This is a genomic window from Psychromonas arctica (assembly GCF_036697365.1).
GTDB classification, from domain to species: domain Bacteria; phylum Pseudomonadota; class Gammaproteobacteria; order Enterobacterales; family Psychromonadaceae; genus Psychromonas; species Psychromonas arctica_A.
In genome coordinates, this window is sequence record NZ_JBAHZA010000003.1 from 174,407 (window position 1) to 289,749 (window position 115,343).

Annotated in this window: 99 protein-coding genes, 4 tRNA genes and 1 pseudogene (2 of these 104 running past the window's edge); 40 read left to right on the plus strand and 64 right to left on the minus strand. The window is 37.0% G+C overall.

All coding sequences use genetic code 11. From position 1 onward, the window contains the following. The 4 genes from V5290_RS04840 to V5290_RS04855 all read right to left on the minus strand — a co-directional run. On the minus strand, window positions 1-1,046 hold the 5' portion of the coding sequence (locus V5290_RS04840) for a Na+/H+ antiporter NhaC family protein (RefSeq protein ID WP_333382442.1). The gene continues 514 nt to the left of window position 1, outside the view; the window shows 1,046 of its 1,560 coding nt (coding positions 1-1,046); it begins with the start codon at window positions 1,044-1,046; its stop codon lies off the left edge, out of view. A gap of 404 nt (window positions 1,047-1,450) precedes the next feature. Continuing rightward, entirely contained in the window at window positions 1,451-2,920 is a 1,470-nt protein-coding gene (locus V5290_RS04845; protein ID WP_333382443.1) for a glutamate synthase subunit beta, read from the minus strand. Further along, window positions 2,920-7,437: a glutamate synthase large subunit gene (gltB, locus tag V5290_RS04850; RefSeq protein ID WP_333382446.1), complete on the minus strand. Its 4,518-nt coding sequence runs from the start codon at window positions 7,435-7,437 to the stop codon at window positions 2,920-2,922. The genes V5290_RS04845 and gltB overlap by 1 nt, the downstream gene beginning before the upstream one ends. Window positions 7,438-8,376: 939 nt before the next feature. Continuing rightward, window positions 8,377-9,984 carry a sensor domain-containing diguanylate cyclase gene (locus V5290_RS04855; RefSeq protein WP_333382447.1) on the minus strand — a complete coding sequence of 536 codons (1,608 nt, stop codon included), beginning with the start codon at window positions 9,982-9,984 and terminating at the stop codon, window positions 8,377-8,379. Between the two features lie 128 nt (window positions 9,985-10,112). Between V5290_RS04855 and V5290_RS04860 the strand changes: the two genes are divergently transcribed. Then, window positions 10,113-10,409 (plus strand): MGMT family protein, encoded by a 297-nt coding sequence (locus V5290_RS04860; RefSeq protein WP_333382449.1) that lies wholly within the window; start codon window positions 10,113-10,115, stop codon window positions 10,407-10,409. A gap of 128 nt (window positions 10,410-10,537) precedes the next feature. On the opposite strand, the gene aroC is transcribed toward V5290_RS04860, so the two are convergent. Beyond that, window positions 10,538-11,626: a chorismate synthase gene (gene aroC, locus V5290_RS04865; RefSeq protein WP_113819104.1), complete on the minus strand. Its 1,089-nt coding sequence runs from the start codon at window positions 11,624-11,626 to the stop codon at window positions 10,538-10,540. A gap of 65 nt (window positions 11,627-11,691) precedes the next feature. Next, entirely contained in the window at window positions 11,692-12,603 is a 912-nt protein-coding gene (prmB, locus tag V5290_RS04870; RefSeq protein ID WP_333382452.1) for a 50S ribosomal protein L3 N(5)-glutamine methyltransferase, read from the minus strand. 57 nt (window positions 12,604-12,660) lie between these two features. Here prmB and smrB point away from each other — a divergent pair, with 57 nt between their 5' ends. Further along, window positions 12,661-13,206: an endonuclease SmrB gene (smrB, locus tag V5290_RS04875; protein ID WP_333382454.1), complete on the plus strand. Its 546-nt coding sequence runs from the start codon at window positions 12,661-12,663 to the stop codon at window positions 13,204-13,206. 31 nt (window positions 13,207-13,237) lie between these two features. Further along, the gene (locus tag V5290_RS04880; RefSeq protein WP_333382456.1) at window positions 13,238-14,164 is read left to right on the plus strand and encodes a DUF808 domain-containing protein; all 927 of its coding nucleotides are present in this window, start codon (window positions 13,238-13,240) and stop codon (window positions 14,162-14,164) included. 1 nt (window position 14,165) lies between these two features. On the opposite strand, the gene V5290_RS04885 is transcribed toward V5290_RS04880, so the two are convergent. Continuing rightward, a complete protein-coding gene (locus V5290_RS04885; RefSeq protein WP_333382458.1) occupies window positions 14,166-15,071 on the minus strand; it encodes a LysR family transcriptional regulator in 906 nt (301 codons plus the stop codon). A 137-nt stretch (window positions 15,072-15,208) separates the two neighbouring features. Here V5290_RS04885 and V5290_RS04890 point away from each other — a divergent pair, with 137 nt between their 5' ends. After that, entirely contained in the window at window positions 15,209-15,634 is a 426-nt protein-coding gene (locus V5290_RS04890; protein WP_333382460.1) for a PACE efflux transporter, read from the plus strand. 285 nt (window positions 15,635-15,919) lie between these two features. Further along, on the plus strand, window positions 15,920-16,576 hold the full coding sequence (locus tag V5290_RS04895; protein ID WP_333382461.1) for a nitroreductase family protein: 657 nt from the start codon (window positions 15,920-15,922) through the stop codon (window positions 16,574-16,576). An 85-nt stretch (window positions 16,577-16,661) separates the two neighbouring features. Here V5290_RS04895 and V5290_RS04900 read toward each other — a convergent pair whose 3' ends face one another. Beyond that, window positions 16,662-17,309, minus strand: a complete 648-nt coding sequence (locus tag V5290_RS04900; protein ID WP_333382463.1) for a glutathione S-transferase family protein — start codon at window positions 17,307-17,309, stop codon at window positions 16,662-16,664. Window positions 17,310-17,427: 118 nt separating this feature from the next. On the opposite strand from V5290_RS04900, the gene V5290_RS04905 reads away from it, so the two are divergent. Continuing rightward, window positions 17,428-18,294, plus strand: coding sequence for a LysR family transcriptional regulator (locus V5290_RS04905; RefSeq protein WP_333382465.1), 867 nt, complete (start codon window positions 17,428-17,430; stop codon window positions 18,292-18,294). 14 nt (window positions 18,295-18,308) lie between these two features. Here the strand turns inward: V5290_RS04905 and V5290_RS04910 are convergent, their stop codons facing one another. From V5290_RS04910 to V5290_RS04960, 11 genes and pseudogenes are all read right to left on the minus strand, one after another. Further along, complete coding sequence (locus V5290_RS04910; RefSeq protein WP_333382466.1) at window positions 18,309-18,554, minus strand: glutaredoxin family protein; 246 nt, start codon at window positions 18,552-18,554, stop codon at window positions 18,309-18,311. A gap of 103 nt (window positions 18,555-18,657) precedes the next feature. Further along, window positions 18,658-19,041 carry a DUF4112 domain-containing protein gene (locus V5290_RS04915; protein ID WP_333382468.1) on the minus strand — a complete coding sequence of 128 codons (384 nt, stop codon included), beginning with the start codon at window positions 19,039-19,041 and terminating at the stop codon, window positions 18,658-18,660. Between the two features lie 244 nt (window positions 19,042-19,285). Beyond that, a complete protein-coding gene (locus tag V5290_RS04920; RefSeq protein WP_416351598.1) occupies window positions 19,286-19,735 on the minus strand; it encodes a carboxymuconolactone decarboxylase family protein in 450 nt (149 codons plus the stop codon). Further along, a pseudogene (locus V5290_RS04925) lies at window positions 19,718-20,095 on the minus strand (carboxymuconolactone decarboxylase family protein); the annotation flags it as partial. The gene V5290_RS04920 and the pseudogene V5290_RS04925, both read right to left, overlap by 18 nt. Before the next feature lie 66 nt (window positions 20,096-20,161). Next, window positions 20,162-20,539, minus strand: coding sequence for a MerR family transcriptional regulator (locus tag V5290_RS04930; RefSeq protein ID WP_333382470.1), 378 nt, complete (start codon window positions 20,537-20,539; stop codon window positions 20,162-20,164). 106 nt (window positions 20,540-20,645) lie between these two features. After that, window positions 20,646-21,047: a GFA family protein gene (locus V5290_RS04935; RefSeq protein ID WP_333382472.1), complete on the minus strand. Its 402-nt coding sequence runs from the start codon at window positions 21,045-21,047 to the stop codon at window positions 20,646-20,648. 181 nt (window positions 21,048-21,228) lie between these two features. Then, window positions 21,229-21,837, minus strand: coding sequence for a hypothetical protein (locus tag V5290_RS04940; RefSeq protein ID WP_333382473.1), 609 nt, complete (start codon window positions 21,835-21,837; stop codon window positions 21,229-21,231). Window positions 21,838-22,397: 560 nt separating this feature from the next. Continuing rightward, window positions 22,398-23,630: an organoarsenical effux MFS transporter ArsJ gene (gene arsJ / locus V5290_RS04945; RefSeq protein ID WP_333382475.1), complete on the minus strand. Its 1,233-nt coding sequence runs from the start codon at window positions 23,628-23,630 to the stop codon at window positions 22,398-22,400. 21 nt (window positions 23,631-23,651) lie between these two features. Beyond that, window positions 23,652-24,653 (minus strand): ArsJ-associated glyceraldehyde-3-phosphate dehydrogenase, encoded by a 1,002-nt coding sequence (locus tag V5290_RS04950; RefSeq protein WP_333382477.1) that lies wholly within the window; start codon window positions 24,651-24,653, stop codon window positions 23,652-23,654. Window positions 24,654-25,052: 399 nt separating this feature from the next. After that, window positions 25,053-26,000: a pyridoxamine 5'-phosphate oxidase family protein gene (locus V5290_RS04955; protein WP_333382478.1), complete on the minus strand. Its 948-nt coding sequence runs from the start codon at window positions 25,998-26,000 to the stop codon at window positions 25,053-25,055. Between the two features lie 9 nt (window positions 26,001-26,009). Beyond that, window positions 26,010-26,456, minus strand: coding sequence for a VOC family protein (locus V5290_RS04960; RefSeq protein WP_333382480.1), 447 nt, complete (start codon window positions 26,454-26,456; stop codon window positions 26,010-26,012). Between the two features lie 211 nt (window positions 26,457-26,667). On the opposite strand from V5290_RS04960, the gene V5290_RS04965 reads away from it, so the two are divergent. Next, window positions 26,668-27,237 (plus strand): TetR/AcrR family transcriptional regulator, encoded by a 570-nt coding sequence (locus V5290_RS04965; protein ID WP_333382482.1) that lies wholly within the window; start codon window positions 26,668-26,670, stop codon window positions 27,235-27,237. A gap of 72 nt (window positions 27,238-27,309) precedes the next feature. Here V5290_RS04965 and V5290_RS04970 read toward each other — a convergent pair whose 3' ends face one another. Both V5290_RS04970 and sixA read right to left on the minus strand, forming a co-directional pair. After that, window positions 27,310-28,707, minus strand: coding sequence for an aldehyde dehydrogenase (locus V5290_RS04970; RefSeq protein ID WP_333382483.1), 1,398 nt, complete (start codon window positions 28,705-28,707; stop codon window positions 27,310-27,312). A 76-nt stretch (window positions 28,708-28,783) separates the two neighbouring features. Continuing rightward, complete coding sequence (sixA, locus tag V5290_RS04975) at window positions 28,784-29,260, minus strand: phosphohistidine phosphatase SixA (RefSeq protein ID WP_333382486.1); 477 nt, start codon at window positions 29,258-29,260, stop codon at window positions 28,784-28,786. A 414-nt stretch (window positions 29,261-29,674) separates the two neighbouring features. On the opposite strand from sixA, the gene V5290_RS04980 reads away from it, so the two are divergent. From V5290_RS04980 to V5290_RS05025, 10 genes are all read left to right on the plus strand, one after another. Next, the gene (locus V5290_RS04980; RefSeq protein ID WP_333382671.1) at window positions 29,675-30,634 is read left to right on the plus strand and encodes a MoxR family ATPase; all 960 of its coding nucleotides are present in this window, start codon (window positions 29,675-29,677) and stop codon (window positions 30,632-30,634) included. Further along, entirely contained in the window at window positions 30,634-31,575 is a 942-nt protein-coding gene (locus V5290_RS04985; protein ID WP_333382488.1) for a DUF58 domain-containing protein, read from the plus strand. Before V5290_RS04980 ends, V5290_RS04985 begins: the two co-directional genes overlap by 1 nt. After that, a complete protein-coding gene (locus V5290_RS04990; RefSeq protein ID WP_333382489.1) occupies window positions 31,559-32,074 on the plus strand; it encodes a DUF4381 domain-containing protein in 516 nt (171 codons plus the stop codon). Before V5290_RS04985 ends, V5290_RS04990 begins: the two co-directional genes overlap by 17 nt. Further along, window positions 32,067-33,050: a VWA domain-containing protein gene (locus V5290_RS04995; RefSeq protein WP_333382491.1), complete on the plus strand. Its 984-nt coding sequence runs from the start codon at window positions 32,067-32,069 to the stop codon at window positions 33,048-33,050. The genes V5290_RS04990 and V5290_RS04995 overlap by 8 nt, the downstream gene beginning before the upstream one ends. Then, window positions 33,040-35,100: a vWA domain-containing protein gene (locus V5290_RS05000; RefSeq protein ID WP_333382493.1), complete on the plus strand. Its 2,061-nt coding sequence runs from the start codon at window positions 33,040-33,042 to the stop codon at window positions 35,098-35,100. The genes V5290_RS04995 and V5290_RS05000 overlap by 11 nt, the downstream gene beginning before the upstream one ends. Further along, window positions 35,100-36,812, plus strand: coding sequence for a BatD family protein (locus V5290_RS05005; RefSeq protein WP_333382495.1), 1,713 nt, complete (start codon window positions 35,100-35,102; stop codon window positions 36,810-36,812). Before V5290_RS05000 ends, V5290_RS05005 begins: the two co-directional genes overlap by 1 nt. Window positions 36,813-37,154: 342 nt before the next feature. Further along, the gene (locus V5290_RS05010) at window positions 37,155-38,171 is read left to right on the plus strand and encodes an amino acid ABC transporter substrate-binding protein (RefSeq protein ID WP_333382497.1); all 1,017 of its coding nucleotides are present in this window, start codon (window positions 37,155-37,157) and stop codon (window positions 38,169-38,171) included. Between the two features lie 63 nt (window positions 38,172-38,234). Next, the gene (locus V5290_RS05015) at window positions 38,235-39,419 is read left to right on the plus strand and encodes an amino acid ABC transporter permease (protein ID WP_333382499.1); all 1,185 of its coding nucleotides are present in this window, start codon (window positions 38,235-38,237) and stop codon (window positions 39,417-39,419) included. Window position 39,420: 1 nt separating this feature from the next. After that, window positions 39,421-40,500: an amino acid ABC transporter permease gene (locus tag V5290_RS05020; protein ID WP_333382501.1), complete on the plus strand. Its 1,080-nt coding sequence runs from the start codon at window positions 39,421-39,423 to the stop codon at window positions 40,498-40,500. Window positions 40,501-40,512: 12 nt separating this feature from the next. Continuing rightward, complete coding sequence (locus tag V5290_RS05025) at window positions 40,513-41,259, plus strand: amino acid ABC transporter ATP-binding protein (protein WP_113819072.1); 747 nt, start codon at window positions 40,513-40,515, stop codon at window positions 41,257-41,259. An 82-nt stretch (window positions 41,260-41,341) separates the two neighbouring features. Here the strand turns inward: V5290_RS05025 and V5290_RS05030 are convergent, their stop codons facing one another. The 3 genes from V5290_RS05030 to V5290_RS05040 form a co-directional block, all read right to left on the minus strand. After that, window positions 41,342-41,845: a GNAT family N-acetyltransferase gene (locus tag V5290_RS05030; protein ID WP_333382503.1), complete on the minus strand. Its 504-nt coding sequence runs from the start codon at window positions 41,843-41,845 to the stop codon at window positions 41,342-41,344. A 47-nt stretch (window positions 41,846-41,892) separates the two neighbouring features. After that, window positions 41,893-42,132 (minus strand): nitrate/nitrite transporter NrtS, encoded by a 240-nt coding sequence (gene nrtS / locus V5290_RS05035; RefSeq protein ID WP_333382505.1) that lies wholly within the window; start codon window positions 42,130-42,132, stop codon window positions 41,893-41,895. A gap of 90 nt (window positions 42,133-42,222) precedes the next feature. Next, on the minus strand, window positions 42,223-42,552 hold the full coding sequence (locus tag V5290_RS05040; RefSeq protein WP_333382507.1) for a multidrug efflux SMR transporter: 330 nt from the start codon (window positions 42,550-42,552) through the stop codon (window positions 42,223-42,225). Window positions 42,553-42,880: 328 nt separating this feature from the next. Here V5290_RS05040 and V5290_RS05045 point away from each other — a divergent pair, with 328 nt between their 5' ends. Beyond that, a complete protein-coding gene (locus V5290_RS05045) occupies window positions 42,881-43,063 on the plus strand; it encodes a DUF6435 family protein (RefSeq protein ID WP_333382509.1) in 183 nt (60 codons plus the stop codon). A 41-nt stretch (window positions 43,064-43,104) separates the two neighbouring features. On the opposite strand, the gene V5290_RS05050 is transcribed toward V5290_RS05045, so the two are convergent. Together V5290_RS05050 and V5290_RS05055 are read right to left on the minus strand one after the other, a co-directional pair. Further along, a complete protein-coding gene (locus tag V5290_RS05050) occupies window positions 43,105-43,434 on the minus strand; it encodes a rhodanese-like domain-containing protein (RefSeq protein WP_333382511.1) in 330 nt (109 codons plus the stop codon). A gap of 53 nt (window positions 43,435-43,487) precedes the next feature. Further along, entirely contained in the window at window positions 43,488-44,804 is a 1,317-nt protein-coding gene (locus V5290_RS05055; protein ID WP_333382512.1) for a CinA family nicotinamide mononucleotide deamidase-related protein, read from the minus strand. Window positions 44,805-45,036: 232 nt separating this feature from the next. Between V5290_RS05055 and V5290_RS05060 the strand changes: the two genes are divergently transcribed. Together V5290_RS05060 and V5290_RS05065 are read left to right on the plus strand one after the other, a co-directional pair. Further along, window positions 45,037-46,218 (plus strand): efflux RND transporter periplasmic adaptor subunit, encoded by a 1,182-nt coding sequence (locus V5290_RS05060; RefSeq protein WP_333382514.1) that lies wholly within the window; start codon window positions 45,037-45,039, stop codon window positions 46,216-46,218. Between the two features lie 9 nt (window positions 46,219-46,227). Then, window positions 46,228-49,341, plus strand: coding sequence for an efflux RND transporter permease subunit (locus V5290_RS05065; RefSeq protein ID WP_333382516.1), 3,114 nt, complete (start codon window positions 46,228-46,230; stop codon window positions 49,339-49,341). A gap of 74 nt (window positions 49,342-49,415) precedes the next feature. Here V5290_RS05065 and V5290_RS05070 read toward each other — a convergent pair whose 3' ends face one another. Both V5290_RS05070 and V5290_RS05075 read right to left on the minus strand, forming a co-directional pair. Continuing rightward, complete coding sequence (locus V5290_RS05070; RefSeq protein ID WP_333382518.1) at window positions 49,416-50,495, minus strand: alkene reductase; 1,080 nt, start codon at window positions 50,493-50,495, stop codon at window positions 49,416-49,418. A gap of 225 nt (window positions 50,496-50,720) precedes the next feature. Next, window positions 50,721-51,116 (minus strand): hypothetical protein, encoded by a 396-nt coding sequence (locus tag V5290_RS05075; RefSeq protein ID WP_333382520.1) that lies wholly within the window; start codon window positions 51,114-51,116, stop codon window positions 50,721-50,723. Window positions 51,117-51,346: 230 nt separating this feature from the next. On the opposite strand from V5290_RS05075, the gene V5290_RS05080 reads away from it, so the two are divergent. After that, a complete protein-coding gene (locus V5290_RS05080; RefSeq protein WP_333382674.1) occupies window positions 51,347-52,717 on the plus strand; it encodes an MFS transporter in 1,371 nt (456 codons plus the stop codon). Window positions 52,718-53,150: 433 nt separating this feature from the next. Here V5290_RS05080 and cyoE read toward each other — a convergent pair whose 3' ends face one another. From cyoE to V5290_RS05110, 6 genes are all read right to left on the minus strand, one after another. Next, complete coding sequence (gene cyoE, locus V5290_RS05085) at window positions 53,151-54,032, minus strand: heme o synthase (RefSeq protein WP_333382522.1); 882 nt, start codon at window positions 54,030-54,032, stop codon at window positions 53,151-53,153. A gap of 27 nt (window positions 54,033-54,059) precedes the next feature. Continuing rightward, window positions 54,060-54,389, minus strand: a complete 330-nt coding sequence (gene cyoD, locus V5290_RS05090; RefSeq protein ID WP_113817851.1) for a cytochrome o ubiquinol oxidase subunit IV — start codon at window positions 54,387-54,389, stop codon at window positions 54,060-54,062. Next, window positions 54,389-55,024, minus strand: coding sequence for a cytochrome o ubiquinol oxidase subunit III (gene cyoC, locus V5290_RS05095; protein ID WP_333382525.1), 636 nt, complete (start codon window positions 55,022-55,024; stop codon window positions 54,389-54,391). The genes cyoD and cyoC overlap by 1 nt, the downstream gene beginning before the upstream one ends. Continuing rightward, entirely contained in the window at window positions 55,021-57,009 is a 1,989-nt protein-coding gene (gene cyoB, locus V5290_RS05100) for a cytochrome o ubiquinol oxidase subunit I (RefSeq protein WP_333382527.1), read from the minus strand. Before cyoB ends, cyoC begins: the two co-directional genes overlap by 4 nt. A 2-nt stretch (window positions 57,010-57,011) precedes the next feature. Then, window positions 57,012-57,971: a ubiquinol oxidase subunit II gene (gene cyoA, locus V5290_RS05105; protein WP_333382529.1), complete on the minus strand. Its 960-nt coding sequence runs from the start codon at window positions 57,969-57,971 to the stop codon at window positions 57,012-57,014. Between the two features lie 311 nt (window positions 57,972-58,282). Continuing rightward, on the minus strand, window positions 58,283-58,612 hold the full coding sequence (locus V5290_RS05110; protein WP_333382530.1) for a hypothetical protein: 330 nt from the start codon (window positions 58,610-58,612) through the stop codon (window positions 58,283-58,285). Window positions 58,613-59,119: 507 nt separating this feature from the next. On the opposite strand from V5290_RS05110, the gene ylqF reads away from it, so the two are divergent. After that, entirely contained in the window at window positions 59,120-60,061 is a 942-nt protein-coding gene (gene ylqF / locus V5290_RS05115; RefSeq protein WP_333382532.1) for a ribosome biogenesis GTPase YlqF, read from the plus strand. A gap of 166 nt (window positions 60,062-60,227) precedes the next feature. Here the strand turns inward: ylqF and V5290_RS05120 are convergent, their stop codons facing one another. Further along, complete coding sequence (locus V5290_RS05120; RefSeq protein ID WP_333382534.1) at window positions 60,228-61,712, minus strand: peptidoglycan-binding domain-containing protein; 1,485 nt, start codon at window positions 61,710-61,712, stop codon at window positions 60,228-60,230. A 117-nt stretch (window positions 61,713-61,829) separates the two neighbouring features. Between V5290_RS05120 and V5290_RS05125 the strand changes: the two genes are divergently transcribed. Further along, window positions 61,830-62,339: an OmpA family protein gene (locus tag V5290_RS05125; protein ID WP_333382536.1), complete on the plus strand. Its 510-nt coding sequence runs from the start codon at window positions 61,830-61,832 to the stop codon at window positions 62,337-62,339. 273 nt (window positions 62,340-62,612) lie between these two features. Next, the gene (locus V5290_RS05130; RefSeq protein ID WP_333382538.1) at window positions 62,613-65,009 is read left to right on the plus strand and encodes a diguanylate cyclase; all 2,397 of its coding nucleotides are present in this window, start codon (window positions 62,613-62,615) and stop codon (window positions 65,007-65,009) included. 289 nt (window positions 65,010-65,298) lie between these two features. Here V5290_RS05130 and V5290_RS05135 read toward each other — a convergent pair whose 3' ends face one another. Beyond that, window positions 65,299-67,257, minus strand: a complete 1,959-nt coding sequence (locus V5290_RS05135) for a DNA topoisomerase III (protein WP_333382540.1) — start codon at window positions 67,255-67,257, stop codon at window positions 65,299-65,301. Window positions 67,258-67,481: 224 nt separating this feature from the next. Between V5290_RS05135 and V5290_RS05140 the strand changes: the two genes are divergently transcribed. Next, entirely contained in the window at window positions 67,482-68,030 is a 549-nt protein-coding gene (locus tag V5290_RS05140) for a hypothetical protein (RefSeq protein ID WP_333382542.1), read from the plus strand. Window positions 68,031-68,286: 256 nt separating this feature from the next. On the opposite strand, the gene V5290_RS05145 is transcribed toward V5290_RS05140, so the two are convergent. From V5290_RS05145 to V5290_RS05155, 3 genes are all read right to left on the minus strand, one after another. Then, a complete protein-coding gene (locus V5290_RS05145) occupies window positions 68,287-68,637 on the minus strand; it encodes a DUF1294 domain-containing protein (protein ID WP_333382544.1) in 351 nt (116 codons plus the stop codon). 149 nt (window positions 68,638-68,786) lie between these two features. Further along, window positions 68,787-69,314 (minus strand): NAD(P)H-dependent oxidoreductase, encoded by a 528-nt coding sequence (locus V5290_RS05150; RefSeq protein ID WP_333382546.1) that lies wholly within the window; start codon window positions 69,312-69,314, stop codon window positions 68,787-68,789. Between the two features lie 405 nt (window positions 69,315-69,719). After that, window positions 69,720-69,956, minus strand: coding sequence for a PA3496 family putative envelope integrity protein (locus tag V5290_RS05155; protein WP_333382548.1), 237 nt, complete (start codon window positions 69,954-69,956; stop codon window positions 69,720-69,722). 354 nt (window positions 69,957-70,310) lie between these two features. Here V5290_RS05155 and V5290_RS05160 point away from each other — a divergent pair, with 354 nt between their 5' ends. After that, the gene (locus V5290_RS05160; protein WP_333382549.1) at window positions 70,311-71,363 is read left to right on the plus strand and encodes an aldo/keto reductase; all 1,053 of its coding nucleotides are present in this window, start codon (window positions 70,311-70,313) and stop codon (window positions 71,361-71,363) included. A 61-nt stretch (window positions 71,364-71,424) separates the two neighbouring features. Here V5290_RS05160 and V5290_RS05165 read toward each other — a convergent pair whose 3' ends face one another. The 4 genes from V5290_RS05165 to V5290_RS05180 form a co-directional block, all read right to left on the minus strand. Beyond that, complete coding sequence (locus V5290_RS05165; RefSeq protein WP_333382551.1) at window positions 71,425-73,839, minus strand: DNA polymerase II; 2,415 nt, start codon at window positions 73,837-73,839, stop codon at window positions 71,425-71,427. Window positions 73,840-73,912: 73 nt separating this feature from the next. Then, on the minus strand, window positions 73,913-75,178 hold the full coding sequence (locus V5290_RS05170; RefSeq protein ID WP_333382553.1) for a uracil-xanthine permease family protein: 1,266 nt from the start codon (window positions 75,176-75,178) through the stop codon (window positions 73,913-73,915). A gap of 115 nt (window positions 75,179-75,293) precedes the next feature. Further along, window positions 75,294-75,920 carry a uracil phosphoribosyltransferase gene (gene upp / locus V5290_RS05175; protein WP_333382555.1) on the minus strand — a complete coding sequence of 209 codons (627 nt, stop codon included), beginning with the start codon at window positions 75,918-75,920 and terminating at the stop codon, window positions 75,294-75,296. Window positions 75,921-76,112: 192 nt separating this feature from the next. After that, entirely contained in the window at window positions 76,113-77,330 is a 1,218-nt protein-coding gene (locus V5290_RS05180; protein WP_333382557.1) for an ammonium transporter, read from the minus strand. A 361-nt stretch (window positions 77,331-77,691) separates the two neighbouring features. Here V5290_RS05180 and V5290_RS05185 point away from each other — a divergent pair, with 361 nt between their 5' ends. The 3 genes from V5290_RS05185 to V5290_RS05195 are packed head-to-tail and all read left to right on the plus strand — an operon-like array spanning window position 77,692 to window position 80,569. After that, window positions 77,692-78,540 (plus strand): ABC transporter ATP-binding protein, encoded by an 849-nt coding sequence (locus V5290_RS05185; protein WP_333382559.1) that lies wholly within the window; start codon window positions 77,692-77,694, stop codon window positions 78,538-78,540. Between the two features lie 6 nt (window positions 78,541-78,546). Continuing rightward, on the plus strand, window positions 78,547-79,518 hold the full coding sequence (locus tag V5290_RS05190) for an ABC transporter substrate-binding protein (RefSeq protein ID WP_333382561.1): 972 nt from the start codon (window positions 78,547-78,549) through the stop codon (window positions 79,516-79,518). A 1-nt stretch (window position 79,519) separates the two neighbouring features. After that, window positions 79,520-80,569 carry an iron ABC transporter permease gene (locus tag V5290_RS05195; RefSeq protein WP_333382563.1) on the plus strand — a complete coding sequence of 350 codons (1,050 nt, stop codon included), beginning with the start codon at window positions 79,520-79,522 and terminating at the stop codon, window positions 80,567-80,569. Between the two features lie 304 nt (window positions 80,570-80,873). Here the strand turns inward: V5290_RS05195 and V5290_RS05200 are convergent. The 7 genes from V5290_RS05200 to V5290_RS05230 form a co-directional block, all read right to left on the minus strand. Then, window positions 80,874-81,022, minus strand: a tRNA-OTHER gene (locus V5290_RS05200). A gap of 67 nt (window positions 81,023-81,089) precedes the next feature. Beyond that, window positions 81,090-81,165 (minus strand) — tRNA-Asn (locus V5290_RS05205). Between the two features lie 60 nt (window positions 81,166-81,225). Continuing rightward, a tRNA-Asn gene (locus tag V5290_RS05210) sits at window positions 81,226-81,301 on the minus strand. Between the two features lie 137 nt (window positions 81,302-81,438). Next, window positions 81,439-81,514: transfer RNA gene (locus V5290_RS05215), tRNA-Asn, on the minus strand. A 423-nt stretch (window positions 81,515-81,937) separates the two neighbouring features. Further along, the gene (locus V5290_RS05220) at window positions 81,938-82,681 is read right to left on the minus strand and encodes a DUF3379 family protein (protein WP_333382565.1); all 744 of its coding nucleotides are present in this window, start codon (window positions 82,679-82,681) and stop codon (window positions 81,938-81,940) included. Beyond that, the gene (locus V5290_RS05225) at window positions 82,674-83,237 is read right to left on the minus strand and encodes a sigma-70 family RNA polymerase sigma factor (protein WP_333382567.1); all 564 of its coding nucleotides are present in this window, start codon (window positions 83,235-83,237) and stop codon (window positions 82,674-82,676) included. The genes V5290_RS05220 and V5290_RS05225 overlap by 8 nt, the downstream gene beginning before the upstream one ends. 294 nt (window positions 83,238-83,531) lie before the next feature. Next, window positions 83,532-84,026 carry a hypothetical protein gene (locus V5290_RS05230; protein ID WP_333382569.1) on the minus strand — a complete coding sequence of 165 codons (495 nt, stop codon included), beginning with the start codon at window positions 84,024-84,026 and terminating at the stop codon, window positions 83,532-83,534. A gap of 445 nt (window positions 84,027-84,471) precedes the next feature. Here V5290_RS05230 and V5290_RS05235 point away from each other — a divergent pair, with 445 nt between their 5' ends. After that, window positions 84,472-85,215, plus strand: coding sequence for an FNR family transcription factor (locus V5290_RS05235; RefSeq protein WP_416351599.1), 744 nt, complete (start codon window positions 84,472-84,474; stop codon window positions 85,213-85,215). A 213-nt stretch (window positions 85,216-85,428) separates the two neighbouring features. Then, complete coding sequence (uspE, locus tag V5290_RS05240; protein WP_333382573.1) at window positions 85,429-86,370, plus strand: universal stress protein UspE; 942 nt, start codon at window positions 85,429-85,431, stop codon at window positions 86,368-86,370. A gap of 115 nt (window positions 86,371-86,485) precedes the next feature. Here the strand turns inward: uspE and V5290_RS05245 are convergent, their stop codons facing one another. The 3 genes from V5290_RS05245 to V5290_RS05255 form a co-directional block, all read right to left on the minus strand. After that, a complete protein-coding gene (locus tag V5290_RS05245; RefSeq protein ID WP_333382575.1) occupies window positions 86,486-88,372 on the minus strand; it encodes a methyl-accepting chemotaxis protein in 1,887 nt (628 codons plus the stop codon). Between the two features lie 207 nt (window positions 88,373-88,579). Further along, complete coding sequence (gene bcp / locus V5290_RS05250; RefSeq protein WP_333382576.1) at window positions 88,580-89,044, minus strand: thioredoxin-dependent thiol peroxidase; 465 nt, start codon at window positions 89,042-89,044, stop codon at window positions 88,580-88,582. Window positions 89,045-89,178: 134 nt separating this feature from the next. Continuing rightward, entirely contained in the window at window positions 89,179-90,258 is a 1,080-nt protein-coding gene (locus V5290_RS05255; RefSeq protein ID WP_333382578.1) for an AI-2E family transporter, read from the minus strand. Window positions 90,259-90,642: 384 nt separating this feature from the next. Between V5290_RS05255 and V5290_RS05260 the strand changes: the two genes are divergently transcribed. Then, window positions 90,643-92,088, plus strand: coding sequence for a M48 family metalloprotease (locus tag V5290_RS05260; RefSeq protein WP_333382580.1), 1,446 nt, complete (start codon window positions 90,643-90,645; stop codon window positions 92,086-92,088). Between the two features lie 243 nt (window positions 92,089-92,331). Here V5290_RS05260 and V5290_RS05265 read toward each other — a convergent pair whose 3' ends face one another. After that, the gene (locus tag V5290_RS05265) at window positions 92,332-92,964 is read right to left on the minus strand and encodes a GNAT family N-acetyltransferase (RefSeq protein ID WP_333382582.1); all 633 of its coding nucleotides are present in this window, start codon (window positions 92,962-92,964) and stop codon (window positions 92,332-92,334) included. 277 nt (window positions 92,965-93,241) lie between these two features. Between V5290_RS05265 and V5290_RS05270 the strand changes: the two genes are divergently transcribed. Both V5290_RS05270 and V5290_RS05275 read left to right on the plus strand, forming a co-directional pair. Beyond that, window positions 93,242-93,862 (plus strand): LysE family translocator, encoded by a 621-nt coding sequence (locus V5290_RS05270; RefSeq protein WP_333382583.1) that lies wholly within the window; start codon window positions 93,242-93,244, stop codon window positions 93,860-93,862. Between the two features lie 18 nt (window positions 93,863-93,880). Beyond that, window positions 93,881-95,512 carry an FMN-binding glutamate synthase family protein gene (locus tag V5290_RS05275; protein WP_333382585.1) on the plus strand — a complete coding sequence of 544 codons (1,632 nt, stop codon included), beginning with the start codon at window positions 93,881-93,883 and terminating at the stop codon, window positions 95,510-95,512. 108 nt (window positions 95,513-95,620) lie between these two features. Here V5290_RS05275 and V5290_RS05280 read toward each other — a convergent pair whose 3' ends face one another. The 8 genes from V5290_RS05280 to trmJ form a co-directional block, all read right to left on the minus strand. Continuing rightward, window positions 95,621-96,463 (minus strand): CvfB family protein, encoded by an 843-nt coding sequence (locus V5290_RS05280; protein WP_333382587.1) that lies wholly within the window; start codon window positions 96,461-96,463, stop codon window positions 95,621-95,623. Window positions 96,464-96,500: 37 nt separating this feature from the next. Next, a complete protein-coding gene (locus V5290_RS05285; protein ID WP_333382589.1) occupies window positions 96,501-96,941 on the minus strand; it encodes a hotdog fold thioesterase in 441 nt (146 codons plus the stop codon). Window positions 96,942-96,964: 23 nt separating this feature from the next. Beyond that, window positions 96,965-100,009: a D-2-hydroxyglutarate dehydrogenase YdiJ gene (gene ydiJ, locus V5290_RS05290; protein WP_333382591.1), complete on the minus strand. Its 3,045-nt coding sequence runs from the start codon at window positions 100,007-100,009 to the stop codon at window positions 96,965-96,967. 297 nt (window positions 100,010-100,306) lie between these two features. Beyond that, window positions 100,307-100,735, minus strand: a complete 429-nt coding sequence (locus tag V5290_RS05295; RefSeq protein WP_333382592.1) for a hypothetical protein — start codon at window positions 100,733-100,735, stop codon at window positions 100,307-100,309. 365 nt (window positions 100,736-101,100) lie between these two features. Further along, the gene (gene pepB, locus V5290_RS05300; RefSeq protein WP_333382594.1) at window positions 101,101-102,396 is read right to left on the minus strand and encodes an aminopeptidase PepB; all 1,296 of its coding nucleotides are present in this window, start codon (window positions 102,394-102,396) and stop codon (window positions 101,101-101,103) included. A 262-nt stretch (window positions 102,397-102,658) separates the two neighbouring features. Continuing rightward, the gene (locus V5290_RS05305) at window positions 102,659-103,852 is read right to left on the minus strand and encodes an IscS subfamily cysteine desulfurase (RefSeq protein ID WP_333382596.1); all 1,194 of its coding nucleotides are present in this window, start codon (window positions 103,850-103,852) and stop codon (window positions 102,659-102,661) included. A gap of 30 nt (window positions 103,853-103,882) precedes the next feature. Beyond that, window positions 103,883-104,359 carry a Fe-S cluster assembly transcriptional regulator IscR gene (gene iscR, locus V5290_RS05310; protein WP_333382598.1) on the minus strand — a complete coding sequence of 159 codons (477 nt, stop codon included), beginning with the start codon at window positions 104,357-104,359 and terminating at the stop codon, window positions 103,883-103,885. Window positions 104,360-104,480: 121 nt separating this feature from the next. After that, the gene (trmJ, locus tag V5290_RS05315; RefSeq protein ID WP_290038678.1) at window positions 104,481-105,239 is read right to left on the minus strand and encodes a tRNA (cytosine(32)/uridine(32)-2'-O)-methyltransferase TrmJ; all 759 of its coding nucleotides are present in this window, start codon (window positions 105,237-105,239) and stop codon (window positions 104,481-104,483) included. A 213-nt stretch (window positions 105,240-105,452) separates the two neighbouring features. Between trmJ and suhB the strand changes: the two genes are divergently transcribed. From suhB to V5290_RS05340, 5 genes are all read left to right on the plus strand, one after another. Next, window positions 105,453-106,241: an inositol-1-monophosphatase gene (suhB, locus tag V5290_RS05320; protein ID WP_333382601.1), complete on the plus strand. Its 789-nt coding sequence runs from the start codon at window positions 105,453-105,455 to the stop codon at window positions 106,239-106,241. A 334-nt stretch (window positions 106,242-106,575) separates the two neighbouring features. Beyond that, window positions 106,576-108,108 carry a YbhB/YbcL family Raf kinase inhibitor-like protein gene (locus V5290_RS05325; RefSeq protein ID WP_333382603.1) on the plus strand — a complete coding sequence of 511 codons (1,533 nt, stop codon included), beginning with the start codon at window positions 106,576-106,578 and terminating at the stop codon, window positions 108,106-108,108. Between the two features lie 74 nt (window positions 108,109-108,182). Beyond that, window positions 108,183-108,671, plus strand: a complete 489-nt coding sequence (locus V5290_RS05330; RefSeq protein ID WP_333382604.1) for a hypothetical protein — start codon at window positions 108,183-108,185, stop codon at window positions 108,669-108,671. A 108-nt stretch (window positions 108,672-108,779) separates the two neighbouring features. Further along, complete coding sequence (locus V5290_RS05335; protein WP_333382606.1) at window positions 108,780-110,189, plus strand: ATP-binding protein; 1,410 nt, start codon at window positions 108,780-108,782, stop codon at window positions 110,187-110,189. 5 nt (window positions 110,190-110,194) lie between these two features. Then, on the plus strand, window positions 110,195-110,875 hold the full coding sequence (locus V5290_RS05340) for a response regulator (RefSeq protein ID WP_333382608.1): 681 nt from the start codon (window positions 110,195-110,197) through the stop codon (window positions 110,873-110,875). Window positions 110,876-110,943: 68 nt separating this feature from the next. On the opposite strand, the gene V5290_RS05345 is transcribed toward V5290_RS05340, so the two are convergent. Further along, entirely contained in the window at window positions 110,944-111,951 is a 1,008-nt protein-coding gene (locus V5290_RS05345) for an endonuclease/exonuclease/phosphatase family protein (protein WP_333382676.1), read from the minus strand. A gap of 267 nt (window positions 111,952-112,218) precedes the next feature. On the opposite strand from V5290_RS05345, the gene V5290_RS05350 reads away from it, so the two are divergent. Beyond that, entirely contained in the window at window positions 112,219-114,585 is a 2,367-nt protein-coding gene (locus V5290_RS05350; protein ID WP_333382610.1) for an AsmA family protein, read from the plus strand. Window positions 114,586-115,313: 728 nt separating this feature from the next. Here V5290_RS05350 and V5290_RS05355 read toward each other — a convergent pair. Then, on the minus strand, window positions 115,314-115,343 hold the 3' portion of the coding sequence (locus V5290_RS05355) for a fasciclin domain-containing protein (protein ID WP_333382612.1). Its footprint extends 468 nt past the window's final position; 30 of the gene's 498 nt are visible here — the last part of the coding sequence; its start codon lies off the right edge, out of view; the stop codon is at window positions 115,314-115,316.

Below are 115,343 nucleotides of genomic sequence, written 5' to 3' on the forward strand. Positions count from 1 at the left end.
ATAGATTTAGCGCCCACCCATAAAGCAAATCGGATGTTATCAAAAGATTGTTTTTGCTTTAATACTGTCAATAACGCAAATGCTAAGCCGACTAAGCCACCATAAACTAGCGAAGCACCTACATCAGTATTTTCAAACGCACCTAATACTGAAAAAGCGTTACCAGCTTCAGCTAAGGCTACATTACCTGTGTACACCATAAAGAATAAAGTCGCTAAGATTAAGCTAATAATTGGGTATACTAAGTCGCCTACTTTGCCACGTTGGTGCTCTTCAATACCTAACTCATCCTGTAGATCAACCTGATTTGCATCTTCTATCGAAGTACTATTTTCAGCAGCTTGCTCATGTTGCTTCATCGTACCTATATCTAATTTAAATAAGATAACAGCAAATACCATGAGCAAGGTAAATAACGCATAAAAGTTCATCGGTATAAGAGCAACGTAAGCCCCTAATGGTGAATACTCAGTCATACCATGGCTAACAAGAATACCACCAATGATGGTCATGATATAAGCACCCCAACTTGATACTGGCATCAAGATACACATAGGTGCAGCGGTAGAGTCAAGAATATAAGCTAACTTAGCACGTGACACATTAAAACGATCGGTCACTGGACGTGAGATAGAGCCTACAGCCAAGCTATTAAAGTAATCGTCGATGAAGATAAATACACCTAAGAATGCTGCAAGTAATGAGGCACCTCGCTTATCTTTAATATGGTCTAATGCCCAATCTGCAAATGCACGGGTCCCACCAGATAAAGTGAGTACAGCAGTCATCATGCCCAACAATAATAAAAAGGCAACAATACTCATATTCCAAGTATTAAGGCCACCATCTTCTACCACTACACTTTTAACAGTACTAAAAATATATTTACCCGCATCTACGATTGAGTAGTCAACCAGTAGTAAAGCACCTAAAATAATACCGATACCAAGTGATATAAGTACGCGGCGAGTAATAATAGCTAACCCGAGCGCAACGGCAGCAGGTACGATCGACAGCATCGAAGCTGAGAAGTCGATTAAAGACATGAAACTTTCCTTTGGTCTACATTAAATTCGAAACTGCAGGAATACAGCTTCTAGACAATGTGTTTTAGTTGAACGATAAAGTCCCAATCACACTAATTAAGTGAACTATTCACAGAGAAAGTAGCCGGTTCATTCGATATTAGTAATTGAAGCAATATCTTCAACTATTAAAGAACATCTTAAATTAAGCTAATTTCCTACCCATACCTTTAGATCACTTATTTAATATAATCGGTATTAAATACCGAGTTCAGGGGGCCGAGATTTTATACTAGTTTGAGCACAAAAAAACCCCCTACTCTAAAAAAGAGAGGGGGTTTATGTTTTTGCTATAATTTAAAACAAACTATTGGTTAATTTATCAATTAAATCAGCTCAATAATCATTCAAAATTATGAATGTAATTAATTAGCAATCATTAATGAATCGTTGATACATTCAAGGTTAGTATTACCCATCAAGTATGCATCGATTGCGCGTGAAGCTTCACGCCCTTCATTAATACAACGTACGATTAATGATTGACCTGTACGCATATCACCAGCAGCAAAAACACCTTCTTGAGTTGTTTGATAATCGTTAGTTTTAACATTACCACGCTCATCAAGGCCAATCTCTAATTGTGCTAAAACACCTGTTGGTTCTGGGTGTAAAAAGCCCATTGCCAAGAATGCTTTAGTACAAGGAATTGAACGTACAGAACCTTCAATTTCTTTAAAGTTTGGACGTTGACCTGGTGCAGCTTCTTCCCATTCGATATCAGCAACAACTAACTCTTTAACATTACCGTTTTCATCGCCAATGAATTCTTTAGTTAGGATTGACCAGTGACGATCAACACCTTCTTCATGTGAAGTAGTTGTTTTTAAGATCATTGGGTAAGAAGGCCAAGGCATATTCACTGTACGTTTTTCAGGTGGAATCGGCATGATTTCCACTTGCGTTACAGATGCAGCGCCATGACGATTTGAAGTACCAACACAGTCAGAACCAGTATCACCGCCACCAATAACCACTACGTGATCATCTTTTGCATGAATCTCTTCTGCTTTAAGGTCCATACCATTTGCACGGCGATTATTTTGACCTAGGAACTCCATTGCAAAATGAACGCCTTTCAAATCACGACCTGGAATTGGTAAGTCACGCGGTACAGTAGAACCACCTGTCAGTAATACAACATCAAATTGCTTACGCAAGTCTTTAGCATCAAAATCAACACCGATGTGTGCATTTACAACCATTTTAATACCAGCTGCTTCCATTACCGCGATTTTACGATCGATAACATCCATACCTAGTTTAAAGTCAGGAATGCCAAAACGTAATAAACCACCTACTTTTTCATCACGCTCGTAAACTGTCACGGTATGACCCGCTGAATTTAATTGCTCTGCAGCCGCAAGTCCAGCAGGACCTGAACCGATGATCGCAATCGTTTTACCTGTACGTGAAGTTGGAATCTTAGGTTTTACATAACCATTTTCGTAAGCTTTTTCTACGATGGTTTTTTCAATATTACAAATTGTAATTGGGTCTTGATTGATTCCTAATACACACGAGCTTTCACAAGGAGCAGGACAAACACGACCAGTGAACTCAGGAAAGTTATTAGTAGAGCTTAGGACATCCCAAGCTTCTAACCAACTTTCACGGTAAACCGCGTCATTGAATTCAGGAATGATGTTACCAATCGGACAACCGTTATGACAGAAAGGTACACCACAGTCCATACAACGAGAAGCTTGGTCATTAACCTTTTTACCAAACACGTCGTTTTGTACGAACTCTTTATTATTTTTTAGGCGCTCTTCAACCGATACTTTCGGTGGCAATTCACGACCTAATTCTAAAAATCCAGTAGGCTTACCCATTATGCTTCTCCTTTCGCTCGAGCCGCTAATACTGCCTTGTAATCACGAGGCATTACTTTCACTACTTTAGCTAAACTTGCATCAACATCAGCTAAGAAATCAGCCGCTGTATTAGATTCAGTTAACTCTAAATGTTTAGTGATTTTAGCAATTAATAGCGCTTTATCAGCTTCATCTAATGGATCTAAGTCAACTAGCTCCATATTACAATTAGCTGTAAATGTGTCATCTTTATCCCAAATATAAGCAACACCGCCACTCATACCTGCCGCAAAGTTACGACCTGTTGTACCTAGATTAATCATGATACCACCAGTCATGTACTCACAACCGTGATCACCGATACCTTCAACAACAACTTCTGCACCCGAGTTACGTACACAGAAACGTTCACCAGCCATACCGTTAATATAAGACTGACCAGACGTTGCACCATAGAAACATACGTTACCTACGATGATGTTGTCTTTCGATACAACACTTGAATTACGATGAGGATAAACCACGATTTGACCACCAGATAAACCTTTACCCCAGTAATCGTTCGCGTCACCTTCAACAGTAAACTCTACGCCTTTTGCAAGGAAACAACCAAATGATTGACCTGCAGAGCCGTTAAACTTAACTTGCATCGGTAGAGGTAGACCTTGGTCGTTATACACTTTTGAAATCTCGTTTGACAACATAGTGCCACACGAACGGTCGATATTAGTAATTGGGAATGAACCCGTTACTGCTTCGCCTTTCTCAAGTGCTGGTTTAGCTAAATCAATCAGTTTTCTATCTAATACCGCTTCAAGATTATGATTTTGAGTTGTTTGATTAAACATCCCATCTTCTTCTTTAGCCGTTTCTTTAAATAGAATAGTGCTTAAATTTAGGTTTTTGTATTTCCAATGGCTTACATCATCACGCACTTTAAGATTTTGTGTTTGACCAACCATTTCAGTAATCGTTTTGTAGCCTAGCTTAGCCATGTTTTCACGCATGCCTTGTACCATGTAGCCGAAGAAAGTAACCACATCTTCTACACGGCCGTCAAAACGTTCACGCAATGTTTTGTTTTGTGTTGCGATACCAACAGGACATGTATTCAAGTGACACTTACGCATCATGATACAACCTTCAACAACTAATGCTGCTGTTGCTACGCCCCACTCTTCAGAACCTAATAGCGCAGCGATAGTTAAATCACGCGGAGTTTTCATCTGACCATCAGCTTGAAGAACAACACGGTTACGTAAACCATTCTTCATTAGCGTTTGATGTGCTTCAGATAAACCTAGTTCCCATGGTAAACCTGCATGGCGGATAGATGATAAAGGTGATGCACCTGTACCACCATCAAAACCAGCGATTAAGATAACGTCAGCTTTTGCTTTAGCAACACCTGATGCAATCGTACCTACACCAGCTTCTGATACTAACTTAACGTTAACACGACCTTCACGGTTCGCATTCTTCAAATCGTAGATAAGCTGAGCTAAATCTTCGATTGAGTAGATATCATGATGCGGCGGTGGCGAAATTAGACCTACGCCCGGTGTTGAGTGACGTGTACGACCAATCCAGTCATCTACTTTGTGACCTGGTAATTGACCACCTTCACCTGGTTTAGCGCCCTGTGCCATCTTAATTTGGATTTCAGCAGCGTTAGTAAGGTAATAAGATGTAACACCAAAACGACCCGATGCAACCTGCTTGATAGCTGAACGTTCCCAATCACCATTTTCTTTTGGTGTAAAACGAATTGGGTCTTCACCACCTTCACCAGAGTTTGACTTAGCGCCAATTCGGTTCATTGCAATCGCTAACGTTGAATGAGCTTCGTGTGAGATAGAACCGAAGCTCATCGCACCAGTAGCAAAACGTTTTAAGATATTTTCAGCTGGCTCTACTTCGTCAATTGAGATTGGACCTGATGCTTTAGGTACAAATTCAAATTGGCTACGCAATGTTGCTGCATCATCACCTTGCTTATCAACAGTTTCAGCATACTGCTTGAACTGCTCATAGTTTTTATTACGTGTTGACTCTTGTAACAATGAAATCGTTGTAGGATTGAATAAATGCTTCTCACCACGCTGTTTCCACTGGTATACACCACCTACATCTAAACGTTGTACAGGAACTGCACGTAACGGATATGCAAAACGGTGACGTACTAAAATTTCATTAGCGATATCATCGATCGATAGACCTTGAATACGAGTAACTGTACCTTTGAAGTAGTCATCAACAACAGATTTACTAATACCCAGTGCTTCAAAGATTTGCGCACCTTGGTAAGACTGAATTGTTGAAATACCCATTTTCGAGAAAATCTTCAATAGGCCGGCATCGATTGCAGCTTTGTAAGACTTGAAGATATCACAAACATCTTTATCTGCAGGTAAACGATTCTTAGCCTGTAGGTCAACAATCATCTCTTCAATTAAGTAAGCATTTACAGCAGAAGCACCGTAACCAATTACTGTTGCGAAATGATGTGTTTCACGTACATCGCCAGTCTCTACTACGATGTCACACATAGCACGAAGACCACGTTTGATTAAGTAGTGATGTACCGCACCTGTTACTAACATAGCAGGAATTGGTGCATGGTCAGAGGTTGCATTACGGTCAGAAAGAATAATGATTGAGTAACCATCATGAATTGCATCTTCTGCGTAACGACAAATACGTGCCAGTGCTTTCTTCAATTTACCTGGTTCACCAGATGCAGCAAAGAAAGTCTCTAATGTTTTAGCTTGTAAATGCTTATCATCAAGTGCATTAATTTTTTGTAATTCAGCATTACTTAATACAGGAGATTCAAGCTCAACTTTATGACAATGCTCAGGTGTTTCAGACAATAAGTTCTTATCCTTACCTAAGTAAGTATTCAGCGACATAACCATACGCTCACGAATCGGATCGATTGGTGGATTAGTTACTTGCGCGAATAATTGCTTGAAGTAATGAGATAAATGTTGAGATTGGTGTGATAACACAGCTAACGGCCAATCCACACCCATTGCACCCAATGGCTCTTTACCATCGCGGAACATAGGGAGAATGATCTCGTTAACTTCTTCAGATGTAACACCAAAAGCTTGTAAGCGTTTTAACAATTTACCTGCATCAGGTTGAATATTACGCTCTAACGCCGCAGGTTGTTTCTCTAACTTAACTAAGTTATTTTCTAACCATGTTTCGTAAGGCTTTCTTGCTGCAATGCCATCTTTCACTTCATCGTCAGAAATGATGCGGCCTTGTTCAAGGTCAGCGACAAAAATTCGACCAGGTTGTAAACGACCACGTAACTTAATGTTTTCAGGTTCAATTTCTACAACACCAGACTCAGATGCCATTACTAAGAAGTCATCTTTTGTTACTGTGTAACGTGATGGACGAAGACCGTTACGGTCAAGCGTTGCCCCTACTTGTACACCATCAGTGAAACAAACAGAAGCTGGGCCATCCCAAGGTTCCATTAAGTTTGCATGGTATTGGTAGAAAGCACGACGCTTAGGGTCCATGTTTTTATTTTCTTGCCAAGCTTCTGGAATCATCATCATTAATGCATGAGGAAGACTACGACCTGAAAGTACTAACAACTCCAGTGCCATATCAAAGCTTGCTGAGTCAGACATACCATCAGTACAGATTGGCATTAACATGTCTAATTCAGAGCGAGTGAAATATTCTGCTTCAAGCAGTGCTTCACGCGCTTTCATCCAGTTGATGTTACCGCGAACCGTATTAATCTCACCATTGTGAGCAATATAACGGAACGGTTGCGCTAAACGCCAACGAGGGAATGTATTAGTAGAGAAACGAGAATGAACTAACGCTAACGCAGTTACCATACTTGGATTTTGTAAATCTAAGAAATATTGAGGTACTTGTTCAGTCGTTAACTGACCTTTATATACAATTGTTTTGTATGAGAATGTATTAATGTAGAAATTATCTTCAATGCCATTTACAGACTCTAAACAGATACGTGTCGCGTAGTTACGTAAAATAAATAATTTACGCTCTAATACTGCAGGCTCCATATCTGGACCACCAGTAACGAACATATGCTCGAATTGTGGCTCACTACTTAGGGGGTCAGCACCAATCATCGAGTTATCTGTAGGAAGAACGCGGTAACCAATGACTTCAAGACAAAGACGTTCAGCAGTACGTGCTAAAATTTCACGACAATGATCACGATGATTTTCATCTTTAGGGAATAGGATGGTACCTACACCATATTGATCAAACTTAGGAAGGGTAATTCCTTCTTTTAATGCTTCAGTTACTAAAAACTCATGCGGTTTTTGTAAAAGAATACCTGCACCATCACCACTACATGGATCACAACCTTGACCACCACGGTGTTCCATACGCGCTAGCATATCCAAAGCTTGCGTCACAATTTTGTGAGACTTGCTGTTTTTAAGATGTGCTACAAAACCGATACCACAGGCATCGTGCTCCATTTCTGGCACATAAAGGCCTTGAGCATTCTGCTCTTTATTAGTCATAAACATGTCCTTCAAGATAAAACAGTAAAAATTTCTCGCACTGCTAAATCTAATGTTTCGAAGTGCTACACACGGCTTGTAATTTGATGAACAAAAAACAAGCAATTAATTTTTTTTACTTTTTGTAAGAAAACTACTTTTTTGAGAAAAGTGCACTTTTACAAAACGTCCTTGCTTAGTAAACAACTCGCACGACAACCCTACAAGCATAGGGCCAGTACACGAATTATTGATAACCACCCTACTGTTAGAGGTGAGAATTCGCCGCTATTCTATCTTTTAAGCGACATAAAATCCAATTTTCTTATTCACTTGTACTCTTTGGGCTAAAGAATGAGATATAATGAAACCTAGATCACTTTTTTAAACATTAATTTCGCTGAAGACGCTTAAATATGTAGCCAGTCGCTATTTTAATAAAAATAGATTGATAAAAATAATGACTATCATCTACAGAAAAACAATGCGAAAACCCGCAAAAACGTGAATTTACATGCTAAAAAAGTGAATATAAATTCATTTTTTAAATGTTAGCAGGTCTTTAAATTTAACTTAACAAGTAATTTACATTTTCATTATAAGTTGTTTTGTTTAGCTAAATCTTATTTTTGTATTTTTTTATCAAACACTTCACTTGGTTAATATTTGTACATAAATCTACGCTTTTCAGTCCATGTCAGTTCACATTTTTTTTGAAAAAACTGAAAGTTTCTTACTTTTCAACGTACTTGCCCTGTCATTTTTCAAAATAAATGATTTTATTTAATAGAAGAAAGGTTCGCAAAAGCTAGCTTTATCGATATTTAGGCAGGAACTTTTTTAGATATTAAATAGATTAGCTGGCTTATAAATTTTATTGTTTTCTAGTTCATACTTTTTTGGAAAGGAAAACAAAGTATTATTAAAAATCAAAGCGAATTTTTAAGTAGAAAAATGATTTTATAGTGTTTCTGGCTGTGTAAAACAAACTGTATTTTTACCTGCTGATTTTGCATCATACATGGCTAAATCTGCCGCTCTCATTAGCTGGTCATACTTATTGCCGTCCTTAGGAAATAGTGCGACTCCTGCACTACCTGTTACTTTTAAACTGACTTGTTGATTTATTTTGTATTCTTCAAAAACAATGCGTAGCAAATCTTTAATCACAGAGGAAACTTCTAACTTATCCTGCACATCCTGTAATAAGATGACAAACTCGTCGCCTCCTAGCCTAGCCGGAATAACCTTAGGTAAAGAATCGTAAAATACTAATTCCGATTCAGATAAGTTATTAAGCTCGAAATAATGAATAAGACGTTGGCCAAATAAATACAGTAATTCATCGCCTGCTTTATGCCCATAGGTATCATTAACCTCTTTAAAACCATCAAAATCAATAAAAACTAACGCCCCTTTTTGATTGAATTTAATCATTTTGTCTAGTGCTTTATTGGATAACCGATAAAAATAATTACGATTAGGCAAGCCGGTATTAGAGTCAAAATAAGCGAGTTTGGCAATCACGCTTTCTTTTGCTTCAATGGTTTCCATCATATTAGCAAATTGCGTTTTTAACTCAGAAATCTCTTGGGGAATAGCCTTAGAAAATGAAAATGCGAGATTAACTTTACTTTCACCCCTTTTAATTGAATTGATAGTTTTTGAAAGGTTTTCTAATGGTTTAATAATTAACAATGAAACTGGAATAGCAAATAAACATGCTAACGCTACACCAATAAGCATCACCATTATTGCCGCTTGATCTATTGCTATTGCTCGGCCTTCTAGTTCTTTAATTGGTTGCGGCACCATTACGCCCCACCCTGCACCAGGAACATAGGTGTAACCAGCGATCATATCTCCCTTCAGCGCTGGAGAGTAAAATTTATCAACCCCTGTTTTGCCAGCTAACATCTTTTGCACAGCACTGATCTGACTCATATCTTTTCTAGTTTGTACCCATGATGGCAAAGGGTGAGCTAATGCTTGGCCAGCTTGGTCAACAATCGCAGCATGACCTTTTTCACCAAACGCGACTCGTTTGCCCATTTCAATGATATATTCCGTTGATAAATACCCTAATAGAATCTGATTACCTAACCTTTTTACCACTAACATGACTGGAGCATCATCAAGGTAGGTAGCTTCTGTCACGGTAGAAATACGAATACGGTCATTTTCTAAAGTATGCTTAACCAAAGTTAAAATACTTGGTTGAGTCACTTCCTGACATTGTGTTTGACGGCTAAAAATACAAGTTTGTAGCTTCCCATCTTCGCTAATAACGGCAACTTCGAGAAACTGAAAGCTTTTCAATAGAGCATTAAATTCCGATGAGTTAACTTGTTTCTGAGATCCTGTTTCTAATATCGAAAAAACACCTAATACATCTTGATAGTAGCGTTCAAAAGCAGTAGAAAGGTTCTTAGCTATTACCAAATGTTTTTCGTTTACTTCTTTTATTTCAAGATCTAACGCTTTTGAATAAGGCCACGCCCAAAAAATAGTCATGGGAATGATCACAATTAAACAAAAAGTAATAATAAGTAAGCCACGGATATTCATGTTTCTTCCGTTGATAAGTGTATGAAAAGATTAATACCTAATGTATATATTACACACAAAGTAATATAAAACAGCATTGTTTGATCAATTAATCGACAAAGAAATCAAAGTTATATGGGAATCAGTTAATGGATGAGTTTGCACAAAACATTTTTACCATTTTATCATACTTAGAAAAAGGAAAATTGATTACTTATGGGCAACTTGCTAGTCAAGCAGGATTCCCCGCACATTCTCGTCATGTCGGTAAAATATTAGCAAGGCTTCCAAAAGATACCCGTTTACCCTGGCATCGAGTCGTCAACTCACAGGGAAAAATATCTTTGAAAGGCGACGCATTTATCAGACAAAAAACCTTATTAGAAGCAGAAAAAATAGAAATGACTGAACAAGGAAAGATTATACAATTTAAGCGATACCTCTAGTTAGTAAAAGAGACAATAGGATTGTTGTCTTTAAAGGCTATTAATAAAACGATAGGTATAAAAAATCCGATGCGCTTAAACATCGGATTTTAAATAATAACAACTTTTTGTTACCAGCTAGAAGCAGACTACTTTAAGTGAGGCGTATTAGTTGTTACGTGTAAGTTTTGTGCACGATGACGTAATACATGATCAAGTAAAGTGATCGCCATTTGCGCTTCTGCAATAGGCACAGCACGAATACCAACACATGGATCATGACGACCTTTCGTGATCATCTCAGTTGCTTCACCATCTGTCGTAATAGTGCGACCTGGAATCGTTAAACTAGAGGTTGGCTTTAACGCAATTGAGGCAACAATGTCTTGGCCCGTTGAAATACCGCCTAAAACACCACCAGCATGGTTTGATAAGAAACCTTCAGGGGTCATTTCATCACGATGCTCAGTACCTTTTTGGTTTGCTACTTCAAAACCATCGCCAATTTCTACACCTTTAACGGCATTAATACTCATTAAAGAATGCGCTAATTCAGCATCTAAACGGTCAAATACCGGCTCACCTAGACCAACTGGCACACCAGAAGCAACGACTGTTACCTTAGCACCAATCGAGTTACCTTCTTTAATTAACGCTTTCACGCAATCTTCTAAGTCAGTTAATTTACTCGTGTCAGGAAAGAAAAAAGGGTTATTTTCTACTTCATTCCAATCAATGGTATCTGGCGTGATATCGCCCATTTGACTTAAGTAACCACGAATCTCAATACCAAACTGCTCTTTCAAGTACTTTTTAGCAATGGCTCCAGCCGCTACACGCATTGCTGTTTCACGTGCAGAAGAACGGCCACCACCACGGTAATCACGGTGTCCATATTTTTGATGGTAAGTGTAATCAGCATGACCAGGACGGAACAAGTCTTTAATCGCTGAGTAATCTTTAGAGCGTTGATCGGTATTTTCAATAATTAAACCAATACTACAACCCGTTGTTTTACCTTCGAAAACACCCGATAAAATTTTAACTTGATCGCCTTCTTGGCGCATAGTTGTATAACGTGATTGTCCTGGACGACGACGGTCTAAATCATGTTGTAAATCTTCTTCAGTGATCGCTAAATTAGGTGGAATACCATCAATGATGCAACCTAACGCCACACCATGGCTTTCACCAAAGGTTGTCACTTTAAATACTTGACCAATACTGCTTCCTGCCATTGTTAATTTCTCACTTTAATAAATTTTAAATAATACCGTTCATCTTAAAAAAGATGTTGGTATAACTAAATGTTAATGTTTTCAAGCTGTGCTTTAGTCAGAGCAAATACACCGTGTCCACCGATTGAAAATTCAATCCACTGGAATGGGATCTCTGGGTAAGCAGCTTGTAAGTGCACTTGAGAGTTTCCTACTTCTACAAATAACACACCATCATCATTTAACATTGCACTTGCTTGACGTAGCATTTCACGCACTAAATCCAGTCCGTCATCGCCACAAGCTAAACCTAACTCAGGCTCATGTTTATATTCATCAGGCAAGTTTGCCATATCTTCCGCATCAACATAAGGCGGATTAGATACAATCAGATCGTACTTCTCATTTTCAACACCGCTAAACAGATCTGACTGAATTGGGAACACTTGCTGAGATAAACCATGGTTTTGAATATTAATATCTGCTACTTCTAATGCATCTTCAGACAGGTCAACCGCATCCACTTCTGCATCAGGGAAAGCATAAGCACAAGCAATGGCAATACAACCACTGCCCGTACATAAATCAAGAATGCGTTTAGGTGACGTTTGAACCCATGGTTCAAATTTAGTTTCAATCAACTCTGCAATAGGAGAGCGAGGCACTAAAGTACGTTCATCAACATAAAACTCTAACCCTGCAAACCATGCACTATTAGTTAAGTATGGCACAGGAATGCGCTGTTCAATACGTGTCACAATTAATTCAACCAACATTTTACGTTCACGTTGTGTTAAACGTGATTGTAAAATAGAGATATTGCTTTGCAACTCAAGGTTTAATGACGGCAAGATTAGTTGTACAGCTTCATCCCAAGCATTATCAGTACCGTGGCCAAAAAATAGCCCTGCACGATTAAACTCAGTAACAGCCCAACGTAATATATCTTGAATGGTTACTAACTCATCAACCGCTTCATCACTAAAAATCGTATCCAATTTATTCTCCACTTAAGGTAAACTTCGCTCATTCAACTACCTAGTTTAGGAAAAACCATGACCGATTATAATAATGATGATGATTTTTCGCTGTTTAGCGCAGAATTTGCTGGTATCAAAAAATTGCAACAGGATACCATAAAATTGCCCCCGAAAAACATTAAGAATAAAGCGGTCATTAAAGAAAAACGCGAACAAAACTTTGAACAAAGCCATTTCTCTGATGCCTATGAGCCATTACTGCCAAGTGAAGGCCCAGTTCGTTATAGTCGAACCGATGCTGAAAAATATTTAGTGAAGCAATTACGTCGTGGAGACTTCACGCCAGAGATCATTCTTGACTTGCACGGTTTAACACAACAAGAAGCAAAGAGTGAGCTTGCAGCTTTGATTAACTGTTGCAAAAAAGAAGGGTTATATTGCTGCAGTGTGGTGCATGGTATGGGTAAACATGTGCTTAAAAAACAAGTACCACTTTGGCTAGCACAACATCCTGATATTTTAGCTTTTCACCAAGCTCCCTTGGAGTTTGGTGGTCAAGGTGCACTATCGATTTTAGTAGAGCTAGAAGATTGGCAAATGAAAGAAGAAAAAAAACGTTAAATTAACACCCGTTTAATCAAGAGGTTCCGCTATGGCTAGTTTATTAATTTTATTAGATGACATTGTCACTGTATTAGATGATGTTGCATCCATGAGTAAAGTAGCAGCCAAAAAAACGGCCGGCATTTTAGGTGATGATCTAGCGCTTAATGCGCAACAAGTATCAGGTGTAAAAGTAGACCGAGAAATTCCTGTGGTTTGGGCTGTGGCAAAAGGCTCATTATTAAATAAAGCCATTATTCTCCCCATTGCGTTACTGTTAAGTACCTTTTTACCTATTGCTATCAATATATTGTTATTAATTGGTGGCATATATTTATGTTTTGAAGGCTTTGAAAAAATAGCTCATTCTCTATTTACTCCAGACAAACAGCATCAAAAACAACAACGCCTTCAAGCGAATGCGGATCAAAACATTGATTTAGTAGCAGTAGAGAAGAAAAAAATCAAAGGCGCTATTCGTACCGATTTTATCTTATCAGCGGAAATCATTATTATTGCCCTTGCTTCAATTCCCTCTGATGATCTAGTCGCACAGATTTTAACCTTAGCAGCATTATCAATAGGATTAACGGCCTTTGTATATGGCTTTGTTGCTGCTATCGTAAAAATGGATGACTTGGGCTTATATTTAATAAAAAAATCCGAAGACAATACAAAATCCGTGTTGTCGCTGATAGGAAAATCCTTAATCGCTTTTGCACCTATCTTAATGAAATTATTAGTATTCGTTGGAACAGTGGCAATGTTTTTGGTGGGCGGTGGCTTAATTGAGCATAACCTGCCTTTTCTCGCAGAATGGGTTCATCATATCATCGCTTTATTCACTGCTATGCCGGCCCTTTTAGCCTCAATATTACCCAGCATATTAACCGGGTTTGTGGGCTTGGTTTCTGGTGGATTATGTTTTTTAGTGGTGACACTAATAAGCAATCTATTTAATAAAAAGTCAGTATAAATTACGTTCTCTGGATCCACTGTTTTTCAGCGAGAGAATATTGTTGTAATAATTGAGTGACCGCTAGTAACACTGGCCCAGATGGTCGGCTTCGGGAGACTAAACACCCCACTACAGTAAGCCAGCCATCATACTCATGGGCGACAGGTAAAGAAATAACCTCGCCAGACTCAATGTATTGAGTAGCGAGCAGCTCAGGTACCACAGCCCAACCAACATTTTGTTTTACTAATTCTATTAATGCCTTATGTGTATTCGCATACCAGGCTGTTGGGCTAATTTTATAACTAAACCATAACTCTTTTTTCTGATTACTGCGGTGAACACATTGCCGATGTAACTTCAAATCAGCTTCTTCTACAATAGATAAATCAGCTAAAGAATGTGTCGGAGAAGCAATAGTGAGAAAGCGTGCATGGCCTAAAGTGAAGAAATCCATATCCACCTTCAACTCACCATCGACATACACAATACCGACTTGAGCCTCTCCTTCCCTCACCATCTTTTCCACATCAAACGTTGATGCTACCACTAGTTCGAAATGCGTAATTGGAAACTGCTCAGCCAAAGACGATAAGATCTTAATTAAGACCTGGTTTACCAAGCTCTCATCAATGGCAATAACTAATTCATGCTCTTCACCTTGCGCTAAAGATTGCACTTTTTGATCAAAATTTTGTTGCTGATGCAACATCGACTTAGCAATAGGCAACAAAGCTATGCCTTGTTCAGTCAAGGTCGGCGTATTTTTATCTCGATTAAATAACGTTTTATCAATTGCGATTTCAAGATTAGCAATCGATTGACTAACACCTGACTGTGCTCGTTTTAATTGGCGAGCTGCAGCAGAAAAAGACCCTGTTTCACACACGGTCACAAATATTTTTAATTGCTCTAAGCTGTACATAAAAGCTCTCCTCTAAATCGTCAAACCCAGACTATCACGATTTGTGATAGCTATTAACTTTATTGTGCGATTTAGAGCACTATAATCGCACTTTCTACATGTGTAGAGGTATCAATTTATAGAGAGATAAAAACCAAATGAAACCGATTGAACGTATTTTCCACGCTGTTTTATTCGAAGTATTAGCGGTCAGCCTAGCTATCCTAGTGTTAATTGTATTTACAGATCACGACCCAGCTTCACTATCAGGAACCATGATAATAGTAGCGACTATCGCAATGGCTTGGAATTTCATCTATAACTGGTGTTTTGATCGCGTTGTAACGGGAGATAAAACACAACGAACACTATCATTACGAATTACGCATACTATTTTATTTCAAGGTGGCTTACTGATTATTACTATACCTGTCATTGCACTGTTGTTAGCAGTGAGTTTATGGCAAGCACTAATGATGGATATTGGCGTGACTATATTTATTACTATTTATGCTTTCTTCTACAACCTGACTTATGACCATACAAGAGCATTTATTATGCGTAACCGCTCTGTTACTTGCTAATTTACTATTCCTATTAAGGCTCATTTTACCAATCAAAGTGAGTCATTAAATGTAGTGTTCCATTAATCAATGTTATTAAAACTTCTCATAAAAAAGCATTAATGAACTTATCCCCCTCTTCTCTCCTTATTATTAACAAAAACTAGAAACTGTTTTTAGCATTACCAATCTAATAAAACCACAATAAATCAATATACTAGCCACATCAAATGAGCGTAAGCCATTACACTAATTACACTCATTAAAGCAATCGCTAAAAGACTCAAAAATTCAGGACATAACACCATGAACCAACAAATCATTAAAGACTTAAACGTTCGTTACACGACTAAAAAATACGATACAACAAAGCGTATTTCAGCTGAAGATATGCAAATAATTAAAGAAGCGCTGCGTCTTTCTGCATCATCTATAAACTCACAACCATGGAAATTCATCGTGGTTGAAAGTGAGCAAGGTAAACAACGTTTACACGACACATTTGCTAACAAACATCAGTTTAACCAATTACATGCAAAAGAAGCATCACATACTATTTTATTTGCCTACGATCCTAAATTCACTAAAGAGAAATTCCGTAAGCGTGTAGATGCGGAAGTGAGTTCAGGGCACCTGCCAACTGAAATGTACGATAATTTCATGGGCGCTTACGCTTTTGCAGATTCAAATACAGATGAACATGGCTATAACGGTTCATGGACTAAAGCACAGGTCTACCTTGCGCTAGGTAATATCTTACATACATTGCCACGTATGGGAATTTCATCAACACCGATGGAAGGCGTTGATGCTGATTTGATCGGTGAATTATTCAAAGAAGAGCTAGACGGACATATTTGTGAAGTTGCATTAGCAATCGGCTACCCGAAAGCAGAAGAAGATTATAACTACGGCTTACCAAAAGCACGATTAGCAATGAATGATGTAATCACTGTTGTTTAATTAAATAATGCTAGCCAGCATAACCATGTTAGCTAGCTAAACTATTCTAGGGGACACAATGTTGTCCCCTTTTATTTACATGTCGTTAAACTTCTACACCAGCTTCATCTGATTCGACAATATCAGTTTCAGTTAACGCTTGTGTAACCCAGTTCTGCAGTACTTTACAGCTCATCACATGTTGGCAATACTGTTCTGCCGCAGGTGATAAACTTATCTGATATGTTTTTAAACGTAATACCACAGGGGCATACATTGCATCTGTAATACTAAACTCACCAAATAACCATGAATTAGGGTAAAGGGTCTGTTGGTTAGCAAAAATATTATCAATACGCGCAATATCTTTTTTAGCTGCCAGAGACAACTCAACTTTACGAGTGGCTCTTATATTCATCGGCATTTCATTTCTTAACGCCATAAAGCCAGAATGCATTTCAGCACTTAAGCTTCGAGCCTGAGCCCTATCATGAGTATTTTTAGGCCATGCAGCACCTGACAAATAAGCATCGTTGATGTATTCACAAATTGCTAGTGAGTCCCAGACATTTAACTCCCCATCGATCAGCGCAGGTACTTTTTGTACTGTAAAATGTTTTTGCAGTTCATCATAAAAATCTGACGTATCAAGTACCAATTGTGTTTCATCAAATAATACATTGAATTTGCTCATTAAATACCAAGCTCTCAATGACCATGTAGAATAATTTTTATTGCCAATAAATAATTGCATTACAACTCCTAAGTGATTAAGTTATAAACAATGTAAAACATAATATGCCTAAATACTCGCCAAAGTTTCTCATACCTTACATCAATTAAATTGATGTATTAAACGTCATAGGATTAAAATGGATATTGATGCTCTTCGTACTTTTTTAGCCTTTGTTGATACAGGCAGCTTTACTCGTGCCGCACAGCAAGTCTGCCGGACCCAGTCAGCTGTTAGTATGCAGATGAAGAAATTGGAATCAGATGTTGCTAATCCATTATTTATTAAGCAAGGTCGACAGCTGATTCTTTCTAATGCAGGTATTCAGTTAGCTAGTTATGCAAAGCAATTAATTGCACTACATGACGAAGCCTATAAACAATTAAAAACAAGCGCTGGTCAGGTTCGTATACGTCTAGGTTGTCCTGATGATTACGCTCTGTCAATATTGCCCCAAATAACTCAGCTCTTACATCAACTTATTGAACAACTAGATTTACAAATCACTTGTGCATCAACTACAGAACTAAAGAACCAGCTAGATCAAGGCTTACTAGATTTAATTATAGCGACTCGTTCTCCTAGTTCAGAAGAAGGATACTTCCTACATGCAAGTAGCGGTGTTTGGGTTAGAAGCAAAGGGTTTAATTACCACCAAGATATGACCTTACCAATAGCTATTTTTATGCGTGATTGTAAATTTCATCAAGCGGCAATAGAAGGATTATTAAAAACTGAGAGACAGTTTAAAGTGATTGGCTGTTGTTCGAGTTTAAGTTCACTTGATGCGCTAGTAAAAAACCATTTAGCAGTAGGTGCAATAGCAGAAATAAGCAAAGCAGAGTCATTAATCATCATTGATGACCCCAGTTTGCCAGCTTTGCCAGCGGTAGATATCGTATTGTTACTGGCAAACCATACTCATAACCCGATCAGTCAGACTATGGTAAAACAATTAGCAGAGCAATTTGTGAATCAACATAAGCTGGCAAAGCCACCAGCTTAGAACAGCTGTTAAAATTAATAATGTTGTTTTAAAAAATGAATGATATCCTGGGATTCATACATCCACTGGTCACTTTTTCCCTTTTCAGAAATCAATAAACAAGGCACTTGCACTTTACCACCGCCCGCCATTAACTCTTTTCTTAACTTATCATGTACATCTAAATCTTTATAAGTCACCGCTACTTTCTGGCTTTGAATAACTTTAATAACTCGTTTACAAAATGGGCAATGCCCCATGTGATAAAGCGTTAACTTCATAAGACTTCCTTTAAGATTAATGTGGATGAGTAAAGCTTAACAATACGTAAAGTGTGATGAATTACAACGCAAATTAACCTGAAGACTGACTTATCAACAAAGCCTACGCATGTTTTATTAGATAATCTTTTAGCAGAGTAGTATTGCGTGTATTGGCTTTAAAAAAGGCATCGAAAAAATCACCAAATATAGGAATCAAACCACCAAAGAAATCGATGATAATATTAACAATCATCTTTAATTTAATAGCTTTACTGGCTCCTACTCGATGCGCCTCAAACAAAACATAGCTAGATAACAACACACCAATAGCATCACCAATCACAGGCACCAAACCGATAATCGCATCCACCCCGACTTTAAATTGAGTAAAAGGGATACGAATACTGCTATCGGTTAATTTACTAAAACGTTCAAGACGTTTGATAGCCGCATCAATTTTTTGTTGAGAGAGTTTCTCGTTCTTTGTCTTTTTTGAGCTAAACACACTTTCTCCCCTTTTAAATCAATTATTGGATAGTTTAATGGTATGTCTTTAATCACTTTTTATAACTATTACTTCTAGCATCATGATATTTATACTGCATCAAAAAATATAAATCAGATAACTAGAGTATTTATAAGATGAAACTGCTAGTAAAACATAGTTCTATATTAAACAGCAGTGTTGATTCGCTTTTCTTACTGCCCCACCTGTATTGACGTTAAATAACAAACATTAAAATTCCTAGTTATGACGAACTACTTTCACTCATCACTTCTTTTAAAGCTAAAGTGCCGTTAATAGCGGCAGGAAAACCACAATAAACACTCATTAAAATCATTATTTCTCGAATTTCTATCTGGCTGACGCCTATATTTAAAGCGGCTTTAATATGAAACTTAAGCTGTGCTAAAGCAGTGCCCATCGCGGTTAACGCTGCGATGGTGGCCATTTCTCTATGCTGACTATCTAAACCGGGTCTTGAGAAAATATCTGCAAAGCCGTATTCAATCACCAACCTAGCGAGATCGGGGGAGATATCCTTAAAAGTCGTTTGTAAGTTTTCAACTTGATTCTCATCTAATTGACTGAGGCTTTGTGCACCTAACTCATAACGTGAAGCTCCTTCAGGAAAAGAAGGTGACTGAGTAAACCCTACTTCATCTATTTTTCCCTCTTGTTCGCGTTCCGCAACCACTTCCTTTAAGGCTAACATGCCATTAATCGCAGCGGGAAAACCAGCATAGCTAGACATTTGTAATATCACTTCTTGGATTTCAGCGATATTAGCGCCGACATTCAATGCACCATGAATATGAACTCTTAACTGTGGTGCAGCATTTCCCATAGCAGTTAAAGCAGCCACTACGCTTAACTCTTTTGACTTAAGTGCAAGCTCAGTTCGGTTATAAACATCACCAAACCCATATTCAATAATGTACTTAACTAAGTCCGGTGAGCAGTCAATTAAACTCTCGACCACTTTTTCACCCGCTTTTCTATCAATTGCTCTTAGATTTTTTAACCCTGTTTCATAACGTTCATTTAATCTTGTCATAGTAACCTCTGTTCATTGATGCGATGAACAGAGGTTAATCCTTAGAGTACACTCTAAGTCAATCATTTAAATTTTAGGTACATCGATTATATTTTCGTAATAAAGGATTTTTTCTTTAATCTTTTTTAGATGCAATGCTTCTAATGCAATCCTTTGTTCTAGGATAACAACATGCTCTTGTAACAACCGTTTACGTTGCTCTGCTGTTGATTCACCCTGCTCTCGTAGATCGGCATACAGCTTTATATTATCCAGCGGCATCCCCATCTCTTTTAAACGTTTAACAAATTGAATCCACTCAATATCTTTTGTAGTAAAAAATCGATGTCCACTACTATTCCGTGCGATATGCTTTAACACACCAATTTTTTCATAGTAGCGAATAGTATGGGAAGAAAGATTGGTTAAGGCTGAAAAGCGTTGAATATTGATAAAGACCTCCAAAGAAGTTAATTCGAGAGAGATAGAAAGTGATGGTTAATCATTTAAGTCTAAATTCTATGTTTTACCCGAGAAGCACCTTTACTTTACTATCTAGCTACTTTTAAAACTATCTACCTTCACAAAATGCGGGTACCTCAGATTGAAGCGTACTCCAATTAGCTCGGTACTTAGTATAGATTTGAGCGTCAATCACCACCGGAATATCATCATCAAAGAGTGCAATAGCTAATTCTATTTCTTCTATTGGTGCGCCTTTAACCCTAAAGCCTAAACTTGAACCGCACTCTTTACAAAATGAACGAGTTGTACCATTTGGTGCTGTAAAATCTTTTATTAATTCAACACCTGAAATCCATGTTAACCCCGAAACACCGACGAGAGTACCAAATGCAGCCCCATGAAATTTTTGACACATAGTGCAATGGCAATTAGCCGCCTTTTCGTTAAAGCCATCAACGACAAAAGTAATTCGATGACATAAACAAGTACCTTTGTATGTATGATTCATTATTAATCCCTTTGTATAGCGAGCTTTATGATTTCTCTTTTAATAAGTTGCAGGTGTTCTATTTTTCCTATTTGAAAGGATACTTTAAGTTTATGATACTTTGCTTCAGCAGCAACTACCTAATACCATATAAATCACTATATGATTAAAAGGAAGAATTAAAAACATCAGCAGTTAAAGTTTATGGTTGTCGATTAGTTGTAATAGCAGAATTAAACATCTTTGTTTGAAACTCTCTCTGAGCATGCTCTTTTTGTTCAAGCTCTTGAATAGCGTTTAAAAATATTTGATGATCTCCGGATTTAATAACTTTACGTTTAGGTAAGTTACCTAACTCCCTTAGTTCTTCTGACATTTTTATAGCTTGCAAACCTAAATATGAATACTTATTAACACGAGCTTCAAAATATTCATCGAAATCAGGTGGTGATGCTACATGATCACTTACTGATCCTATATATACATTGGCTTCGTTTATATGTTCTGGAAGACTAAGTAATTTATAGAGTAGTGCTGGAGGTAATACTTTCCACTCAACATCTAATAATAATGGATCAAATGAGGGTGTTGAAACTTTAGAATGTGTGTATCCGTTCTGATCTATAAACCTTTTGTCACAAACAACTTCACAGCAGCCCGCTATAAAACGTTCTAAACTTGTTGATACAACAATAGCAAGGTAATTAGAATCTACTGACTTTGCCTTTTTCATAGCAATTGAGTCCTTCAGTAGGGTTAAACTAAAACCAACAACTCCGCCTAACACAACTAATACTATTTTATCTATCATGTAAATCCTTACTAACTAAAGTTCACAAGTCGCAAGATTAAACGACAAAATATTGAATAAATTGAAAAAGTACTTTCTTTGAGATGAATTCGCTAAAAACCTTTGAGTTAAACAGCACAATATTTGTACGAATGATATATTCAGAATAACTTTAATTTCTGATATTGTTCAGAATTTCGCAAACTTATCTGTGTTTGTTATAAACAAGCAAGCAATTCCAACAGTAGCACCTATTGCCAAAATCATAATTAGAGCTTGATGAAATAATTACATCTAGAATCCATTCAAAGAGTCGTTTTTAGCATCAAATACAAGCAAAGCCCCCTAATTGTTAACTGACTATGTTAATTTTTCATTACCCTTTTGCTTTAGTACTACTAATAAAAAATAATTCTTTAAAGATGATAATCAAAAAACAGGTGTGAAATTCTGCCCTGACAATATCGGCCCATATTCAATACTATCTCTGGCTATAAAGACAGATTAATTTAAAAAATTCCAGTCATTATCTAAGCCCTGTTGTGCATCACAAATGCCTTAATCAGTCTTATCATTCGCATTTAGCTATTTGCATCACTTCCCTGCTTAGGCAACTTTAATGAAATCAAACTTGTGACCACTAGGAAAGCAAAGGCTATCCATAAACATGCAGCAAAACCGTAGGCTTGATAAACCCAGCCGGATAATACTGTGCCTACTAAGCGCCCCATTGCGTTTGCCATGTAGTAGAAACCAACATCTAATGAAACACCATCTTGTTTAGCATAGCTAATAATTAAGTAGGAATGTAACGAGGAGTTGGTTGCGAAGATGGCGCCAAAAATCAATAATCCAACGATAATCAAGGTTTGTACTTGCCACTCAAGCTGTATACCTATCGCTAATAAACCTGTTACAACCGCTAATAACGCACACCATAGCATGGCACTTTTACCGTCTGGTATTGCACCCTCTTTTACAAAAAAAGCGGTTATTTTAGGAGCAAAACCTTGCACTATACCGTAAGCAATTACCCAAGTAGCGAGGAAACCACCGACGATTGAGTGTGACCAACCAAAAATACTGGCTAAGTAAATTGGCAAGGCAACAACAAACCATACATCGCGAGATGCAAATAGAAATAAACGTGCCGCCGATAAGATGTTCACCGGGCCTGATTTTGAAAACATCTGACTAAACTTAGGTTTAGTTTTTGCTTTTCCTAAATCCCCTTCAAGGAACATCAAACTCATGATAAAAACGGCTGCTAATATTCCCGCCATGATCATCAAGGCAATTTGAAAGCCCACCAGCGTTAATAGTAAACCGCCAATAAAAAAACCTGCGCCTTTTAACGCATTTTTAGAGCCTGTTAATACTGCAACCCAATGGTAAAGTTTACCCTGTTGATTATTAGGAATGAGCGTTTTAATGGAGCTTTTAGCACTCATTTTATTGAGATCTTTAGCGATACCAGATAAAGCTTGCGCCATCATCACCCAAAGAATAGTTAACCATTCACTTGGAACAGTGAGTAATAATAACGCAATCACTTGCATGGCTAAGCCAATGTTCATGGTGCGATTTAAGCCTAACCGTGCACCAAGCCAGCCACCAACGAGGTTGGTGATCACACCAAATACTTCATAAAACAAAAACAGTAACGCGATGTTTAACGGGCTGTAACCTAATTGATAAAAATACAGCACCACTAACATACGTAGTGCACCGTCAGTCACGGTGAAATTCCAATAGTTAAAGGTTACCAATAAATATTGTCTTAGGGATTTATCTAACGTTAAAAACCACTGCATTGCTTTTATTCCTGACGGTACTTACATTAATGAGAATTTTTTAATTAGCTCAGCAGTTCGCGTTGCGTAACCCATTTCGTTATCGTACCAAGCATAGATTTTTAACATACGCTTACCGATTAACATGGTTGATAAAGCATCCACAATAGTTGAACGCTGGTCTCCACGGTAATCGATTGATACCAATGGACGTTCTTCATAACCTAAAATGCCTGCTAACTCACCTTCCGATGCTTCTTTTAATAGTTGGTTAACTTCTTCAACACTAGTATCACGCTCAACTTCAAACACGATGTCAGTTAACGATGCATTGGCTAGCGGTACACGTACTGCATGACCGTTAATTTTATCTTTTAAGTCTGGGAAAATTTCAACAATCGCTTTTGCTGATCCTGTTGTAGTTGGGATCAAACTCATACCACAAGCACGTGCACGGCGAAGGTCTTGATGGGGTGCGTCAAGAATAGTTTGTGTATTGGTTAAATCATGAATAGTTGTGAATGCTGCATTAGTGATGCCTAGTTTTTCATAAATCACTTTTACAACAGGTGCAATACAGTTAGTGGTACATGATGCTGCTGTAATAATTTTATGAAACTCTGGTTTAAAGGTTTCTTCATTTACGCCCACCACAATATTAGCAACATCAGGATGTTTAACCGGTGCAGAAACAACGACTAGTTTAACGCCTTGTGCAGTATATTTATCTAATAATGCTTTCTCTTTATTAACACCTGTTGCTTCAATCACTACGTCACAAGCAGACCAATCGACGGCATCAATTTCACCTTGTTGGGTCACTGTAATTGACTGCCCCGCTATTTCCATGGTGTTATCAGTAAAGCTAACGGCATGACTCCAACGGCCTTGAACTGAATCAAACTCTAATAAATGCGCTAATGTTTTTGCGTTGCCTGCTACATCATTTACCTGAACAAATTCAACTTCAGGCCAATCAAATGCAGCACGCATTGCTAAGCGACCGATACGTCCAAATCCATTAATACCTACTTTAATTGTCATGGTCATTCTCTCTTTTATATTTAAATTTAATTTGGCTTATTACCGATCACTTTACTGATGGTACTTTTCAATATTATTAAGAAACAAGCTCTTGCTGTTAAAATAGTAATCACTTTTCGCATGTAAATTGTTAGTTAGATTAACTCTAAATCAATACATAAAAAAATACACATATACGAATATTCATATATATTATCCATTAAGTATTTTAAATCAAGGCATCATTCAATAATTACCTTTAAAAGTTAAAAATTAATGAGCAGTAAGAATCCATCGTATTAACGATCTTGATGAACTGAAGTGAGTGATGTTTAAAATGAAGGATAAAAGCACTGACCATAAAGGTAATAAGTGATGCGGGTACAGTGCATTTTATTGGTGAAGAGTTTCTGTTAAGTTTTACTTTTGGAGATAAGCAAAGCCGTTTGCATAGTATTCTATTTTAATAGGGGTAAAACATAATGTTCTAACTTGCTTATCGGTATTCGTATCTTGTTGTTTGTTTTCACTCTCAACTACTTGGTCATCATTCCATAAGATTTCAGCTGAAACAGTAAGCTGTATAGCATGGCCTAGTTGGGCGTCAAAAAACAATAAACTGGCGATTGGATTTAATAATAAGTTACCTATGGTATTAAAAAAGCCATTCCCATAATAATCTTCCACGAGTAATTGACCTGATTCGTTAATCTCCACAAACCCAGCCTCTCCGCCGCGGTGAGAAATATCAGTACCACGGTTATTCAACTGTTCACCATCATCAAAACAGCTGGCAATAAAAAAGGTATCCGCATTGGCGATCATCTGTTTTATCGTTATGTCTGTACTTATTTTACTGTCGAGTTGGACTTCTGCGATCAGGGAAGAACCATTATAGTTAGGGTTCAAACCCCATGTTTTAGGTTGGATATATTTGGGGCAATTTCCAAAACTCTGCAGTACTTTCACCGTCATGGTTTTTTGATTGATATCAGTCACAATCACATTAATACGATTACGCCTTCTCGAATCGAACTCTAGCCCCAATAAACCAACCCTGTCACCGATATTAACGCTTTGATTTGTAAAATCGCCTATTGAATATTGCAGGTTAATAACTAGTACACTTGGATCTGGAGACGATACAAAGCCGCGATCTCCGAATAATACACTGGCGCAAGTTTGTGACTGAAAGTTTGTATAACCGATAAACATCATCGTAAGCGACTCAAAAAAATCGCGATGTTGTTGAGGCATAAGTTCACGAATGAATTTAGGCCCTATCTCTGCCATACGTTGTTCGGTACCAACTCGTTTTTGGGCTGTTAACTCGCCATGGTGCCAACTGTTTTCCAGTGTATTATTCATCAGAACATCCTAATCGCTAATTAGCTCTAAACGAATCCCACCAGGGATTGAACACATCATGTGTACAAAAGGTGAATCGCCTAGTGCTTCTGGTGCAAATTCAATATCAACACTCTCAAGCTTAAGCAGCTTCTGATATAAGGCATGAAGTTGCTCGATACTATTCACTTTCAATGCAAAATGATGCAAACCAACATTTTTTGTACGATCAAATTCAGTCAAGTTATCAACATCTTTAATCTGCCATAGCGTCAGCATAACAGTGCCATCTGATACAAAAATAGCTGGATAAGCTGGCTTTTCTCCTACTTTTTTAAAGTTTAATTGTTCAATAAAGAAAGCTGCAGTTTGTTGGATATCTGGAATAGTTAAACCTAAATGATGAATCCCTGAAGTACCTATCGTAGTGGTATCTGTTGCATTGCTGTTTTCTGATGTTGTTGATGTAGAGCACATAGTAAATACCTTTATTAATTATCGTTTATAAAAATATTTGTTTCACAAATGGCGATATTAATGTCTATAAAAATGATGACAAAAACAAAGGTGAACAAATCTGTTCACCACTATAGGTGAACAGAGCTGTTTACGTCAAGTTTAAATTAGTTATAATTTAGTTATTATGTACCGCTTATTTAGAGCGTTCGCTAAAAGGGCAAGCAATAACATGCAACCAAGAAAACAACACTTAATCGATACTGCATTGATTTTATTTAATAAATTTGGATATCACGCAACAGGAATCGATTTAATTTTAGCGGAGTCTGGGGTTTCTAAGGCAACACTGTATAAACATTTTCGTAGTAAAGAAGAGCTGATATTGGCGGCATTACAACTTCGTCATGAGCAAGTTGTCAGTAAATTGAAGAATAGGATTGAAGATAATAAGAAGAACCCGGCAAATACAGATCCCGTTGAGAATGTATTGGTTATTTTTGATAATTTAAGTGAATGGTTTAATAGTGAGACTTTCTTTGGCTGTAATTTTATTAATGTCAGTGCAGAATACGCTGATCCCAATAATTCAATTAATATCTTTGCAGCAAAGCACAAGCAAGTCATAGTAGATATTATTGCTACGCAATTAACTCCTCAAGCAGATTCGAAAATCACTCAGCAAAAGGCTGATCAAATAGGATTACTGGTTGAAGGTGCGATTGTAATGGCTCACACTCGCGGCATGAAACAATCTGCACTAATTGCAAAAGAGATGGCAAGAACAATACTCAAAGCCTAAGACTTAACTCGTTCAAAAAAATAATGCCCATTACGTTAACTAAGTGTGATTGTTATAAACAGCTGTTATGAATTATTTAAACATTTTTTTTAGCAATGATAATTTGTGTTTATAAGGTGGGTAGATCAGAGGTAAATCTAACCAGGTTGATGCGCTGAGTACACTCTTTTGGTGTGAAAAACGATCAAAACCATGTTTACCGTGATAGCTTCCAATACCACTTAAACCAACACCTCCAAATGGTAAATTTGGGTTAGCAAGGTGTTGAATACAATGATTAATTGCAATGCCACCTGCTTGAATTTTTGTACTTAACAAGGATTGAGTAGATTGGTTTTCAGAAAAAATATATGCGGCTAATGGGTGTGCGGGTAACGCCTCAATTATCTGTAATGCTTGGTCATGATCAGTAAAACTCATTATAGGTAAAACCGGACCAAAAATTTCTTGTTGCATGATCGCATCGGATAATTCTATGTTAGCCATTACTGTAGGAGCAATATAACGTTGTTCGATGTCAAACTGCCCGCCTACAACGACTTTTTCTTGCTCAATCAACTCGCTAATACGTGATGTGTGCCTTTGATTAACTATTCTGCCTAATGCAGGATTTTTAGATGGCTCATTACCGTATAGCTTGTTAATACGCCCCACCAGTTTATCAATGAATTCCTGCTTAATACTATCTGCAACTAACACGTAATCAGGGGCAACACAGGTTTGTCCCGTATTTAACATTTTACCGTAAACAATACGTTTAACGGCGATATCAATATTAGCATCTGCACACACAATACAAGGGCTTTTACCACCTAGCTCAAGCGTAACAGGAGTTAGTTGTTTAGCGGCTTGTTGCATTACTATCTTGCCCACTTCGCTGCTGCCAGTGAAAAAGATATGATCAAATTTCTGCACCAACAAAGCGGTCACATGCTCTACATCCCCTTCGATACATTGCACGTACTCAGGCGCAAAAGCACTGTTAATCATTGTGCTTAGTACTCGGCTGACATTAGGGGTTAATTCCGATGTTTTGACAATACATGTATTACCTGCGGCGAGTGCAGCAATTAATGGTGAAAGACATAATGAAACAGGATAATTGAAGGGAGAAATAATTAAACAAACACCTAATGGTGTCGCATGAATATGGCTCTTAGCGGGTTGTATGAAGTATGGCGTTGACACTTTTTTCGGTTTCATCCACTTTTTAAGGTGTTTGAGAGTGTCGCTTAACTCATTTAATACAAAACCAACTTCAGTCAAATAAGCTTCAAACTCGGGTTTACTTAAATCCGTATCAAGTGCTTCAATCAACTGGCTTTTATTAGCTTCAATCGTCTGTTTTAGTAATTTTAATTGCTGTAAACGGTAAGTATATGAAAATGGTTGGCTCTTCATAAAAAAAGTACGTTGCTGTTGTACTCTTTGTTGATAATCATCAGCTAACGTCACACTATCTTTAGACATAGTTAAACCTATTATAATTTGAATAATATATTATCTAATCGACAGTACGGCGCGTTAACGCCGAATAATAAAACGATTAATCGATGACTTGAGGCACTGTAGTGAGACTCACTAATTCAGCAAAACCATCTTCATCATTCAGTGAAATATGGCCAATGGCAGAAGTAGAAAAAGCGGGGACACCTGCAGCGGGAGCAAGTTCTCCAACGATATAACCAACTAAAGGAAGGTGTGAAACTAATAATACCGATTCAATACCTTCCGCTTGTAACGCAAGTATTTCATCAACAGATTTGCGAGCACTACCAGCAGGCGTTAAACATGGTAAGACTTGGATGTTGCTAATGCCTTCGAAAAAAGGACTGACTGATTGCCAAGTTTGCTGGGCTCTAACGTAAGGACTAACTAAAACTGCGTCGAATTTAACATCTTGTTTTACTAGATACTTAGCCATTATCTCTGATTCATGACGCCCTTCATCCGTTAGGTTACGTTCTGAATCTGAATTAGCCATCATTTCTGCTTGTCCATGGCGCATAATATATATTTGCATAAATTCATTTCTCCGAATAAATAAGTATCACGGTTTTAATACCCGTTACTTATGATAGTAGTTAGTTACGGCAAGAACCGTCTAACTGATTTTATTAATCATCAATAAATGCATTACCTACTAACGTTAGATATAGGTTAATACGTTATTGTTATGCAATATGATCAATTACACTGTGTATTGCTGTTCCTTAGCAATAGCGATAAAGCGGCTTAAAATCATACTTCAATATAGCTCAAAGAAAAGCGTAAAGCTTTTATTTGAGTAAAGGTTTTTAACTAATACGATTGTTTTACTTTTATTTTACAAATATTTTCAAGTCCCTTAACACGAATTTAAAATTTTTTGAAGATTGAAGTTGTCTTAATTTGGCAGTATATTTTCCGCACCATCAATTTAAATGCAGATACCGCAATGGCAAAACAACAGTTAAATCAATTACGTGACTATTTAAACAAAATGATTTTGGGTCAGAGTGAGCTGGTTGACAGCTTATTGATCGCACTACTAGCAGATGGACATATTTTAGTTGAGAGCCCACCAGGTTTAGCAAAAACCCGAGCAATCAACGCATTATCAGACGGAATTGAAGGCGATTTTCATAGAATCCAATTTACCCCAGACCTCCTTCCTTCGGATGTTACTGGGACCGATATTTTTCGCCAAGAAACAGGCCAGTTCATTTTTGAAAAAGGCCCAATTTTTCATAACTTAATCTTGGCAGATGAAATAAACCGAGCACCCGCTAAAGTACAATCGGCGTTATTAGAAGCAATGGCTGAGCGACAAGTCACGGTAGGTAAAACCACTTACCCACTGCCGCCACTATTCTTAGTGATGGCAACACAAAACCCGTTAGAACAAGAAGGAACTTATCCGTTACCGGAAGCTCAATTAGACCGTTTCATCATGCACCTTCAATTAGATTATCCAGATGCCGATACGGAACGTCTGATCCTGCAGTTAAATCAAAAAGAAATTTTAAAAGAGAAAATTGCAGCGGTAACACCGTTACTGAATGAGCAAATTTTTGCGATGCGTGAAGAAGTGATGAAGGTCAGTATTGCGCCACATTTAGAGCAATACCTCATTGACCTGATCATGGCCACACGCCAACCAAAACGTTTCGGAGAAAAGCTAGGAGAGTGGATCAGTTACGGCGCGAGTCCTCGCGCGACGCTTGCTTTAATGCGCACAGCGAAAGCTCGCGCCTGGTTAAATGACCGAGACTACGTGGTGCCTGAAGATATTATCAGCAATTTATACCCTGTTTTACGTCATCGACTGATTTTAAGTTATGAAGCAGAAGCACAAGGGTTGAATGCAAATCAGGTTATTCAAGAAATTATCAATCAAGTGGCGATCGCAGGCTAATGAGCACACATATTCCCGCTATTTTTACTAATACGCCCTATACCACGGGCGTTGACGTTCAATTAAATGAACTTCTCAGTTATAAACAGCATGGAAAGCTATCTTTAAGTAGTAAGCAATTACAGGCGACGCGTCAGTTGTCAGGTAACTACTTAGCTAATATTAAAGGCCGCGGCATGGAGTTTGCCGAAGTTCGACATTATCAACCCGGCGATGATGTCCGATCTATTGATTGGGCAGTGACCGCCAGAACAGGAAGAGCGCACACTAAGTTATTTCAAGAAGAGAAAGAGCGACCTGTATTTTTGTTGGTTGACCTCTCAGACAGCATGATATTTGGCAGCCAATTTGTGTTCAAGTCCGTACAAGCTTGCCATTTAGCATCACTGTTAAGTTGGCAAGCCAAGCAACGAAACGATCGCTTGGGTGGCATTGTTTTTAATCAGCAAGAAGTCGCTGAATTAAAGCCAACTTCTCGTAATAAAGGGTTAATGGCATTTTTACATCAAAGCCAAATTTTATGTCAGAAGTCAGCCTTTAAAATACCACAGCAACAATCTCTCTTCTTACAATTAAAACGCCTTTCTCATTTAGTACAAACCGGTAGCCAAGTCCATTTAATCAGTGATTTTTCACAATTAGATGAAGCCTGCTATAAGCTTATTAACTTGTTAAGACGACATAATCAGGTAACTATTTGGCAAATTAGCGATCCATTAGAGTCGCACTTGCCGAAGCAGATGTTGCAAGCGAATTTAAAAATCAATTCGTTAAAAGGAAGTGGTTTTTTGCGAAATAAACGACAACAAAAATCTTACAATACAGCGGCAACTGAACGTCAGCAACAGATGCAAACCTACTTTTTAAAACATGGTATTGCACATTATCAAATTAGTGCTGCTACCTCACTATTGGAGCAATTCAATGCCAACGCCCAATAATCCTTTTGAACACATAATATTACCAACACAAGTACCATCAGCTTGGCCACCAGCACCGATTTACTGGTTAATTTTAGCAGTAGTAATCTGCGTAGTGGCAGGCGTTGTTTGGTGGCTAAAGCAACGAGAGAAAAGGCAGCAAAAGGTCAAGCAAGCTTTATCAGCACTTAAACAATTAAGGCGACAAGATTCAACTAACTTTGCAGATTTGAATCAACTGCTTAAGGGCTTAGCGCTACAGTATTATTCTAGACAAAAGGTCGCTTCATTAACCGGAGAAGCATGGTTTAGCTTTATACAGGCACACAATACGAGTAATACTCCATTATTTGGCGAACAAGCACAATTTTGTCAGCGTTTATATCAACAGCCTTCAATGTGCGATGAACAGGATTTCAAATCAGTCTCACATTGGATAAAAGGATTTCCCGCACAGGTGAAAAGGCTGCAAAAATCAACTTTAGTTGATCAACCATTAACAGGCCAACATCATGTTTGAATTTAGTTACTGGTGGGTATTCCTTTTATTACCTTTACCATTATTAGCAAGACTTTTACTGTCCCCTAAAAAACAATCTTATACACAACTATGGATCCCTTTAGCCGAGGGTTTGTCTGCACAAAAGAGTAAAAAATCTAATCCATTACTGGGTTATTTTGTACCTTGGTTGTTGTGGGCTTTATTATTAGCAGCCGTTGCTAAACCTATTTGGTTTGGTGAACCAGTTCGTATTCAGCAACAGAGTAGAGACATGATTTTGTCTTTAGATTTGTCTGGTAGTATGCAAGAAGAAGATATGCCTTTAAATGGGCGTACCGTCGACCGTTTAACCTTAGTCAAATCCATTGTAAAAGACTTTGTTAAACAACGAACTGGTGACCGTTTAGGACTTATTTTATTTGCAGACCATGCTTACCTACAAACTCCCCTCACCTTTGATGTTGATACGGTATCAACTATGGTCGATGAAACACAAATAGGTTTAGTAGGTAAACAAACGGCTATCGGTGAGTCGATAGGCATGGCGATTAAACGTTTCGTTGAAAACCAAAATGAACAGCGCGTACTTATCCTATTAACCGATGGTGCAAACACTGCTGGTTCAATTAAACCTATCGCAGCCGCTAAACAAGCCGCTAAAAACAATATTAAAATTTACACCATAGGCATTGGTGCGGATTCAATGATCAAACCTGGTTTCTTTGGAAATCAACGAGTTAATCCTTCTGCTGATCTTGATGAAGGGATGTTAAAAGAAGTGGCAACCTTGACTAACGGTCAATACTTTCGAGCACGTAGCCAAGAAGATTTACAAAAAATCTACGACACCATTAATCAATTACAACCTGTTGATGGTGAGTATTTAGAGTTTCGTCCTGAGAAGAATCTATTTTATTGGCCATTATCAATAGCCGTCTTGATTCTGCTAGTAGTGATATTGTCATTAAAAATAAGAGGTGAAGATGAACTTTAACGACACCCTAGACAGTAGCTTCGGCGCATTAGAATTCCTTCGCCCCTACTGGTTAATTGGCCTTGTTATTATTTTCGCGTTAAGTTTATGGCGTTACAAGCAAGGTAAAAACCAATCAAGTAATGTGATTGCTAACCATTTGAGTGAACATTTAGTTACCCAACCAGAAACCAAAACAAGCAATCGCTTTGCGTTGAGTTTATTAGCGGTTATTGCTTGTATTGCTTTATCTGGCCCAAGTATTCGTTCAGTAAAATTACCTGTTTATGAGATACAAAAAGCACAAGTCATTGCCTTTGATTTATCTTATTCAATGTATGCTACTGACGTTAAGCCTAATCGTTTGAATCAAGCTAAGTACAAAGCAATCGACCTATTAAAGCAATGGACAGAGGGTGATAAAGGTTTTATCGCTTATGCGGGTGATGCTTTTACTATTACACCGTTAACGAAAGATAGTAATTCGATCATCAATCATATTCCTAATCTATCGCCAGATTTAATGCCCGCGAGAGGTTCACGACCTGATTTAGCATTGGCTAAGGCAATTACTTTGCTCAAAAATGCTGGTTATCAACAAGGGCATATTGTGTTTATTAGTGATGGTATTGACCAAGAAAGCGCCGATAAGATGCAAGCGATGATTGAAGGTACTGATTTTATGGTGTCTATTCTCGCCGTTGGTACCGCTGAAGGTGCCCCTATTAAGTTACGCGATGGTAGTTTATTAAAAGATAGCAGTGAAAAAATTATTATTCCTAAATTGGATACCGATGCTATGTACGCTGTGACACAAAATAGTAACGGCTTATACAAAACCTTCGACCATACCGGTAATGATATTTTGCAGTTAGCCGCTCACTACAATAATGAACAACTTAATAAACAACAAGATGAACAAGCCAATAACAGCAATAGTGAACAGCTAATCGATGATGGGTATTGGTTAAGTTTTTTGTTAATTCCTCTATTTTTATTATTGTTTAGGAAAGGCGTTTTTTATGTTGCCCTATTGAGTTTTACCTTAAGCTTACCCTTTGCTAATACTAAAGTAGAGGCGTCAGTTTGGGAAAATAGCCAACAAAATGCTTATCAAGCGTTCAAAGCTGGTAATTACAAATCTGCAGGGGAGCAATTTGAAGATCCGAGTTGGAAAGCCTCTGCTTTATTTAAGGATAAACAATACCAACAAGCTGAAGCAATCTATAAAAACCAAAAAGAAAAAATGCCTAATGACACTAACAATCTTTATAATTTAGGTAATGCACAAGCCATGCAGCAAAAATACAAGCAAGCACTTGCTAGTTATAATGCAGCACTCGCTATAAAACCTGATTTTGCTGAAGCTTTGGCAAATAAAAAAGCCGTTGAAGATTTGTTAAAACAACAAGACCAACAGGAAAATCAACAAGATCAACAATCTTCTGATCAGCAGCAACAAAATCAACAAGACCAACAATCTTCTGATCAGCAACAAAAAAACCAACAGCAAAGTCAGCAAGACCAACAATCTTCTGATCAGCAGCAACAAAATCAACAGCAAAGTCAGCAAGAACAACAGTCTTCTGATCAGCAGCAACAAAATCAACAGCAAAGTCAGCAAGAACAACAGTCTTCTGATCAGAACCAACAGCAAAGTCAGCAAGACCAACAGTCTCCTGATCAGCAACAACAGAACCAACAGCAAAGTCAGCAAGACCAACAGTCTCCTGATCAGCAACAACAGAGCCAGCAGCAAAGTCAGCAAGAACAGCAGTATTCTGATCAGCAACAACAAGAAACAGACGAGGAACAGCAGCGTCAACAAGCACAACAAAATTCTGCAGAGGCTGAGGAGAATGAACAAACTCCTGAACAACAAGCCGCTGCTGCAAGCGCATCACAAGATCCTGAGGTTAATCAAGAATATGAAGATTTGCCGCTATGGCTGAAAAATGTGCCGGATGACCCATCACTGCTCTTAAAAAATAAAATGCAGCTTGAGTACAAAAAACGTGCTGCTAATCAACCTGTTCTAAATAACAATAATAATAACGGAGAGATCTGGTAATGCCGTTTATACAAAAATGTTTACATATCAGCCTACTATTCATTGCATTATGCATGCCTGCAGTAGCAGCAACACAAGCAACTGCTTCGATCAGCACTAATACTATTTATTTAGGAGATACTTTTTACCTAACTGTGCAAGTTGATGATACTGGCTCACAATATCAATTGGATACCAGTGTATTAAGTGATGATTTTAATGTCAGCTCACCTTCTCGTAGCCAACAAACTTCCTATATTAATGGTGACTTTACCCAACAAACTACTTGGACGGTGAGTTTACAAGCGAAGTCAGTAGGTAAACTTACTATTCCAGCACTTTCTTTAAATGGGTTAACAACTCAAGCGATTCCAATTGAAGTGAAGCAACCTGGTAAGCAGCAACAATCAACCTCCAGCGATACTATCTTTATTGAAAATACTATTAATAAAGACAGTGTTTATATTGATCAGCCAGTAATTGTAGATACTAAAATATTTGTCTCTGAAAATGTAACTAATGGTGATATTCAACCGCCTACGTTAAATGACGCAAGTATTGAACCAATCGATGTTAATCAACAACAAAATCAAGTTATTCGTAATGGATTACGTTATCGCGTTTTTCATTATCAATATAAAGTGACACCTTCAGCTGCTGGGGATGTCTCAATTACTTCCCCTTTACTCACTGGATCTGTTCGCCAAGTAACCCGTGTGAATGGTTGGCAAGATAGAGTAAAAACGACGCCTATTAATATCAGAGGTAATAATTTAACTTTAACTGTTAAGTCGATGCCTGCTGGATTTAAAGGGGATTGGTTAATTAGTGAAGATGTTAGATTAATCGAAAATAATGACCTACAAACAGAGCAACACTTTGTAGGTGAACCTATTACTCGGAGTATTAGCTTACAAGTAGCTTCTATTGCGCTTGATAAAATGCCTGAAATTGATCTTAACTACGATAAGTCTTTACGCGTTTACCCTGATCAAGATGATTTAAAACAAGGCACTATTAATGGCCTTATATATAGTCAACGCACTATCAGCCATGCAATTATCGCCAATAAAAGTGGTGAACTTGTATTGCCTGAAATAAAAGTGGCTTGGTGGAATAGCAAAACCGAAAAACAAGAATATGCAACACTACCAGCACAGACGCTAACCATTAATGCAGCACCTCAAAGTACAAGCCAAGCCAATAGTGCTAATAACATACAGGTCAACCAAAATCCTCCTGTTACGGATACTTCCAACACAGAGATTGGTAATCGACAAGCTCCTCAACAGCAAACTAAACAATTACTATACTGGCAAATCAGTACACTTGTTTTATTACTGCTATTAATAGCATTAAGCTTTTACCATATAAAAATAACTCGTCATCATACTGTTACAGCGAAAGTAGCGAAGCCCCCTAAGTCAAACGCTTCTTTTAAAACCTTATTAAAAACGTTGAAAGAAGCCAAACCAAATCAAGTTTATTTAGCACTACTACAATACGGGCAAGTTCAACAAGCTGACTTGAATAAATTACAACAGCTTGGTGAATTGTCTGAGTTAGATGGTGAAACTAAACAGAAATTATCAATTAACTTACAGCAACTTGAGTTAGCTTGCGCAGGAAAAGCGCACCATTGGGATGCACAAGAACTGATAAAATTAATAAAAGTGCACCATCAAGTAACGACGGCAAGTGATCCAAGTCAAATAACTAATCTCAATCCATAATATTTCACCTATTTATGAGCAAATTACTCTCTGAAAAATTTGCTCATAAATGGTGCATAAAACCCAAATTCAATCATAAAAACGATGGAAATATGACCTGAATCAAAAATAATGATGGGTCTATGGCTTAGGCACTAGTAAAAGTACCTGCCTAAATTATGATGAATCTCGTTAAATATATTGCTGGCATACAAATTGCTCTAATGTATTTATATGAATATTGTTCAAAATATAAAATGGCATGGAACTTGCCATAAATATTTTTATATTAATATCGTTCTAAACCACGTTATCTATATTCATAGTGATTTATCAATAATTTTAAGCCATAAGGAAAATACGATGAAAGTAACAAAACTAGCTTTATTACTTGGTCTAACAGCGGCAGTCCCTACTCTATCTCACGCAGGTACACTAGAAGACGTTATCAAAGAAGATGTACTTAAATGTGGTGTTTCTACAGGTATCCCTGGTTTCTCTGCAGCAGACTCTAACGGTGAATGGAAAGGTCTAGATGTAGATTTCTGTAAATCAGTGGCAAGTGCTGTTTTAGGCGATGCAAGTAAAGTTAAATACTTCCCATTAACAGCTAAAGAGCGTTTTACTGCATTACAAAGTGGTGAAGTTGATGTACTAGCACGTGCAACAACTTGGACAGCTACTCGTGACGCATCTCTAGGTTTAAACTTTGCAGGTGTTAACTACTACGACGGTCAAGGTTTCTTAGTAAGCAAAAGTTTAGGTGTTAGTTCAGCTAAAGAACTAGATGGTGCTACTTTCTGTATTCAAGCGGGTACGACAACAGAACTTAACTTAACAGATTACTTCAAAGCTAACGGCATGGAATACAAAGCTGTAACTTATGATACATCTGGTCAAACTATCGATGGTTTCAAAAAAGGACGTTGTGATGCTGTAACATCTGACCGTTCACAATTAGCTGGTTTACGCATTAAACTTGATGATCCAACATCAGCAATTCTATTACCAGAAACAATCTCTAAAGAACCTCTAGGTCCAGTTGTTCGTCAAGGTGACGATGCTTGGTTTAATGTTATTCGTTGGACTATGTTTGCAACAATTGAAGCTGAAGAGCTAGGTGTATCATCAACTAATGTAGATGAAATGCTAAAATCATCAGCTAACCCTGGTATCAAACGTTTACTAGGCGCGACAGGTAAAACAGGTGAAGATTTAGGCCTTAAGAACGATTGGGCTTACCAAATTGTTAAGCAAGTTGGTAACTATGAAGAGTCGTACGATTTAAACGTAGGTAAAGATTCTCCAATCCAAATTGAACGTAGTTTAAACAAACTGTGGAATGATGGTGGGATCATGTACCCAATGCCAATTCGTTAATTTTAACCAGTCTCTAGGGGAAGTTTCACTTCCCCTTTTTCCTAGCTGATTAAAAGGCACATTATGACAAACAAACAGCTCCCAGTAGACGGTAAAGGATTGTTAAACAACCCTCAGCACCGCGCAATATTCTTCCAAGTTCTCGCTTTAGCACTCGTTGTGTTCTTTGCATTTTATTTTGCAAATAACATGTTCGATAATATCGAAAGCCGTGGTATTACCACTGGTTTCTCATTTTTAGACAACACTGCCGGCTTCGGCATTAGTCAAACGCTTATCCCTTACGATGATGGTACATCTACTTTTATGGATGTATTTATTGTTGGCTTATTAAATACCATTCTTGTGTCGGTATTAGGGATTATTTTCGCTTCGATTATTGGCTTATTATTAGGTGTTGCTCGTTTATCAAGTAACTTTTTGGTTTCAAAACTTGCACTTGTATATATTGAGACATTTCGTAATATCCCAATTTTGTTACAAATTTTATTCTGGTACAACGTTGTACTTGCAGCATTACCAGGTCCACGCCAAAGTTTCGCTTATTTAGACAGCGTATTCTTAAATAACCGTGGTTTATTATTACCAGAGCCTATTTTCCAAAGTGGTAGTGGTGCAGTTATAGTTGCGTTTGTATTAGCTATTGCTGCAGTAATTTACCTAGTTCGTTGGTCTCGTAAGCGTCACGATGATACTGGTGAAGAGTTCCCAATTTTCAAAGTATCATTAGCGATCTTAATTTTAGCACCAACCATAGTTTACTTTATTGCTGGCCAACCAATTACAGCGATTTACCCTGAACTAAAAGGCTTTAACTTCAGAGGTGGTTTAACCATCATTCCAGAGTTACTAGCACTACTATTTGCACTAAGTATTTATACTGCAACTTATATTGCAGAAGCGGTACGTGCAGGTATAGAAGCCGTACCTAAAGGTCAAAAAGAAGCAGCTAAATCATTAGGTCTTAAAGACTATGTGATTTTAACTAAAGTTGTTTTACCACAAGCGTTACGCGTCATTATCCCACCTGTTATTAATCAGTTTTTAAATTTAACTAAAAACTCATCTTTAGCAACGGCGATTGGTTACCCTGAACTAGTAACATTATTCTCAGGCACAACCTTAAACCAAGTAGGTCAAGCAATTGAGATTATTCTTATGACTATGGCTGTTTATCTCACCATCAGTATTCTTATCTCACTGTTGTTGAATTGGGTTAATGCCAAAATGGCTATAAAAGGACGTTAAGATGGCAACTTATACAATGAAAGAAGCCAAACCGGCTCCAACGACTAATAAAGGCGTTGTTTTTTGGTTAAGAGAAAATCTTTTTCCAGATGTAAAAAATACACTATTAACCCTTGCAGGTTTATACCTTCTTTACACAATTATTCCTCCATTATTGGACTGGATGATCTTTGATGCAACATGGACCGGCTCAAAAGATGAAGTAGTGAACAGCGGCGCTCGTTGGATATTTATTGTCGAAAAATTCGACCAATTTATGTATGGCTTTTACCCTGAAGCATTACATTGGCGCCCTAACCTAGTAGGTATTTTAAGCCTTATACTTATTTTTGGTTTTAAATATATAGGTAGTATTAAACTTAAAATTGCCACTATCATTCTTTTCCCAATTATCTGCTTTATATTAATTAGTGGTGGATGGTTTGGTTTAGAAGTGGTTGAGACTGAAAAATGGGGAGGCTTAATGCTAACCATTTTAGTTGCGGCAGTAGGCATTGTAGCTTCATTCCCAATTGGTGTTGTATTAGCATTAGGTCGTCAATCTGATATGCCTATTCTAAGAACACTGTGTATTGGTTTTATTGAATTTGTACGTGGTGTACCACTTATTACAATACTGTTCATGGCTTCGGTTTTATTACCGTTATTTTTCCATGATGGCATTGAGTTTAATAAGCTATTACGTGCACTGATTGGTATTACTCTATTCCAAGCAGCATATATTGCTGAGGTAATTCGAGGTGGCTTACAAGCGATACCTAAAGGTCAATATGAAGCAAGTGAAGCATTAGGCTTAACTTACTGGCAAGGTATGATTTTAATCATTCTTCCACAGGCTTTAAAAATCTCAATCCCTAATCTAGTGGGTTCGTTTATCTCTCTATTCAAAGATACAACACTAGTTTTAATTATCGGTTTATTCGACATTTTAGCGATGGTGACACTGACTAACAGTGATACTAATTGGCTAGGCTACGAAGTAGAAGGTTACGTATTCGTAACACTTATTTACTGGGTATGCTGTTTTTCAATGTCACAATACTCAAAATCGATTGAACGCAAATTTAACACCGAGCATTAAAAAGGAAACGTCATGTCTGACCAAGAAGTTATGATTACAATGAAGGACGTCAATAAGTGGTATGGTGATTTCCATGTACTAAAAGATGTAAACTTAAACATTAAAAAAGGTGAAAAAGTGGTTATCTGTGGCCCATCAGGTTCAGGTAAATCAACAACTATTCGTTGTTTAAACCACCTTGAAAAGTTTCAAGAAGGTAGCATCAACATCAATGGTACTGAGCTAATCGAAGATGTGAAAGTAGTTCGCCATATTCGTTCTCAAGTGGGAATGGTGTTCCAGCACTTTAACCTTTTCCCGCATTTATCAGTGTTAGAAAACCTGTTAATTGCACCGACTTGGGTACATAAGAAACCACGTAAAGAAGCAATTGAAACCGCTATGTATTATTTAGAGCGTGTTAAAATTGCTGAGCAAGCACATAAATACCCTAACCAGCTTTCTGGTGGTCAACAGCAACGCGTAGCGATTGCACGTTGTTTATGTATTAACCCTGAAATCATGTTATTTGACGAACCTACGTCTGCACTGGATCCAGAAATGGTATCAGAAGTACTTGATGTAATGGTTGAGCTAGCTGACGAAGGTATTACCATGATCTGTGTAACACATGAAATGGGCTTTGCTAAGAAAGTAGCTGACCGAGTAGTGTTCATGGATGCTGGTCAGGTCATTGAAGAAAATGAGCCAAATGAATTCTTTGATAACCCACAATCAGATCGTCTGAAACTATTCCTAGAGCAGATTTTATCTCACTAGAGAATTAATCAGTATTTACAAATACAAAGGGCTAATGATTAGCCCTTTTTTTATGCCTGTAAATAATCACATTAGGATTAGATTATTTAGGATTTATTTGTTGAATCACTTTTTTATGAAAGGTCTGATCAGAATAAAACTGAGTGACTAAATAACGTGTCTCGATACCTGCGCGTTGAATTAATGGCACCGCCCTTTCAGTAGCCACAATATAGCTATTAACGTCTTGATGACGTGCTAGTAACGGTACAATGAGTTCTTTGTAGATCTGTTTAGCTAATAAGCTGGCATAACCTTTATTACGATGCTCGGGCAGTGTAACAAAATGCAGAACACCAAGATCTCGATACACTTCACCTTCGAATATCTTCACTTTATCATCACAAGCTTCATAGTTTTCCAATAAGCTATACGCTACTAATTGTTCATTAACATATAACTTAAGCACTTCTGCTTGTGTACCATGACGTAATTCACCGTGCTCTACTAACCAGGAGAACAGATACCACATTTTCATATTAATTTGCCCAAGCGCTAACAGCTCTTGAGCGCACTTTTTTGCATTACCCAATTCAAAACGTTGCATAGTTATTGTTCACTGCCACTTATGTTTACTCAAAAATCAGTTAAGCTTTACTCGCCCTTACCACTTTGTTGAATCGCTTTCACAGCCGAATAAGTAGAGACACAATAAGGGATACAATAGGTGAGAATAATCTGAAATACGCGCTCTCCATTTAACCCCATTTCTAAAATAGCATTAGCATGATTAATCAAAACCAATAATGTACCAACGATTAACGCGACTTTTAACGCGGGTAAAATTATTTTACGGCTGCCAGCAAGTTCAAAAAAACTAGGCGATGTTTTCATATAAATGATTTTCCTAAAATTTGGGGTGACTAAAACTAAGCAAAGTAGCACTAATCTATAATGCTGAGTGAGACCCATTTGGTCTCTACTTTAATGACCGGTATTATTAGAAAAAACATTCAAAATAATAACGCCTATAATAATAAACAGCATACCTATTATAGTAGCAATATCGGGAATCTGTTTATAAACAACTGCGCCAACTGCAGCCACCAACACGATACCCATGCCTGCCCAAATAGCATAAGCAATTCCAATAGGGACCGTTTTTAATACTAACGACAGGAAATAGAAGGCAACAACATAAGCAGCAATACAAATTCCACCGTAAATCCAATGATTAAAACCATCCGATGCTTTTAATGCTAGCGTACCTATCACTTCCGAAATGATCGCAATTGTTAAATACCAATACCCCATTTTACTCCAATATAGTGTAATACAGACGATAAAAAGAAGACAAAAATTGGATTAACCCAGCCATTCTGGAGGCTGTTAATCCTGATTTAATACTATTCACGAAGTCTATTTTTAAATTTTTAATTAAGATTTAAGGGACTAGTGAGCTAAGTATAACAATACTTTTACTCAATGGGGCTTTGTTATAATGACGCGAGCCCATTTAGCTCTGCTATTTAACAACACTAACAAGAAACCAATTGTATTGAATATATAGACATAAAGAAAATGAACTTAAAAAGTAATAGAAACGTATAAGTAAACATAAGATAAAGCAAAGGAATAAACTATGTTTTCTATATTCAAAAAAGATCCACTAAAGAAGCTCAATAAACAACTTTCAGCTAAGTTAGAGGAAGCAATGCATGCTCAGAGAAACGGTGATATTAAAACCTACTCACAGTTGAGTTATGAAGCTCAAGAGATAGATAAGCAAATCGTAGAGCTTGAGAAAGGATTGAAAGTACAATAAAGGTTAATACTAATTATTGTTCATTGTGAGGTGTTAAATAATTAATTTAACCCTCTTTTTTGTTTTGCTTCTTCAATACTTCCTTCATTAGTAACAAATTCATACCCCTCTCGTTTTAAGGCAGACAAAGCTATATCCGATCTCCCTCCAGTTTTATCATAGAGATGAATCTCAGTACTTTTATCAGGGTATAACTTTGTCACTTCTCTGACGATGTTGGAGTGGGAAATTCGGATATCACCGGGAATATTGTTGCGTAAATTTTCAGATAATGTGCGGACATCAATCCATACAGGATCAGCAAAAGAAAATGTACTTATAGTCGAGAGGACAACCAATAAGCCCCCGCAAAGAACTCGTATTTTTTTCATAACTCTCCTGACTCTGTTTATGCTGACGTAATGTTTAATATGATAGAAAAATATTAAGCAAGTAGCTCTGATATTGGGTACACCGCAGAATTAATGCGAGTAATATAGTGATATTCAGCAATAGGTGGAATACCAATAATAGCACGTCGCAACATATCAAGTGCAATGGCTACACTTATATCTCTGATATAAGTACGACTACGTTGTGAAGAAAGACCAATGGTTTGACAATAAACCTGGTTATGCGCTTTAACAGCCACGACTACCGTGCCAACTGGTTTTTCCTCAGTACCACCACTTGGTCCTGCAATACCTGTTGTCGCTACTGCAAAGTCCGTTGTTCTGATGAGAGTATTAACACTAGCCACGCCGGCCGCCATTTGTGCTGCACATAGCAATGAAACTTCAGTTTCCTGCTCAATACACTCTTCTGTCACTTTTAATAATGACATTTTGGCTTCATTACAATAACTAATAACACCTTGCTGTAAATAATGAGAACTACCAGCAAAGGCAACTAATTGATTACATATATCCCCACCTGTTAATGACTCTGCAATTGCCAAAGTACTCTCTTCATTCAAGAGTAATTGATGAACTTCTGCTGCAAGTGTGTTTTGATTACGTGCTACTACGGTATCACCTAGCGCAGCGATAGCTTGATCAATAGCCTTCACTTGTTGCGCTTGTGGCACATCACGAGCAATTAATTTTAATTCTAAATAAGGCATATAGGCTCTATAACCAAGTGTTATGCCCGCAGGCCATGACAGTTTTTCTAATCGCTCTGCCATAGTCGATTCACCAATTCCAATACTCAACAATTTAGTAACTTCCACTTTACTTTGCAGCCCTGCTTGCGCTTTTACAAAAGGAAGAAATTGCTCTGATACCATTTTTTTATATTCATGTGGCACACCAGGTGTAAAAAACAACCAAGCACGATTAAGCTTTACTCGAAACCCACAAGCACTGCCAACAGGATTATCAACCAATACAGCCCCTTCGGGTAACATAGCTTGTTTCAGGTTGCTTGCTGTTAAGGTGATACCACGCTCAGCCCCCCAAATACTCAATTGTTCTAACCATTGTTGGTTTTCAACTAATGGTACTCCCATAGCATCGGCCATCGCTTGTGCAGAAAGGTCATCTGCCGTCGGGCCTAATCCACCATTTACTAAAATAATATCGGCTTGCAAGCTACGCTCTTGAAATACTTCTACTAAATCTTTAAGGCGATCGCCAACGGTGGTACGACGGTGCATTTCAAAACCATGATTCATCAATTGATTGCCTAACCACGCAGCATTAGTATCAACTATTTGACCCGCTAACACTTCTTCGCCTGTACATATCATTTCTAGTTTCATTGATGCCTCTTCGCATTTTATTAATAGTTGATTATCGTTAATTAAGGGTACTACAAATACATTATATTAATCACAGAGTTAATAAGCTTTTTTATTAATTTTTTTGTCACACATACCAATGACTATATTCGCATAACTTGTTTTTATCTACGGTCCATCATCTTAACTCTGCCTTAACTCCTTTTGTGGCATATTTATAATCTATCGTTTTATTTTATACCGAGGTCGACCTATGATTTTTGCTAACGCAATGAAATACCCTTTACTGTTGAGTCTTTCCTTAAGCCTTTTGGGCTGCGGGGATCAATTATCATCAAATCAAAAAGCCGCAGCAGAAATTCATGTTGATACGTTAACCATCGATTATATTACTTTACGTTTAAGTAATGAATTGCCAGGACGAGTGACTGCTTTCAAAGAAGCAGAAGTAAGACCACAAATTACCGGTATTGTGAAAAGCCGATTATATGAAGAAGGCAGCTATGTAGAAGAAGGTGATACTTTATTCGAAATAGACCCGACTACCTACCTATCAACAGTTAATAGTGCTAAAGCAGAACTAAAAAAAGCGCAAAGTTCTGAGCGTAATGCGAAAAAAGAGATGGTACGTTATTCAGAATTATTGAAAAAGAAACTAAGTAGTCAACAACTTTACGATCAAGCAGAAGCAACTTACTTAGAAGCTAAAGCACAAACAGCAATCAGCCAAGCTGCATTAGATTACGCTAATATCGAACTATCTTACACAAAGATTAAAGCGCCTATTTCGGGTCAAGCCGGCTTCTCAAATGTATCAGAGGGTTCTTTATTAACCTCAGGGCAAACCAATTACCTTACTAGCATCATTCAAACAGACAATGTATATGTAGATATGCAACAGTCTGCTGTGAACCTATATAAATTAAAACGACAATTTAAGGATGCTATGACAGAAAAACCTGTGGTTCCTGTAACGTTAACTTTAGAAGATGGCACCACTTACGAGCAACAAGGTAAATTAGGCTTTGTAGATACACAAGTAGAAGGTTCAACTGGTACAGTAACGTTAAGAGCTGTATTCCCAAATCCAGATGGTGAGTTATTAGCTGGTATGTATGTTCGAGCTCATATTGCTTACCCTGAAGCGCGAGAGTACTTAATTGTACCGCAAAATGCAGTGGTAAGAAGTCAATCAGGCGAGCCTTCTGTATATGTCGTCAATGATGACAATTTAACCGAGAGAAAAAGCTTAGTACTGAGCAATGAAGTTGGTAGTAACTGGGTTGTTGAAAAAGGTTTGGAAGCAGGTGATCGTATCATCACTAGTAACTTGACTAAAATAAAAAGTAAACAAACTGTTATCGTTGATAACGATATAACGACTAAAGAAGCTTCTGCAACAAACACCACACCAACAACAGATACTGCGGAATAGGAACTAGAAATGTCTAAATTTTTTATTCATAGACCCATTTTTGCATGGGCGATGACCATAGTAGTATTAATCGCAGGTATCGCTTCAATTTTTAATTTACCTATCGCGCAATACCCTACTATTGCACCACCCTCGGTAGAAATTAAAGCGACCTACACCGGTGCATCAGCTAAAACCATTGAAGATAGTGTTACTCAAGTTATTGAGCAGAGTATGACCGGTATAGACAATTTACTGTACATGTCATCAACCAGTGACTCATCTGGTAGCGCATCAATTAAATTAACCTTTAGTGCTGAAACGGACCCGGACATTGCTCAAGTACAAGTACAAAATAGTCTTCAACAAGCAAGTAGCCGTTTACCAACTGCAGTACAAAATGCTGGTACAACAGTAACTAAAAGCACGTCTGGATTTATGTCTGTAACCGCGCTTTATTCTCCTGATGGTTCAATGAATGCTGGCGATATTCAAGATTATGCAAATTCAAGCATCAAAGATATTATGAGCCGTGTAAATGGTGTAGGTAGTGTGACCATTTTTGGTCCTTCTTATGCCATGCGTATTTGGCTAGATCCAGCGAAGTTATATAGCTACAACTTAACACCAGTTGATGTATCAGATGCTGTATCAGTGCAAAATAGCCAAGTCACTGTTGGTCAAATTGGTGGAACCCCCTCTACCGACTCACAAATGATTAATGCCACTATTACTGCACAGAGTTTACTAACATCAGTTGATGAATTTAAAGAGATTTTATTAAAGGTAAATGAAGATGGGTCTAAAGTTCGTTTAAAAGATGTAGCCAGAGTTGAACTAGGCAGTAAAAGCTCAAGTGTTATTCCAGTATTCAACGGTTATGCAACCTCTGGTATTGCTATCACACTTGCATCAGGTGCAAACTCGCTTGATACACAAAATGCCGTAGATGAAAAATTAACGGAATTATCTAAATCATTCCCAGAAGGACTGGCGCTCCAAAAAGCCACAGATAACAATAAGTTTATTCGTCTATCTATTGAAGAAGTAGTAAAAACACTAGGCGAAGCTATCATCTTAGTTTTTCTTGTTATTCTTCTGTTTTTACAAAACTTTCGTGCCACTTTAATTCCAACGATTGCTGTACCTGTCGTATTACTAGGTACCATTACTATCATGTCTTTATTAGGCTTCTCCATTAATACTCTTACTATGTTTGGAATGGTACTTGCGATCGGTCTGTTAGTAGATGATGCGATCGTGGTAGTAGAGAATGTTGAACGTATTATGCATGAAGATAAATTATCTCCATTAGAAGCGACGAAAAAGTCGATGGGACAGATCACCAGTGCCTTAATTGGAATTACCATGGTATTAACCGTCGTATTTATCCCGATGGCATTTATGTCAGGATCAACAGGGGTTATCTATAAGCAGTTCTCAATCACTATTGTAACCGCTATGGTCTTATCAGTGATCGTTGCGTTGACCCTAACTCCGGTGCTTTGTTCTACATTATTAAAACCAGTAAATAAAGATAAGCAATCAAAAATCTTTACCTACTTTAACCTAGGCTTTGATCGTTTATTGAAAAGTTATCACGCTTCAATTGGCCGAGTATTAGTTCGACCTGCACGATTTGTCATTATTTATGTCGTGCTATTTGCAGGCGCAGGTTATTTATTTAACACCATTCCAAGTTCATTTTTACCAAGTGAAGACCAAGGTAACTTTAGTGTTATGGTGCAACTGCCAACAGGTGCGACTATTAATCAAACAGCAGAAGTAATGAAAGACGTTAAAGATTACTTCCAAGAAAATGAAGCAGATACTATCAACACTATCTTTACAGTTTCTGGTTTTAACTTTTCTGGCTCAGGCCAAAATGCAGGGATGGCACTTGTTGGTTTAAAAGACTGGTCTGAAAGAACGACAGATGAAACCAATGTTAATGCAATTATTGGACGCAGCATGGCATATTTTTCAACCTATAAAAAAGCGTCAATTTTTGCTTTTAATGCCCCCGCTATTCGCGAATTAGGCACATCGACAGGCTTTGATTTCTTCCTTGAAGATATTGGTAATGTCGGCCACACCAAATTAGTAGAGTTACGTAATCAACTATTAGACAAAATGGCTCAAAGTCCTGTGTTACAAAAAACGCGAGCAAATGGTTTAGAAGATAATGCACAGTTCTACTTAGATATCGACTATGAAAAGGCTAAGGTTTATGGGCTGAGTATCAGTGATATTAATAATACATTGTCTATCGCATGGGGCTCATCATATGTAAACGACTTTATTGATAAAGGGCGCTCTAAAACAGTATATATTCAAGCAGATGCCCCTTATCGAATGAGTCCAGAAGATTTAGATCATTGGTATGTACGTAATAGCCAAGATCAAATGGTCCCCTTCTCTGCTTTTACTTCATCACACTGGGGGGTAGGTTCTCCACAGTTAGCGAGATATAATGGTAACTCAGCATTAGAAATTTTAGGTGAGGCTGCAACTGGTTACAGTACAGGCGATGCCATGGCAGAAGTTAATAAGTTAGCAGCTGAAGTATCTAGCGATGTACAGGTAAGCTGGACAGGTACTTCATACCAAGAGATTCAAGCTGGTAATCAAGCTCCTATCCTCTATGCTATTTCTTTATTGATGGTTTTCCTTTGCTTAGCTGCTTTATATGAAAGTTGGAGTATTCCACTAGCTATTATGTTAGTCGTACCATTAGGGGTATTAGGTGCATTAACAGCAATTCTACTGCGTGGCTTTGAAAATGATGTTTACTTTCAAGTTGGCCTGTTAACAACAATTGGTTTAACCGCTAAAAATGCCATTTTGATTGTTGAGTTTGCTAAGGAACAATACGATAAAGGCGTTGATTTAGTAACAGCTACAATACATGCCTGTGAAATGCGTTTACGTCCAATTATTATGACTTCACTTGCCTTTGTTTTAGGTGTATTACCTTTGGTTATAAGTACTGGAGCAGGTGCAAACGCTCGAAATGCACTTGGTACGTCAGTAATGGGTGGAATGATTGCAGCTACTTGCTTGGTTATGTACTTCGCGCCATTATTCTTTGTAATGATTGTAAAAATCTTTAAAACCGAGCCTAAGCCGGAAGCAACAGAATAAACAATTAAACAGCACTATTAAAAAGAGCGGCATAAGCCGCTCTTTTTATTAATGATTAAAACCTAATGTTCAGTTTATGATGCATCCATGAATGGATAATCAGTATAGCCTTCAGCGCCTGGTGTATAAAAGGTGTTTTGATCAGGAGTATTTAGTTCTGCGCCTTGTTTAATACGTTCTACAAAATCTGGGTTAGCAAGGATACTTGTTCCAAATGCAATACTGTCTGCTTGGTTGTTTTTAGTTACTTCAATCGCTTCCTCTGCACTATATCCCATATTAACCATCAAATGACCTTGGTATGCTTCTCTAGCTACTGAAATAACATCAGCTTTTTGTAGACCGAAAAAGTCTGCTCGCATTACGTGTAAATAAGCTAATTGATATTGATTAAGAGTCGTCGCAAGATAAGTTAGCCAAGCAACAGGATCGCTATCTTTCATACTATTGAAGCTATTTAAAGGTGACAAACGAACACCTACTCGACCGTTTCCTATCACTTCAGAAACGGCTTCGATTACTTCTCTTAGGAATCGAGAACGATTTTCAAAAGAACCACCATATTGGTCAGTTCGCTTATTAGCACTATCACGCAAAAACTGATCAATTAAATAACCATTTGCGGCATGAATTTCTACGCCATCAAAACCTGCTTCTTGTGCATTAATCGCAGCTTGACGGAAATCAGCAACAATTGCCTTAATCTCTTCAACCGTTAACTCACGTGGTACAGTATATGGCTTTTTCCCTTCAGGGGTATGTGTTTCGTCTTCAATAGCAATCGCACTAGGAGCAATAGCTTCTTTACCGCCATTAAGTAACGGGTGTGCAGCTCGTCCTCCATGCCAAATTTGCATAAAGATACGACCTCCGGCCTTATGTACTGCTTTTGTCGTTAACTTCCAGCCTTCGATTTGCTGTTGTGAATAAATACCTGGATCATCTCCAAATGAAGATGTCCCTTCACTGACCATAGTACATTCCGTAATAAGCAAACCAGTACTTGCACGTTGGGCATAATATTCGGCCATTAGTGCATTTGGTTGGTGATTAGGAGCACGAGTACGCGTTAATGGTGCCATTACAATACGATTCGCTAATTCAACATCACCCACAGAGACAGCTTGAAACAATTTATTTTCAGCTAAAGTCATCAATAACCCCTAATTTTAACAATAAACAACGCCAATTGACGCTGCTTCAATAAGTTTGAATGGTTATGATAAGGTCATCCACAACTAACAACAATATTAATAAATGAAATTGACTGTTGCCTATATAGCAACAATGCCTTGTCAATAATCTATTTAACCTTCCCTTCCCTGAGATTCAAACATAAAAGACTTCTTTAGAAAGAAGGTAAAATAAGAAGTGATCACTTACTCTGCTTTAGTTGCTAATTTTATATGGACAGCTTGAACAGTGCTTTCACCTATTAACTGAGCAGTATGCCCATGCTTTGTATTATCAAACACTTCACCTTCGACTAACTTGTCTTGTGCTATAAATAGGTCCCCAGCAGAAAAGTCTCGATATTCTCCATTGCGTAATGTCATTCGTAAAATACCAGAGCGAATAATAATTAAAGTTGGATCGCCTGCAACATGCCATGAACTAAAATATCCAGGCTCGCTGATACGGTACCGGAAATTAAGTGCATCTTGCCTATCGGTAATCATTAAACCATTATAATCTTCAATTGAATACTCAACGTCTTTGAACATTGAAATACCTGATTGTTCATTGGTTAAAACTGGCACTGTAATTTTTTGCAATGTCACTCCCCTTTATTAATTAAGTTTATTTAACATGCTATTTTTAGCACCGCTAAGGATCAATTGATAGATGATTCTACTTCAATCAGCAAGAAGCCCTAACCTAGTACACGAATTCACTTATTACTTACAAGGTTGTTTACCTAGGTGTGCGTGATAAAATAACTTATTCCTCTTCTACAGCTTATCACCCTACTTTTGGGCTTCACGACAATGAGTTTACATATTTTATGAGTGCTACCGGTTTAAATAGTATCGAGAAAAGAGCGGCTTTTTCATTAGCGGCTGTTTTTGGTCTTCGTATGTTGGGTCTATTTATGATCTTACCTATCTTTGCAATCTATGGAGAACAATTAATAGGTTATAGCCCAATTTGGATTGGTGTTGCGATTGGTGCTTATGGATTGACCCAAGCCATGCTACAAATTCCAATGGGAATTTTATCCGATAAATACGGACGTAAACCGATTATTTTAATTGGCCTGCTTATCTTTTTAATCGGTAGCATTGTTGCCGCGATGTCTGACACTATTTATGGTGTTGTATTTGGACGAGCACTACAAGGAATGGGAGCGATTGCCAGTGCAATATTAGCGCTTGCAGCAGATTTAAGTCGTGAAGAACAACGTCCAAAAGTGATGGCAACTATTGGTATGTTCATTGGTTTATCCTTTACCATTGCAATGGTTATCGGCCCAATTACTGCTGAGGCATTCGGTCTAAGCGGTCTGTTTTGGTTTATTGCAATACTCACTGTATTTGCCATGTTATTAATTCAATTTTACGTTCCAAACTCGATTAACAAAGCGCCTCGAGGCGATAGTGTTGCCTTACCAACTCAAATAAAAAAGTTATTACGCCACCCACAATTATCACGTCTTAACTTTGGTGTTTTTACCTTACATATGGCGATGACTGCTTGCTTTATCACTTTACCAAAACAGTTCGTAGCAACAGGGTTAGTATTAGAAGACCATTGGCAACTTTATCTACCAACCTTAATAGGCTCTTTTTTCTTAATGATCCCGTTTATGATCTTTGCGATTAAAAAACAAAAAGAAAAACAAATGCTATCAGCATCAGTGTTACTACTGAGCATCTCTTTATTTTTGTTATGGTACTTACCAAGTAGTTTTACTAGCCTAGTGTTGATGGTTGTTATGTTCTTTACTGCTTTTAACTACTTAGAAGCGACTATGCCTTCCCTGTTATCCCGTATTGCCCCTGCGGGCGTCAAGGGTAGTGTTATGGGTATTTATTCCAGCAGCCAGTTCTTAGGGGCATTTACTGGCGGTGTATTAGGTGGTTTTATTGCGGCTAAGTTTGGAGAAAATGCAATTTTCTTAGCAATGGCAATAGTGAGTGCTATTTGGTTTATCGTTTCATTAAGTATGCGAACACTTAAAAAGTCTAAAAACTTTAGTTTTGCCATTAATGTTAAAAATGAAAAAAAAGCGGGTGAAGTTGCTGAACAGCTAATTAATATGCCAGGTGTTATTGAAGCAACAATTGTATTCACCGAAGCCATTGCTTACCTAAAAATCGATGAAAAGATAGTGAATATTGCTGATATTAAAGCGCTATTAAACCAACCTAAATAACGCTTTATACTAACTGTGGCTACGGTGCATAGTTTGCACCTACCCACACTTTATCTGCCCGATCACCCACTCCCCCCTATTTCAGTTTTAGATAAACCTTTTAATAAGTTTACTGTGTACAAGCCATCTCAGTTTTGCATAGAACGTTATATTAAAAACCTAGATTTCGAAGGCCTAAATTATTCACATATGCTCCCAAGCTGTAAAATTAAATGTTCAGTTTTATCCAACCCTTAAAGCACATGCTTTTCACTCTTATAGGGATGCGGAGAGAGTCATTTAATGCTTTAGCAACAATCCAGAAATAGGCAAATCAATTAGAGCATATTTGTTACTTAGATTGGTATGAAACACCTACTATGAGTTTTTAAAGACAAAAAAAAGGCCTTGAATTTTCACTCAAGGCCTTCGATAAGTACATTTAACTGTTTAGTTAAAAGCTAAACGCTTGCGGCGCAATGCTTTGATAATCTAATGCCATTGCGATGCTTAACGCGGTAATATTAACAATTGAAAATGCAAACACGCGACGCGCCCAGCCAACAATATCAACATCACGGCGGTAACCACGTAAAGCCATTAACAACCACCAGAAACTTGTTGTACAAGCAACAGCCATAAAGGCCATACCTGTAAAACCAGCAATCGGCAATAACATCACTACTAACGCATAGATTGCGATATAGATAACGATACGTTGTTTCGCTTTATCAATACCATGCGATACAGGTAATACAGGAATGTTAGCCGCTTGATAGTCTTTGAAGCGAAAAATAGCAATGGCGTAAGAGTGTGGCATTTGCCACAAGCTAAACATTACTAATAAAATAACCGCACCCATATCAAACTGACCAGTCACAGCACAGTAACCCACCACTGGTGGTACTGCACCTGACAAACTGCCAACAAATGTACCGTATACAGATTTACGTTTCATATATAAGCTGTAAACAACAACATATATAAAGTAACCAAACAAACCAAAAAGTACTGCAACCGGTGTGGTGTAGGCGATTAGCAGACCAAAGCCTGCAATGCCTAATACCACTCCGTGAGACAACGCACTGAATGCAGACATTTCGCCAGTGACAGTAACTCGCTTACGAGTACGTGCCATCACCACATCTATATCCCTATCAATCACGTTATTGATTGCACACCCCGATGCTATGATCAGTGATAAACCAATTAACGTGGCACACATTAACCATAGGTCTACATCACCACGAGAAGCAAGTAGAAAACCACCCGCTCCACTGATGAAGTTACCCATAATAATGCCAGGTTTAGTTACACTTAGATAACGACGAAACATCTCTAACCTCTTATTGAAAATGCACTACTAGAAGTGCATCATCATTGCGTTTGATTCGTAAATAATCCAAACAGACAAACCTACTACCATGACAATAATCAGTGCACTAAATAGGAATGAGAAGCTATTTGCACGGCCATCTTCAGTAATAAAGTTCAGGTGTAAGAAGTATTTTAAATGCACCCAGATTTGAATAATCGCTAAAGTAACGATTGTCCAAATAGTAGTAATTTTAGAATAATCACCACCCATTACCATGTAAAATGGGATAGCCGTTAAAATAACTGATAGCACAAAGCCAACTAGGTAACTTTTAACAGTACCGTGTGATTCATCATGATGTGTATCTTGACTCATTACATTGCCCCCATTAAGTAAACAACGGTAAATACGCAAATCCAAACGATGTCTAGGAAGTGCCAGAATAAGCTTAGGCAGCTTAAACGTGTTACCGTCGCTTTACCTAAACCACGACGAGCCACTTCAATCATCATAATAGTCATCCAGATTAAACCAGCTGTTACATGTAAACCGTGTAAACCAACTAATGCAAAGAATGAGCTTAAGAAAGCACTGTGTTGTGGTCCATGACCGTTAACGATCAAGTGATGGAATTCGTAGATTTCCATGCCGATGAACACTGCACCTAAACAAAACGTTACTGATAACCAGATTAATGTTAATGCTTTCTTCTGGCCTTGCGCAGCAATCATTGCAAAACCAAAAGTAATACTACTTAACAATAATGCTGCTGTTTCCACAGCAACAAAATCCAGTTCAAAAATATCTTTACCTGACACACCACCTGCTGTGTTCATAAACAACACAGCATAGGTAGCGAAAAATGAGGCAAATAAAAGACAATCCGTCATTAGGTATAACCAGAAACCAAATACGGTATCACCTGATGTATCATGATGATCGTGATGATCATCATGTGTTGATGCAGCATCTACATTAGTAGATGCTAAATCTGCTGAAAGCGTACTCATGCTTTAACTCCTTCACGACCACTTAAATTAAATGCTTTTTCAGTTTCAAGAATCTCATCTGGTTGCACATAGTAGTCAACATCGTTGCAGTAACAGCGTTGAATAAACACCGCAATCGCACCAATTAGACCAGCACCTGCTAGCCACCAGATATGCCAAACCATTGCAAAACAAAAAATAGTTAATGTAGCACCCATTAGGACACCCGCAGAGGTATTCTTAGGCATATGAATCGGGCTGTAGCTTGCTTTAGTAACGTAAGCTTGACCTTTTTCTTTCATATCTGTCCAAGCGTCAATATCATCAACGTGTGGAATTACAGCAAAGTTATACGCTTGTGGTGGTGATGTACTCGCCCACTCAAGTGTATGACCATTCCATGGATCACCTGTTTTATCATCAAGTGCTTCACGGTCTCTAAAGCTCACGTATAATTGAATCACTTGCGCAATAATACCGAACATAATAATGATCGCACCAACAGCAGCTAGGTATAACCAGAAGTTCCACTCAGGTGTATTAGTATGATTTAGACGACGAGTCATACCTAAGAAACCAAGTACGTATAACGGCATAAATGCTACGAAGAAACCAACAATCCAGCACCAGAAAGATACCTTGCCCCATTTCTCATTAAGCTTGAAGCCCATCGCTTTAGGGAACCAGAAAGAGAAGCCAGCTAGGTAACCAAATACAGCACCACCGATAATTGTGTTATGGAAGTGAGCAATTAGGAATAAACTGTTATGTAATACATAGTCAGCACCTGGAATCGCTAATAGTACGCCTGTCATACCACCGATAGTAAAGGTCACCATGAAACCAAGTGTCCATAATACAGGTACTGTGATACGTAAACGTCCGCGGTAAATAGTGAATAACCAGTTAAATAGTTTCACACCAGTTGGTACCGCAATAATCATGGTCATTACACCAAAGAAGGCATTTACATTGGCACTTGACCCCATCGTAAAGAAATGATGTAACCAAACGATAAAGCCTAAAATAGAAATTGCACCACTCGCGTAAATCATCGATTTGTATCCAAATAGACGTTTACCCGTAAATGTAGAAATAATTTCTGAGAAAATACCAAATGCAGGTAGTACTAGAATGTAAACTTCAGGATGACCCCATGCCCAGAACAGGTTAATGTACATCATTGAATTACCACCAAGATCATTGGTGAAGAAGTGGAAATCCATGTAACGGTCAAGCGTTAACATTGCTAATACAGCAGTTAAAATTGGGAATGAAGCAGCAATTAGGATGTTTGCCCAAGTACAAGTCCAAGTGAAAATAGGCATTTTCATTAGCGTCATACCAGGAGCACGCATTTTGAATACCGTCACTAGGAAGTTAACAGAAGTTAACAATGTACCCAGTCCCGATATCTGCAAGGCCCAAATATAATAATCGACCCCCACCCCAGGGCTAAAGGTCAACTCCGATAGTGGAGGATAAGCAACCCAACCAGTCTTAGCGAACTCACCGAATACCAGTGAAATGTTCATTAAGATCGCGCCACTTGCTGTTAGCCAGAAGCTTAAGTTGTTTAAGAATGGGAAAGCAACGTCACGAGCACCAATCTGTAGCGGCAAGATGATATTCATTAAACCAACCATGAATGGCATTGCCATAAAGATGATCATAATGACACCGTGTGCCGTAAAGATTTGGTCGTAATGCTCTGGAGGTAAATAGCCAGGCGAACCGTTGGTTGCCAGTGCTAATTGTGAACGCATCAAGATTGCATCACTGAAACCACGGAATAACATGATTAATGCAAGAATGATGTACATGATACCAAGGCGCTTGTGGTCAACTGAAGTTATCCAGTCACGCCATAAGATGCCCCATTTTTTGTATTTTGTAATAAGCCCTAATAAAACTAGGCCGCCTATAGCAATACCGATCATGGTCACCACAAGAATGGGATCATGAAGTGGAATTGCATCCATAGTTATTTTACCTAAAAACGACATGATTACTCCTCGCCTTGGGTGTGAGATGAATGCGCTGAATGATCCGAGTGTCCTGAATGATCTTTATGTTCATCCATTTTATGTTCCATACCTTTCATTTCAGAAATGTCATTTTTACCTGACATATGCACCATGAACTTCATCAGGATTGTGTGGAATAAATCGTCTTCAACATTACCGTAATAAGTAACTGGATGGTTTTCTGTAGGTTCAGCTAGTTCATAGTAACCATCTTTAGTCAATGTATTACCCTGAGCTTTAATATTACTTACCCAATCGTCAAAGTTCGCTTGCGTTGGTGTTGCAATCGCATTGAATTTCATTCCAGAGAAGCCAGCACCACTATAGTTAGCTGAAATACCTTTGAACGTACCAGGTTCATCAGCAATCAAGTGCAATTTAGTTTGCATGCCAGCCATTGAATAAATTTGGCTGCCTAACTGTGGAATAAAGAATGAATTCATCGTGCTTTCTGATGTGATCTTGAACTCAACAGGGACATTAGCAGGGAACACTAATTCATTTACCGTAGCAATGCCTTGCTCAGGGTAAATAAATAACCATTTCCAGTTTAATGACACCACCTCAACGGTAATGTGTTCACCTTTACCTTCAAGTGGTTTATATGGGTCTAAACGATGTGTTGATTCCCATGTGATGACACCTAAAACAAGAACGATTAAAATAGGCACAGCCCAAACGATAGCTTCAATCTTAGTAGAATGAGCCCATTTCGGTGCGTATATTTCATGAGTTCGGGAGTCTCTATATTTCCATGCAAAATATAAAGTCATTACGATGACGGGAATAACTACGAGCAACATAAGAACGGTAGCTATGATGATAAGATTTTTCTCATCGTAGCCGATCTGTCCTTTTGGATCGAGCACTCCGCCTTTACAGCCTGACAAGGTCAAGACTATGCTAGCTAAAGCTATATTACAAAGGTTGCGAATTAACAATGGACCATCCTACTAATACCAATCCGTGTAACTATCCATGAAAGTGACTAGTAAAAATAAGTGAAAGATTTTCTTTCCACACACTTTTATTACCTACTTTGACACATATTCATTAAACGTATTGCTATAACCTAAAGTTAAAAGATGCTGTATTAACTAAACTAAGAAATACAACAGTATAAGATTATTCTCAAATGGGTTTTCATCTCTGATAGAAAACATTAATGAAAACAATAAGAGAAAAGTAACTAAATCGGCTAAACAAAAACAACTATAAGAAATAAAAATATTATTTATAGTTGTAATTTAGCCTATACCTGAGGCGGCGCACGACAGCCACGGGCATTAGTAACAACAAAGGTATATAATGCATCACAAAAAATTATAGCAGCTTTTTGTGAAACAACAGCAGCGCGATGTGTAGGAAAGAAGTAAAAGATTAACAAACATAAGCCAACTATTACCTGGTTAGACATTAGAGAGCTAGTAAAATAACCTAAGGCATTGACTGAAAAAGTTTCAGAAAATGCAACTTTCGCCATCAAACTACTTATTTCATTTTTTCCTTCGAAAATACCTTGAAAAAGCATCACCGTATTCAAAAATAAAACAACCAATATTGAAAGTACGTTTCGTTTCATAAAAAAGTTTCGCGCACACGAAAAAAATCTACAGGTAATAGACAATAATTCCGTTTGCTGGCAAGACTGTAAACTCAAAGGTATAACCTTATTTGCTTTATGAACGAACTGGAAAGAAATGACTACTGTACTTTTACGTTATTTATAATGATTTAAGTCAAAAAAACAACGCGAGCCATTAAATTTTCGCAAGTATATCAAAGTCACCCTAGGCAACAAGTAGAAAACACCTTTAGTTCAAAATTAATTGTTAAAAATTGAGATCACAAGCTGACAACATAAAGACCAATAATTTGATTAACTATTTACTTGATATTAACCAACAAAACCATTCTACGTATTTTCTCCCGTTAGCAAGTGATAAGTGTTAACATTTATTTATTAATGTTCATTTTTTATAATAGCAGCCCTGATTAAGTGTTAATGGGTTCATAAAGTATATTTATACCTGCAACTATTATTGAAATAACTACCCAAATAAGTAAATTTTAAAAGGCTACAACATACATGAGTAAAGCGAATATCCAGTGGTTTCCTGGGCACATGCACAAAGCACATAAGCAAATTAAGGAAGTATTACCACAGGTAGATATCATCATTGAAGTAGTAGATGCCCGTATTCCCTATAGCAGCGAAAACCCGCTTATTGGTGCAATTCGTGAAAAGACACCTTGTATTAAAGTGCTAAATAAAGCTGACCTTGCTGATCCAGCGATCACAGAAAAATGGATTGAATATTTAGAGCAAGATCAAGATATAAAAGCGATTTCCATTACCACTAGCAAACCTGAGCAAGTACACCAAATTACAAAATTGTGTGAGCAAATGCTACCGCACCGCCTTGGTCAAGATAAACAGATTCGCGCAATGATCATGGGTATTCCGAATGTAGGTAAATCTACAATTATTAATATTTTAGCTGATAGAATTATAGCAAAAACAGGTAATGAACCTGCAGTAACTAAGAACCAACAACGTATTCGTCTACCGAGCGGTATCATGCTTTCTGATACGCCTGGTTTCTTATGGCCTAAAATTGAAAATGCAAATTCAGGTTATCGTTTAGCTGTAACAGGGGCAATTAAAGACACTGCAATTGAATATGAAGATATTGCTTACTATGCGGCAGAATACCTCATTGAACATTACCTCCCACGTTTACAGCAGCGTTATGAATTTGAGGATGTTCCACAGTCAGACCATGAGCTAATGGAGTTGATTGCAAAACGTCGTGGTGCTTTACGCGCAGGTGGACACTTCGACATTTACAAAGTATCGACAATATTATTAAACGAACTTCGCTCTGGTGCTTTAGGTCCACTAAGTATTGAAACACCTGAAATGGCCGCAGTAGAAAAAGTAGAAGTTGCTGAGTTGATGGCGTTACAAGCAGAAAATAAAGTTGAAAAGAAAAAGTCACGTAGACGTAAATATAATAAAAGGAAATAACTTTCTTCGAGTTGATAACTACTTCTAGCCCCCTCAATAGAAGCTATTTGTTATCCCTCATTACATTAAGTACTCCATTTCAAAATACACCTTTCAAATTAAAACATAAAAAAACCCACTTCAATGAAGTGGGTTTTTAGGTATTACTTATTGAAGTGCTAAATAATTATTGAACACCTAGTTTCTCTAGTGTCTCTAATGTTAATGCACCTTTATTTAAGTTTTGGTCTTCTTGGTATGCGTTAACAGCAGCTTTAGTTTCTGCACCGTAAACACCGTCAATTAGTGAGATGTCGTAATTTTCTTTTTGTAGTGCAAGCTGTAATTTAGATACAACATCTTCAGTTGTATTTGTCTCACATAAAATTTCTTGCCATTTTAGGTAAGGTTCTGCAGTTTTAACACTGGTATCGTAAGTTTCATATACCGCTGGAATTGAGATTTTAGTCTCTTTAGCTGGTTGGTCTAGCTCACGCGTTTTAACCATCTTACAAATAGCTGGAATTTTAACTTCTTCAGTTGTTGCAGGAGTATCTAAAACATTGCTTGTTACTAATTCATAAACAGCAGGTGTAACAACTTGTTTAGTCGTTGCTGGTGTTACTAGCTCTTGTTTAGTTACTGTTTCATAAATAGCAGGTGTAACAACTTGTTTAGTTGTTGCCGCAGTTACTAACTCTTGTTTAGTCACAGTATCGTAGATAGCAGGTGTTTTAACTTCTTTAGAAGACGGAGCTGTGTCCAATACTCTTGTTTTAACTGTTTTGTAAACAGCTGGTGTTTTGACTTCTTTTGTATAAGCATCTTGATCTAATACTTTAGTTGTTACTGTTTTGTATACAGCTGGTACTTCAACTAAACATAAGATTTCACCAGTAGCGTGATCAACTTTTTCAATTTCTCCACGTCCTTTTTTCCACTCGGTATGAGCAGGAGAAACAAGGACTTGTTCAGATTGCATTTTGTAAGTAGCAGGTACAGTCACAAGCTCAATTTTTTCTGGCTCAACCATAATGCTTTCACTAACTGTTTTGTAAGTAGCCGGTACTGCAACAAGTTCAGTTTTTTCTGGCTCAACCATTACACTTTCAGTCACAGTCTTATAAACTGCAGGAACTGCAACTAATTCTGTTTTCTCTGGTTCAACCATTACGCTTTCGGTTACTGTTTTGTAAACAGCAGGAACTGGAACTAGTTCAACTTTTTCAGGTTCAACCATGATGTTTTCAGTTACTGCTTTGTAAGTAGCTGGTACAGGAATAAGTTTTGAACTCGCTTGTCTAATCGTTACTTTCTTTTCAACGACTTTATAAGTAGCTGGAGTAATTTCGATTTCAGACTGTGCTTCTTTAATTAGACGCTGTACTGGGTCAGTGCGGTATTGAGCTGGTACCAATACTTTTGCGTAACAGTGGCCTAGCTCAGCATTTGGTGGAATAAGAGAATTAAGCACAGATGCCTGATCAGTAGCGCCAGGTGTTGCATTTAAAGCTGCAAGTGCATTATTTTTCTCTTGTAACTCTTGATTTAGCTTTTCAATTTGTTGATCTTTATCTGCTAAATCTCCATTCGAAGAATCTGATACTGAACACCCTGTTACAGTAAGCAGAACCGAAGCTGCAATAGCTGTCATTTTAAAGTTAGTTTTCATTGTTTTTCCCTTTCGTTGAATATGGTAGGCACTTTATCACAAAAATAACTTTTATTTAGCTATTTAATTGCCAGTTCGTGATATAGTTCATTTATAAATTTAAAAAGGAGTTTAATTTTGAAAACATTAAAAATATTATTTACATCTTCAATTCTTAGTCTAGCGCTTGCTAGCAACATTTACGCACAAGACGGCGGTAAAGATTGCCCAGAGTGTATTATGGTTCCTGATTTAAATGTTGAGTTTAAGAATGATTCAACTGTTTACATGAATGACGCTGAAAGAACTGAAATAGCTGAATTTGCAGCTTTTCTAAAAGAAACTGACTTATATGCAGTGATTGAAGGTCATACTAGCAAATTTGCTACAGCCGCTTATAATTTACAACTATCTTCAGATAGAGCAGTTAAAATCAGAGCTGAATTAATTAAGCTAGGCGTTAAACCAGCTCAAGTTAAAGCAATTGGTTTTGGTGAAAGTTCTCCACTTTATGACAACAATACTGAGATTGGTGCACAAAAGAACCGTCGAGTTATTGCTGAAGTATTTAATGATGCCGTTGAACTAGCAGAATATGTATCTTCAGAAAGAAGTCGTATCTCTGAAATCAAATACAAAGAGCAATAAGGATAATTAGTTACACTTCGATTGTAACTTTATAATTACCTATACCTAATATTATTAGCCACTATTAAAATTGATAGTGGCTATTTTGTATTAACCCCACGACTAATCAGTACAAAACACTATCCAGCCTAAAAAATCGCCTAATCTCTACAAAAATATGATTATTTATTCATTTTTAGTTTAAAAACAATTAATGCATTAGTTATGTCTGCTATAGTTAACTTTTAAAAATATTGTGTTCGAATAGACTCAAAGATTAAAAGGAATTATTGAGTGCCTAGAAATATAAAGATATTCATATTCTTTTTTATTCTTTTTAGCCATTTCTCAACTGCAGAAGAGTTAAAACAGATAACACTGAAAACATCTTGGTTTCAGCAGTTTCAATTTGCAGGTTATTACATAGCAAAGGAGAAAGGATTCTATCAGCAGGCAGGGCTTAATGTCACTATTGAACCTTTTACAATAAAGAGTCAATCACAAACAGTACAACAGGTTGTCAGTGGACAAATAGACTTTGCAGTCGGTAAAGAAGACCTTATTTTAGATAAATCAAAGCACAAACAGATAGTAGTGCTTTATGCTTTATTTCAATCCAGCCCGTTGACTTTACTAACCACTAAATCATCTAATATTGATACTTTTGCTGACTTTCCAGGAAAAAGAATCATGACGAGTGCCGCTGATGCAAAGCAAGTCTCAATTAAAGCCATGCTCAATGCAAACCATATTCGATTAAGTGATCTTAAACAAACCCCACATTCTCATAATATTGAGGATTTAATTAATGGGAAAACAGATATTATTTCTGCGTATATTTCAAAATCACCTTATCAGCTACAAAAAAGAGGAGTCGACTTTAATACTTTTTCTCCACAATATGATGGTTTTGATTTATATAGTGACTACCTATATACAAGTGAGCACTTTATAGCGAAAGATGTAAAAAGTACTAAAAGCTTTAAAAAAGCATCTTTAAAAGGTTGGGAATACGCTTTTGCTCATATTGATGAAACGGTTGAAATTCTACTAGAGAAATATAACGAACAAAACCTAACAAAAGAAGAACTAATATTTGAAGCGGTTGCTTTAAAAAAATTAGCTTATTTAAACACACCTAAAATTGGTGTTATTAATAAAACAAAGATACAAAAGAGTTTTGATTTATATCGAGTGCTAGGTATTAACGAAGGCACTATCGATTATGAAAAATTCATTTACGATACTGAAAATCCCCACATATTTTTTACTGCTGCTGAACAAAAATACTTAAAAAACAAACAAAAAATCACCATATGTATCGACCCTAATTGGCTCCCTTATGAAGGACTTGATAGTAACGGTCAGCATATAGGAACCAACAAAGCATTTTTTGATATTTTTAGAAAACAACTTCCTATTCCTTTGGAAGTTATTCCCACTGAAAACTGGCTAGAATCAATAGAGTTTGCCAAACAAAGAAAATGCGACCTGCTGTCTTTAGCAGCAGCAACAGAAGAAAGAAAATCTTACCTTAGTTTCACACCTCCTTATTTAGTTTTCCCCCGAGTGTTAGTGACTAAATATCACCTGCCTTTTGTTAATAATTTTAGTTTATTAGCAAATAAAAGAATCGGAATGGTTAAAGGCTATGCGCAACAAAGTTTAGTTAGAGAGAACTACCCTAACATTATTGTAGTTGATGTTGATAATGTTAAGAACGGATTGAAAAGAGTTGCTAGTGGTGAGTTATATGGCTTTATTGACGGACTCGAAGCTGTTAGTTACTTTTTAAAAGAAGATTTTTTAGGGCAACTCAAAGTCAGCGGAAAGTTTGATCAAAAAAGAGAGCTCAGTATTGGAGTCAGAAATGATGACCCTACATTACAAACAATAATGAACAAATTAGTAAATAGCCTCTCTCAAGAGACTATAGCTAGTGTTATGGATACAAGTAACTCAATAAAATACATAGAGAAATTTAATTATCACTTACTTTGGTGGTCATTATTCATCGTTATTGTAATCATTGCATGCTTTTTATATCGCCAAAATATACTTAATAAACTCAACAAGCGACTCAGTACACAAATAGAAGAAAAAACAAAAGCACTACAAGAGTTAAATGAAAGTTTAGAATCAAAAATTAAAGAAAGAACTAAAAAAATTGAACACTCAAAAGATCTTTTACGAGATGTTGCCTACAAAGATAACTTAACAAATACCTTTAACCGCCACTATTTAATTGAGCAGTCACAACTATTTTTCAAAACGGCAGACGAACTTAACGAACCATTATCTATGCTGTTAATCGATATTGATTACTTTAAAAAAGTAAATGACGACTTTGGACACATCACTGGTGATAAGATTTTAAAATACTTTGTAAAAATTATACAAGAAGCCCTTAGAGTCGACGATTTATTTGCTCGTTATGGTGGTGAGGAATTTGTTATCTTATTGCCTAAAGCAGGCTTAGAAGAAAGTACAATAGTAGCTGAAAAGTTACGTAAAAAAATAGAGCAACAACCTTATTTATCACCAAGATTGAATTGTTATATCAATGTTACGATAAGTATTGGCGTGAGTGAATATGAACAAAGTGACTCTTTAGAGAAGCTAATTGAAAAAACAGATATCGCCCTATATCAAGCTAAAGATAATGGAAGAAACCAAGTACAATCCATTTAACACTAGCTAGCAAATAAAAAACAAAATGAGTGCTCTGCCAATACAAATAGAAGACACTTATGTAATACCAATCACACTAAGTAACTGATCTATTTTACTTGTTAAAATAACTTATCTCTTCGTTGTAACTTTCATAAATAGAACAACTATTAAAGAATTAACATCTTTTGGTTAATTCTCCGATAGACTATTAACGAGGTTAATCGTCGAAAGGCTTAAGTTACGCCTTAAACTAAGTCATTTTTCCTGCGCAAAATTTAGATCACTTATTTAATGCAATTGGTATAAGTTATTTCTTAGTAGGTCTTTTGCTTTTTTTATAACTATTCTTCGTATACGAGACACTTTTCTTAGAGCGTGTCGTTCTCTTTTTAAAGCTTTTTTGGCTGTTTATTGGATTACTAGGCAAATTTACCAGAGCTTGTGGTCCATCTGCTATTGCCTTGTTAATGATGGCTTCAAGTTGCTCCTGTAACGGTAAAACAAAACCTTGATAACTTTGTTGCTTAAGACTAATCGCGTCTAGTTGCATTTCCCATAGCGCAGTCATATCAGGCAAGGTTAAGCTATCAGGTAAGCTTTCAATAAGTTTGCGCCCGACTTCTGTCGCTTGAATAGTTTTACCTACTCTTTGCAGAAATTGTCTTTTAAATAACAACTCGATAATACCAGCTCTAGTCGCTTCCGTTCCTAATCCGTCGGTGTCTTTTAATACTTTTTTAAGCTCAGGATCTTTTACAAATCTTGCAATATTGCTCATAGCTGCAAGCAAGGTTGCATCAGTAAAATAAGCTGGAGGCTGTGTATTTTTATCAACAACTTCTCCACGCTGACAATGTAAATGTTGACCTTTGGTTAATTTAGGCAAAAAGCTTTCTGTTTCTTTTTGTGGAAATAATATTTTCCAACCATCGCTTATTTTAGATTTAGCTTTACTAACAAATAACCCCTGATTAATCTTTATTTCTGCAATACATTCCGCATAACAATAATCATCATAAAACTGACATAAATACTGTCTTACCACTAATTGATAGATATTTTTCGTTACGTTATCTAAAGTATTGGTTAACTTTTTTGTATCCGTCGGAATAATTGCATGGTGAGCATCTACTTTACTGTCATTCCACGCTCTACCTTTAATTGATAGTTTTGCCCCTTGAACCGCCTGTTTCATCTCAGTATCGTTATGCATGATCGCCTGACAGATTACTTTCGCTTGACTATGATGATTACGAGGAAGATAACGAGAATCAGAACGCGGATAGGTAATTAGCTTATAACGTTCATAAAGTGCTTGTGCGGCATCTAAGACCTGTTGTGCTCTATACCCGAAGCGCTTTGCAGCATCAATTTGTAAGCTGGATAAATTATAAGGTAATGGTGCAACTTGCTTTTTTTGTTTATTGGTAAAACTAAGGACAGTAGCTGGTTGATTGGTAATACGATTTGCAACATTTTCAGCCAAACCTTTAACTAATACGCGACCTTCACTATCTTGATAAGGAGCGCACGCTGAGCTAGGTTGCCATTTAGCAGTAAAATTTTCCCCAGCCTCAGTATTACAATGAGCTAATACCTCATAAAAAGGCTTACTAACAAACTGCTGTATTTCTTGATCGCGCTTCGCCACCAATCCTAATAATGGAGTTTGAACTCGTCCTACCGAAATAACTCCTTTATAACCTGACTTTTGAGCCAATAAGGTATAAGCACGAGTTAAATTTAATCCGTATAACCAATCAGCACGAGTACGTGCTAATGCAGAGGTTGATAAAGGAATAAAATCTTGATTAGATCGTAATGACTGTAATGATCTTTTTACTGCATTGACGGTTAAATCGCTTATCAAGCATCGCTCTACTTGCTTTAGTTTTGTTCCTTTTACTCCACTAAAATGAATAACTTCATCAACTAGTAATTGACCTTCTCTATCTGGATCTCCTACATGCACCAGTTGATCTGCTTGTTTAATTAACTTCTTTAGCACACTCAATTGTTTACTGGTTTTAGGTACAGATTTTAACTTCCATTGTTCAGGCACAATCGGGAGGTGTTCAAATTTCCATTGTTTAAAGCTAGCATCATATGCTTCAGGATCGACCTGTGTGAGAAGGTGCCCAATACACCAGCTTACAACATCCCCATTACCAACATAAATACAACCATCAGCCTTACGGTGTGGCTTTGGTAGAGCATCGGCAACGGCTCGACCTAGGCTTGGTTTTTCAGCAATATACAACTTCAACTTGAACTCCAACTGTTTTTATAGACAGTATTTTATATAATAGAACAATTCAAGCTTAAGTACCGTATATTTGCAACTAAAATAACTGAGAATAGTCTGTCTATGTAGATCAGGTTAATAAATAACCCTTGGCACTTTGAATTATTCAATAGGGCTTTTAAAATTACATTTCGTATATACTAGTGCGTACTCTGTTCCTCACTAAAAGATTAATAGGAAATATTATGAATCACTTACCTCTCAATAAATTGGCATTCTTGACCTGCACTTTATTATTTCTTACTGCCTGTAATGACGATCAGCAAGAATTACCTACTGAACCAACAGTAATAAAGGCACAACAAGATAAAGTGACAAGTAACAGCGCTGCAAAACCTACTTTGCTAGAAAGAGCTACTGCAGCAGCTTCCGAAGCTAAAGCTACTGTGTCAGATAGTTCTTGGGATAATGTAACAAAGTCGAGTGAAGAGATTTGGGATAAAACTAAGCAGACCAGCCAAGAAGCACTTAACTTAAGTATTGAATCAAGTAAGGAAGCTTGGCAGAAAAGCAAAGAAACTAGTTTAGAAGCTTGGGAAGACAACAAACAGAAAACACAATCTCTGTGGCAAGACGGTAAAGAAACAAGCCAAGAATTATGGGAAAACGGTAAAGAGAAAAGCCAAAGCCTTTGGGATGAAAATAGTCAAAAACTAAATGAGTTATTTGATGATACCAAAGAAACTGATGCATTTGACAAAGCAAACCAGGCTTTTGAAGCAGATGAGATCTAATGGGTATAAATAACTTTAAAACCTCATTACAGAGTTAAAGCATTTATTATAAAGGGTTCCTAGTGTTGTTATACCAATTACATTAAATAAGTGTTCTAAATTTTACGCCGGAAAAATGACTAAGTTCAAGGCGTAATTTAAGTTAAATAGTTGTTCTATTTGCGAAAATTACAACGAAAAAATAAGTTGTTTTAACAAGTGAAATAGATCAGTTAACTAGTGTGATTGGTATTAGTCTATATCGTTTAACGCAACACTAGTATTTGATGTAATAAAGATAAGCTAGGCTACCAACAACATTAAGAAATATCATCATGTAGAAAGAGCGACGAAAACTAACTTTAGTCGTTTTATGATTAAATAGTATTTGGCCAATTAAGCTTCCAGGCCAACCAGAAAGTAAAGCTAATCCATGAAAGTACTTCTCAGGTGTTCTTTGCCAATGTTTAATGGCAGCTAACTTATCCATCCCATAAAAAACGACACTCAACAAGTTAATCGCAGCAATAAGTATCAGTGACCAACCCGGTAACCACTGAATAGTGTAAAAATAAAAGACAGCTAAAAAATAAATAATAGCCAGTAAAATAAGTAACTTTTTATGCATGATTAACAGATATTATGTCGATTATATGAAAGATGTTATCTAAGTTTTACGCTGAAAAAATAGTCCAATTCAAAGAGTAAATTGACGTAAAGAATCATTCCCTTTACGAAATTTACAACGAGAAATTGAACTATTTACTGTGTTTAGTACTAGTCAGTTAGCTTAGCCACCAGCGAAATAAGTGAGTTTTGCACATTTTCATCGATCATTTTATTACTCACAATATCGAATACATCAAAAAAGTTCGGCACTGATAATGAACCTTTCACGTCTGCAGCAAAATATGATGCAGAGCCAATTGCAGAAGCAAGAACAGATGCAGCGCCGCTTGGTCCTGGTGAGGTAGCTAACATCAACATTGGAGTGTCTTGATAGACTTTCATATCAATACGAGAAGTCCAATCAAAAAGGTTTTTATAAGCAGCTGTGTAAGAACCATTATGCTCTGCAAATGAAACAACAATGGCATTAGCTTCGGTTATCTTTTCATAAAAATCTAAAGCTTGCTGAGGCTTACCTAACTCCACTTCACGCTGAATGCTGTAGATAGGCATTTCATAATCATTTATGTCCAATAGTTCGATTTCAGCACCAGGGATTAAGTTGGCAGTGTACGCAGCTAACTTTTGATTAATTGAATTTTCAGAATTACTCGCTGCAAATGCTAATACTTTCATATTAACTCCTTGTTATCTTCATTAAGGCAAATAACCTAACTTAACAACCATGCGACTAAACATTTCATTAAGATTACAACAGCCAATTTACCCATAATTGATGTTCAATACATCCGCTTTATAACGGCGTTATGCTAATGATTTTAATAATATTAACGCTAAAACCATCTTATCACCTTCGCCAATTATTATTCAATGACGATAACCAATATCATTAACCTTGTGGTCAATCTTTTAAGCCACATCACTTATATGAAATCCCTTCCCCCAAAAAAGCTGAAAAAAAAAGGTTAATGTAAACATTAACCTTTTCATAACAGGCTGTATAAGTTATGTGTAAACTTATACGACTTTGTACAGTGTTAAAAACATTGAGAATTGTTTCCCTGCAAAGATAAAATATCTTTAGCTATCTAGGTAATCTAAATCGTCGTAATCATCACCTAATAACTCTTTTAAACGTTTTCTTTCTTTAATTTCTTCAATACTGCGGCGTACTTTGCCTCGTTTTTTATCGTTCATTAATGCTTGTTTCTTTTTAACAGAAGAGTTCTCTTCATCCCAATCGTCTTCAGAAAAAAAGTCAACCATATCTTGTGTGTCGTCTTCAGTTTGTAGAGAGTTTCTATTACTATTTGCCATTTTAGTTCTCCAATCATGACAGTATTGCTGAGCCGATTATCGGCTTATATAACTACAAAATTATTATTTAAATTGTGTGGTATGAGTGACTTTATTTAAGCTTAAATAAATAACCATACACTCTCTTTTTAACGCATTATTCGAAAAATTCAATATAAATATTGAAAATAAATTAACTAAAAAATTATTTATTAAAAAATATGCGATTAGTGCATTATTTTAATACAGATTTAATGGTTAATAGATCAAGTGGTCGGACATTTAAAAATGTACTGATTAATAACAGAGAATATACAATGCATGAATAAGCAGTTACATTAAGCACTTATTTTTTAGATGACAAAAAGGGTGAATATGCAATTTTCAACTTTAGGTAGTAGTGGTGAATCAGTTTCACGTATTTGTTTAGGTAGCATGACTTGGGGATTACAAAATAACCAACAAGATGCAGACCAACAAATTGCTTATGCTTTAGCACAAAATATTAACTTTATTGATACTGCTGAAATGTATGCAGTGCCACCCTCAGCGGATACATACGGTAAAACAGAATCTATTATTGGCCATTATTTAAAAAACAATCCTAGTCAGCGTAAAGACATTATTCTTGCATCTAAAATCGCAGGTCCAGGTTTACCTTGGGTAAGAAATGGTGGTCCAATTACTGGCGAAGCAGTTATCAGCTCCGTTGAAGCTTCTTTAAAGCGCTTACAAACCGATTATATCGACCTTTATCAATTACATTGGCCAAATCGCCAATCCCCGCACTTCGGTCGTCATCAGCCAAATCATTTTAAGTTTTCAGACAGCGATGCAGCGCAACAAACTGAGTCAATGTTAGATGTCTTACAAGGGTTAGAACAGTGCGTCAAAGCAGGTAAAATTCGTCATTGCGGTTTATCTGATGATACACCTTGGGGGATAAACACCTTCTTGAAATTAAGTGAGCAACATAATTTGCCGCGCATGGTATCGATTCAAAATGAGTTTAACTTATTACATGCAAAAGATTGGCCTTACTTAATAGAAAATTGTGTACATGAAGATATTGCTTACTTACCTTGGTCACCTTTGGCTACAGGTATGTTAAGTGGAAAATATCTAAATGGCGCTCGCCCTGAAGGAAGTCGTTGGACAATGCAGCAACGTAATGGTTTATATAGAGATACGGAAATGAGTAAAGCTGCTATTTCAGCTTACCAAGAGATTGCTATAGCCAATGGTATCACCACGGCACAGTTAGCCTTGAAATGGTGCGACCAAGTAGATGGCGTTACATCAACGATCATTGGTGCAACAACCATCAATCAACTAAAAGAAAACATTGAAGCCTTCAAAGATCCACTTTCTGAGCAAGCATTGTCAGAAATTAGTGAAGTCATTAAGCTATACCCTGCTCCATACTAATCGTTAATATTTCTGGCATTAACTATGCTATTTCAGTCTGGTTAATGTCATTTAAGGCCTACTAAAATAACGACATTTGATCCGACGTTATTAAATTAAAATCTTTCCCTAATACTGGTAAAATAGCTTCCGCAATTGGCTTCAATTGCTTATCAATGTATTGCTGATAATCGATATCTGAATGTAAGTATTCTTGTGGCTCTGGGCCATTAACGGTAAGTAAGTATCCTATCCTACCTCGTTGCTGATAACGCAGTGGTAAACCTAATACGGCATTTTGTTGATCAGCTAAACGAGCAGCTTTCACTTGTGGTGGCACATTTTTAACATAATCAGCTAATGGGCGACGCAGACGCTTATGGTAAACTAATTTATCATCTAACTGCCCCTGTTTAAGCTGCTCAATGGTATCCATGATATAAGTTTCTACTGGCTGGTCTGCAAATATCTTTTTATAAAGCGTTTTCTGAAAGTTTTGCGCTAATTCAGTCCAGTCCGAGCGAACCGTTTCTAGCCCTTTAAAAACGATCTCTTCACCTTCATCAGTCATGGTTAAGCCTGCATAACGTTTTTTAGAGCCTGTATCTTGGCCTCGTAAAGTGGGCATAAAGAATTTTGAAAAGGCCGTTTCAAATTCAATCTCTAAAAAACAATCCAAATCAAACTCTTCTCGTAGCCTACCTTCCCAATATTGATTAATATCAGTGGCTAATTGCTTTCCAATCTCCATCGCGTGTTGCTGCTCAGTGCAATTTTTTAAATAAACAAATGTAGAATCAGTATCCCCATAGATAACTTGATGGCCCTGGGCTTGAATAAACTGAGCCGTATCTTGCATTATTTGATGACCACGTAAAGTAATAGAGCTAGCTAAGCGCGTATCATGAAAGCGGCAACCTGCAGAGCCAAGCACACCATACATACTGTTCATAATAATTTTAATAGCATGCTGAAAAGCGTGATTTTTCTCTTTTTTAGCCTGTTCGCGAGCAGCCGTTAAGGTATTAATAATTTTAGGTAAATGATGGGCAGTACGACTAAATCTAGCGCCTCTAAATCCCGGGATAGTCTCTTCTTCAGGGGCTAATAACCCCTCAACCATTCCTAGAGGATCAATTTTAAAGCTACGCATGATATTAGGATATAACGACTTAAAATCTAACACTAATACCCAATCATACAAACCAGGTATAGAATCCATTACAAACCCACCTGGAGAGTGTTGCGCCTGCACATCCCCTAAATTAGGAGCAATATAACCACTTCGATGTAACAAAGGTAAATAAAGATTAATGAATGCCGCGACTGATGCCCCACGTCGGTCCAAAGCAAGTCCGGTTAAACGAGAACGTTGAATAGTATATTCAGCAAGTTGCTTATGCTCAAAGATACGCTCAACTAATAAACAGTCTTGTAAATTATATCGCGCTAATGTTAAAGGCTCTTGTTCAAATTGGCGCTTAATCTCTAAGCCTTTATCACTGTTATTAGCGATCAACTTTCCTTCACCAAATAAGCTTTGGCTAACAAACTCTAAACTATAACTTTCAAAGTGTAGACTGGCATTTTTTAATGCATCAATACCGTCTAAGACAACTCGACCATTTAGAATAACAGAGCCTGAGTCTGGATCATCTCTATGGGTTAACCACTTTAATGCGCTTCCATCTCGGCCAATAGTTAAAGGTACATTTAATAACTGTGCTCTTCTTGCTAATAAACGCATATCAAAGTTTGCTACAGCCCAACCAATAATTGCATCGGGGTTATATTTCTCAAACCAATGAATCAATGCAAGTAATAATGCCCGTTCATCTTTAACCCAATATACATTAATGTCGTCGGCAGCTTGAGGTCGACCAATCATTAACACCGTATGGTGAGCATTTTGTGCTTCACCTACATTACCCATGCTTAAAGCGATACTGTATAACTCACTTTGTGGGCTACATTCCACATCTAATGACACCATGCTTAGATGTGTATTAGCTTCAATAACCTCAACATTTTTTTCACTCGATACTGAAGCTTGCTGACAAGACCAGTAAGTTCCTAACCAATCAATCTGTCCAGATACTTTCACAACACCATAGATAAAGCGCTCCATGAGAAAGCGATCGCTTAATTTGATATCTCCTTCATAGGTAGCAATTCCTTGTTGCATTAAAGCCAGTTGACACCATTTATGGAGCTGTTGCTTTAGTGTATAAATCGCACAGACTTTTTGTCCATTAAATGTTTTGATATCGACAGGTCTAATAAAATCTGGAAAACAATTTTCTTGTTTCCAGAGTACTTCAGCTTGTTCTAAATGCGCTTGTTCGATAAGAAACACATAACGTTGTTGAGGTATAACAATACGACATGGGCCACGTTCAGTACTTAACCAAAATATCAGGTTAACGCCACTTGCAGTTTCAACTTGTTGGCGAGATAAAATCAGGCCAGATAGGGAAGTAAGAGAAGATTGATTCATAAGATGCATATTATACTAAATAATATGATAAAGGGAAAAACAAGGAGCATTGAAGCTCCTTGTTAATCAAAACTTATAGACGATGACGCGGTAACAATAGATTCAATAGAATAGCTACAATGCCACACAAACTCACGCCCTGTAAGCTGAATGAGCCGATACCTAATGCCATACCACCAATACCAAATACTAAGGTAACCGAAACAATACACATATTACGTGGTTGCGATAAATCAACACGATGACGAATCATTGTATTCAAACCTACCGAAGCAATAGTACCAAATAACAGCATCATGATACCGCCCATTACAGCGCCAGGAATTGTTTGAAGTATTGCACCAAATTTACCGACAAAAGCCAGCAAAATAGCGATAATAGCAGCCCACCACATAATTTTAGGGTTAAAGTTACGTGTTAACATCACAGCACCCGTTACTTCAGAGTAAGTTGTATTTGGTGGCCCTCCAAATAATGAAGCAGCACTCGTTGCTACACCATCTCCGAGTAAAGTGCGGTGTAAACCAGGTTTTTTTAGATAGTCTTTTCCAGTAACATTACTGATCGCTAAGATATCACCCACATGCTCTACAGCTGGCGCAATAGCAACAGGTATCATGAATAATACTGCATGCCAGTTCCACTCAGGAGCGACAAACTTAGGGACACTTAACCAAGCAGCATTACTGATAACGCTAAAATCAACAACGCCAAATAAGAAAGCTAAAACGTATCCGACTAACACACCACAAAATATTGGTACGAGTTTGAAAATACCTTTCGCTAATGTTGAAACTAATAAAGTAGTAATCAATGCAGAGAAAGAGATAATCATCGCCGTGTTTTGATCCATCAACACTGCACTTGCATCTCCCGTTTTACCCAATGCCATATTAACCGCGACAGGAGCTAAGCCTAAACCTATCACCATGATTACAGGACCTACTACAACCGGTGGTAACAAGCGATGAATAAAGCCAACGCCTTTTAATTTCACAGCATAAGACATCAACATATAAACCACGCCAGCTGCAAATAAACCTGACATAGTTGATGCAATGCCCCAAGTTTGAACACCGTAGGCAATAGGAGCAATAAACGCAAAGCTAGAGGCGAGGAAAATTGGTACCTGTCCCTTGGTTACAAAATGAAATAGTAATGTACCAACACCAGCAGTGAACAAGGCTACATTGGGGTCTAAACCAGTGATCAATGGCATTAATACTAATGCACCAAAAGCAACGAATAACATTTGAGAGCCAGCAAGCGCTTGCTGAAATAATGTTAAATTAGCTGTGCTATCTAGCTCAGCTGAGTCAGAAGAAACACTGTCTGACATAATAAATTCCCTTTTCTAAAACGAGTGATATAAATAAATCGATTTGCTTTATTTAAGGTAGAGTAAATCGATTTATACACAAAATATAATCTTATTAAATAATGCGACGAAGTGGTTATTTAGTACCAAATATCTTATCGCCAGCATCACCTAGCCCAGGTACGATATAGCCATGCTCATTTAAATGAGAATCAATAGATGCAGTATAAACTTCAATATCTGGATGTGCTGCTTCTAGCGCTTTTAAACCCTCAGGAGCGGCCACTAAGATAAGCACTTTAATGTTTGTACAACCGCTTTCTTTAATCAAATCAAGTGTTGATATCATAGAGCCACCCGTTGCTAACATTGGGTCAACCACCAATGCCATACGCTGATCGATTTGGCTGACTAACTTCTGGAAATAAGGCACTGGCTCTAGTGTTTCTTCATCACGGTAAATACCTACTACACTGACTTTTGCACTTGGAATATAGTCTAAAACACCATCCATCATACCTAGACCTGCACGCAAAATAGGTACAACAGTTACTTTTTTGCCTGCAATTTCTTGTACTTCAATTTCACCTTCCCAACCTTGGATTTTCACAGTTTCTAATGATAAATCATTAGTCGCTTCGTAAGTTAATAAGCTCGACACTTCACGTGCTAATTCGCGAAAACGTTTAGTACTAATATTAGCTTCGCGCAATAAACCTAACTTATGCTGGATAAGCGGATGTTTTACTTCAATAACTTTCATGCTGTGTCTCCAAATGGGTAAAATATTAAAATCGCTAAATTTTAACAAGATAAAATGAATCAATTTATGTGCTATATCATTATAAATTGAAATCAGATGTTTTTGTTAAAATTAGTTAATTTTTTAAACAAAAAAGGCCAAAGATTTACCTTTAGCCTGTTGATTTAAATAAATATTAATAACTATATTGGTTTAATTATTATTCAAGTTGGTAGCGCCAATTTTGTGTATTGCTATATCAGCACCTTTAAATTCATCTTCTTCATCTAGACGTATTGGTGCAATAGCATTAACTGTTTTATAAACAACAAAGCCACCAATAACGGCAAACAGAATACCTGCTAATGAACCGATTAATTGGCTCATGAAAGTGACGCCACCTAAGCCTCCAAAACTTTCTAAGCCAAAGATACCTGCAGCAATACCACCCCATAGGCCACATACGCCATGTAAAGGCCAAACACCTAATACATCATCAAAGCTAGAGAACTTGTTTTGTACATAAGTAAACAACCAAACAAATAATCCACCAGCAACTAAGCCAGTCATTAATGCGCCAATCGGATGCATTAGATCAGAACCAGCACACACTGCAACTAAACCTGCTAATGGACCATTATGGATAAACCCAGGGTCTTTTTTACCAATAACTAGAGAGCTGATAATTCCCCCCACCATTGCCATTAGAGAGTTCATCGCAACCAACCCACTAATTCCCTCAATAGCTTGTGCAGACATCACATTAAAGCCAAACCAGCCAATAGATAAAATCCAAGCGCCTAAAGCTAACAAAGGGATATTTGATGGCGCAAACGCAACCACTTTACCTTGGCGAAAACGCCCATTTCTACTGCCTAAAACAATAATAGCAGCAAAGGCAATCCAACCACCTACAGCATGCACAACAATGGAACCCGCGAAATCATGGAATGCAGCACCAAAATTAGCCGTTAACCAATCTTGAAAACCGTAATTACCATTCCAAATGATCCCTTCAAATAACGGGTAAACAAGACCAACACACAAAGCAGCTGCGATAAGCATTGGATTAAACTTTGCTCTTTCAGCGACACCACCAGAAATAATCGCAGGAATTGCAGCAGCGAAAGTCATTAAAAAGAAGAATTTTACGAGTTGATAACCATTATTTTCAGCTAACACAGCAGCACTATCAAAAAAAGTAACTCCATAGGCTAACCAATACCCAAAAAAGAAATAAACCAATGCTGATACACCAAAGTCAGACATAATTTTAACCAAGGCATTAACTTGATTTTTATGACGTACGGTTCCAACTTCTAAAAATGCAAAACCTGCATGCATGGCAAATACCATGATTGCACCTAATAAAATAAATAATGTATCTGCACTACTGATTAATGCAGTGACGTGATTTTGTACTAAGTCCATCTCTTCCTCTTTAACATCCTTAAAAAATTGAAGCGAACCTTACCCGATCAATCCATTAGTTAACATGACTTTATCTTCTTTTTCGCTTTTTTTTGATATCAAATCAAGATTCAATAGATAAAGTTAATGTTAAAGGTTTAGAAGAAAACATAAGTTTAGAAAAACAAGATTTTTACTTAATTTAAAAGATAATAATTAGAGATTAATTAACTTTTTATATTAAAAACAACACACAAAACATAAATTAAATTAGTTATCATTCGTTTTTATTTATTAGTAGCTTTAAAATAGATTGAACTAACCATCAAAATGTTACAATATAACATTTTATTTTATAACAGTTTAACTAGGCTAAACAACATTGGATCTTAATTCACATAAAAGCACATGCACCAATAAACCTGCTTTGCCATGTTTTTCACGTTGCCGACCTGCTGCTTTAAAGTTAAATGCATTAACTTGGTCGCCTTACCGTAATAAACATTTACTCAAACCAATTAATATTGATGTAAAAGCTGGTGAATTTGTAGCTGTTGTCGGTCCAAATGGCGCAGGTAAAACAAGCTTATTGCGTTGTCTTTATCGCGTAAATAAACCAACTAGTGGTGAAATCATGCTCGATGGTCAAAATATTTGGTCATTATCAGCGCGTCAATGTGCTCAACGTATTGCAACTGTATTGCAAGATACAGGTGTAGAGTTTGCTTTAACTGTTTTTGAAATGGTTGAAATTGGTTTAATCCCAAGATCAACAGGCTGGAAACGAACGGTATCTGATATTGATGCAATTAATCGTGTTTTAGCGCTTTTAGATGTTGCCCATTTATCAAGCCGTAATTTTAACTCCTTATCAGGTGGAGAACGTCAGCGAGTAATGATTGCTCGCGCTTTAGTACAAGAACCCGACGTTCTTATCTTAGATGAACCTACCAACCACCTTGATATACGCCATCAACTTGAAGTATTAGCCTTATTAGCTTCATTACCTTGCACCATTATCATATCTCTGCATGATTTATCGCTAGCAGCCGCTTATGCAGATCGAGTCTTAGTATTAAAAAACGGAGAGATGCAACATTACTCTTCAGCAAGTAATGTTTTTACCAAAGCTAACATAGAACAAGTATTTGAAGTAAAAACAATTATTGATCAACATCCTATAACAGATCGCCCAAGATTTTCTTTCTATCTTAACCAGCAACAGGATTAACTAATCATGCCTCACACTCAGCAGCTCCTAAGTAGCTCATTATTGCTATTAACTAGTGTCATTGCCCTTTCAGCTTTTGCAGAAGCTGACACACAACACTACCCTGTCGATATTCAAAGCTGTAACCGTACCGTGACCTTTGAAAAGCAACCTAAAGCTGCTGTATCTAACGATGTTAATTTAACTGAAATGATGTTGGTTCTAGGCCTTCAAGATAAAATGGTCGGTGTAACCGGTATTTCTGGCTGGAAAACCTTAGATCCAATTTTGCGAGAAGGTATCGGTGAATTACCTGAGCTGTCCCCTAAGTATCCAACTAAAGAAGTTTTACTTGGCGCTGATACAGACTTTTACTTTGCTGGTTGGAATTACGGAATGAAAGTAGGCGGAGGCGTGACTCCTGAAACTTTAGCACCTCTTGGCATTAAAACCTATGAGTTAACTGAAAGCTGCACACATATCATGCAAAAATCTAAAGCCAGCATGGATGACCTGTATGTGGACTTACTTAATTTAGGACGAATTTTTAATGTCGAAGACCGAGCTAATAAATTAGTTAAACAATACCAAAAAGAATTACAAGACTTTACCACGACTTTAACGCCTTTACCTCGCCCGGTAAAAGTATTCGTTTACGATTCAGGACAAGAACAACCTTTTACTTCAGGTGAAAAAGGTATGCCTACCGCATTAATAGAAGCAGCGGGCGGTAGAAATATCATTGATGACGTCGCAAAAAGTTGGACACAGATCGGCTGGGAGTCAATTATAGATAGAGCACCAGAAGTGATTATTATCGTCAACTACGGTGATGTGACCGCGCAGCAAAAAATTGATTTTTTAAGTCAACAGCCAGCCTTACAAGATATTCCTGCAATTAAAAATAAACGTTTTGTTATTTTAGAGTACGTAGAAGCAACGCCCGGACCACGTAATATTGAAGCAATTAAACACTTAGCAAAAGCATTTAGAAGCTAACATGAAAGGAACCTTGAATAGTAAAGTCAATTTGCCTATGCCAGTAATGGTGAGCAGTTTATGTTTAGTGCTAATTGCCTTGATCATTATTGCAGTTGGCGTTGGCTCCGTCTCAATTTCTGCATCAACGGTTTGGTCAATTATCACCCATAAACTTTCCTTAAGTTCCAGTTTGCCCACTTGGTCTATTGGACGTGAAAACATTGTTTGGGAAGTTAGGTTACCTCGCGCTATTCTAGCCGCCTTAGTAGGCGCTATTTTAGCCATTGTTGGTGCAGCGCTGCAGTCAGTAACTCGTAACCCATTAGCAGACCCACATTTATTAGGTGTGTCCTCTGGTGCTGCTTTAGGTGCTATTATTGCTCTTTTACATACAGGTATGATTCTAGGTTTATTAACTGTCCCTATTTTTGCTTTTATTGGCGCACTATTCGCAATGTTATTGGTGTTGGGCGTCGCTAATTTTTCTATGGCAAACAATGCCGGTAGACTAGTACTTGCGGGTGTTGCAGTTGCCTTCATTCTAACCGCTCTCGGAAATTTATTTATTTTTTTAGGTGATCATCGTGCATCACATACCGTCATATTCTGGATGTTAGGAGGCTTAGGCTTGGCACAATGGAATCAATTGTTATTTCCATTTATAACGCTATTACTAGGGGCAAGTTACCTGGTGTATAAGGCCAAGTTCTTAAATGCAATGATTCTGGGTGATGAGACAGCAAGTACGCTGGGAGTGCCAGTACAACGTTTTCGCTTAACAGTCATAGTTGTTTGCGCTTTATTAACGGGTGCTGCAGTGGCTTTCTCAGGTGTGATTGGCTTTGTAGGTTTAATGGTACCGCATATTGTGCGTTTATTAATTGGTGGAGACTATCGAAAAATTTTACCATTATCAGCTTTATTAGGAGCGTTATTATTAGTATTAGCTGATATCGTCGCGAGAGTCATTATTCCACCTGAAGATATGCCGATTGGTATCTTAACAGGTCTAGCAGGTGGGATAGCCTTTATATTATTGATGCGCCAACGTCGTAATGTCGTTTTTTAAATAGTATCAACTTCCTTAAATAAGAGATCTAAATGCTGCGTAGGTAAATATCCCAAAAAAGCCTGAACATCACGTTCAGGCTTTTTTAATGTGGATCCTCTTGCTGGGCGAACCAGCGACACACGGATTAACAGTCCACTGCATTGATTTCGAAACCATTAAAGGTTTTTAACCAAGAGGTATTTGTTCTAACCCAATAACAGTGCTCAAATTGCTCTACCAACTGAGCTAAAGAGGAATAAAGTTTAATACTAAAAATTATCCAAAAAAAAAGCCTGAACATCACGTTCAGGCTTTTTTAATGTGGCTCCTCTTGCTGGGCTTGAACCAGCGACACACGGATTAACAGTCCGCTGTATTGATTTCGAAACGATTAAAAGTTTTCAACCAAGATATGTTTGTTCAAAACCAATAACAGTGCTCAAATTGCTCTACCAACTGAGCTAAAGAGGAATAAAGTTTAATACTAAAAATTATCCAAAAAAAAAGCCTGAACATCATGTTCAGGCTTTTTTAAATGTGGCTCCTCTTGCTGGGCTTGAACCAGCGACACACGGATTAACAGTCCGTTGCTCTACCAACTGAGCTAAAGAGGAATTGTAAATATTTATCGTAATTTCTTACGTTTAACTCTGCATTATCAAAGTTAAATAATGTGGCTCCTCTTGCTGGGCTTGAACCAGCGACACACGGATTAACAGTCCGTTGCTCTACCAACTGAGCTAAAGAGGAATTGTAAATTTTCTCACTATTAACCTAACAACTAATTAACAGTGTCTCTATTGCTCTATCAACCGAGCTAAAGAGCAATTGTAACTTTTAGAGTCCTTGGACTTGTTAAACTCAAAACTTTCAAATTTAACTAAATGTGGCTCCTCTTGCTGGGCTTGAACCAGCGACACACGGATTAACAGTCCGTTGCTCTACCAACTGAGCTAAAGAGGAATTGTAATTTTTCACGTATTAATCTTACAACGGATTAACAGTATCTCTATTGCTCTACTAACTAAGAGAAATAGGACTTATATTTTTCACTTATTAATCTAACAATGGATTAACAGTATCTCTATTGCTCTACTAACTGAGAGAAATAGGACTTATATTTTTTACTTGTTAATCTAATAATCAATTAACAGGTCTTTATATTTAAAAGGTATTATCTAGCCCTTTATCATATCAATTCATTTAATAAATGAAAGGATAACTAAACAATATTTTGTTTGAGTCATCTTAAAGACGGGCGCAGTATATTTTTTGCTGTGAATCATGTCAACAAAAAAGGAGGATAAAAAAATTGGTTGCTGATAAATCAAACAACCAATTACAAATATCAGCTAACCTGCTCTTTTATTGTGCAATATAGATAGGTTAGATATCCCACTTAATACTTTCACGTAATTTCTCTTGGGTCATCTCTAAAGGTTCATCCATTTCCCCAACAATAACTAAATTAGCTTTGCCCATTGGTTCTGACATTCCTTTGAGGTGTTCATTGCTAAATTTAGCAGCTGGTTTGAAATTACCTTTTTCAGGCACTACAAACACAGTGACACGGCCCTTCTCACCTTTTAGTATCATATGTAAAGCCGAAGTACCTTTAAAACTACAGTAATTTACAAATAGAACTTCACCTAACCCTTCCTGAGCTTGTGCACCGTAAACTGCTAGTTTAGCATTCACTGCTTGCAGAGTGGCATTTTCGTTAGCTTTTGCTGTTAAAAAGTATTCATTTTTAACCATTTCTAACGCTACATTGCCTATATCTTCAGGGGCTTTTTCTACCGCTGCAACTTCCACAGGTGGATTAACCGTTTGCTGTATGAGAGGTATACTTAAGCCAATTACAAAAGCAACAGAAGCTGCAATAGCTAAATGCCATCGAGCACTAATGTTTTTGTCGCGCTCTAATGCAAAGCTTTGTTCCAACATAATTTTATCTGCTAAATCATCTGGTATATCAACCTTTAAACTATCTTTTAATAATTTATCGAATGCTTTAGATTCATCAACTAAGTTTTTTGAGGCGTCAGAAGACATTGTTCTCTTCAAGAACTCTTCAGACTTATCATTAGGCGTTGCTATCGCTGTATGACGAAATAAAATATCATCCATGCGCTTCTCCGGTATTATTAATCTCTACTTTTAAATTAGTTTTAAGTAGATTTTTGGCTCTAAACAACCGAGTTAATACGGTGTTTTTATTTAAATCTAATTGAGCCGCTATCTCTTCCGCAGTGAAACCAGCTATTAACTGTAATAACAACGGTTCCTTATAATCTGTAGGTAACGCCGCTATTTTCTGCTGAATTAGTTCTTTATCGTAAGGACTAGTATCTTCCTCAGCAGCCACTTCATAATCATCAATATCAACTAATGACAATTGCTTACGCTCAAAGCGTCTTGCATTCTCTCGTCTTAATATTGTGAACAACCATGCTTTTGCTGATTTATCATCTAGTAAGCTATCGATGCTCTTCCAAGCACGTAAGCAAGTTTCTTGCACTAGATCCTGAGCGACCTCAGAATCACGGCAAATCCATAATGCATAGCGGTATAAATCTGCGCTATAAACATTCACTAATGATTCGTATCGTTTTTGTTTTCTATTCATATCCTTAATGACCGAGGATGCTGAACTTTTATTTCGTTTAGATTTAAAAAAATTCATTATTTTCCTTTAATACTTACCTTACCCCTATCTCACAATTCGATATCAGATATTTAGCCTGTTGCTATACTTACGATGGGGTTGTTTTAATAATATAAATAGTACTTAGTAAATCATTGTGCTCTATTATTGAATAGTTCGAGGAAGTACGCAAACAGAAGTCTTTTTAAAACGATTAAAACTTAATTGATGACTCACAACGTGATAAGTGAAAAGCAAACTTGGCACGTTGTTTTGTATTCTATTGGGGTTTATGGAGGAAGGTGTTTACCAAGCTTCAGTTTTACATAAAAATTAATTAGACATTATAAATCTATATTCAATTGGCAATTGTTGACCGTTAACTAACAAGTTTACCTGCAATTGCATCAATACATTTTTTTCTGAGCAAGCCCCTATCTTACTTTTCCCTTTGTAAATAGTTAGGTTGCCTGCATTTTCATGTTCTTCGAGTTTTAACTCAATGGGGATGGAACCAGTAAAAGCTCGTTCACTGACTAGTTGCGCACTTTCGACTAACCAATCTTTCTTTTTGCTATGTAAAGTTAACTGGTACCACTCTTCTGGTACAATTTTTCCTTCTTCAACGGTCAACACAAAATCACCAAGAGTTGATTGATAAATACAAGGCTCTGACAAATCACATACCTGTGAATTAGAGTTTAAAATAACCTCTAATTTATCTTGGTCTTGATTCAGGTCTTCAAAACTAAGCGTCCTCCAAACAAATAACCCTATTAACAAGATAAGCATAATTATCAACTGAATTAACCTGTTTAGTGTAAGCATTAAAATTCCTTAACCTTTCTCATTTAACGTAATGATTTTAACCTAGTATAATAACAGTGAAAGGTGCGTGACTAACAATGCATTAAGTCATTTATTATAAATAACTTCAATGTTGGACACTAAAAACGAATTAACACCGTTATTCAAACAAACCTCTTTGTTAAGATACTTCCGAATAATCATCCATAACTCCGCAAATTTTTTTAACCATTATATAGTTAGCAATATCGTGTTAGAAATACTCTAGATTGTCTAATAACTGCCATTCATCCTTACCGAACATTAAAACAAACCGCCATTTGATGGTTTGAAGTGTAAGCATGTAAAAAGTATTTTTGTACTAAATTCTTTATAAACTCTCATCTTGGTAACAACTTTTCCATTAACCATTTTAAAGGTGTTGTAGAAGGTGCTAGTATTGATAAAAATCAATACTAATTAAGAGCTGAATATGGATAAAAGTAATGTAAGTCGTGGACAAATCGGTGCTTGTGCAATTCATTGTCAAGATTGCAGTATTAGCCAGTTATGTATCCCTTACTCTCTCAATGAAACTGAATTGGAACGTTTAGATACTATTATCGAACGTAAAAAACCTATCCAAAAAGGGAATGAGATCTTTAAAGCAGGTGAACCGATGAAATGTCTTTATGCTATTCGTTCTGGTACTTTAAAGTCTTATACCATTACCGAACAAGGCGATGAGCAGATTACTGGTTTTCACCTAGCAGGTGATCTCGTTGGGTTTGATGGGATAAGCTCAGGCCATCACCCAAGCTTTGCACAGGCGTTAGAAACCGCCATGATATGTGAAATCCCTTATGACACGCTTGATAGTTTATCAACATCTATGCCTAAACTAAGGCAGCAAATATTACGCTTAATGAGTAATGAGATAGTAGATGATCAAAGCATGATATTGTTATTGTCTAAGAAAAATGCAGAAGAAAGATTGGCCTCTTTTATCAATAACCTTTCTGTTCGCTATGCTGCTCGTGGTTTTTCACCAAAAGAATTCAGACTTTCGATGACACGTGGCGATATTGGTAACTATCTAGGCTTAACGGTAGAAACAATCAGTCGACTACTAGGTAGATTCCAAAAAAGTGGCATGATTGCAGTAAAAGGAAAATACATCACCGTATTGGATAACACACAGCTTGCAGAACTGGCTGCTTCAACATCATAATTTTTTAAAAACGGATTAAGTCAGGAGATGAATTATTGCTTCTGACCAATTTCATACTAATACATTAGCGTTGTAGTGTTATTAAGTACAAGGGAACACTTTATATTCAAGGATAAATTCAAGCACTTAAGTTAGTGTGATTGACGTCACTACCCATTTAGCGGCATTTGTTCTAAATTGTATATTAGTGATTTCTAAAAATTGGAGGCTAACATGCTCAAATATAATAATATTTTAGTTTATATCGATCCAACACAAGAACAACAACCCGCATTACAAAGAGCGATTGAAATAGCAGAAAAAAACAAAAACACTAAAATAACGCTGTTTCTTTCCTGTTACGACTTAACCTATGAAATGACTTCCCTGAGCTCTGCTGAAGAGCGTCAGGTAATGCAATCCCTGGTCATTAAAGAAAATCAAGAATGGTTAGATACACTTGCTGAGCCACACCGTGCAGAAGGTTTTGCTATCGGTTGCCAGGTACATTGGCATAACCGACCTTTCCAAGCAGCCATCCAACTCATTTTAAGAGAGGGTTATGATTTATTAATTAAATCAACTCACCCACATTCACGTCTCAGTGCAATACTATTTACACCAACTGATTGGAATTTATTACGTAAATGTCCTATTCCATTGTTGTTGGTCAAAGCAAAATCATGGCCTGAAAATGGTAATATTCTTTGTGCAATTGATTGTAAGAGTGTTGAGGATGAAGCCCACCATAGTTTAAATGAAGCTATTCTGACTGAAGCCAATGATATTGCTCAAATGATAAAATCTAATATTCATGCAGTGAACGCTTACCCAAGCCCACCTATGAATATAATGATGGAACTGCCTGAATTTGATCCTATTCATTATGAAGATGGGCTGAAGAAATTTCACCAAAAAACACTTAATGATTATGCCCAAAAATATCAAATCGAGCCTGAAAATATCCACCTTGAACAAGGCTTGCCAGAAGATGTGATCAGTGATGTCGCTCAAGACATTAAAGCAGAGCTAGTTATTTTGGGTACTGTAGGGCGTTCAGGTTTAGGCGTAACATTATTAGGCCACACTGCAGAGCAAGTCATTGACAAGTTAGACAGTGATTTACTGGCGTTAAAACCAGAGGGCTTTATTAGCCCAATTAAAATAGATGAATAGTCAAACCGCTGTTTAATCGCTACAGACTAATAACTCAATAATTTTCTATAGAAATAAAAAAGGCCCATCACTCATTAATTACTAGTGATGGGCCTTTTACTGATAAGTAGCCTATCTACAATTTAAATACTTCTACTGACTTACCTAATGCATTAGCAATCTCTAATAGTTCATCTGCACGTTTAGCATTATTAGCTGAGCTATCATAAGTCATTTTTGCCATATCATTAATGCCGACGATACTTTGATTAATCTCACCAGCCACCAGCGTTTGCTCCTCTGCTGAAGTAGCAATTTGGTTATTCATATCTTGAATAATAGAGACAGAGTGACGAATCTCTTCTAATGCTTGATTTGCTTGTTGAGATTTAGTGGCAGTTGATTGAGCATTATTTACATTCACTTCCATCAGTTCAACAGAGTTCTTAGACTCAGCTTGAAGACTATTAATCATGGTTTGAATTTCAGTTGTACTTTCCTGTGTTCTATTGGCTAAGCTACGAACTTCATCAGCTACTACCGCAAAACCACGCCCCTGTTCACCGGCTCTTGCAGCTTCAATTGCCGCGTTCAAAGCAAGTAGATTAGTTTGTTCAGAAATAGCACGAATGACTTCAATGATACTACCGATATTATCGATTTCACCTTCCAACTTATGCATCACCATTTGTACACCAGAAACTCCTTCAACCAGTGTTGAAATATCAGAGTTCATGCCATTCACCACTTCAATACCTTTGTTTGACTGGTTATTAGCTTCATCTGCAGCCGCTGATGCACTTAGTGCATTTCGTGCAACTTCATCAACAGTCACCGCCATCTCATTCATTGCCGTTGATGTTTGTTCTAACTCCATCATTTGAGTTTCAGAACTGCGATTAACGCTTGAAGCAGAGTCAGACATTTGTGCAGAGGCACTGTTTAACTGGCTACTAGATACATTAATATGTTCAATTATATCTTTTAAGCTATCAACCATAGTTAAAATTGCACGGTAAATACCGGTCTCTTGACCTGTCGCAGCGGCAACCGAACTGAGCTTACCTTGTGCAATATTAGCTACTATTTTTTCAATATCCGCAGGCTCTCCTCCCACTGGACGATACATTACATTCATTATGATCATATAAATAAGGCATAAAGAAACAATAATAAAAGCTAAAGCCATCATTAATGTAGATTGTAAATCCTCACGAGAAGCTTCTGTAATGTCATCCCATGCTGTCCATATCCATACATGCCACTTTAAACCTTCGATACGAATACCTGACACAGTGTATTCTTCACCCTCTAAAACGTAATTGTGATGACTTTTATCATCTGATTGAAATCCTTTATAAGAAGGTCTTTCCTGATAAAGGTTTTTACCTACTAGAGTATTATTTTTGGCCGCTAATAAGTAACCATCTTCACGGCTTACAAATACATGGTTATCAGGGTCCAATATATGCACAAACTCACTCATTTGTTGCACACTAATATTTAAACCAACCACGCCTTGGATGCGCCCATTACGTTTAACCGGTATGGCTAATGACATCACTGCTTTGCCAGTTACACTTTGATAGGGCTTAGTAATAATTCTATTTTCATTATTAAGTATTCTAACAAACCACTCTCGTTGTTTAGTTTTAGCATTGAAATTTTCAATTAAACCTCTTTGACTATTTGAATAAGTTACTCCATTTTTTTCTGCTATAAAAACATCTAAAACATCAAGGTTTTTCCCTATAGTGGCTAATGCCTGAACTGTTTGTGGCACATTATCGAGACCATTTTCATCTATCTCGATATTTTCAGATAAGATATTGAGTGCATCAAAATAGCGTTCCATCTTTTGTTCAATTGCTTTAGATATTAATGATGTTTGAACATCCATTCTTGTGTTGTTATTTGCAATAGACTCAGATCTAAAATTAAAATAGCCAACACCGGAAATGGCTGATATGGCAATAGTTAATAGTAAGCCTATTAGTAATAAAATTTTGGTTTTAGCGGTCATAGTTTATGCTTCCTTGGTAAACTACTTTTATTTCAGTAATTGAGGATGAAGATAATAATATAATCTATTCATTAAGTAATAGTTTAAAACACTGTATAAAACCAATAAATAAATAAACAACAAGAGGTTAAGTGTAAACCTCCACCATTAACCTCATACAAACAATGAAATGTATGTCACTAATGATGAAGGTATGTGAACGAAGCTTTAGGCTTGTTCTTTTAAGTAGTTCAATACAACTTCGTGATGATCTTTTGTTTTAAACTTATTGAAGATATGTTGTAGCTTACCTTGTTCATCGATTAAGAAAGAAGTTCTGACCACTCCCATATTTTCTCTTCCCATGAATTTTTTTAATTGCCACACACCAAAACTTTCACAGACACTATGGTCTTCGTCACCTAATAGCGTGAAGTTCAAGGATTGTTTATTAATGAAATTCGTTAACTTCTTAGGGGTATCAGGACTGATACCTAATACCACTACATTCAAATCAGCTAACTCCGCTTTACTGTCACGTAATGCACAAGCTTGAGTTGTACAACCTGGCGTAGATGCTCTTGGGTAAAAGTAAACTAGTACTTTTTTACCTAAGAAGTCACTCAATGTAACTTCATTATTATCTTGATCAGGTAAGGTAAAATTTGGCGCTAAGCTACCGACTTCTAACATAAAGTTTATTCCCGTTAGTTAAAATTAGACATATTTTTAATATTTGTCTTTTCTTTTGACCTTATCGGCAAAAGAAACGACTTCTTTACCTATTATTTTAATAAAATTGCAAAATATCCTATAAAACAAACTTATTAATCAATAGATTCGATTTCATTGTTTTCTTTTTGTACTGATGGCCACGCATTTAGTACCGCTTTGACTAAAGTGGCCAAAGGTATTGCAAAAAACACCCCCCAAAAACCCCATAAACCTCCAAAAATTAAAACTGAAATAATAATAACAACTGGATGTAAATTAACTGCTTCTGAAAATAAAATAGGAACAATTAAGTTACCATCTAACGCCTGTATAATGCAGTATGCAATCATCAAGTAAGCAAATTCTGGGGACATCCCCCACTGAAATAGTGCCACAAGCGCCACAGGTACAGTAACCGCGGCAGCACCAATATAAGGAATAAGTACAGATAACCCGACGAGTAATGCTAGCAATGCTGAATAACGTAAGTCCATAAAGAAAAAAGTAAAGTAAGTTGCAACACCTACAATAACTATTTCAGTAATTTTCCCTCTGATGTAATTCATTATTTGCCCATTCATTTCAGACCATACTTGCGCGGCAAGTTTACGGTTATCAGGCAAAAACTTCACCATACTGTCAATTAATTCATTTTTATCTTTCAACATAAATACCATCATTAACGGCACTAAGATGGCATAAACTAATAATGCGGCAATATTTAACAACGAAGCAAAGGATTGAGAGAGCAAGAAGCCACCGCTATCAACTAAGTAACTTTTTACAGTACCAATCAAATGCATAATAGTTTCAGGATCGATCGCTTCTGGATAATGGGCTGGCAAGGTCAAAATATAGGTTTGGCCTTGATTTAACATGGTTGGTAGATCATGTATGAAAGAAGCCGCCTGCTTAAAGATGGTTGGCAATACACCTAGAAATGCAAAGATAGAAATAGAGATAAATAGCAACATTACAATTAACGTAGCAATTGTTCTATTAATTTTAAAGCGCATTAAGTAAGTAACAGGCCAATCTAACAAGTATGCCAGTACAATGGCTACAAACAAAGGTGTTAGTATATTGCCAAAAAGATAGACTACAGTGAAAGAAAACAATAGTAATAGGAACAAAACGCTTAAATTAGGGTCTGAGAACCGAGTCTTATACCATTGAAATAGTTGCATAAACATTGAAAATTTATCCTTATATGAGGGCCAATATGTTATTTGATCTGCGTTACTCGTCCATTGCCTAAAATACTGCTTCTTATATTCTTCGTTTAATTCAATATATACGAGTTATTATGCTAAAAATAAACAGAGTTAAATACCTAAATATTGCTGATTAACTTAGATCAATAATGTAGTGTGATGATAACGATAGCAATAGTTTTTTCTGTCTAGCCACTTTAATAGATATTGAAAAATATAAGATAAAAATAACTGGCTTATAGTTAAATCAACTTAATAATAACACTCAAAATCATCAAATAAGCAGTATTTACTGTTTCTAATTAACAGTATAAATAAATCAATACCTAAACAGATTGTTGCCTAATTTAAACCGGAGCATATATGCTTTACAAATTAAAAAAATTAACAGCATGTTTCTTATTATCAACCATCTCCTGCACTAGCTTTGCCAATGATGACTTGCCGGAGATCGGCACTGCAGGAGCTGGAGTTTTAACCATTGCAAAAGAAAAACAATATGGCTGGGCATTTAAAATGCTTGCTCAACAATCATTACCGATTGTTCGTGATCCAGTATTAAATAATTACCTAACTAGCTTAGGTGAAAATATCGTCAGTCATGCCGATTCTGTGAAACTTCCTTTCGAATTTTTTTTAGTTGAAGATAATGAAATTAATGCAGCTGCTTTTTTAGGCGGAAACATTAAAATTAATACAGGTTTGTTTCTCTATGCTGAAACTGAAAGTGAATTAGCCAGTGTTATTGCACATGAAGTCGCGCATATAACCCAGCGCCATTTGGCTCGTATGCTAGAAAAACAATCTCTTAGTAACACAGCCTCCATGGCTGCATTGGCTGGTTCAGTTTTATTAGCAATTATTGCACCTGCTGCAGGTTTTGCAGCATTAACATCTACTTTTGCAGTCAATATCCAAAACCAGATAAATTATACTCGCTCCAACGAATACGAAGCAGACCGTATCGGTATCCAAACATTAGCTAAAGCAGGCTACAACCCTTATGGAATGGCTGATTTTTTTGGAAAATTAGCAGATAAATATAAATATGCTTCATCGCAACCACAAATGCTGTTAACTCATCCACTACCTGAAACGCGTCTTGCAGAAGCGAGATTACGCGCAAGCCAACTAATCAATAAGCATATTAAAAAGAGCCTTGCTTACCAATTAAGTAAAGCTCGTATTATCGTACGTTTTAACTCCGGTAGTGCAACTTCACTGATTAGTCGGTATAAAAGTGAACTTAGCAATAAAAACTACCAGGTTAAAGCAGCAGCACAATACGGCTTAGCATTAGCATTCTTCAAAAACCAACAATTAGATTTAGCTGAAAAATTAAACAATCAGTTGCTAGATGACGATCCTGATAATCTATTTTACATTGATTTAGCTACAGATATTTCACTATCAACCAATAGAAATGAACAGGCAATCACACGTTTAACCGATTATGAAAAACGATATACCAGCAATGCTGTCAGCACCTTGAATTTAGTCATCGCACTAAAAGAAGATAAGCAATATGCTTTAGCAGATAAAAAGTTATCTTACTTTATTCGTAATCACCCTGATCACGTACTAGCGCACCAAGTTGCTATCGACTTATACAAAGAGATGAAAAATAAAGCGAAAGAGTTTGTAGCTAAAGCTGAATACCTTGCTTTATTAGGCCGGTTTAAAGAAGCTTCTGAACAAATGGGAAGCGCATTAGCATATACTGATAAAAAGTTAGACCAAGCGAGATATAGCGAAAAAATAGAGGAATATAAACGTAGTGATCTTCGCCTAAAAGAGTTACAAGAGTAGAAACTAAAACTGTTAATCTAACAAAGCATCACTTATTTAAATTTATCTAAATAGGTGATGTTAAAAAGCAACTACTAGCGATTATCTTAGATATGTGTTCTAAATTTCACTCTGGAAAAAAACAGTTTAATTCAAGGCGTAATTAGCTGTTCCCTTTTATGAAATTCAAAGCGCGAAAGTGGACTGTTTTCATAAATAAAATAGATAAGCTATTTATTGGAATTAGTCTAATTCCGCTGGTTGTTATATTTTTTTCTCAAAATGCAATTCATCATGCCCTTTGGCCACAAATCCCATTTTCACTAAGTATCTACGATGCATGTGATGATTTGCAGCCGCTTTCAATACTTGCACTCCCCTATTTTTTAAGAATTCTTTATGTGTTTTAAAGTAATAAGTACCTAATTTATAATCACGATACTTAGGTACAACGTAATCTAGAAATATTTCAAATCGCCCTTGTTCATCTAGATTACCAATTAATAACCCAGCAATATTATCATCACGCAACATATAGAAAACACGATTGGCTTGATACAACTCAACTAAAGAAGCTTGTTGAGTTATTTCTTCTTCATTATTTGTTAAGAAGTGACGTAAATACTCAGAATCTATCGAGGTAGAAACAATTTTAAACTCTTCTTTTGTTGAATATATTTTATACAAAAAGTAAACGTTGATTAATGCAATACCAAGGTTCATCACCATGGTTGGCCAAGAACTAATAAAGAAAGCAAAAGCAGCAAATAACAAACAACCGATGAAATTAATCAAACGCAACTTTATAATTGAACTCATTGTCAATGAAATCAACACAACTAATGACGCGGCATAACCAAACCACTCAACCCAATTTGCTAAAATTAACTCATACATACTATTTACTCCAAAAAACATTCACAACAGACCATCAAATATAAAACTATAAGTCACTGCTGGTCGTTTACTTAAAAACCAAAAATACAAATAAACACAACTTTTGATAGAGCTCTCTATTTTGATATAACTTGCCGCTTAACTAACCATTTAGTTAAAACGCCAAAAGATCAGCAACATAAAACAATGATAAAGCTTAATAAACACTATATTTTATCATCAATTTATCACTATAATGAAACTTAATTACTCCTCACTAAACGACACGAGAACTTCTATGGATCACAATCTCCTACTGTTATTTATTCCCACTTTTTTTGCTGTTTCGATCACACCAGGTATGTGTATGACATTAGCCATGACGTTAGGTATGACCATAGGCATTCGTCGTAGTCTTTGGATGATGCTAGGGGAACTCGTTGGCGTTGGGCTAGTCGCATTATCAGCTCTAATTGGAGTAGCAACACTGTTACTCGCTCGCCCTAATTTATTTTTATTATTAAAATATGCAGGTGGTGCTTACTTACTTTATCTCGGTATACAAATGTGGCGCTCTCGTGGAAAAATGGCGATCCCTTCCACTCCTGTCGAGAACACTGCAGTCAAACGCAGTGCGCTAATTAGCCAAGGTTTTATTACAGCGATCGCTAACCCTAAAGGCTGGGCATTTATGATCTCATTATTGCCACCTTTTATAAACCCAGACACCAACCTGTTGCCTCAAGCTACTCAATTAATTGCAGTTATCTTGTGCTTTGAGTTAACCTGTATGCTGTTATATGCGACAGGTGGCAAAACGTTACGCCATCTATTACAGCAACAAAGTAGTGTAAAATTACTAAATAGAATTGCTGGCTCAATGATGATGTTAGTAGCAGTTTGGTTAGTGATCAGTTAATTTTTAACAGGGCTTTCTATGACCATAATGCAAAAAATATTTTGGCTTGTTGCGACAATGGGGAATATTCTTCTCTTGTCACTATCAATTTATTCACCAAGTATCCTCACCATATTATTGTTATTCCTTTGTTTGCTTTATAGTATCGTTGGCTTTTATGACTACTATTACAGCCCCCATACTTTAAACAGACTTTACCCTGTAGTCGCTTACTTAAGGTATTTTTTGGAGTCATATCGAGTTGAAATACAACAATACTTTATTGCCAATAACACCGAAGAAACCCCCTTCAATCGAGAGCAACGCTCGCTAGTTTACCAGCGGTCTAAAAACCAACGTGACACTATTGCTTTTGGTACTCAACGTGATTTAGCAGAAAATAATTACTTAAGCTTATGGCACTCTTTAGCGCCAGTTCACTTAACACAAGATACACAAAAAGTTTTAATTGGTGAACATAACTGTCAGCAACCTTACAGTGCCTCGTATTTAAATATATCAGCGATGAGTTTTGGAGCATTAAGCGCGAATGCCATTGAAGCAATGAACTTAGGGGCAAAAAAAGCAGGCTGCTTCCACAATACAGGTGAAGGGGGTGTTAGCCCGTACCATTTAAAACACGGAGGGGATCTAGTGTGGCAAATTGGCACCGGTTTATTTGGTTGCCGTGATGAGCATGGTCGTTTCGAAGCGGAACGCTTTAAGAAAACAGCCTGTTTAGATAATGTTAAAATGATTGAAATTAAACTATCTCAAGGCGCTAAACCAGGGCATGGCGGTGTATTACCTAAAGCAAAAATTACAGACGAAATTGCAGAAATAAGGCATATCCCTAAAGACCGAGACTGTATATCACCAGCAACTAATCCAGAGTGCGGCACTCCAAAAGAGCTACTATACTTTATTGAACGTTTGCGTGATTTAAGTGGTGGCAAACCGGTAGGTTTTAAACTATGCGTTGGTAACCCCGCTGAGTTTCTAAGCATATGCAAAGCGATGTTAGAAACAGGTATCACTCCAGACTTTATTACTGTCGATGGTGCTGAGGGTGGAACTGGCGCAGCTCCCGTTGAGTTCTCGAATCGTTTAGGACTGATGTGTATAGAAGGCATCAGTATCGTCAACAATGCGTTAAATGGCGTAGGCTTGCGCCATAAAATAAAAATTATTGCGTCGGGTAAAACTGCCTCTAGTTTTGATCTCTTAGCCAAAATTGCAGCGGGAGCTGATTTAGTCAATGCAGCGAGAACCATGATGATGGCTATTGGCTGTATCCAATCAAGGCATTGTAATACCAATCTATGTCCAACCGGCATTGCCACGCAAGATCCAGCGCGTTCAAAGGCGCTTGATGTAAAAGTAAAAAGCGATCGGGTGAAAAACTTTCACAATAATACACTTGCTAGTTTCTTCGAGTTGATTGGCTCTATGGGGTTGGATTCACCCGCTAAATTGACCACTCAAATGATCAAGAAACGCACTATTTGTGGTAGCCAAGTTTCCATGGCTAGTTTTTCAGATCCATTAAATACTAACGATTTGATTGAAAAGGCTGACCTTGGAGAACCATGGCAAGCATGGTGGGAAGCAAGTAGTGCAGAGCAATTTTTTGTTAACGACCTCTTTATATTAAAATTACCAACATCATAAACACTCATAAAAAAGCGCCAATTCACTACTGAATTGGCGCTTTCAATTTGCTACATAATATATCTAGTATCTATGACTTTAGGTATATCAAATACCAACCTGAGTGTACTAACTATTCTTAGTCACTGTAATGCCTTTATCTTCAATAACAATATGCCCTTGTTTGTATAATTGGCCAATTGCTTTTTTAAAGTTACCTTTACTCATTTTTAAAATTTTAGCTATTTTATCCGGGCTGCTTTTATCAGATAGAGGTAGGAAACCATCATGTTGCTTCAAGGTTAATAGGATACGATCAGCTAAACCATCCATTTTGGCATAGCCTGTTTGTGTTAAGCTTAAATCAATCTTACCGTCTTCACGAATACGACGTATGTAACCTTTACACTTCTTACCAATACCTAAGTCACCAAAAACATCATTTTCGAAAATAACGCCCCAATGTTTATGATTAATAATTGCTTTAAAACCAATATCAGTTCGCTCTGCGATTAATAAGTCAACTTTATCTCCAGCTTTGTAAGTCGCTGGTACTTTATCGAGGAATCGATCTAATTTTGACGATGCAAGTAAACGCTCGCTAATATCATCTTGATAGACATAAACCACATAACCAAAACCAGTTTTCATTGCTACTTTTTGTTGGTTAAATGGCACTAATAAATCTTTAGGTAACCCCCAATCTAAAAAGGCACCTGCACGGTTAGTATCAACTACTTTTAATGAAGCAAATTCGCCAGCGACTGCTTTTGCATGTTGCGTTGTTGCGATTAAACGATCTTCTGAATCGTAATACAAAAATACAGAGACACTCTGTCCAATGCGCATTTCGTCTGTGATGTAGCGTTTTGGTAAAAGGATTTCACCATAGTCATAGCCGCCATCTAAGTACAACCCAAAATCTACTTCTTTAACGATTTTAAGGTCGTTATAAGTACCTACTTTAATCATAATTTCTCTTTTTAAATAACCTTCAACAGTGAAGGTCTTATTGTTTTGGTTTATCAATCACCGCCACAGTCAAGCGTGATGTACACACTAACTGTTGGCGCTCATTGCAAATTTCTATCTGCCAAACTTGAGTGCTGTAACCAATATGTACCGCAGTTGCTGTACCTGTTACGACTCCTTTTTTTACGCTGCGAATGTGGTTTGCATTAACTTCTAAACCAACACAAGCTTTATCGTCTTCAACAACCAAATTAGCAGCAACGCTGCCAATGGTTTCAGCAAGTACCACAGATGCACCACCATGCAACACGCCATAAGGTTGCTGAGTGCGATTATCAACAGGCATGGTTGCTTGCAGAAAATTATCGCCAATCGCTGTATATTCAATACCTAATAAAGCAATAATAGTATTTTCGCTAAGCGCATTTAAACGACTTAAATTTGTACTTTTTTTCCAAATATTTGTCGATTTTTTCATATTATTGTTAACCTTTCCTAGGATTACAATAGAGTCAATAGAGCCTGTACTGGATGTTTTAACGTCTCACCTTCAATACGTTTAACCTGGCTACGACAAGAATAACCAGTTGCTAAGCATTGCGCTCTATCATGTTTAGCAATTTCAGCTTCCCAACTTAAACTATAAATAGCTTTAGAATCAGCTAACTTACCAGCATCATGGCCATAAGTTCCAGCCATACCACAACAACCTACAGCTACATTTGATAATGTTCCGCCAAAATGGCTGAAAATAGTAGCCCAATCATTACCCGAGGTTGGCTCCGCGGTTTTTTCAGTACAATGCCCTAATAAATAGAACTGTTTCCCCTGTTCAGCTTTAGTTTGCTCAGGTAATCGCTTGATTAACCATTCTTGAAATAACTGAACATTAAATTCACCACGTTGCTCACCTAAAGCTTGCTTGTACTCATCACGATAACACAACACCATCGCTGGATCTGTACCCACCATAGCAATATCTAACGCAGCCATTTCATTTAAAAAGGCAGCAGAATCCGCAGCCGTTTTTGCAAACTTAGTTAAAAAGCCTTTAATGTGTTGAGGTTTACCATTTGGTTTAAACGGTAATAACACAGGTTTATAACCTAATTTTTTAATGGTTAAAAATAGGTCGCGTACAACATCTGCATCGTAAAAAGTAGTAAATGGGTCTTGAACCACTAACACATATTTTTCACGCTCTTCTGCACTTAATGCCTGTAATTTTGCTAAGTCAAACCCACTAATATCATTGTTGTGCAATGCTGTTTTTAAAGTTGGGGAAGAAAGTTGAGGTATATCTACCATGCCGACTACTTTTTCAGTCAAAGCAGAAGTTACTTTTAAGCCTGTAAAAAAGTTAAAGAAACGTGGCATTTTCCCCATTACTGGCGCGTATTGCTCTACATAAGCAACAAAGTAATCTTTAATCGGACGCAAATAACGATCATGGTATAAGTGTATAAAACGCGATCTAAAGGTCGGTACATCCACTTGAATAGGACATTGACTACTACAAGCTTTACACGCTAAACAGCCTTGCATTGCTTCCATCACTTCATGGGAAAAGTCATATTCACCATCACGTTTTGCTAAGGTATTTTTAAATTTAGTAAAGATACTGGCATTTTTACCTGCATAAAGGTCACTTTCTAATTGCAGGATATCAATATCATTATTCGCCAATTGACGTAACCATTCGCGCATTAAACCAGCACGGCCTTTAGGCGAATGTACACGATCACGCGTGACTTTTACTGACGGACACATCGGCGATTTTGTATCATAGTTAAAGCATAAGCCATTACCATTACAGTCTAAAGCTTGTGCATAACTTTCACGCACTTGAATTGGAATTTGACGATCAAAGGTGCCGCGTTTAACAGCATCAACACTTACTAATGCTTCCGTTGAATCAATTGGCGTACAGATTTTTCCAGGGTTAACACGATTATGAGGGTCAAAGGCAGCTTTAATTTTCCTCAGTTCTGTAAATAGCTCATTGCCAAAGAAGTCTGGTCCATATTCACTACGGAAACCTTTACCATGCTCACCCCACATCAACCCTTTATATTTTGCAGTTAATGCCACTACTTTATCAGAGATTTCACGCATTAACTTTTCTTGTTCAGGTTCGCATAAATCTAAAGCTGGACGAACGTGCAGCACACCTGCATCAACATGGCCGAACATGCCGTAATGAAGCCCTTTATCGTCGAGCAATTGGCGGAATTCAATAATATAATCGGCTAAATTTTCTGGTGGAACACAAGTATCTTCAGCAAAGGCAATTGGCTTAGCTCTAGTATCAGCTTTACCTAACAAACCAACGGCCTTTTTACGCATTCCGTAAATACGATTAATGTCAGCTAAGTCACTGCATATTTGATAACCGATCACACCTGCTTGCTTATTTTCAATAAGACCATCTAGCATCACAATGAGTGCATCGATTTTTTCTTGTTGGATCGCTTCATCTGCTTCAGCAAATTCAACAATATTAATACCATCCAACACTTGCCCAGGAACATCACTAATCAAGTCTTTTACACTATGCCAAACAATATCTTGTTTCGCCAAATTAAGCACAGTTGAATCGACAGTTTCAACAGATAGAGCATTCGCTTTTACTAAAAAAGGAGCATTTTGTAATGCTGACTGAAAACTGTCATATTTAATATTAAACAGCGTTCGATAAGTCGGAATAGGCTGAACGTGTAATGTAGCTTCTGTAATAAAGGCTAACGATCCTTCTGCACCACATAAAATACGTGTTAAATCAACTGTGCCTGTTTCATGGTCATATACATGTTTTAAATCATATCCAGTTAAGAATCGATTAAGCTTAGGGAAAGTATCTTCGATATTTTGCTGTTGCGTTTCACAAGTATCGATCACCTGACGGTAAATAGCCCCAACTGAATCTTGTCGTTCTACTTGTTCAATTAAATCAAGCGCCGTTAATGGTTTGCTTTCTAATACACTTCCGTCGATTAAGACTGACGTTAGAGCTAAAACATGATCACTCGTTTTACCATAAAGAAGCGATCCTTGACCCGACGCATCATTACTAATCATTCCACCGATAGTAGCACGATTACTGGTTGATAAATCAGGAGAAAAGAATAAGCCATGTGGCTTTAAGTATTCATTTAATTGATCTTTAACTACACCCGTTTGAACTCTAACCCACCCTTCTTCAGCATTTATTTCTAATATATTATTCATGTACTTAGATAAATCTAAAACAATATCATTAGTTAACGACTGGCCATTAGTACCAGTACCTCCACCACGAGGAGAGAAACGAATATCCTCAAACTCTGCAGACTGTGCAAGCTGGCAAATAGCCACAATATCTTGCGTAGACTTAGGAAAAATAACTGCTTGAGGGAGGCATTGATAAACACTATTGTCCGTAGCGACTGTCAAACGGCTAGCATAGCTTTTTGCAATCTCACCTGAGTAATCGCTTTCAGATAACGCTTTGATAAACGAAAAGGTATCTTGTTTAATATTTTCTTGGTGGTTTAAATTTGGGATCATGAATAAAACGCTCTAGTCCAGTAATGATATTTTAGAAGATAAAATAGACACTGATAATAGCATAATTTACCAGCGAAAAAGCACTTTAAAAAATCAAAGCAACCGACTCAAAAGTCATTATTTTAATTTATCTATAGTCATTTCTGGTTTAATGAAAGGGTCGCACAACCACGCATCATTTAGTGCTTTCACGTATTTTATCTAAGGGGGCTACATATTAAAGTACATGGGTATTAAAAGTTATGTAAGCTGATTAATCTTATACGTAGATAAGCCTTAACCAGCTCAATTTTACGCTTAAAAAGCGTAATTAGTTAGCTTGTTTTTAGGTGGAAAACTAGGCTCTTCTACTGTAGGAGCTTTCTTGACTGGAGCAGGTTTCACAACCGGAGTTGGAGCTGCAATTACTACCGGTGCTAACTGTTCATAGTTTTTTTCTTTTTCACTCAAACAAGAAAACATCAAAGTCGTTTTTGTATCGTTACCAAACCAGCCTGAATATTCATTTAAGTGTTTCACTTCCATATAACGTTGTTGATCAACGCAATATTCATTTGCCTGAGAAAGAATTGAAGATAGCAACTCATCCTCTTCACTGGAAAAAGTAGAGATCTCTTTGCTAATAATATAGCTATCAGGTCCAGCAGGAATTGGGCCAACAGAAACCGTTGAACATGCACTTAATAATGCAAAACCAGATATAATAATGAGAGTTTTAATAACCATTGCAATTTTCTCTACCTATAAGAGTATAAATCGGGCATATATTGCCTACTAGCGCGTGATTCTACGTTATTTAAAAAAAAATTTCACGTTTTACCATAAGTTCAATAATTTTCACTTTTAATATTTGGGATAGCTATTATAAACGGTAAACAAAACATAGAATTAAGATTAATTTCATTATGCCAATCATAATAAACAGTTAATTTATTTTACTTGTTAAACAGCTCACTTCTTCGCTGTAAAATTTAAATAGGAAGCAACATTAAAAGCGATCTTCATGTAGCCCATAAAAAAACCAACATTAATAAGGTTAATGTTGGTTTTAAGGTCTGAATAATAAAAGTTGTTCTTAAATAAAGCTGCAGCTATTTAAGTAAAATATCACTGATTGTTTGAATACCGTGCCCTTTACCGCCGGTAGCCCACAGCCCATTCCCAGATAACTGGTAACTACCTGACAAGTCAAAGTGTAACCAGTTTTGCTCTGGCTGCTTAACAAATTTAGCAAGGAATGCAGCAGCTGTTGATGCCCCAGCCATACTTTCACCACCACTATGGATATTAGCGATATCAGCAAATGATGAGCCAATTTGTTGAAGATGAAAAGCCTCTAAAGGCAAACGCCATAGTTTTTCATTTGTCTCTTTAGCAGACGCTAATGCTGACTCAGCAAATTCATCATCCATACTAAGCACACAGTTATAATCTCGCCCTACTGCAACCTTCGCGGCACCAGTTAGCGTAGCCGCATCGATAATTTGCTTAGCACCATCTTCTTGAGCAGCAATTAAACCATCGGCTAATACTAAGCGACCTTCTGCATCTGTATTTAATACTTCAACTGTGACGCCATTCTTATAAGTAATAACATCACCTAGTTTAAAAGCTTTATCACTGATCATATTTTCGGCACAGCATAGGTATAACTTAACGCGCTTTTGTAAACCATTAGCAATCGCTAACGCTAATGCGCCAGTTACAGTCGCGGCTCCTCCCATATCACTCTTCATTGCAGCCATTGATGCACTTGGTTTTAAACTATAACCGCCTGAATCGAAGGTGATACCTTTGCCAACTAAAGCAAAATCAATAGCCGCATTTACATCACCCGTTGGGTTATAATCAACTTGTAGCATGCAAGGTGCATTGACACTGCCTTTACCGACGGTATAAATCCCAACAAAACCGTGATCAATTAATGCTTGATCAGTAATTTCACATACAGTTAGATGACGACTATCAGCACAAACCTCAGTTAATAATGTCACTGCTTTTTCACTTAATACTGTTGGTGCAAGTGCATCAGGGCCTAAATTAATAGTTTCTCTTACCCATTCACTAATACGTTTTTTACTGTCTAAGGCGCTAATAGCTTCCTCATCAAGTTCTGGAAACAATACTTTTGCACCACTTTTAGCGTTGTAAAAGCCTTGGCTAAATGCCCAACATAGATCAGAATTCCACTGTTCACCCACTAATTGGATACTAGGCAGTGACATTCCATCTAGTTTACGTGCTGCGCTTTGCACCTGAGATAAAACATCGCTCTGATAATTAATATGAATAGTAGCTTGTTGTTGATCAAAAGATAATAAAGCATTCTCTCCCCAAACAGGGCTGGCTTTTTGATCCGAAAGAGTAACTAAAAATGACTGGCTCATAATATTCCTAGATTGAAAATGAATTGTTCTTATATTAACTGCGTCATTAGTTTTTTAGCAAAGAAAATTATATTAAATTAATTCTGCTATAAGTTTTAAAGAGAAAGGAGGAAGAATCGAGGGGCATAGTATTTAGGGGCATAAGCTTAATAAGTAAGGCAGAAGAAAGTTTACTAAGTTAGCCTTATGACAAAAGAGGCTAACTTAGTAAATAAATATAACGAAACTTTTTAACGCATTAGTAGATTGAATAGTTAAGTCTCTATTGGGCGACCATACTTTCTTTAAACATATTCCATACAGGAGACATTTCACGTAATCGACCAATATTTTCACGAATAACTTTAATCGCGTAATCAATCTCTTCTTCTGTAGTAAAACGACCAATACTAAAGCGAATCGAACTATGCGCTAACTCATCTTCTCGTCCAATTGCACGTAATACGTAAGAAGACTCAAGACTTGCAGAAGTACATGCACTGCCCGATGAAACTGCTAAGTCTTTTAACGCCATCACCAAGGATTCACCTTCAACATAGTTAAAGCTTATATTCAGATTACCCGCAATACGGTTATCTAACGAACCATTGATGTAGATTTCTTGCATATCCTTAACACCATCCAATAAACGCTTACGTAACGTAAGAATACGTTTATTTTCACTTTCCATATCTTGCTTAGCAATACGAAAAGCTTCTCCCATCGCCACAATTTGATGAGTTGGTAATGTCCCACTACGCATACCACGTTCATGACCACCACCATGCATTTGAGCCTCTAAACGAATACGCGGTTTACGACTAACGTAAAGAGCACCAATACCTTTAGGCCCATAGGCTTTATGTGCAGAGAAAGATATCAGGTCTATCTTCATGCTTTGAACATCAATCTCAACTTTACCAGCGCTTTGCGCAGCATCAACATGTAAAACAGTCTCATTAGCACGACATAACTCACCAAATGCAGCAATATCTTGTACAACACCAATTTCATTATTCACATGCATTAAACTAACTAGAATAGTATCTTCACGCAAAGCTGCTTGTAACTGCTCTGGGCTAATAATGCCATCTTTCTGTGGGGCTAAGTAAGTGACTTCAAAGCCTTCATGTTCTAATTGACGACAAGTATCTAAAACAGCTTTATGCTCGGTTTTAGCAGTAATGATATGTTTACCTTTACTCTGATAAAAGTGTGCCGCACCTTTAATCGCTAGATTATCAGATTCCGTTGCACCAGAAGTAAATACGATTTCACGAGAGTCTGCATTAATTAACTCCGCAATTTGTTCGCGAGCAATATCTACCGCTTCTTCGGCTTGCCAGCCAAAACGATGTGAGCGAGAGGCTGGATTACCAAAGTCGCCATCCATTGATAGATATTTAACCATTATTTCAACAACACGAGGATCGACAGGTGTTGTTGCTGCATAATCGAGGTAAATTGGTAATTTCATTTTCTCTCCACCGCTGTTACTAAGAAATTGTTATTTAGAAATAATGTTCAGCAGTTCGCTATTAGTAAACTTAATATTTTGTTGTTCAGATACATTCTGTACATGTTCGCTGGCCATTAACTCTTCCAATGTAATACCATCTAAAAAAGAGCTAATTCTAGTACTTAGTTGTTCCCATAAAGAATGAGTTAAACACTCAACACCATCGTCTTGGCAACCACCTTTTCCAGCACATTTACGCACATCAACATTTTCATTAACGGCATCAATGATCATTGATACCGATATTTCAGACTTACTTTTACCCAATTTATATCCGCCGCCAGGGCCTCTGACACTGCTGACTAATTGTTGTTGTCTGAGTTTAGAAAATAATTGTTCTAAATAAGAAAGCGATATTCCTTGGCGCTCTGAAATTTCAGCAAGTGGTACAGGGCCTGTATGCTCTTTTATTGCAACGTCTAACATTGCAGTGACCGCATAACGGCCTTTTGAAGTTAATTTCATAATAGAATTCGCTATAACAAGAGTTTATAAAACTAATATACGTTTGATTAGTGATTTGACACTCTCAGTATAAATACCCGACAATTTTAGTCAAGTAAGAAACCCTACACTTTGGTTGGTTTTATTTTTTGCTGTCATTTTTGTTATTTCTTGGGTTTTCTTCAAGACTTTCAACCGACTTCTGCATACTACTAAAAATACCTCGTAGCATTTTCAACTCGTTGATTTCAGGCCTTGCACGGTTGAATAAACGACGCAGTTTATCCATCACTAATCCTGGATGAGCAGGCACAATAAAACCTATTTGAAATAATGTTTTTTGTAGGTGTTCTAACATACCTTCAAACTCTGCTGCTCTTGGGTACTCTTCAACTACTTCAGGAAAAGACTCAGATGCTAAATAAGCCATGCGTACTTCATAGCTTAATGTTTGTACTGCCATTGCAAGGTTTAATGAGCTGTAGTCTGGATTTGCAGGAATAAACACATGGAAATGACACTTTTGTAGTTCATCATTAGTTAAACCACTGTTTTCACGACCAAATACTAATGCTACTTTATGTTTCTTTCCTTCAGAAGCCGCTTTTTCACCCATCTCTCTTGGATCTAACATAGGCCAGTTAAGCGTTCTAGGGCGAGCACTTGCTCCAACCACTAGGCCACAATCAGCAATACCTTCATCGAGTGTTTTATATACTTTATGATTTTTAAGCACATCGCTTGCACCAGCAGAAAGTGCTACTGATTTACCGTCTACTTCACATTCAGGATCAATCAACACCAAATCCGTTAATCCCATTGTTTTCATTGCTCTAGCAGCACTGCCAATGTTACCTGGATGAGAGGTACCAATTAATATAATACGCACATTGTCTAGCATTGTTTTTCCTTCATGTTTCAGTGTTTTTTTGAGCGCAAAGTTTAGCACTATTCAATTAACAACAAAACACTGACGAGCCCCATTTTAGATTTATTCACCTTTAATTAGGCTATATTTTGAACAATTAAAATATTGCACAATAGTGTGACCTGTGTATAATTCGCGGCCGAAGGAATTTCCCTTCATGTTCTTTTAAAATCTAATGGTGATCCAATGCATCCAATGTTAAATATTGCGATTCGTGCTGCGCGTAATGCGGGTAAAGTAATTGTTAAAGGTTATGAAAATTTAGAGTCAGTTGAAGTGGAAGAAAAATCGCTTAATGACTATGTAAGCAGCGTAGATAAAGAAGCTGAATTAGCAATTATTGGTACGTTACGTAAATCTTACCCAGACCACAGCTTTGTTGCTGAAGAGTCAGGTATTGATAACGGTAAAGATACAGATCACCAATGGATTATCGACCCACTAGATGGGACAACAAACTTCATTCGCGGCATACCTCACTTCGCCGTATCAATTGCATTAAAAATTAAAGGCCGTACTGAAGTCGGTATCGTATTCGATCCTATCCGCAATGAATTATTCTCTGCTGTTCGTGGTCAAAGCGCTCAAATCAATGGTTACCGTACTCGTACAAGTTCAGTGCCTAAACTAACTGGTACATTATTAGCGACTGGTTTCCCGTTTAAGCAAAAATACAATCTTGAAACGTACTTAAATATCTTCCAAGATTTCTTTAACGATGTCGCTGATATGCGTCGTGGCGGTAGTGCGGCACTTGACCTAGCTTATGTTGCAGCTGGTCGTATGGATGGTTTCTGGGAATTTGGTTTAAAACCTTGGGATATCGCAGCTGGCGAACTATTATTAAAAGAATCAGGTGCAATGATGACTGATTTTAGCGGTGGTAATGATTACTTCAAATCTGGTGACGTTGTTGCAGCTAACCCGAAATTATTGAAAGAGATGTTAACTGTTATTCGTAAACATAACGCTTAATTGAATCTCACTACATAGTAAAAACCATTAGATGTTAGCCAGAACTGTTGTTCTGGCTTTTTTTTAGCTATTTATTATCCACTACATAATTGCCCTACATTTCCTCGCTATACTGCTAATACTTGTCCTTGACTAGGACCTTCTATTTTACACCAATCACACTAAGTAACTGATCTATTTTACTTGTTAAAATAACTTATTTCTTCGTTGTAACTTTCGCAAATAGAACAACTATTTAACTTAAGTTACGCCTTAAACTAAGTCATTTTTCCTGCGCAAAATTTAGATCACTTATTTAATGCAATTGGTATTAGACATTATCGGATCTTAACCTATGAATAATATTTGGATTTGCGTAACAGCGTTGCTTTGCCGTGTATTGCTCAGTGCCTGTGATGATACAGCAATGCAACAGTCAAACTTCACCATCAGTAGCTCGATAATGAAAGATGGTGGCCCTCTTCCTAAAACCTACACCTGCGATGGAGATAGCATAAACCCACCAATTAGCTGGCAAGGCGCTCCAGAAGGGACACAGTCTTACGCCATTATTATGCATCATAATGCACCTGATGGAATTCATTGGTACTTAACCTTATATAATCTAGCCGCTAATATTACCCATTTAGATAATGACTTTTCCTTAAATAAAGAGCAAGGACAACAAGGCACTAATAGCATTAATCAGAAAAAACAATATGCTCCACCTTGTTCAAAAGGGCCAGGAGAAAAGGCCTATACCTTTACCGTTTATGCATTATCAGAGCAAGTGACGTTAAATGATAATACACAAGTTGATAGCGCTGTTTTATTGGATGCCATCAAAGAGATCACGCTTGCATCCGCTGAAATGACAGTCACATACCAACGTAATCAAACTGAGCAACAGAATCCCCCTAAACCAACAGTAAAAACAGTACCTGCAGCTACACAAGTAAAAAAAATTGATGCACAAAGATGCCAAGCTATTGAGAATTCAATTAAAGAAGCAGGATTTTCGAGCAGTGTTACAGTAACTTGTGATCAAGAGTATGCCTATGTGGCTTCATCAACTTATCCAGATCATCAAATGATGACTGGTATTACTGGTACGAATGAACAAGTTCCAGTCCCTGCTTTAAATTATGCAGCCCCTATTAAGTTACAACCTAAGAAAGCAACTAAGATAACGACTATAGATGCGGCGGTAGGTGTTGCTGTTAATGGTGTACCAATTTATGACTATTCATCTCAAGGGGAGCTATCCGTTGAAGAGTATGATCCAGCCCACGATACATTTACGCTGGGACAGTTAGATATTTGTGGCGGTCACTCAGGAAGAGGAGATGATTACCACTATCATGTTTCCCCAACTTGTATGATAGACACGATGAAAAACCAAGGTAGCGATGCCATTATTGGTTGGGGATATGATGGCTATCCTTTATACGGTAATGACAACCCTGATGGCACCACTATTACTGAAGGCAGTTTAGATGTGTGTAATGGTCAAGCAGATCCAGAATTTGGATACCGTTATCACACCTCTACTAAGCCACCCTATATTATCCAATGTCTAGTCGGTGAAGTCGATACGAGTCAATTACCAAGAGTTGCACCGTTAAGCGGTGACACACAAGGAATAAGAGCAGATCTTAAACCACCTGTAGGTGGTGTTAGCGACCTTCAATACATTACCGAAGAAGATGGAAGCCGTAGAATGCAATATACCTATCAAAGGGAAAACTATTTCACAACATACAGAGTAAATGAACAAAACGAGCAATGTTACGATTTTGAGCAAAAAACCATTAGCAATGGTGGCAAAATAGAACAAGGTACTTTTTGTAGAGAAACTCAACCTAGTGAAGCAAAAGTTAATCATTAATAAGACTCTCAATTAGACGGCTAACTACCGCCGTCTAATTGACCTGAACGAGATACATTAAAATGCACTACAAAATGAAATCAATACTGTACACATGTTTATTATTAATGGCCTGTTTTAACAGTTCAATTAGCGCACACACATTAAAGGAAAGTACCGCACAGGTTATTTTACGCGATGGGCAAGTGAGCATAAAAATTATAACCCAAGAAGACCACTTATTAATTGCTATGCAAAATGATCTTGCTTGGTTAATGGGTGATCTACAGGAAGTAATGCCTGATAACTTAACCACCAGCGAGCAACAGGATTTTATCGAGAATACACTTCAGCAATCAACTAATTTAGAAGTAAACAACCAACCGATAAAAATACAAACAGCTAATATAATGACACAAGAAAAAGGACAAATAGAAATATTACTACAAGCTAAACATACTTTTAAAACAGTCTCCACTGTCTCAGTCTCTTTTTCCAAAACATTGGGGTTAGTACATACCAGCTTTGTGAAGCCACAATATGTACTGCTTAAGGCAGGAAAAACCGCAACTGCTAAGTTTTAAGCTTTGATATAAAAAAGTAAACAATGGAAAAATTACTTGAAGAACATCAATATACAATACTGTTTGATATAATCTAAAGTAACTTGCTTCGATTACACTAGAGTCACTGTGAAATTAAAACATAAATTTTTTCTTGCATTTTTTATTACTAACATCACCTTAGTTGGAATGATGCTGGTATTTATTTACCTTAATTTCACTACTGAATTTAATCACTTTGTTGAAAAACAAGAGCGGAAGCATTTCATAAAAGTAAAACAACAACTCACCCAATTTTATACAAAAGCAAATAGTTGGGATACGATCACTTATAACACTCAACTATGGCGATCTATTGTTGAGCCTGAGCAGCAAAACAATGAACAGAACGCCTCGTTAAAAAATCCGCCTCCTTCTTTATTATGGTTTGAACTACCTGGTAATTTATTACAAACAGGGCGACGGATTAGTTTATATAATCAGCAAAAACAAGTGATCGTAGGTCGCGAAAAAATTAACGAAAATCCATTAATCGAACCAATTTTACTCAATAACAATGTTATTGGCTGGATTGGCTTAGTGCCTTCTAAACTTGCAGCAAATAGTCCTGCTAAAGCTTTTTTAAATGCCCAACTACATAATTACATCATCATTACATTATTGGTCATTGTATTAGCTTTTATCATGGCGATTGTCCTCTCTAAACATTTAATTAGACCCATTCAGCAAATCGTTTTAGCCACTGATGAACTTAATAAAGGTAATTTTACTAATAGGATAACTCCCCTCTCACAAGATGAATTAGGCACTTTATCTAACAACTTCAATAAGCTGGCTAATACATTACAAGACAACCAACAAATGCGCTTTCAGTGGATGTCTGATACTTCGCATGAATTAAGAACGCCTTTAACTGTATTACGTTCCCATTTAATTGCAGTACAAGATGGCGTGTTTGTCGCCGATACAAAACGCATCAACTTATTAATTGACCAAGTAAGTAATTTAAATCTACTTGTCGATGATCTATCTCAACTTGCTCACAGTGATACTGCCAGCTTACATTATCAATTTAAAACATTGAACATTGCTTCACTTTTACAACATACTTTAGATAGTTATAGTGCTCGATTTACACAGTGCCAACTCTATGTCGCTCCCTTAGAGCTAGATAATTCAGTTAACTATCAAGTTTATGGAGATCGAGAGCGACTACAACAACTGTTTATTAATTTGTTAGAAAACACTTGTCGTTACACAGAACAACCTGGTCAGCTCCAAATCAATCTAGAACTAGTTAAACAAGATCTCAAACTAACTTTCTCGGATTCAGCACCTGGAGTTAATAAACAAGATCAAAAGCAATTATTTGACCGTTTCTATCGTGTTGAGAAATCACGTAGTCGCGAATATGGAGGAACTGGGCTCGGTCTTGCACTCTGTAAACAAATAACAGAAGCACATAAAGGGGATATTTCATTACAAGGTTCACCTTTAGGTGGCTTACAAGTAACATTAACAATGCCACAAATAGGCTAATTAATATGACTAAAAAAACTATTTTGATTGTTGAAGATGAAGAAAATATCGCAGAAGTGTTAATAGCTTATAGTCGTCAACAGGGATATCACACAGAGCATCTCGTTAACGGGGCGCACGTGCTTGAACATATTAAACAGAGTAAAGTAGATTTAATATTATTAGACCTGATGTTGCCAGAAGTAGATGGATTAAGCTTATGTAAACAGATTAGAGAATTCTCTAACTTGCCTGTTATTATGGTAACCGCAAAACAACAAGAGCAAGACAGGTTAATTGGCTTAGAAAGTGGCGCTGATGATTACATTGTCAAACCCTTCAGCCCTAAAGAAGTAATGGCTAGGATTAAAGCCGTGTTACGCAGGACTAACCAACCTAATTTACATACAATTAATCATAATGGATTTCAATTGCATGTTGATGGCTACACTGCATTATTAGAGCAACAAAATATAGATTTTACTGCCGTAGAATTCAAAGTATTTCTACTTTTTATAACGCATATAGGTAGAGTTTTTACCCGTGAAGATATTATTCAACATATCTATCAAGATGCAGCACTAGAAGTATCTGACCGTAATATTGATACGCATATAAAAAATATCCGTAAGAAAATTAATGCGATTAAAAACGGTTATAATCCAATCGCATCAGTTTATGGTGTCGGGTATAAATTTAATGGTTAAGCTTACTTTTGAGTAACAACCAAAAAACCTCATACATTTTTGTATAACCTTTTCATGTTGTCTGATTATTATTGTCTTAGTGTCAAACAAATACTAACGACTGCATGATCGGTACTTTCCCCATCAATTTCAAAACTTGGGTTAATCAAGTGCTTATCAGTATTTATATAATCAGTGACAGCAAAGAAGTTAGATTGCGCCTTTGTATCAAACTCACTGGATAAGAGAATATAATCGAGTACCGAACTACTTTGTCCAAAGTAGTGTGTCGCACCTCTTGTTAAGACCTGATCTGAAATTAATGCTTGATTACTTTGATATAAATCCCAAGCATCACGTAGTGCATAAAATTGCATTAACTGTTGTTGCTGTTGATCATTATTAAATAATAAATTAGATGTGGTTAAGTGCGCTAAAATACCGTCTTGTAATGGGTTATTAAAATCTCCCATCAAGATCATCGCATTACCTGTTTTAGCCCGTCGTTCAACCATATGCATCATCAATAGAGTAGCTTCACTCCCTCGTTGAATGGAAGAAGCCCACCCACCTGCTACTTGTGCTTTGAACTGCTCAATCACTCTTCCTTCCAATGAAGTAAGGGGATCCAACTCAGCCTGCCAAGCAGCGCGCTTTGATTTAAAATGAACCACATAGCAGTCACATAAACCTAAATGAGGTAACTTGACCGTCGCCCTCACCACTTGTCGACTAAAATTAAATTCAGCGGTTAAGCCTAACTGTATTGCTAACTCAGTATCTACTGGCACAGATGAAACAGCCACAATAGGAAATTTACTTGCTAAAGCAACAACAGGATCTCGGTAAATAAAATCATCAATAACAGTCGGTTGATCGACTACTGCAAAGTGCTGATAACCTGAATCGGCAACCAAACTTTGCAATGAATCGATACTGAATACTTCTTGAAAGCCAATAATATCGGGCTGATGAGCTTGTAGATAAGTGCTAATCCAACGTTGCTTTTTCTGCCATTGCTCAGCAGAGTAAATGCGGTCAAAATCATAAAAAGCGTCGGGTGGAGCAAGGTAATTAAAAAGATTAAAAGTCGCCACTTTCAACTGGGTTTGTTTGATGAGATCAACATTGTTTAGTTCAGAGATGATATTAATTGTCGTCAGTCCTCATTATTCTAGATAAGCCCTCTTAATAATCAGAATAATAACATAATTAACTCCCCTTCATTACCTAGACTTCAATCAACCTACAACTATCAAAATCACTTAGAATAAATAACAGTTTAAAACAAAATAGTGATCATGAACCCTTAAGCTATTACACTGTCTATTACCAATAAATCTTTTCTTTATAAGGACATGTTAATGAAATTGTTTCTAAAACTCGCATTAGCCGTACTACTTTTATTAGTTGCAGCCGTCGTAATCGTCGTTGCAACCGTTGACCCAAATGATTACAAACAACAAATTCAAGACCAAGCTAAAAATGCTATCGATCGAGACTTAGTAATTACTGGTGATTTAGGTTGGAGCTTATATCCACTATTAGGATTCAAAAGTGGACAAGTAACTTTACAAAACAGTCCTGAGTTTGAAGAAAAAACATTATTAAACATACAAGAAGCAGCCGTATCGATTAATATTTTACCTTTATTCTCTGGAAACATAGAAATTGGAGAGATTGTACTTGATGGTGTTGAATTCAATTTAATTACCAATAAAGATGGCACCACAAATCTTGATGATCTCACAGCAGATGCTGAACAAGAAACAGCAACAGACGCAGCAACTCCAGAAACAGAAGAGACAACTGAAGAAGAATCTAATTCATTAGATCTATCAAAATTCGTTTTGTCGGGCATCAATATTACCAATGCGACTTTGAAAATGATCGACCATCAAACCAATGAAACTCAAGAAGTTGCTATTAATAGCCTTCAACTTGAAGAGTTTGCATTTGGGCAAGTGGCACATTTTAGCTTAAATAGCTCAATTAAAAATAACCAAGTAGAAGCAGATATCGACGTTAATGCTGATATCTTTGTTGATGCTGCATTGACAGCCGTTCAGCTAACTAACTTAACCATTGAAAGTGATGTGCTAAGCGATGCGCTATCGGGCAGTAAGCTCAACACAGTTTTCACTAGTGGCTTAAAATATCAACTAGAAACACAAGAGTTAGATATTCAAGCAATTACTATCAATAATACTTTCACTGGTGACTTCTTAGATGGAACAATTTATATCAATAGTAGTGATATAAATGTTGTTGAGCACAATCAAGTAAATCTAGGTAAATTAATCTTAACAAGTAGTTTAAATGGTTCTGCTTTACAAAATAATCAAGTGAATAGCACATTAGAAACCAATCTTTCGCTAGATATTGCAAAACAGACGGCAAAAATTGATACCTTTAAAGTAAATAATTCTATCAAAGGTGCTGATGTTGAAGGCGAAATGAACTTATCGTTAAAAGAATTAACAGTAACTGACTTCCAAAAAATTCTGATTAAACAATTTACTATAGATAGTGAAGTAGTCGTTGCAGCTATCGGTGAAAATAAAATTAACAGTGATATTTCTACTGATATCAGTTATGACCTAGACCAACAAAAGCTGAGCCTAACATCGCTTAAAACCAAAGTTGATGATATTGAATTAAATGGTGAAGTTAGTTTTACCCAACAAACTGTGCCGGTTATCCGCTACAACTTAAACGGTAATGTTTGGAATCTAAACCCTTATTTACCTGAGTCAACTGAAAGTACTGAGTCAGAAGAAAGTACAACTACAAGCACAGAAGCAAGTGAAGAAGTGGAACCAGACCTAAGCATACTTAATGACCTAGATATTAAAGGCTCGTTAACCATTGCCGGAATCTTATATCAAGATATTACTATCGGAAAAATCACTAATGGTTTAACCGTTAAAAATGGTAAAGCAACTGTTAACCCATTAACTGCAAACCTATATGACGGTTCAGTTAGTGTTAACGCTTCAATAGATGAAGATGGCGGTAAAAATAGTTACCAAGCCACTACTGCACTTAAAAATGTAGCTTTACTGCCTTTATTAAAAGACGCAGCAGAAGTTGATCTATTAAGTGGTACAGCAAACTTTAATTTGACTGCTGATGGTCAAGGGTTAACTAGTACTAAGATTCAGCAGGGGATTAATGCTACAGGTGACTTTAAAGTATTAGACGGTGAACTATACGGCATTAACTTGCCTTATGAGATTCGCGTGTTTAAGGCGAAATTAACAGGCGAAACAATCGAAGAAGATAAGCTAGTTAAGAAAACTGACTTTGCGTCTTTGACCGGTGAATTTACTGTTGATGAAGGTATTGCGAATAATCAGAAACTAACCATGACTTCGCCAGTGATTCGTTTAGACGGTTCTGGTACAGCTGATACGATCAAGCAAACCATTGATTATAAGCTAGGGGTAACACCTTTATCTAAAACAGACGAAAGTACTAGTTATGCAGATTTAAGTGGTGTTTCTATTCCACTCCGTATACAAGGTTCATTTTCTGACCCAAGCTTTAGTTTAGACACTGAAGGTGCTTTAAAAGAACAACTTGAAGCAGCTAAAACAGCGGTTAAAGATCAAGCTAAGGAGACGATAAAGGACGCTGCTAAAGATCTAATTTCAGGAGAGAAAGTCTCTACTGATGATTTGAAAGAAGAAGCAAAAGACTTAAAAGATAAGTTAAAAGGTTTATTTTAAAATATAGCCATTATTAGGATTAAAAGCTTAGTAAGTAGTTAGCTTAATATATTTGCTACTTATCCAATATAAAAATAATAAAATAGCTGACTCAGTAATCACTGATTCAGCTATTTTTTTGCCTAAATTAATGGCATATATGTGAAGATGAGCATCTATATAAGCTTCAAAACGATATCAATGACATTCGATATGTTATCTAAATATTGAGCGGAACAAACAAGTTAATTCAGCATAAATAGATGTAAACGACAGTTATCTTTATGGCATTTACAACAAAGGCGGCTATTTTAAACAAGTAAATATATCAGTATTCTGATTGCTATAACCGTGACAATAACTGAGTAGACTAAACAATCTTATTATTCGCTAAACCTCAATCCCAGAAGCTTTAGCATTTAAGCGTCATTTAACGGGCCAGAACAAGTTATCAAGATATGATTCTCAAAGTTGGACTACTGTATTAATCCTAATTCAAGTATCCCACTTATAACCATCTTGTTACTTTACTTAACTTAACTTAAAGCAGTGAGCTAAATGTTCTTGGTAGAAGAGGATTAGTCCAAAGAACTTAATTTAAAAAGTAAGTTAATGCTTACTAAAGTTAATGATATTGATATTGATATTGAAATTGATACAAAAAAAGGGATAACTTTCGTTATCCCTTTTGGTTTAAAATCTTAAGACTCAATTTAAGAATTAATTTTACTCAGTGTGGAAAAGGTAAATTATTTAGGCATTAAAACCGTATCAACAGC

Bases quoted from the DNA above. Each gene is read 5' to 3' on its own strand.
- nrtS (WP_333382505.1), bottom strand. From the start codon at position 42,132: ATGAAAACATCGCCTAGTTTTTTTGAACTTGCTGGCAGCCGTAAAATA.
- V5290_RS05140 (WP_333382542.1), top strand. From the start codon at position 67,482: ATGAATCACTTACCTCTCAATAAATTGGCATTCTTGACCTGCACTTTA.
- V5290_RS05180 (WP_333382557.1), bottom strand. From the start codon at position 77,330: ATGGACTTAGTACAAAATCACGTCACTGCATTAATCAGTAGTGCAGAT.
- V5290_RS05285 (WP_333382589.1), bottom strand. From the start codon at position 96,941: ATGAAAAAATCGACAAATATTTGGAAAAAAAGTACAAATTTAAGTCGT.
- V5290_RS05325 (WP_333382603.1), top strand. From the start codon at position 106,576: ATGAATAATATTTGGATTTGCGTAACAGCGTTGCTTTGCCGTGTATTG.
- sixA (WP_333382486.1), bottom strand. From the start codon at position 29,260: ATGCAAATATATATTATGCGCCATGGACAAGCAGAAATGATGGCTAAT.
- trmJ (WP_290038678.1), bottom strand. From the start codon at position 105,239: ATGCTAGACAATGTGCGTATTATATTAATTGGTACCTCTCATCCAGGT.
- V5290_RS04955 (WP_333382478.1), bottom strand. From the start codon at position 26,000: ATGAATAATACACTGGAAAACAGTTGGCACCATGGCGAGTTAACAGCC.
- V5290_RS05020 (WP_333382501.1), top strand. From the start codon at position 39,421: ATGGCAACTTATACAATGAAAGAAGCCAAACCGGCTCCAACGACTAAT.
- V5290_RS05015 (WP_333382499.1), top strand. From the start codon at position 38,235: ATGACAAACAAACAGCTCCCAGTAGACGGTAAAGGATTGTTAAACAAC.
- cyoB (WP_333382527.1), bottom strand. From the start codon at position 57,009: ATGTCGTTTTTAGGTAAAATAACTATGGATGCAATTCCACTTCATGAT.
- V5290_RS04845 (WP_333382443.1), bottom strand. From the start codon at position 2,920: ATGGGTAAGCCTACTGGATTTTTAGAATTAGGTCGTGAATTGCCACCG.
- V5290_RS04885 (WP_333382458.1), bottom strand. From the start codon at position 15,071: ATGTACAGCTTAGAGCAATTAAAAATATTTGTGACCGTGTGTGAAACA.
- V5290_RS04935 (WP_333382472.1), bottom strand. From the start codon at position 21,047: ATGAATCATACATACAAAGGTACTTGTTTATGTCATCGAATTACTTTT.
- smrB (WP_333382454.1), top strand. From the start codon at position 12,661: ATGACCGATTATAATAATGATGATGATTTTTCGCTGTTTAGCGCAGAA.
- cyoE (WP_333382522.1), bottom strand. From the start codon at position 54,032: ATGTTTCGTCGTTATCTAAGTGTAACTAAACCTGGCATTATTATGGGT.
- V5290_RS05110 (WP_333382530.1), bottom strand. From the start codon at position 58,612: ATGAAACGAAACGTACTTTCAATATTGGTTGTTTTATTTTTGAATACG.
- V5290_RS04855 (WP_333382447.1), bottom strand. From the start codon at position 9,984: ATGAATATCCGTGGCTTACTTATTATTACTTTTTGTTTAATTGTGATC.
- V5290_RS04965 (WP_333382482.1), top strand. From the start codon at position 26,668: ATGCAACCAAGAAAACAACACTTAATCGATACTGCATTGATTTTATTT.
- V5290_RS05040 (WP_333382507.1), bottom strand. From the start codon at position 42,552: ATGGGGTATTGGTATTTAACAATTGCGATCATTTCGGAAGTGATAGGT.
- ylqF (WP_333382532.1), top strand. From the start codon at position 59,120: ATGAGTAAAGCGAATATCCAGTGGTTTCCTGGGCACATGCACAAAGCA.
- V5290_RS04995 (WP_333382491.1), top strand. From the start codon at position 32,067: ATGTTTGAATTTAGTTACTGGTGGGTATTCCTTTTATTACCTTTACCA.
- V5290_RS05050 (WP_333382511.1), bottom strand. From the start codon at position 43,434: ATGAAAAAAATACGAGTTCTTTGCGGGGGCTTATTGGTTGTCCTCTCG.
- V5290_RS04905 (WP_333382465.1), top strand. From the start codon at position 17,428: ATGGATATTGATGCTCTTCGTACTTTTTTAGCCTTTGTTGATACAGGC.
- V5290_RS05195 (WP_333382563.1), top strand. From the start codon at position 79,520: ATGAAAGGAACCTTGAATAGTAAAGTCAATTTGCCTATGCCAGTAATG.
- V5290_RS04970 (WP_333382483.1), bottom strand. From the start codon at position 28,707: ATGTCTAAAGATAGTGTGACGTTAGCTGATGATTATCAACAAAGAGTA.
- V5290_RS05330 (WP_333382604.1), top strand. From the start codon at position 108,183: ATGAAATCAATACTGTACACATGTTTATTATTAATGGCCTGTTTTAAC.
- gltB (WP_333382446.1), bottom strand. From the start codon at position 7,437: ATGACTAATAAAGAGCAGAATGCTCAAGGCCTTTATGTGCCAGAAATG.
- V5290_RS05080 (WP_333382674.1), top strand. From the start codon at position 51,347: ATGAGTGCTACCGGTTTAAATAGTATCGAGAAAAGAGCGGCTTTTTCA.
- V5290_RS05055 (WP_333382512.1), bottom strand. From the start codon at position 44,804: ATGAAACTAGAAATGATATGTACAGGCGAAGAAGTGTTAGCGGGTCAA.
- V5290_RS05030 (WP_333382503.1), bottom strand. From the start codon at position 41,845: ATGCAACGTTTTGAATTGGGTAATGCAAAAAAGTGCGCTCAAGAGCTG.
- V5290_RS05150 (WP_333382546.1), bottom strand. From the start codon at position 69,314: ATGAAAGTATTAGCATTTGCAGCGAGTAATTCTGAAAATTCAATTAAT.
- V5290_RS05275 (WP_333382585.1), top strand. From the start codon at position 93,881: ATGACCATAATGCAAAAAATATTTTGGCTTGTTGCGACAATGGGGAAT.
- iscR (WP_333382598.1), bottom strand. From the start codon at position 104,359: ATGAAATTAACTTCAAAAGGCCGTTATGCGGTCACTGCAATGTTAGAC.
- V5290_RS05220 (WP_333382565.1), bottom strand. From the start codon at position 82,681: ATGGATGATATTTTATTTCGTCATACAGCGATAGCAACGCCTAATGAT.
- V5290_RS04910 (WP_333382466.1), bottom strand. From the start codon at position 18,554: ATGAAGTTAACGCTTTATCACATGGGGCATTGCCCATTTTGTAAACGA.
- V5290_RS05070 (WP_333382518.1), bottom strand. From the start codon at position 50,495: ATGACTTTAGCTGAAAATAAATTGTTTCAAGCTGTCTCTGTGGGTGAT.
- V5290_RS05010 (WP_333382497.1), top strand. From the start codon at position 37,155: ATGAAAGTAACAAAACTAGCTTTATTACTTGGTCTAACAGCGGCAGTC.
- V5290_RS05295 (WP_333382592.1), bottom strand. From the start codon at position 100,735: ATGGTTATTAAAACTCTCATTATTATATCTGGTTTTGCATTATTAAGT.
- V5290_RS04860 (WP_333382449.1), top strand. From the start codon at position 10,113: ATGGATGAGTTTGCACAAAACATTTTTACCATTTTATCATACTTAGAA.
- V5290_RS04900 (WP_333382463.1), bottom strand. From the start codon at position 17,309: ATGCAATTATTTATTGGCAATAAAAATTATTCTACATGGTCATTGAGA.
- V5290_RS05145 (WP_333382544.1), bottom strand. From the start codon at position 68,637: ATGCATAAAAAGTTACTTATTTTACTGGCTATTATTTATTTTTTAGCT.
- V5290_RS04880 (WP_333382456.1), top strand. From the start codon at position 13,238: ATGGCTAGTTTATTAATTTTATTAGATGACATTGTCACTGTATTAGAT.
- V5290_RS05230 (WP_333382569.1), bottom strand. From the start codon at position 84,026: ATGCTTACACTAAACAGGTTAATTCAGTTGATAATTATGCTTATCTTG.
- V5290_RS05350 (WP_333382610.1), top strand. From the start codon at position 112,219: ATGAAATTGTTTCTAAAACTCGCATTAGCCGTACTACTTTTATTAGTT.
- V5290_RS05060 (WP_333382514.1), top strand. From the start codon at position 45,037: ATGATTTTTGCTAACGCAATGAAATACCCTTTACTGTTGAGTCTTTCC.
- cyoD (WP_113817851.1), bottom strand. From the start codon at position 54,389: ATGAGTCAAGATACACATCATGATGAATCACACGGTACTGTTAAAAGT.
- V5290_RS05170 (WP_333382553.1), bottom strand. From the start codon at position 75,178: ATGTCAGACAGTGTTTCTTCTGACTCAGCTGAGCTAGATAGCACAGCT.
- V5290_RS04990 (WP_333382489.1), top strand. From the start codon at position 31,559: ATGCCAACGCCCAATAATCCTTTTGAACACATAATATTACCAACACAA.
- cyoC (WP_333382525.1), bottom strand. From the start codon at position 55,024: ATGAGTACGCTTTCAGCAGATTTAGCATCTACTAATGTAGATGCTGCA.
- uspE (WP_333382573.1), top strand. From the start codon at position 85,429: ATGCTCAAATATAATAATATTTTAGTTTATATCGATCCAACACAAGAA.
- V5290_RS05165 (WP_333382551.1), bottom strand. From the start codon at position 73,839: ATGAATCAATCTTCTCTTACTTCCCTATCTGGCCTGATTTTATCTCGC.
- V5290_RS05045 (WP_333382509.1), top strand. From the start codon at position 42,881: ATGTTTTCTATATTCAAAAAAGATCCACTAAAGAAGCTCAATAAACAA.
- upp (WP_333382555.1), bottom strand. From the start codon at position 75,920: ATGAAAGTTATTGAAGTAAAACATCCGCTTATCCAGCATAAGTTAGGT.
- V5290_RS04890 (WP_333382460.1), top strand. From the start codon at position 15,209: ATGAAACCGATTGAACGTATTTTCCACGCTGTTTTATTCGAAGTATTA.
- V5290_RS05000 (WP_333382493.1), top strand. From the start codon at position 33,040: ATGAACTTTAACGACACCCTAGACAGTAGCTTCGGCGCATTAGAATTC.
- V5290_RS05265 (WP_333382582.1), bottom strand. From the start codon at position 92,964: ATGTATGAGTTAATTTTAGCAAATTGGGTTGAGTGGTTTGGTTATGCC.
- V5290_RS05255 (WP_333382578.1), bottom strand. From the start codon at position 90,258: ATGTTTATGCAACTATTTCAATGGTATAAGACTCGGTTCTCAGACCCT.
- V5290_RS04940 (WP_333382473.1), bottom strand. From the start codon at position 21,837: ATGATAGATAAAATAGTATTAGTTGTGTTAGGCGGAGTTGTTGGTTTT.
- ydiJ (WP_333382591.1), bottom strand. From the start codon at position 100,009: ATGATCCCAAATTTAAACCACCAAGAAAATATTAAACAAGATACCTTT.
- V5290_RS05280 (WP_333382587.1), bottom strand. From the start codon at position 96,463: ATGATTAAAGTAGGTACTTATAACGACCTTAAAATCGTTAAAGAAGTA.
- V5290_RS04985 (WP_333382488.1), top strand. From the start codon at position 30,634: ATGAGCACACATATTCCCGCTATTTTTACTAATACGCCCTATACCACG.
- suhB (WP_333382601.1), top strand. From the start codon at position 105,453: ATGCATCCAATGTTAAATATTGCGATTCGTGCTGCGCGTAATGCGGGT.
- V5290_RS05025 (WP_113819072.1), top strand. From the start codon at position 40,513: ATGTCTGACCAAGAAGTTATGATTACAATGAAGGACGTCAATAAGTGG.
- V5290_RS05190 (WP_333382561.1), top strand. From the start codon at position 78,547: ATGCCTCACACTCAGCAGCTCCTAAGTAGCTCATTATTGCTATTAACT.
- arsJ (WP_333382475.1), bottom strand. From the start codon at position 23,630: ATGCAGTGGTTTTTAACGTTAGATAAATCCCTAAGACAATATTTATTG.
- bcp (WP_333382576.1), bottom strand. From the start codon at position 89,044: ATGTTAGAAGTCGGTAGCTTAGCGCCAAATTTTACCTTACCTGATCAA.
- V5290_RS05340 (WP_333382608.1), top strand. From the start codon at position 110,195: ATGACTAAAAAAACTATTTTGATTGTTGAAGATGAAGAAAATATCGCA.
- V5290_RS05260 (WP_333382580.1), top strand. From the start codon at position 90,643: ATGCTTTACAAATTAAAAAAATTAACAGCATGTTTCTTATTATCAACC.
- V5290_RS04895 (WP_333382461.1), top strand. From the start codon at position 15,920: ATGAACCAACAAATCATTAAAGACTTAAACGTTCGTTACACGACTAAA.
- V5290_RS04950 (WP_333382477.1), bottom strand. From the start codon at position 24,653: ATGACAATTAAAGTAGGTATTAATGGATTTGGACGTATCGGTCGCTTA.
- V5290_RS05245 (WP_333382575.1), bottom strand. From the start codon at position 88,372: ATGACCGCTAAAACCAAAATTTTATTACTAATAGGCTTACTATTAACT.
- V5290_RS04960 (WP_333382480.1), bottom strand. From the start codon at position 26,456: ATGTGCTCTACATCAACAACATCAGAAAACAGCAATGCAACAGATACC.
- V5290_RS05225 (WP_333382567.1), bottom strand. From the start codon at position 83,237: ATGAATTTTTTTAAATCTAAACGAAATAAAAGTTCAGCATCCTCGGTC.
- V5290_RS05120 (WP_333382534.1), bottom strand. From the start codon at position 61,712: ATGAAAACTAACTTTAAAATGACAGCTATTGCAGCTTCGGTTCTGCTT.
- V5290_RS05005 (WP_333382495.1), top strand. From the start codon at position 35,100: ATGCCGTTTATACAAAAATGTTTACATATCAGCCTACTATTCATTGCA.
- aroC (WP_113819104.1), bottom strand. From the start codon at position 11,626: ATGGCAGGAAGCAGTATTGGTCAAGTATTTAAAGTGACAACCTTTGGT.
- V5290_RS05155 (WP_333382548.1), bottom strand. From the start codon at position 69,956: ATGGCAAATAGTAATAGAAACTCTCTACAAACTGAAGACGACACACAA.
- V5290_RS05160 (WP_333382549.1), top strand. From the start codon at position 70,311: ATGCAATTTTCAACTTTAGGTAGTAGTGGTGAATCAGTTTCACGTATT.
- V5290_RS05270 (WP_333382583.1), top strand. From the start codon at position 93,242: ATGGATCACAATCTCCTACTGTTATTTATTCCCACTTTTTTTGCTGTT.
- V5290_RS05065 (WP_333382516.1), top strand. From the start codon at position 46,228: ATGTCTAAATTTTTTATTCATAGACCCATTTTTGCATGGGCGATGACC.
- V5290_RS05305 (WP_333382596.1), bottom strand. From the start codon at position 103,852: ATGAAATTACCAATTTACCTCGATTATGCAGCAACAACACCTGTCGAT.
- pepB (WP_333382594.1), bottom strand. From the start codon at position 102,396: ATGAGCCAGTCATTTTTAGTTACTCTTTCGGATCAAAAAGCCAGCCCT.
- V5290_RS04980 (WP_333382671.1), top strand. From the start codon at position 29,675: ATGGCAAAACAACAGTTAAATCAATTACGTGACTATTTAAACAAAATG.